The sequence below is a fragment of the Idiomarina ramblicola genome, from assembly GCF_003987255.1.
In the GTDB taxonomy this organism is placed as follows: domain Bacteria; phylum Pseudomonadota; class Gammaproteobacteria; order Enterobacterales; family Alteromonadaceae; genus Idiomarina; species Idiomarina ramblicola.
The window spans coordinates 576,716-690,978 of the sequence record NZ_PIQC01000001.1; the positions used below are offsets into that span (position 1 = coordinate 576,716).

Consider the following 114,263-nt stretch of genomic DNA (forward strand, 5'->3'; position numbering starts at 1 on the left):
TCTTTCATCATGTCCACGTACTCGACGTACTGTCGGGTAATGGCCAAAATTGGCATATCAACGATATCGAGTTTTTGCTTACGAATTAAATACAGCAACAAGTCCATCGGGCCACTGAAAGTGTCGAGTATAACTTCCAGCGCGTCCGGCGGAATATAGAGGTCTTCCGGTTTTTCTATCACCGGCTCGCCACGAACAAAACCTAAAGGCAGTGACTGTTGTTCAGCCATAATTAACTCAACTGCCTACCTAAGTCATTAGAAGTCAAAAGGTTCTACGTCTCCCGAGCCTTCACGACGGATGGTCGGTGCGCCCTCAGATAGATCGACAACCGTGGTTGGCTCTTCACCCTTGTGACCACCATCAATAATCAAATCCACCAACTTCTCCAGCTTTTCCCTAATCTCTTCCGGATCAGACTCTGCCGCTATCCCTTCTCCCAGAATGAGACTGGTCGACATTAACGGTTCATTCAGCTCTTCCAGCAAAGCCATTGCTATACGGTTGGTCGGAACCCGAATGCCAATGGTTTTCCGTTTAGGATTCAGGAGCCGCTTGGGAACTTCTTTAGTACCTTTCAGAATAAATGTATAAGGCCCCGGCGTATTATTTTTCAATAGCCGGAAAGCATCGTTATCTACTCTGGCGTAAGTGGAAAGCTCGGATAAGTCACGGCACATTAAGGTGAAGTTGTGATCCTTATCGATTTCGCGAATACGACAAATACGATCCGCTGCCGCTTTATCACCAATTTGGCAGCCAATGGCATAACCCGAGTCAGTAGGGTAAACCACCACCCCACTTTTACGAATAATTTGAACTGACTGTTGAATCAAACGTGCTTGAGGATTTTCCGGATGAATTTCAAAATATTGACTCATAATCGCCCCCTCAATCCTTCTACTGTGCCCAATGCTCCCATATTGGCACACAGTCCGCCGGCAGACAAAGGTTTTTGCCAAGTTCACGCCAATTCCCGGGATAGTGAAAATCGGAGCCCTGAGAGGCGAATAACCCGTATTCCTGGCTCATTTTAGCCAAGGCATCACGGTGACCGGGAGACTGCTGACACAAGCTCACTTCCATTGCATCAAGTCCCCAGTCTTTACCTTCTACCAACAGCTTTCGCAGCCACTTATTTGACATTTTATAGCCATGGGGGTGCGCCAGCACGGCTTTGCCTCCGGCACTATGAATCGCATTTATTGCCTCTGGAATATCGCACCACTCGGGGTTTACATAGGCGCTGTTACCTTTACCAATATAGCGATCAAAGGCCTGCTGCGGTTTGCTGACGGTACCTTTACGCACCATCGCATCGGCGATGTGTTTGCGTGTTGGCATTCCTTCCGCCAGACAATCCTCTGCGGATAAGCTCACACCACGCTGATACAGCTTTTCCAGCATGGCATCAAAACGATCGTAACGACGTTGCTGCTGCTCGCTCAACAACGCTTTTAACTGCGCTTCTTCATCATCGATATTGAGCCCGACAATGTGAATCTCAAAGCTATGCCAGCGACAACTGATTTCAACCCCATTAATCAATTCAATCGGCAGTTTTTCTCGAGCAATCAGCTCATTCGCTTCGGGCAGTCCAGCAACACAATCATGATCGGTAATTGCCAGCACATCGACTTCTTGCTCGCACGCCCGGTGCAGAAGCTCGGAGACTGACAACGAGCCGTCCGAGTGCGTACTGTGGCAGTGCAAATCATATACTGGCATTAAATCTCCGCCGCCAGTTCTGTCCCCTGACGAATAGCTCGTTTAGCATCAAGTTCTGCAGCAACATCGGCACCGCCAATTAAGTGCACAGCCTGACCGGCAGACTGCAGCGCGTCGTGCAAGGAACGTTGCGGTACTTGCCCCGCACAAATAATAACATTATCGACTTCCAGCAATTGCTTTTCACCTTCACGCTCTATTTCGATACCTTCAGGCACGATGCGATGATAGGTCACTCCATTCCACATATTCACAGATTTACTTTTTAACTCGTTGCGATGTACCCAGCCAGAGGTTTTACCTAAACCTTTACCGACTTTGCTCTCTTTACGCTGAAGCAACCACACCTGACGTGGGCTGGATTCCGGTTGTTGCGGCTTCAGTCCACCGCGGTCACTATAACTTTTATCAATACCCCAGCGCTCTGACCACTCTGACTCATCCAATGTGAGTGACTTTTCGGTGGTCAGGTATTCAGAGACATCGAAGCCAATACCACCGGCGCCAATTACCGCCACTTTTTTACCAACCGCTTTATGATCGCGCAGAACATCTAAGTAACCCAGCACATGCGGTAAATCAACACCTGGAATATCCACCTGCCGTGGACTCACTCCAGTTGCCAGAACTACATCGTCGTATTTTTCTGCCAGCAGTCCTTCGCAGGTTTGCTCTTTTCCAAGCTTCAAATTAACGCCTGTGTCTTCAAGGCGGTATTTAAAGTAGCGTAGAGTTTCATAAAACTCTTCTTTACCCGGAATCTGTTTAGCGTAATTAAACTGACCACCGATTTCTTCAAACTTATCGTACAAATCGACCTGGTGTCCGCGCTCTGCAGCATGACAGGCAAAGGCAAGCCCTGCCGGACCAGAACCAATCACCGCAATACGCTTTTTCTGCTCAGCAGGCTTCATGACCAGCTCTTGCTCAAAACACGCCCGCGGATTAACCAAACAGGAAGCTCGTTTGTTCTCAAACACATGGTCCAGACAAGCCTGATTGCAGGCGATACAGGTATTAATCCGTTCAGACTGACCTTGCTCTGCTTTCTTAACAAACTCCGGGTCAGCCAGTAACGGTCGTGCCATAGAAACCATGTCAGCCTGATTGCTTTCCAGAATATGCTCGGCAATTTCGGGCGTGTTGATACGGTTAACAGCAACCACCGGAACCGATAATTCACGACGCACACGCTCAGTTATCCAACTAAAGGCACCACGTGGCACTGAGGTCACAATGGTCGGTACCCGGGCTTCATGCCAACCAATACCCGTATTAATAATGGTCACGCCCGCTTGTTCCAATAGCTTGCCCAGTTGCAGAACTTCGTCCAGCTTATGACCATCGTCAACCAGGTCAAGCATCGACAAACGGAAAATAATAATCGATTTTTCGCCCACAGCTTCGCGTACTGCTTTGACAATTTCCAAAGGAAAACGCATCCGGTTTTCAAAGCTGCCGCCCCAATTATCATCGCGCTTATTCGTTCTTGGACACAAAAACTGGTTAATCAGATAGCCTTCAGAACCCATAATTTCAACACCATCATAACCTGCTTTTTGAGCCAGCTTAGCGCCGCGGGCATAGTGCTTAATGGTTTTTAAAATTTGGCGCTCAGACATGGCTTTCGGCTTAAACGGGTTTATCGGGGCTTTTATCGCGCTGGGAGCCAATGAAAATGGGTGATAGCTGTAGCGGCCCGCATGCAGAAGCTGCAGACATATTTTACTGCCATACTTGTGCACGGCATCGGTCACCTGACGGTGTTTTCCCACATGCCAGGGTTTCGACATTTCACTACCAAAAGGCGCCAAGCGCCCCCGAAAGTTCGGACTGATACCGCCGGTGACAATAAGGCCAACACCACCTTTAGCCCGCTCTTCATAGAAGGAGGCTAATTTACTAAAGCCATTTTTTTCTTCTTCCAGGCCAGTATGCATTGACCCCATCAACACTCGGTTTTTTAACGTTGTGAAGCCGAGATCCAGGGGTTTTAGTAAATTTGGGTATGAATTTGCCACGCCAACCTCTTATTTTAAACGGGTGTTTAACTTTTCCTAACTGTACTGCTTAAACCCATTTAACTCAAGCTCAGAACGCCATAGCTTCACGTAATAAAAAGCGCGAAAGTGCCATACTATCGACTTGTAAATCCGGGCTACCATTACGGACTTGCTCTGCTACCTGCTCAAGAATTGGCCAGAGCAGCTCCTTTACCTGAGCATTAGGATTTTGCATTGACTGCAAGTCCTGCAAAGCAAGTTCACTGACATGAACACTTAAAATCGGCTCGCCCCGATCAAACAGGTTGATAGTGACATCTTCCATCAGCCACTCATCAACTCCCCAGTTTAGCGGTACCGAATTGACCTTTTGCACCTTGACCGAATTCATTTGCTCCAAAAACTCATGCAAATTTGAACGTCCAGTATCGTAATAAGCGACCGTTAACTGAGCCCCGGACACGGCAACTTTTGAAATATCGACACGACTGCTGCCCAGTGCCTGCCAATCACCGGTTAACACCAACTGTTTGGCTAATAAAAGTTGATTCTCCGGCTCGGACAAGGCGTCCACACGAGTTGCAAAACGAACATTCTTTGCGGTCAGACCATCGGTTAACGAGTTAACCTCAAGTTCGCCTACTTCCAGGTCCGCATTTAACTGCTCCGAGGCCATTGTCTGTAAACCCTCTTTCATTGCATCGGACAAGTTCTGAGCAGTAGCAGACAGGCTGATGAACGGAAGTAACAGCCAAAAAGCCGCCCGCGTTAGGTGTGTAATTTTCATCGATGACCTCATTCAAATAGGATCCAGTCGCAGGAATAAACCCAATAATCGCATAACCTTTGACTCTTTAAAGTAATTATTTGTTAATCTGAGGCAAGATTATAAAAACGGAGAACAATCTTATGCACAAGAGTCTCGCTTTAGTTGCCTCTTTATCTTTAATGGGCTGCTCAATCGTTTCTGCCCCTGTTACTGCAGAAGAAGCCCCGAATAACCATAAACGCATGCTGCCGGTCGACACCGAAGTGGTTACTGAGCACAGCGTAGAAATTAAAGGCGAAACTGTGGATTACACTGCCACCGCCGGTACTCAGCCAGTGTGGGACGACGAAGGTAACCCTACCGCCTCCCTGTTTTACACCTATTATGAACGTCAGGACGTTGATAACCGCGAATCTCGTCCGATTGTATACTCCTTTAACGGTGGCCCGGGTTCGGCATCGGTTTGGATGCACATTGCTTACACTGGTCCAAAAGTGCTAAACCTGAGCGATGAAGGTTACCCGGTTCAGCCTTATGGCGTGCAGGACAACCCGCACTCCATTCTCGATGTTGCTGACATTGTCTTTATTAACCCGGTTAACACCGGCTATTCACGCGTACTGCCAAATGAAGAAGGTGAAATGCCTTCGCGTGCAGAACAAAAAGAGAAATTCTTCGGCGTAAACTCCGACGTTAAATATCTGGCGGAGTGGATGAATACTTTTACTTCACGCATGAACCGCTGGCAGTCGCCTAAGTACTTAATTGGCGAAAGCTATGGTACAACTCGTGTATCGGGCCTTGCACTAGAGCTTCAGAATAGCCAGTGGATGTATTTGAACGGTGTTGTTTTGGTTTCACCAACCGATATCGGCATTGACCGTGACGGACCGGTAAAACAAGCGAACCAATTACCTTACTTTGCAGCAGCCGCCTGGTATCACGACGCACTGCCAGAGGCTTTACAGAGTAAAGATTTAGACGAGTTATTGCCTGAAGTGGAGCGTTTCACTTTGGATCAATACCTACCTGCATTAGCCAAAGGCGCCATGCTTACGGAAAGCGAGCGTGAACAAATGGCGGAACAAGTGGCGAAATACTCAGGCCTTTCTAAGCAGGCTGTACTGGATAACAACCTGGCACCGAGCACCTGGTATTTCTGGAAAGAGTTACTGCGTGACCGTGACCGTACCATTGGCCGTTTAGACTCGCGTTACCTTGGCCTTGATGAAAAACGCGCTGGTGATCGTCCCGACTTTAACGCCGAGCTAACCTCATGGTTACATTCGTTCACACCCGCGATTAACTACTACCTGCGTGAAGAGCTTAACTTTGTTACCGATATTAAATACAACATGTTTGGCCCAGTTCACCCATGGGATCGCACCAACAACAACACTGGTAAGCAACTGCGTCAGGCCATGGCACAAAACCCTTACCTGAACGTGTTAGTGCAATCAGGTTACTTCGACGGCGCAACCAACTATTTCGACGCGAAGTACACAACCTGGCATTTGGATCCAAGTACTCAGATGACTGATCGCATTGACTTTAAAGGTTACCGTAGCGGTCATATGATGTATCTGCGCCGTGCTGACCTGGAGAAGGCGAATGATGATTTACGCGAGTTTATTCGTCAGTCGGATTCAAAAGGCAAACCGGCAGAATATAAATAGAAAGTATAAACTGAAAGAAAAACAACTATTGACAGACTTTCGCGCAAGCGTTAGTTTGTCAGCATTAAATTGAATTAAGAGAGCTATACAACTTATGTTTTTACGTACAACAACCCAACATTGGTGGTGGCACTTCCCAAACGAGCGGGTGGTGTAGTTGTGCGTATAACGTAAATAGCTTCACTTTGAGAAACCCGCTCCTTTGAGCGGGTTTTTTTATTGCCGTTTCACTGGAGCAGGTTTGAAAAACAACAAGATAAAACGAGGTCTGAGGTGAAAAACCTGACAACTGAACAAGACGGCAATTTGGAGACACTGAGAGTGTCACTGCCTTATCAGGCGGAGCCACTACAAGTATTTCAGAATACTTGCAGCACACAAGGTGAGCATTTACTGCTGGACTCAGCCGATATCGGCACCAAGCAGCAGGTAAAGAGCTTGCTGCTGATTGATGCAGCATTACGAATTACCTGTAACAATCAACAGGTCACTATCGATGCCCTGACTGATAACGGCTCTGCCTTGCTCAGCTGGATTGAAGAACAGCTTAAAGATAGTGCCGCCATTGAAAGAACGCCTGAACAACTGAGGTTAACTTTCAGTGCAGCAAATACACCGATTGACGAAGACTCCCGCTTACGTCAAGTCAGTAACATGGAACCGCTGCGACTACTCCAGCAAAACCTCAATAAAGCAAACGAAACAGCAAAACAGCACCCGTTTTCTGTCTTTCTCGGCGGCGCTTTCGCCTATGACTTTGTTGCCAGCTACGAGCAGCTGCCCGAAGTTGAAGAAGGCGAAAACAACTGCCCTGACTATGTCTTTTACCTGGCAGAAACCTTGCTGATTATTAATCATCAACAGCAAACCACTGAGCTGCTTGGCAGTGTTTTCAGCGGTGAAGGTCACGACCAGCGTTATCAGGCTATGAGTCAGCGTATAGGAGAGCTGGCAGCGCGCTGTCAGCTGCCGGTAATAGAACCTCAACCTCAGCCGATTGATGTAAAAGTAACAGCCACACCCTCAGCAGAAGAGTTTGCAGCCATTGTTACCCGGCTAAAAGAAAACATTGTGGCGGGCGATATTTTTCAGGTAGTGCCGTCCCGACGTTTTAAAATGCCCTGCCCTGATCCGTTAGCCGCTTACCAGCAGTTGAAGAAGAATAACCCCTCACCCTATATGTTTTTTATGAGTCATCCGGATTTTTGCCTGTTTGGAGCCTCACCTGAGTCTGCACTGAAATATCAGCAGGACACCAATCAGGTAGAGCTTTACCCTATTGCCGGTACCCGTCCGCGCGGCAAAAATGCCGATGGCAATATTAACCCAGACTTAGACAGCCGCATGGAACTGGAACTGCGGCTTGACCAAAAAGAACTCGCAGAACATTTAATGCTGGTTGATTTAGCCCGTAACGATTTAGCCCGTATTAGCGAGACCGGCACTCGTTACGTTGCCGACCTGCTTCAGGTTGACCGTTATTCTCATGTTATGCACCTGGTTTCACGCGTGGTGGCAAAACTGCGGGACGACTGCGATGCTCTTCACGCTTACCGCGCCTGCATGAATATGGGCACTTTAGTGGGAGCCCCCAAAGTTAGCGCTGCGACTCTTATCCGTCAGGTCGAACAACAACGTCGCGGCAGCTACGGCGGCGCTGTTGGGTATCTGGCCGGTAATGGCGACATGGATACCTGTATTGTTATTCGTTCCGCTTTTGTTAAGAACCATGAGGCCATAGTGCAGGCCGGTGCCGGCGTCGTACATGACTCAGACCCAGCCAGTGAAGTCGCCGAAACAGAGAATAAAGCTAAGGCCGTTATCCTGGCAATTCAGCAAGCCCATACTCAGTCCAACCAGGAGGCGCTATAATGACTCAGCCGACACGTATTGTACTCATTGATAACGTCGACTCGTTCTCGTACAACTTAGTGGATGAACTGCGTCAGTTAGGCTTTCCGTTGGTCGTTTACCGTAATCAGGTGGCTGCAATGGACGTGATTGAGCAACTGGAGAATTACAGCGGCTCTCAATTGGTTTGCCTATCGCCTGGACCTGGACACCCGGCAAACGCAGGCAACTTAATGGAAGTGATCCGATACTGCAGCGGCCGAATACCTATGCTGGGTATTTGCCTGGGCTTTCAGGCGCTGATTGAGCACGCAGGCGGACGAGTTGATACCTGCGGTGAAATTGTTCACGGCAAAACCGCTAAAGTCGAAACCGTCCCACACCCGGTATTTGTCAGTGCGACAGATAACAACCAGTGCGTTGTGGCTCGCTATCACTCATTAAGTGGTTACGACCTTCCGGACAAAACGAGGATAATCGCCAGTTTAGAAGGGCCTGACGGTAGCATTCCTATGGCTGCAGAGTTTCTCTGTGAAAAAGGAAGTGACACCAACGCCATTGGTTTTCAGTTTCATCCGGAATCGCTTTTAACGCCAAAGGGCAAGCAATTACTTAGTAACAGTATTCAGTATTTATTAACAGGAGCAAAGCCATGAAAGCCCTACAAACTCTGATGTCTGGTGAGGCTCTGACACAAGATCAAACCCGTGAGTTTTTCCAGCGCTTAATTAAAGGCGAGCTCAACGACATTCAGGTAACTGCGGCGCTCATTGCCATGAAAATGCGCGGCGAAACCCCAGCCGAGTTAGCCGGTGCCGCTGAAGCGATATTGTCCGCCGCAAAGCCATTTTTGCGCCCCGACACCACTGTCATTGACAGTTGCGGTACCGGTGGCGATGGCAGCAATACCATCAACCTTTCCACGACGGCAGCTTTGGTTGCCGCCAGTATGGGTCTGGCGGTAGCCAAACATGGTAACCGCAGTGTGTCTTCGCGCTCAGGCTCTGCCGATGTGCTCGAAGCATTAAAGCTTCGCGTGAATCTGGATCCTTCGGATGCCTCTGCCCAGTTGGCCGATAACGGCTTTTGCTTTTTATTTGCTCCGCATTATCACCCGGGCATTAAACACGCTATGCCGGTAAGACAAACGCTGAAAACACGCACCTTATTCAACCTAATTGGTCCTTTAGTGAACCCCGCGCGCCCCGATGCTCAACTGCTCGGCGTGTATAGCGAGGAATGGGTAAGACCCATGGCTGAGACCCTGCAACGACTGGGGGTTAAACGTGCTATGGTCGTGCATGGAAGTGGACTGGATGAACTGGCGCTGCACGGCCCAACACAAGTCATTGAACTGCGCGATGGCGAGCTGAGTGAGTATCAGGTGAATCCCAACGACTTCGGCGTACCAACAGCCCCTCTGAGCGAGCTAAAAGGCGGCGATGCTGACTTTAACGCCCGTATTCTGGAAGACATTCTGGCCGGCGGCGGTAGCCCCGCGCAACGCCACTCGGTTGCCATGAACGTTGCTGCGTTGCTCTATTTAAGTGGGCAATACAACGATATGAAGGCCGCAACCGCAGCAACACTGGAGCATTTAGATACCGGCCAGGCACTCTTGCACTTACGCCGCGTACAGGATACCCAGGAGACTTACCATGTCTGACAGCATCAGCTTGAAAAAGAATGTGCTTAAAACCATTGTCGAGCGCAAAGTTGAGCAAAACAAAGCTCAGGCTGAAATGATGCCGTTAGCGGAAATTCAATCTCAACTTAGCACCAGTGATCGCAGCTTATATGACGCATTGAGTGGTGAGCAGGCAGGTTTTATTCTGGAATGTAAAAAAGCCTCCCCGTCAAAAGGTCTAATTCGTGCTGACTTTGATGCGCCACTGTTGGCAAAAAGCTACCAGCCTTATGCTGCGGCCATTTCCGTATTAACCGAGCCTGAGTTTTTTCAGGGACGGCTGGATTATCTGACCGCCGTGCGCCGACAAGTGAACCAGCCCATTTTATGCAAAGACTTTTTTATCGATGAAGAGCAGGTTTACCGCGCCCGTTACTTTGGTGCAGACGCTATTCTGCTTATGCTGTCTGTACTCGATGATGCACAGTATACCATCCTGCGTGATATTGCTGAATCGCTTGCGATGGATGTACTCACTGAGGTTGCCAACGAAGACGAAATGAAACGCGCCGCAAACCTGGGCGCGAACATTATTGGTATTAACCACCGCGACTTAACGGACTTAAGCATTGAGCCGAACCGCAGCGCACAATTAGCTCCGCTGGCACCGGAGAATGCCTTACTCATTGCTGAGTCCGGATTTTCAGAACACACGGACATTCGCCGGGTTGCTCCCTTTGTTAACGGCTTCCTTATTGGCAGCGCATTGAGCGCTCAGCCAGACGTTGATTTAGCCTGTCGAAAACTGCTTTTCGGGCAAAACAAAGTCTGCGGCCTGACTCGTGCTGAAGATGCAATTAACGCCCGCTCACAAGGCGCCGCATATGGTGGATTGATATTTGTTGAGCACTCTCCCCGCTGCGTTACCCAGCAGCAGGCGAAAGAAATAACAGCCGAAGCCACTGGCCTTGAGTACGTCGGTGTTTTTGCTGATCAGCCGTTAGAGAGCCTTATCGAAACGGCCGGAAAAGTCGGTCTTTCCGCTATTCAACTGCATGGTCATGAAGATATCGACTATGTTGTTCAATTACGTCAGCAATTGCGTCAAGCCGATCTGGAAGCCGTCAGAATATGGAAAGCTTTAGCGATTGAAAGCCCGGCGCAATTGCCGGACCTTCCGGTTGATGCCTTTGTTCTGGACAACCGCGGTGGCGGCAGCGGCAAGGCTTTTAACTGGGAATTGTTGACGCCATTAAGTCATGAAGAAAGACAACGCTGCCTGCTAGCCGGAGGCATTGGCCCCGACAGTATTAGCAGTGCCATTGAATTAGGTTTTGCCGGAGTCGACATTAACTCTCAAGCAGAGTGGAAGCCCGGCGTTAAAAATAGCCGTAAAATAGCTCAAACATTCACGAAAATTCGCCACTACGGCCGATTTTCGTCAAACAAAGTATCAGAGAAGCATACCCAACAGGAGGCTGTATGAGTCAGTCATTACCCGCTTATTTTGGCGATTTCGGCGGCCAGTTTGTTCCTGAGATCTTACTACCTGCCTTAGAACAACTGGAGCAGGCTTTTATTGATGCACAGCAGGACGAGGATTTTCAGGCCGAGTTTCGCGGATTACTGAAGAACTACTTAGGCAGACCGACTCCGCTGAGTTTATGCCGTAATCTGCCGCTGGAAAGCCCTAACAAAACAAAAATTTATCTCAAACGTGAAGACTTACTTCACGGCGGCGCCCATAAAACTAATCAGGTGCTGGGTCAGGCGTTGCTGGCTAAGCGTATGGGTAAGACACGCATTATTGCTGAAACCGGTGCCGGACAGCACGGCACCGCAACCGCCCTTGCCTGTGCCCTGCTGGACTTAGAGTGCATTATCTATATGGGCAAAAAAGACGTTGAGCGCCAGCAGCCAAACGTCTTTCGCATGGAGCTAATGGGCGCGAAAGTTGTGCCCGTGGATACCGGTAGCGGCACGTTAAAAGACGCGGTCAACGAAGCACTGCGCGACTGGACTTCCAGTTACCCGAATACTCATTACTTATTAGGAACAGCCGCCGGGGCGCACCCCTTTCCGACCATAGTACGTGAATTCCACCGCATGATTGGTGAGGAATCTAAGGCCCAAATTAAAGAACAGGCTGGTCGCTTGCCGGACGAAGTGATCGCTTGCGTGGGTGGCGGTTCAAATGCTATTGGCATGTTCGCCGACTTCATCGACGACGAAGACGTCGAGCTGGTAGGTGTCGAGCCTGCCGGTAAAGGCGTCGAAACAAAACATCACGGTGCTACGCTAACCGCCGGAAAGCCCGGAATTTTACACGGTTGCCTCTCATTTTTAATGCAAAACCCAGAAGGGCAAATCGAAGAGTCCTATTCGGTATCAGCTGGCCTGGATTACCCTGGTGTAGGTCCTCAGCATGCGCATCTAAAAGCCATTGGACGCGCGCGCTATGAATCAGTAACCGATGACGAGGCGCTCGAAGCCTTTAAGTTACTCTCTCGTCATGAAGGCATTATTCCGGCTCTGGAGTCAGCACATGCTTTAGCTTATGCGCTGAAACGCGCAGCAGAACCAGGCGCTCCAGAAATTCTCTTGATCAACTTGTCGGGACGCGGCGACAAAGACATTGACCACGTACGCCGTATTTTTAGCGCTCAGAATAGTGCTACGGAGGAACAACAATGAGCCGTTATGAAGCTTGTTTTGCACAATTGGAGGCTGATAACCAGGGCGCTTTTGTGCCATTCGTCACCATAGGCGATCCAAACCCCAGCCAAAGTGTGGAAGTTATCAAGGCCCTCATCGATGGCGGTGCTGATGCACTGGAACTTGGGCTGCCATTTTCTGACCCTGTGGCTGATGGCCCCATGATTCAAAGGGCAAACCTGCGGGCCTTAGACTCAGGAACAACCTTTAACGATATTTTGCAGATTTTAAGAGAAGTTCGCGATTATTCACCGCAAATACCCATTGGGTTATTAGTCTACGCCAACTTAATCTACGCTAAAGGTGTTCGTGAGTTTTATCAGCAAATGAAAGAGGCTGGCGTCGATTCAGTACTTATTGCCGACGTTCCAACCAAGGAAGCCAAACGTTTTGCCACCATTGCCAAAGAAATTGGTATAGACGCAGTGTTTATTGCGCCACCGGATGCCAGCGACACGCTGTTAGTGAGCATTGCTGAGCAATGCTCAGGTTATGTCTATCTGCTGAGCCGCTCAGGCGTTACCGGAGCCGACACGCAAATGCAGGCGCCAGCATCTGAGCTGATTAACAAACTGAAAGAAGCCGGTGCGCCGCCAACGTTTCTTGGGTTTGGTATCTCTCAGCCTGAACATGTACAGCGAGCTTTAGCGGCGGGGGCAGACGGCGCGATTAGTGGCTCGGCTGTGGTTGCGCTTATTGAGAAAAACCTCGACAATAATGCGCAGCAAATAGCGGATTTAAAAACTTTTGTAAAAAGCATGAAAGCCGCAACCCAATTGTCTTAGAGTTGCCACCGGAGTAGTTAATGGCCCTGTTATTAGAATATTTACCCATAGTCGCCTTTTTTGTGTTTTACAAAATGGCGGATATTTACGTCGCTACCGGCGTGCTAATGGTGGGGACCGTGGTTCAGTTAATAGGTTTAAAATTACTGAAGCATCCGCTGACTACTCGCCATTGGGTATTACCGATTGTCGTCATATTCTTTGGCTCACTTACTCTAATACTTCACGACGATTGGTTTATTAAGATGAAGGTTTCTGCAATTTATGCCGCTATCGCGTTATTCCTTATAGGAAGCTTATTCTTAAAAAAAACCAACATCATTAGGTCGCTTCGTGGTAAAGACATTAACCTGCCAGATGTTGTCTGGTTAAAACTCACCTATGCGTGGATCCTATTTTGTTTGGTATTAGCGGTACTTAACCTCTATATCGCCGAATTCTGGAGTCAGGAAGCCTGGGTTAACTTTAAAGTCTTTGGCATTCTCGCTGCTACATTTCTGTTTGTTCTTGGTACAGAACTTTATATACACAAGCACACAGAGGAAGAGGAGAACGCAAACTAATGTGGTTTGTTATTTTCGCAGAAGACCATGAAAACTCATTAGAAGGTCGAAAGCAGGCACGCCCGGCTCACCTTGAGCGCTTAAAAGCCTTACAGAATGACGGTCGCTTGCTGGTCGCTGGCCCCTGCCCGGCTATTGCAGAACTTGACCCGGGTGTACTTGGTTTTACCGGTTCTGTCGTCATCGCTGAGTTTGAGACTCAGGAAGAAGCTGAACAATGGGCCAAGGACGATCCTTACTGGCAAGCGGGTGTCTATAAAAAAACAACGGTAAAGCCATTTAACACCGTTTTACCGAACTAACCAAATGAACCAGTGACTATGCAAAGCGTCGAGCTCACCACCAATAATCGCTACGTCCACTGTGTCCGTTTTGAGCCTGAATCGACCGCTAAGGCCACGATTGTTATAGCCGCCGCTCTGGGTGTGAAACAGCGTTTTTATCAGCCCATAGCCCGTTGGCTAAGCGAGCAGGGTTATCGAGTCATTACTTTTGACTATTACGGTATTGGTCAGTCAGTTGATAAGCCGCTTAAGCAAATAAAGTCCGATATTATCGACTGGGCTGAACTCGACATCACCTCAGTGCTTGACTACGCACAGTCCTGCCAAAAGGGTGAACCATTAATCTGGCTGGCTCACAGCCTGGGTGGTCAAATTGTTGCCATGGCACATAATGCCAACAAGATAGATAAAATGGTGACCATAGCCAGCGGCACCGGGTATTGGCTCAAAGCCAGTAAGCAGGTTCGCCGTACCTCTTGGCTACTTTGGTACTTTGCGGTTCCCATCAGCACGCCTATTGCCGGTTACTTTCCCGGTAAACGCTTAAACATGGTTGGTGATATGCCTGCCGCTGCCATGAAACAATGGAGTCGCTGGTGCCGCAGTAAAGACTACTTGTTCGATAACATCAGCACGGAACAAAAAGCCCGGTATAAAGCATTCTCGGCACCCATCAGCGCCTTTCATGTTACTGACGATGAGTTGTTGCAACGCGCCAATATCGAAAACCTGCTAGCGCACTACCCTAACGCAGACAAAGTATTGAAAGACTTGAGCCCGGAAATGACTGAAAGCAACGGCATAGGTCATTTCAATTTTTTTCGCAGCCAATTCAAAGAGTCGCTCTGGCGTAAAAACTTGCTAGAAGCATTACAGGTCAATTAAAGTCAGTAATACAGATACTTTACAACCCTGAAAAGGATGCCTCGCAATGCACTCTCAAATGGAACTGGCGTTATCGTTACTGGCAGCCCTTACACTCGGCCTGATGATAGGCTTTGAGCGTGGCTGGAATGGTAGAGAAAGTGATGAAGGCTCTCGAGTAGCCGGTATTCGAACGTTCAGTTTAATCGGCTTGAGCGGTGGCATCTTTGCTATTCTTGCTGAGCAGTGGGGTGTGTGGCTCATCGTTACCGGATTTATTGTCGTCGCCATACTTATCGCTGTCTCTTTCATTAACTACAGCCAGCTCTCTGAAAATGCCGGTATTACAACTGAATTTTCCATGCTGCTGACTTTTGCTCTGGCGATTTGGGCGGCTTCAGGTAATCCACTCCCGGCACTCATGTGTGGTGCGCTTGTTGTTGCCCTTTTGGGCCATAAAAAAAGCCTGCATAAATTACTTCATCATATTTCACCAAGGACTTTTTACTCTGGCATTACCTTACTGCTGATATCGGTGGTTATTTTACCTTTGCTACCAAACGAAGGTTATGGCCCCTGGCAGGCATTGAACCCCTATTGGCTCTGGTGGATGGTTGTCTTAATTTCAGGTCTGTCCTTTATTGGTTACCTTTTCACCCAGTTACTGGGAGAAAAACGAGGCACGTTAATTACCGCAATCGCCGGCGGGTTTGCCTCTTCCACTGCCGTTACCCTAACCATGGCCAGGTTCGCGAAAAAGAACCCTCGTACTGTGATTTATTCGGTTGGCATGTTAGTTACCTGCTGCATTATGTTTCCCAGAGTTCTGATTGAAGTGTTTGTTGTTAATCGCGAACTTCTATCGGCTTTATGGCTTCCGGTTTTGCTCATGCTCGCTGGTTTATCCGTCGTTATGGTGCTTATGTACTGGCAGCAGAAAAAAGCTGCCTCTGCGGAAACCGCCGACATGACGATAGACAATCCATTGCAGTTGGTTACAGCCCTGCAGTTTGGTTTGTTGCTGGCTGTGATACTGCTATTATCCGAAGCAATGAAAAACTGGTTTGGGGACGCCGGAATATACAGTCTGGCAATTATCTCCGGACTGATAGACGTCAATGCAATCACCCTTTCATTATCGCGTTCAGCTCAAGGGGAGCTTTCTCACCCAGTGGCAGCAATGGGGATCCTGTTAGCCTGTGCCAGCAACACCCTGTTTAAAGGCATTATGTTCGCCTCAGTTGCTGGCATTAAATTGCACTACCGTTACGCAATTTACATGACGTTAGCCGTAACGCCAGGGCTACTGTATGGCATTTGGCAACTTTAAGGGAGAATTCATGAGTACTGTTCCTGACTGGATTACCGAACCGGACACACCTTATTTGCTGATTGATGAGGCTAAATTACGAAATAACATTGACTACCTTAGACAACGGATCGAGTCTCTGGGGAGTCGCTTGCGGCCTCACCTAAAAACTTTGCGCACGTTAGAAGCAGCTGAGTATTTACTCGATAGTAAGAATGCTCCGGCCACAGTATCCACGTTAGCTGAGGCGGAGGCTTACGCGAAGGCTGGTTATACCGATTTACTTTATGCTGTTGGCATAGCGCCGGCAAAACTGGCGCGTGTAGCGGCGCTGCGGCAACAAGGCATCAGCCTGCATATTTTGTTAGATAATATGATGCAGGCACAGGCCGTTATCGATTTCGCTCAGCAGTCTGGACAAGACTTTTCCGTTTTTATCGAAATAGACAGCGATGATCACCGCGGTGGTATTAAACCCAGAGATCCGCAGTTGTTAGACATTGCAAAAGCACTTGGGGCTCATTTTACCGGTTTAATGACCCATGCCGGTGGCTCATACGCCTGTCATACAGAACAAGGCTTAAAAGATTTCGCAAAACGAGAATGCGATGCCGTGCGAGTTGCACGATACAAGCTGGAATCCGCCGGCCTTCCGTGCGCCATAACCAGCGTAGGTTCAACGCCGACAGCACATTTTGGCGAGGACTTTAGCGACATTAGTGAAGTCAGAGCCGGCGTTTACACCACCTTTGACTTAGTCATGAAAAACATCGGCGTGTGCGACTTTTCGGACATAGCCATGTCGGTAGTCACAACAGTCATTGGCCACAACAAAGAAAAAAATTGGTTGCTGACCGACAGCGGCTGGATGGCCCTGTCGCGTGATCGCGGTACCGCGGGCCAGAGTCAGGACTTTGGCTATGGGCAAGTCTGCAGAACAGACGGCTCTCTGCTGGAAGGTCTTTGTGTTAACAGTACATCGCAGGAACACGGTGTTATTGAATTAACCGACGATTACCAACCAGAAGACTTTCCGGTTGGCCATCAGCTACGCATTATGCCTAACCACGCCTGCGCCACTGCGGCTATGCATCCAGTTTACCATGTACTTATGAGCGATGGGTCACATAATACCTGGCAACGCATTATTGGCTGGTAGCTTCTCCCCGAAAGGTTTTTCGCCACTCACTTGGGGAAACATTAAATTGCGCTTTAAAGTGGCTTCTCAATGAAAGAGCTGAGTTGAAACCGCACTGGCTTGCAATGACATCAATTGGCAAGCCGGTCGACTCCAGAAGATCCTGGCTAAAACGCAAGCGTTCGTTCACCAACCAGTCCCCGACTGACATCCCGGTAGCTTTCTGAAACTGGCGGCTGAATGTTCGGCGAGTCATCATAACGCGTTCAGCCAGCCCGTCCAGGCTGTGGCTTTCTCCCAAATTCAGTCTTAGGTGATCCAGCAATTCGTTAATACGGCTATTGGGTGTCGATTTTGGTACCGGTCTGTCAATAAATTGAGCCTGCCCGCCGTTACGATAAGGCGGTATCACCATACGTCGCGCCACTTTATTGGCAACTTCGCTGCCGTATTGCTGACGCACCAAGTATAAACAGCAATCAAGTCCCGCACCGGTTCCGGCCGATGTGACAATATTTCCACTGTCCACATACAGCGAGTTAGAGTCCAGAGTTACATCTGGAAAACGCTTTTGAAAGTCCGGCTCAAATTCCCAGTGCGTTGAAGCTTTCTTGCCAGAAAGCAGACCCGCATAAGCCAAAACATAAGTTCCCAGACACAAGCCCACAATCTGTGCCCCCCGGTCATAGGCTTTTCTCAATTCATCCAGCAAGGGCTGATGAGGACGCTCCGCCGGGTTTCGCCAAAAGGGCACAATGACAATGTCCGCACTTCTTAACCCGGTAACATCATATTCAGGCGTTATTTGAAGCCCCGCATTCGACTTAAGCTCCCCAACTTCGCCGGCGCAGATCCTTAAATCAAAAAGAGGCTGCTCCGGCATAATGTCTTTAAAAATAATGCAGGGGACAGAAAAGTGAAATGAGCTGAACTGATTAAATGCCACTAAAGCAACAACTGGGGCAACAACTGGCTGTTTCATAACTGTCCCTCTGAAAAACGTTTAAAAACTATAACTTTCACCGTCTTCCGGTACCAACACTGAATTAGTAATACTCTTTTCTACTAAAAATTGACGTAACTCCACGCGCGATAACGCGGCGTGATTCACCGATTCCATATGGCTGGCAATTAATGTCGCTTCCGGCGCCGCTTTATGAACCTGGTAAACGTCTTCTTTATCCATAATAATGGAACCTAACTGAGGTATCTGAGCATCTCCGGCGTTCAGTATAACTACCTCTGGTTGGTATTGTTTCAAGCTATTCTCAACATAAGCATTCCAGACCGTGTCACCCGCCAAATAAAGCGTCTTTTCCCCATCATGCTTAAAGACAACACCGCAAACCTCACCCAATACATCCCTGGCCATCGACAAAGTTACATCACTGCCATGCTGTCCCGGTGTTTTGTGTAATGCCATGCCTTCAAACTCAGTATTTTCGGTGAGTATTTGAAGGTTCATGAAGCCTTGCTCTTTAAGCACATGAGCATCCGCTTCGTGCTGCACGAAAATCAGCTTGTCCTTCGGAATGCTCTGCACTGCCACTTCATCCCAGTGATCGGGGTGCGTATGTGTGACAATCACCGCATCCACATCTAAGATTTCATCCATCGACAAGGGCAGACCAACAGTAGGATTACGCAAATGGCTGTTTAGCGTGCCTTCAAAGCCAGGGTAGCGCCCTTTCTCCGCCAGCATAGGATCAATTAAAAAGGTTTTTCCGGCAAAAATAAGCTTTAGTGTCGCATTACGAATTTGTGTAAATTTCATCATAGTCTCCGTTGTTGTTTACGGAAGCTATTGTTATCAATAAACACAACAAAGAAGAGTGGCCTGATGGACATTTACCGATAGAATCGGGACAACCTCAATTGTTCTTATCATAATTACCTGTAATACTTATTACCAACAATAATAAAAAAGAAAAGGAGTTCGCTATGCTAGTAAGAATGACAATGTTCGTTTGCGCACTATTCATGGCAGCCACATTGCAGGCACAAGAGTTTTCTGAAAACAAACACTACGAAGTTTTAGATAGACCAGCTTCGACAACGCCTGAAATTATCGAGTACTTCTCTTTTTATTGCATGGCCTGTTACCGTTTCGAGCCCATCGCAAAGGAACTTGCCGCTACCTTTCCTGAAGCCTTTAAGAAGTCACACACGTCAGGGTTGAGCCCTAAACCGGGCATAGGCAGCAAAATGACTCAAGCTTATTCACTCGCCTTAATGCTGAACAAAGAGCAGGCTATTAGCGAGAGTATTTTTAAGCAGCAATTCGAGCAACGTCAGTCGATTGATAGCCTCGAAAAAATTAAAGAGATTTTTGTTCAGGCCGGCGTTTCTGAAAGCGACTTTAAACGTGGCTTCAATAACTTTTCGGTAAAGGCCCGCGCCAGCCAAATGGACAAAGACGCCCGCGATAAAGACATTTCCGGCACCCCAACATTGGTTGTGAACGGGAAGTACAAAATTCTGATGAAAGGATTCCGCGACAGTGACGATCTTATCGGTGACTTAAAGCTCGCTATCAAGCAGCTAATGAGCAAGTCTTCATAAAAATAAGCAAGGGGAAAGTTACAAGCTTTCCCCTCTCATTTAAGAACAGCCAACCCCTGAAGATAGTGCCTTAATTCTCAGCACCGAGCTGTACTCCAGAAAAGTTTTCCTGACTCAAATCACCCATATGATGGCTTAGCCGCCAGTAGTAGAAAAAACCTATCAGAACGACAGCGGCAAAGTCATAACCTGTAAACGAATAGCCAGCATCACCGATAAAAATTTCCCGAAAAATTGAAGCAATAATGCCAAGAAGTATGACAAGTGGAAGTAGTCGTATAAATAACACCCAGCTGAGTGCGACATAGCGCTCTAAAAACTGCCTGCCGTCACGTCCGCCATTTGATTTGTAGGCAGCTGTCGTTCCGAATACCACTAGAGCTAGCTCAGCCCAGAGGGACGCTTTATCCCACACCGTAGTATTATCCCCCAACACACCAATTGGCAGAGTGAATAAAACCAACATCAAGACTAAATAGTAAAAAGCTTGTGTTTGACTAAAGCGTTCCTGAAGAAAGTCCCTTTTCAGGGCATCAATGTTCCAAAAGTACATATTAGCTCCCTAAATTAAACGTATCTAAGAAGGCTAATATCAATACGTTACGAGTTCACGCCCAAAATTGTTAAATTTTGTAACATAAATATCTGAGTATCCGAATTAACGAATAACTTCAGTGTCCACCTCGATAACGCCCAAGTCGAGATCCGCTATTTCGTCAAAAGCTGAGCGAGATAAGTCAATGACTCTGCCTTCAATAAACGGCCCGCGATCATTAATTTTCACCACGACACTTTTGTTGTTCTCAATATTGGTGACACGCACTTTGGTTCCGAACGGCAGTGTCCGGTGCGCTGCGGTGCTGGAAAAGTGGTTATAACGCTCACCGCTCGCCGTGGTTCTGAACTGGTACTTCATGGCGTAATAAGAAGCCTTTCCAGACTCTTGGGTACCAACAAGGTTCTCAGGACTTTCGGCGGGAATCGAACTGCAACCCGCAAGCGCCAGCATCAAAATACAAGCGCCAAGGGTTAATTGTTTAAATGGATATAACTTTTTTATTCTCATCCCTCTATCTTACTGAGTTCAGAAAACGCTGTCTGTTAAGAAAATAAAAAGGCGTGTAAAGAATTACACGCTGACTTTGAAAGCTTCGCGCACCGTTGGGTACTCAAACTCAAAGCCATGACTGCGCAATTTGTCAGGCACCACGGCTTGCCCCTGAAGCAGCATCGACGACATTTCACCAAGACCTAATTTAAGTACAAAACCCGGTACTCTCATAAAATGAGGTTTATTCATTACCGAAGCCAAAGTACGGCTAAAAGCCTCATTGGCAACCGGTCCGGGCGCCGTCATATTAACCGGTCCAGATAAATTATCGTGCTCCAGCAGATACTGAATCGCACGGGTCATATCTTGCAGCTGTATCCACGACATCATCTGCTTTCCGTCCCCCAGAGGACCACCTAAACCAAACTTATAGGGAGTGAGCATTTGTGCCAAAGCACCTTCGCCTTTAGTCAGGACCACCCCGGTGCGTAGCAAAGCCACTCGAGTCACGTCTTTTGCAGCCAGTGCCCGACGCTCCCACTCCTGACACAATGTCACTGCAAAATCGCTATGCTCTGCGACATCATTCTCATTAACCGGCTCAGCGTCACGCGGTCCGTAATAGCCAATAGCAGAGCCACTCAGAAACACTTTAGGCGGCGTTTTGGAAGCATTGATCATAGCCGCCAGCTTCTCAGTAACCTGCCAACGGCTGTCTTTTAATGCCTGCTTACGGGAGTCACTCCAGCGCTTATCGGCGATACCTTCACCCTGCAGGTTAATTACCGCGTCAAACTTGCCAATATCGGCTACGTCATCGACAGAGGATAATAAGGTCACGTTATCCCCCAACTTCTCACGTGCAACTCCCTTGTTACGGGTGGTGACCGTGAACTGATGTGTATCTCGGTACTTGCGAATAAACGCTGAGCCAATGAGCCCGGTACCACCTGTCATTAAAATGTTCATCAGTCACCTCCGTATTCCTTGATCAGGCCAGCTTGCGTATTAGCTGAGCCGTATTTCTCTGGATAAGTCGATAGCAAGATAAGCGACCTAAAACCGCGACCACCAAAGCCCCGAATAGCGGCCCGACTATCCACAATTTCCAATGAAGAACCGGCGCCATATTGAACACTTGGTTTTGCAATATAAAGAGCGAAATTTCCATCGCTAAGGTCGCTATTAACCCGCTAATTGCACCTAACACCAGAAATTCATAAGTAATACTTCGACTCAGTAATTTCCCCGGCGCACCCAATGTTCTCAGAATAACCAGTTCTTTTTGCCGTTCTTCCATACTTGCCTGCACTTGTGCTACCAGCACTAGGGCGCCAGCAATAATCACTAGCACCAGGACAAACACGATGGCCAGACTGACCTGCCCAATCACCTCGCGAATTTGATTAATCATGGCATCCAGATCAATCAGAGAAGTTTGCGGGAAGGGCTTAAACAACTCGTAGAGTTCACTTTTACGGTTTTCGTCCAACCTAAAGCTGGTGATATAAGTTGCCGGAAAATCTTCCAGCGTCGAGGTGTTGAAAATCATGTAGAAATTCGGCTGCAAGGTATTCCAATCTGCCTTTCGCAAGCTGGTCACCGGAACGGTGAACTCTTCCCCACCTAAGTTAAAGCGTAGTTCATCACCAACCTTTATATCCAGTCGCTCAGACACATTTAATTCAACCGATACCTGAGGCTTAGCATCTTCACCCCACCATTCTCCAGCTGTCAGCTCGTTATTAGGTGGTAAAGTATCACGCCAGGTGAGTGACAGTTCTCGCCCTACCCCCTCACGTCCTTCGGCTTCATCATCGTCACGGTCTTCCTTGGTAACTTCGTCAAGCAGTTTCTCCCCGTTAATATGGGTTAATCGCCCCGGCACAATAGGGTATAAATCCGTCGACGGAATGTCTTCCCGCTCGAACATGTTCTGCAAATCGTCAACGTTGTCCTGAGCTATGTTAATAGCAAAGTAGTTAGGTGCGTCCGCCGGCAACTGACGTTTCCAGTCCTCCAGCAAGTCATTTCGCAATACGATAACTATCAGCAACAACATAATGGCGGTTGAAAAGCTCAGCATCTGTAAACTGTTTGCAGCGGCTCTTCGCTGTAAACCCGCCATAGCCAAACGCCAACTGCTGCCTGCCTGCATACCTGCTTTGCGACTGGCTGAGATAAATAAACGACCCAGCCCTAAAAGCAGAACTGCCGCAACGGCACCGCCAGCAAATAAGGCCGTCGAAAGCCACCATTGCTGGCTATAGATAACCAACAGTGCGTAGATAGTTCCGCCACTCAGTACCCACTGCAACCAACGCACTGCGTTTCCTGCGGTTAACTGGCGGTGCAATACCCGCAGCGGTGGAATCGATACCAATCGGAATAAAGGATACAAGGTAAACATAACCGCGCTGATAACACCGGTCGCTCCGGCTAAAACGTATGGCTGCCACCCGGCTTGAGGCAAAGTTGCGTCCAGTTTCTGTGCGACCCATTCAATAACCACATACTGAATGGCCCAGCCAAGCGCCATACCTACCGCCACACTAGCTGCGGTTAATAGCAGCAGGTGCAGCATAAAAATACGACGAATTTGCTGACGACTGGCTCCTAAGGTTTTGAATATAGCAACCACATCGTAGTTTCGTTGGCAATAACGCTGCGCCGCAACCGCAACCGCCGTTGCTGCGAGAACCACGCCCAACAGGCTTGCCAGCATCATAAAACGCTCAGCACGGTTTAACGAACGGGATAACGGACTGTCACCATCTTCTATGCTGCGCCAGCTGTGAGTATCGTCATTTAGGCGAGGTAACAGCCAATCTTCATAAGCGTTTATGGCACTGCTCTCACCCGCCATTAATACATTGAAGCGTACACGGCTACCGGGCTGGATCAACCCCGTCTCTTCAAGCTGAGAATGACGAATAATAACGTTGGGACTATCGGTAAAAACCGAGAAGCCAACATCGGGCTCATAAGTCACTACTTTGGTCACTTTGAAGCTGCTATCACCCACTTCAATGCTATCGCCAATATCTAACTGCAGTGCCTGAAATAACTGAGAAGCCACCCATGCCTCACCTTCTGCAGGCAAACCTTTGGCCACATAACCTTCCCCAAAAGGTTGATCGGCAATTTCTAATTCGCCACGTAACGGATAGCCATCACTCACCGCCTTGACGTCAACCAGGGTCATGTTCTCATCGGCAAAGGCCATAGAGTTAAACACAACTTTCCAGGCCGTTTTCAAGTTCATTTGTCCGGCTTGTTCGAGCCAATCGGCAGGAATATCCCGGCGGGAGCTTAACACTCTGTCGGCAGCAAGAAACTCACTGCTACGCTCAGTCAAACCAGCCTGTAGACGATCACTGAAAATAGATAACGACAATACCGCGGTTACCGACAGTATAATGGCCAGCGCCATAATGGTCAGTTCGCCGCGTCTCAGCTCCTGCTTTAACAGACGAAACGAAATCTTATGCCACATCCTGAGCTGCCTCCGATAACTGCCCGGCGTCCATCTGCAACACACGTTGACAACGCTTAGCAAGCCGTTGGTCGTGAGTTACTACTATTAACGTCGTACCGTAATCTTTGTTTAAGTCGAATAATAATTCTTCGACCTTACCACCGGTTTTCGCATCAAGGTTACCAGTAGGTTCATCAGCAAACAGAATTTTCGGTTGTCCGACAAAAGCTCTGGCAATGGCCACTCGCTGCTGCTCACCACCGGATAATTGATTCGGATAATGATGCCAGCGATCTTCCAGACCCACCTTTGCCAGCAGCTCTCTGGCTTCTTTCTCAGCGCCTTTATGTCCGGCCAGCTCTGCCGGCAGCATGACGTTTTCCAGAGCACTTAAGCTTGGTACCAGTAAGAATGACTGAAAAATGAAGCCGACTTTGTCAGCACGAACTTTTGCGCGCTGCTCTTCATCCAATTCGCTTAATTTTTCGTTCTCTATAAGAACCTCTCCGGAGGATGCGAGGTCTAAACCCGCCAGTAGTGACAATAGCGTCGACTTACCGGAGCCGGAAGCGCCAACAATGGCAACGGTGTCACCGGCATTGATACTGACGTTAATTGGCTGCAGAATCTGTAGTGGACCCTCAGAGGTGTCTACGGTTTTTTCCAGTTGTTGAGCTTGAATGAGCATAAAATGAAAAATTTCCTTTTGAAAACGTGTTTATTTTTAGCGCTGTTGTTGGTTATACGCAGCGTTTCCGCAAATGTCTCACTTGTTGTTTTAGGTGACAGCTTAAGCGCAGGTTATGGGCTTTCTCAGGAACAAACCTGGGTTGCCGAGTTAGATCGTCGCTGGGAAAGCTCTCATCCCGATATTAACATCATTAACGCCAGTATCAGTGGCGAGACCACCCGTGGTGGTTTGCGTCGCTTAGAAGGCGTTTTAGAGCGCCATAAGCCCGATGTTCTATTTATCGAACTGGGTGGTAATGATGGCCTTCGTGGGTTCGACCTAAACACAGTTCGTTCGAATTTAAAACAAATCATCGACCAGGCGCAGCAACAAGACGTTAAAGTTGGTTTAAGTCAGGTTATGGTGCCACCAAACTATGGCCAGCGTTTTGCTGAACAGTTCCGAAAAATGTTTGAGGAAGTCGCGAAAGAACAGAATGTGGCACTCATACCTTTCTTTATGGAAGAAATAGCCACAAATGCCGATTATGTGCAGGATGATGGCATTCACCCCACCGCGGAAGCCCAGCCGAAGATAGCAGACTTTTTGGAGCCTTATTTACTGGAGTTGGCGAAGTAGTAAAAGCCAGAAACAAAAAAACCGCCTGCGGGCGGTTGATTTAAGTGGCGTCCCCTAGGGGATTTGAACCCCTGTTACCGCCGTGAAAGGGCGGTGTCCTAGGCCACTAGACGAAGGGGACCCATGGAACTTAATTTAATAGATGCTGAAAAGTAATGGCGTCCCCTAGGGGATTTGAACCCCTGTTACCGCCGTGAAAGGGCGGTGTCCTGGACCACTAGACGAAGGGGACGCAGTAATTACTTTTTGCATTTTAGTATTTGAATGGCGTCCCCTAGGGGATTTGAACCCCTGTTACCGCCGTGAAAGGGCGGTGTCCTGGACCACTAGACGAAGGGGACGCAACCAAATACTTATTACTACCAGTGTGCTTTACCAAAACAACTTGGTGGAGCTAAGCGGGATCGAACCGCTGACCTCTTGCATGCCATGCAAGCGCTCTCCCAGCTGAGCTATAGCCCCGCACTAAACAGTCTCAGACTGCCCTGACAGCGGGGCGCATTCTATTGTGACCTGAGCTAATGTGTCAACTATTTTTTAAAAAAATACTGCCGTTTGAACATTTTTATGGCAGTTTGCTCAGTAATTCATCAAATCTTAGTTGCGAACACCTTTCGGCAACTTTTGGTGATAGACGTGATACACCTGCTCCATGCCTTCCCGACTTGAAACCGAGACATTCATATCATTCACCAAACCATTATCTAAACGGTAAACCCAGCCATGTATTGTCAGTGACTCACCTTTGTCCCAGGCCTCCTGAACCATATTCGTTTTGGCCAGGTTTTTAACCTGTTCAATTACATTTAGCTCACACAAGCGATCAATCTGTTCAGCCTCGCCCAGTTGCTCCAACTCTTCTGCATGCTCACGGTACACATCACGAATTGGATACAACCAATGATCAACCAGCCCGTGAGGTTTACTCTCAAGAGCCGCTTTTACGCCACCACAGCCGTAATGGCCAACCACAAGAATATGGCGAACTTTCAGCGCTTCAATCGCGAACTGAATAACCGACAGACAATTGAAGTCAGTCTGAATCACCTGATTAGCCACATTCCGGTGAACAAAAAGTTCACCTGGCGCCATACCCACTATTTCATTCGCAGGAACCCGGCTATCCGAGCAACCAATCCATAAATACTCAGGCGATTGCTGATCGACCAAACGTTTGAAAAAGTCAGGGTCTTTTTTAACTTGCGCGTCTGCCCACGTTTTATTGTTTTCAATCAAGTGCTTTATATCTGGCATGATCTATCTCATTGTGGCAGTAGCCTGACGCTGTTACGTCAGGCTACTACATTAGTCGACATCTCACCTGAGGTAAATATCAGGCTACGCATTCTCGCGATTTGCAATAAATTGCAACGCAAGGTCTATACGCGCCAGAACGGTCTGCTGTGGAATTAATTCCAGAGTCACATCTAATGATGGAGAGTTACCGCCACCAGTCGCAGCAACACGCAGTGGCATGCCCACTTTGCCCATACCAACATCCAAATCGGCAGCTGTCTGGTTAATTGCCGCCTGAATATTAGCAGCATTCCAGTCACTAATTGCTCCGAGCAGTTCTTTGGCTTTTAGCAGCGGCTCTTTGGCTACCGGGCGTAAATGCTTTTTCGCCGCTTTTTCGTCAAATTCATCAACAGACTCAAAGAAGTAACGGCTAATGGACGCCATTTCTTTCAAGGTTTTTACCCGATCAGCCTGCAGCGATACAACTTGCTCTAGCGCTGGACCATTGCTTGTGCCCACGCCAATTTGGTCAAACTGCCACTGCAATTGAGGTGCAACCTGCTCCGCAGGCAAAGTTTTCATGTAGTGCTGATTTAACCAATTAAGCTTTTCAGTATTAAACGCTGACGCTGCCTTGTTAACGTCATCCAGCTTAAAGTACTCAACCAGCTCTTCACGGCTGAATATTTCCTGGTCACCATGAGACCAGCCCAGGCGTGCTAAGTAATTCAAGACCGCTTCTGGTACATAGCCGTCATCGCGATACTGCATAACACTGACCGCACCGTGACGTTTCGACAGTTTCTTACCATCGTCACCTAAAATCATCGACACGTGAGCATACTGAGGTACCGGCGCGCCCAGAGCTTTTAGAATATTAATTTGGCGTGGGGTGTTATTAATATGGTCTTCACCACGCACTACGTGCGTAATATCCATGTCCCAGTCATCAACCACCACACAGAAGTTATAGGTCGGTGTCCCGTCTGTGCGAGCAATGATTAAGTCATCCAGTTCGGTATTAGCGAACTCAATCCGGCCACGAATGTGGTCATCAAAAATCACACTGCCGTCTTGCGGATTGCGGAAGCGGATCACGTATTTATCACCGCTGACATTTGGGTTGTCACGACAATGGCCGTCATAACGAGGCTTTTCACCGGCAGCCATTTGCTCTTCTCGCATTTTCTCTAAGCGCTCGGTTGAGCAATAGCATTTATAGGCTTTGTCTTCTTCCAGTAACTTGTCAATCAGCTCTTGGTACCGCTCAAAACGCTGAGTCTGGTAATAAGGTCCGCGATCCCAGTTAAGGCCCAGCCACTCCATACCTTCTAAAATGGCATCGATAGCAGGCTGCGTTGAACGTTCACGGTCAGTATCTTCTATACGAAGCACGAACTCGCCGCCCTGCGCTTTCGCGACTAACCATGAATACAGTGCCGTGCGGGCACCACCAACATGCAAATACCCAGTCGGGCTGGGGGCAAAACGCGTTACCACACTCATGTTTATTCCTTTCTTTGAAACCGGTCAATTTAATAAGCGTAAGTTTATCAAGACTGAGCGTCTGACGCATCTGCTATTCGAAGTGATTAAAATGTCAGCAAACGAACCAAAGTTAGCAATTTTTATTTGACAGTTTGTATCTGCGCCCTATAATGCCACCTCGCAACGACGCAGAAGTGTCACAGTGAGAATGGTTGCTTAGCTCAGTTGGGAGAGCATCGCCCTTACAAGGCGAGGGTCACTGGTTCAAGCCCAGTAGCAACCACCACTTCTCTTCTTCCCCTTAGTTGCAGACCTTCAGGATGGTTGCTTAGCTCAGTTGGGAGAGCATCGCCCTTACAAGGCGAGGGTCACTGGTTCAAGCCCAGTAGCAACCACCATTTTTTTATTTCTCAGTTCTCTATTTTTCCAGTATTAATCTTTCAGATAAATAATCCAGCAGTACCCGTACTTTAGGAATCACCTGACGATTTTCTGGATACAACGCCCATATACCATCATCCGGTTGTCGAAAATCCGCTAACACTTCTTCTAACTGTCCATTTTCCAACGACTCAGTCACGTAATAATCCGGCAGCATTGCCAACCCCAAGCCTTTTATTGCGGCATCACGAAGTGCCAGACCATTGTTGCAATGCAGGTACGACTCGGGCCGGACTGTTTCCGGCTTGCCATCAACCTGAAAACGCCACTGCTTGACCGTTCCGGTAAAACAGCGATGCTCATCCAGTTCATTCATAGTTTGCGGGCGTCCAAATTGCCGGAAATAAGCCGGTGAGCCTACAACAAAATGCCGGCGTGACCCGAGTTTCCTGGCGCGTAACCTCGGATTCCCCAGTTGCCCTAAACGTATAGCCACATCATAGCTGCCTTCAATTAAGTCGACCTGCTCGTTTGTTAGTTGTAAATCCAGGCGGCAATCTGCATAAATCTGCAGAAAATCATTCAATAGCGGCGCGATAAACCGTTCGCCATAGTAGACTGGCGCGGTAATACGAATTAAGCCCTGCGGTTGTTCTGTGCGTTGCTGAATGGCCTGATCCGCATCTCGTAGGCTTGCAACTAAGTGCTGGCAATGAGGTAAATAGAGTGTGCCTTCTTCCGTTAAGCTAACACTGCGGGTTGAGCGATACAGCAACTGCATCTGCAGCCTATGCTCGAGCGCTGCAATATTACGGCTCACTTGCGCCACCGACAGCCCCAGCTGACGGGCTGCTGCAGTAAAGCTATGCTGTTCGGCCACTGCCGCAAATTCGCTAATTCCCTGCCAAGGCTTCATACTTCACTCATTATTTCATTTATGAAAAAGTTATTTGTAAAAACAGTAGATTACCTGCTTATGAGAAAAAGTTAAACTTACGCTACGCTTTTACGTAATCAGATTGTGAATCAGACATTATAAGGAATCATCATGGAAACAATTAAGTCACGCGCTATGGTTGCCTGGGGCCCGGGCGAGCCACTAAAAGAAGAAACAATTGATGTCGCGCCACCGAAAAAAGGTGAAGTGCGGGTTCGTATTATAGCAACCGGCGTTTGCCATACCGATGCCTATACTCTTTCCGGTAAAGATCCCGAAGGCATTTTTCCTTCCGTATTAGGTCACGAAGGTGGCGGTATTGTTGAGTCGGTCGGCGAAGGCGTTACTTCAGTTGACGTCGGTGACCATGTCATTCCTTTATACACGGCGGAATGCGGTGAGTGTAAGTTCTGTACCTCTGGTAAAACCAACCTGTGTCAGGCGGTTCGTGCCACTCAGGGTAAGGGTTTAATGCCGGACGGCACCAGCCGTTTCTCAAAAGACGGCGAGACCATTTATCACTACATGGGCACATCGACCTTCTCTGAATACACCGTTCTACCAGAAATTTCACTGGCGAAAATTCCGAAAGAAGCACCGCTTGAGAAAGTGTGCCTGCTTGGTTGTGGTGTCACGACTGGCATGGGCGCCGTTAAAAACACCGCTAATGTTCAGGAAGGCGACACCGTTGCAGTATTTGGATTAGGTGGTATTGGTCTGGCGGTTATTATTGGTGCGGTGCAAGCCAAAGCCTCACGCATTATCGCTATCGACGTGAATGATGATAAGCAAGCTATCGCAAAAGAATTAGGCGCGACCGACTTTGTGAACCCAACGGAATATGACAAACCCATTCAGGAAGTCATTGTCGACATGACGGACGGCGGCGTAGACTTTTCATTCGAGTGCATTGGTAACGTTGATGTTATGCGCGCCGCGTTAGAGTGCTGCCACAAAGGCTGGGGCGAATCCGTGATTATTGGTGTTGCCGGCGCAGGTGAAGAAATCTCAACGCGCCCTTTCCAACTGGTTACTGGTCGCGTATGGCGTGGTAGTGCCTTTGGTGGCGTTAAAGGTCGTACCGAGCTGCCTGACTATGTAAAACAATACATGGATGGTAAGTTTGATTTGGACACCTTTATTACCCATACCATGCCGTTAGAAAAGATTAACGAAGCGTTCGACTTAATGCACGAAGGTAAGTCGATTCGTTCAGTCATTCATTATTAATGGAGCCTGTGATGAAACAAGTTAGCGAAACCCGCTGTTTTGGCGGCCGTCAATTGCGTTTTAAGCACGACTCTGAAGTACTGAACTGCACCATGCAGTTCAGTGTCTTTTTGCCATTACGTGCAGAGAAAGCCAAAGTTCCGGCGGTCTATTTTCTTTCGGGCTTAACTTGTACCGACGAAAACTTTTCCACCAAAGCCGGAGCACAACGTGTTGCTACCGAATTAGGAATAGCCTTAATTGTTCCGGATACCAGCCCGCGTGGTGATGACGTTGCTGATGACCTGGACGGCGCCTATGATTTAGGCTTGGGAGCCAGCTTTTACCTGAATGCGACTCAGGATCCGTGGAAAAGCCATTATCAGATGTACGACTACATCGTTAAAGAATTGCCCGAACTGATTGAAGCCGAGTTACCAATTAATGATAAACGTGCCATTGCTGGTCACTCAATGGGTGGACACGGGGCGTTGGTGATAGGCTTGCGCAACAGCGATCGCTACACCAGTATTTCAGCCTTTTCGCCTGTTACTAACCCAACACAGTGCCCCTGGGGTGAAAAAGCCTTTAGAACCTATTTAGGCGATGTTCGAGAACAATGGAAGCAGTACGACGCTGTTGAGATCATTAAATCGAAGGGGCAGACGCTTCCGGTTCGAGTTGACCAAGGCTTAGCCGACGTCTTTTTAGAAGAGCAATTGAAACCAGAAAACCTAAAAGAGGCGATTGCTGCAGTTAAGGGCGGTGGAACCGTGCATTTACACGACGGCTATGATCACAGCTATTACTTCATCTCGTCATTCATTGAAGCCCAGCTTCGCTTCCATGCGAAGTATTTAACCGCGTGATACATCAAATTACACGGTGAACTTGATGACCGCCTGGCGCAGTTGCTCTGTTTGTTGACGAACTTTAGTCACTGCGTCAGCGTTTGATTGTGCATCGTTTGCCGCTTCCACTCCGGCATCCCTTACCCGGGTAATATTTCTAGCCGTTTCATCCACAACCGCAGACTGTTCCTCGACTGCGGTCGCTATAGAAGCCGAACGATCATTAATTTTCACTAGCTCAGTGTGAATCCGGTTAAATAGCTCATCGGACTCGGTAGAGTGCTGCGCACTTTCTTCACCCAGTTCATTACACTCTTGCAGCGTATTCACAATAATCTGAGTTTGCTGGTTCAACTGACTGGTAATTGATTCTATTTCACCAATAGACTTCTGAGTGCGGGAAGCCAGCGTACGAACTTCATCCGCCACCACGGCAAACCCACGTCCCTGCTCACCGGCCCGGGCAGCTTCAATCGCTGCATTAAGCGCCAATAAATTGGTTTGTTCAGCAATACCGTTAATCACCGTCACAATTTGTGTGATAGACGCACTACGTTCTGCCAACGTGTTCGCCTCGGTTACGCTGCTGTTCAAACGTTCGGCTAAGTAACGCACTTTTTCAACACCGGCCTGCACCGAGGTACTACCATGTTTCGCCTGTTCAGACAGACTGTTCACCTGCTCGGCAGTGTCTTCCGCATCATTGGCAATAGTGTGTGCCGTACTGCCCATTTCATTAATAGCGGCAGCGACTTGATCGACCTCATGCGACTGCATATCCAAGTTTTGTGACGTATGAGTTACCGTATTAGAAACTTGCTGTGTCAGGCTATTCACTGTTTCGACAGACTGGTTAATTTGCTGAATAACACCGCGGAAGTAAGTGAGTAGCTCATTAAAGCTGTCAACCAAATCACCTAATTCATCATCGCGAAATTTCTCTGACGACAAGGTCAGGTCATTACTTCTCTGAACCTTTTGCATGTCTTCACGCAACTGGCTAAGCGGCTGATTAATGGAACGTATCACCCAAACCAGCATAGCAATAACAATGAGTGCGATCACAGCAAATACAACGACAGGTACCCATTTCATGGTTGCCTGGCGAGACGCCAGCAAACCACTGAGCTGTTTGTCTAACTGCTCAAGCGAGCCCTCCATATTGCTGGCAATTGTTCTGACCTCACCCTTTATACCAGACTCTTCATCAAGCCCTATCTCTTTTGAAAGCGTGGCGTAACGACCAAAGTCACGGCGATACGCGTCTACTTTTTCCGCCAAATTGGGTGTTGCAGATAATTCTCTTTTTAATTCATCCAGCAAACCTTCCACCCGGCCAAGGTATTTATCGTCAAAACGCAGCATAAAATCTTTTTCACTGCGGCGAACCTGAAGCAAAGTCACCAGCAGCTCCGTGCGTCCGGCGGTATCAATCGCTTCCTCTAACTCATGAGTTGCCGAACGCAATGCGCCATAAGCTCCACTATTTTCATCTAACCCGCGCTGTTGAAACGCTTGTACTAAGCGCTCAAAGTTTTGACTGTAACGTTTTACCTGGCTTTCTAGTTGGGCAATAAGCTGTGACGATGATTTGTCATCAACCAGCGTATTAAGCTGCTCAAGTCGATTGTTGGTCACACTGGCTTGTTGTTCTAATTTTTCAGCGTAACTTTCGTCCATTCGCAATAGAAAGTCTTTCTCCGCACGACGCAATTGCAGCAGACCGTTGTGTACCGATTCACGAAGCTCACTGGCACGATGTAAATCACTTACTTGTGACTGGAAAAACATCATTAAGGCAAGCAACAAAATGAAGGCGGCTGTGGCGATCAAACCAACAGAGAGAAGCTTATTACGAATTGACATAGCAAACACCCAACAATAAAAGTGGCGGAATAATAGACAGCACCTCCATATTCCGCAATGATCTATCTTGGTAATAGTATGAATTTTTTATGACAGTGGTATGACAAAAATAAGGAAATACCAATTACGGGGTAAATACTTTTTTCACCTGATGCAATCGCATCAGGTGACACTTCAGGTTACTTCTTTTTTATGGGCAACGACACCAGTGCCTGAGTTCTGGGCAGCGGCTGCTGTTGCTTACCAAGTGCGATGTAAACAAAGCAACATAAACCAATGCCAATAACTAACGCCCCAACCCACTGAATTTTTATAAACTGAACGCTGAATAGCACGGTTAGTGACATCATCAAAAAGGCATGTAAGGCCATATACTTTTGCTTGCCAAAACGTGCCACCGTCAAATTCAAATTATCAGAGTAAAGCCGGATTAAAGAGTCCAGCGAATTGATCACAAAGACAATCCCGACGCCTACCATTGCCAGATTAATAAATCCGGAAGTATCCAGTCCTTTCAAATGAAATAAATATAAGACACTAAACCAGAGACCAATGGACAGTGATGGCCAAATCAACATCGCTAAGAACAGCCAGATAGTGCGCATGTTACCAACAAAACGCGCAGTGAACTGACCAATCATAATGCTCCAGGCAAACCACCAAAACAAATAAAACGCGTGGTAATCATTAATTGGCAAAACAAAACGATGCAGGTGTTCAAAGTAATCGGTCAGTAACGGCAAGGTATTAAAATAGTCCGGCGCAGAGACATTGTCAGACAGTAAGGCGATACTGCCAAGCCCGATAATTAACGCAAAGAACAAACCACCAGAGGATAAGCTCAGAATTTTTACAAACTTAAGCTCAGTGCTTGAGTACACAGCAAATAAAATCGTACCACCGACAATCAGTGCGTAATACCAGGGAAAGCCTTCGCTGGCCGCAATACCGGGTAAATACCAGCTCAAGTTGGCAAACAGCAAATGCGCAGTAAAAGCGCAGGTACCAATAATGACAATGTTATTAATCCACTTAACCCAGCTAATTTCAAAGAACTTTACCTTGGGTTCAATCGCACAGAAGTAAAAGCAAGTGACAAAGTAAATTGCCCAGACTAGAAAGCCCCAGAAGCCAAATTCAATCGCCAAAGGATTAGCAAAAGCGTACTCACTGTTTTCTTTTATATCGGCGTAAACCGGAAACTCTGTCAGCGGGAACATTATGAGCCCGACATCCAGCCCAGAAGTGAACAAAATAGCAATGAAGGTCAAAGTAGACACCGGATAGCGGCCATTAAGTTTCAGCCGCCCCCAGCGCACCACAATAAACACCACCATCGCCATAAAGAACAGCATGCCAATACTGACCAGCGTTAACATGATGCGCTCCGCTTGGCCTCACCGCTGCGCTGGCGTTCCTGCCATTGATTATCTTTATAGACATCAACATCAGAGACGGGCATTTGCTGCTGCTTGATGATATCCGCGGCTCGCTCTGCGACCATAATAGTTGGCGCGTTCAAATTGCCGTTGGGAATGGTCGGAAACACTGACGAGTCGATAACCCGAAGACCTTGCAAGCCACGCACGCGCATTTGTGGATCAATGACGGCCATATCGTCATCAACAGACCCCATGCGACATGTACCACAAGGGTGATAAGCACTTTCGACTGCATCGCGCACAAAAGCATCTATCTGCTCATCGGTAACAATATCTTTACCGGGCTGAATTTCTTCACCGCGATACTCATCCATTGCTGGCTGTGCAATGATTTCTCTGGATAGCCGTACACAAGCCCGAAATGCCTCGATGTCATCCTGATGCTGCAGATAATTGAACTGAATTTTAGGCGGTGTAAAAGGATCTGAACTTTTCACTTTGACCCAGCCACGACTTTTCGGCTTGTTGTGGCCAATATGCAGTTGAAAACCATGCCCTTCAAAAGCAGATTTACCATCGTAGCGAATGGCCGCCGGCAGAAAGTGGTATTGAAGATCCGGCCACTCAATACCTTCTTTCGAGCGAATGAAGCCACAGGACTCAAAATGGTTGGTTGCGCCTAAGCCAGTTTTGAATAGAATCCAGCGCACGCCAATAGCCAGCTTGCTCAAAGGCCCAAGCTTACTATTTAGTGTCAGCGGCTTTTTGCACTGATACTGAAAATAAAACTCCAGGTGGTCCTGCAAGTTTTCACCAACACCAGGCAATTCATGCCGAGTTTCAATGCCAGCAGCAGATAAGGTATCACTTTGACCAATACCCGATAATTGAAGAATATGAGGAGAACCAATAGAACCAGCACTTAATAGCACTTCGTTATTTACGAAAAAGCGTACTGTGCTGCTTTTTTCATAAAGCTCAACACCAATAGCCCGCTTGTCTTCCAGCAGTACTTTACTGACCTGAACACCGGTTTTTATTGTCAGGTTAGATCTGGCCATAGCAGGCCTTACATAGGCATTAGCAGCGGACCATCGCACACCGTTTTTCACGGTCATATGCATGGCGCCAAAACCTTCTTGCTGAAAACCGTTGTAGTCACCGGTTTCCATATAGCCGCCATCGACACCAGCATTAATAAAAGCTTGGTATAAAGGGTTCTGCATATTGTTGCCGTTATTAACCGCTAAAGGGCCCTCTTTAGAGCGATATTCATCGGCACCAAAGGCCCAGTCTTCTGCTTTTTTAAAGTACGGCAGGCAATGTTGATAATCCCACCCTTGCGCGCCTCTTTCCAGCCACTCATCAAAGTCACGGGCATGACCGCGCACATAAACCATACCGTTAATCGACGAAGACCCACCAAGAACCTTGCCCCTGGGACAATGCATTTCACGGTTGTTCAGATAAGGCTCTGGTTCTGAATGAAATTGCCAGGCGTACTTTTTGGTGTTCATTGGTATCGATAAGGCAGTCGGCATCTGGATAAAAATACTTTTATCTGAGCCTCCGGTTTCTAACAACAGTACCGAAACATCCGGATCTTCTGTTAACCGGTTGGCCAGCACACAACCGGCCGAACCCGCACCCACAATGATATAATCAAATTTCTCATTCACTGTCATTAGAATGGACCTTCCAGCTTATCCATTCCGACATAAATTGATTTTGTCTGAGTATAAGACTCAAGTGCTTCCACACCGTTTTCACGACCAATACCCGATTGCTTGTAACCACCTACCGGCATCTCTACTGGCGAATTTGCATAAGCATTAATCCAGCAGATTCCGGCTTCCAGCTGAGCGATAACACGATGAGCTCTGCGGATATCCCGGCAGAAAATGCCTGCAGCCAGTCCGTAATCCGTATTGTTGGCGCGTTGAATAACCTCTTCTTCTGTTTCAAAGGTGAGAACTGACATCACCGGACCAAAAATCTCTTCGCGCGTAATGCGCATATCGTCCGTGCAGTTCGTAAAGATTGTCGGCCCGACAAAATAGCCCTCTTCACAGCCTTTCGGGCTATGCCGCTCACCGCCAAAAGCCAGAGTAGCGCCCTGCTCTTTTCCTGATTCAATATAGGACATCACCTTATGCAGATGATCTTCAGAAATCAGCGCCCCCAGATTAGTTTCAGGGTCCATCGGATCACCAACCACAATATTATTCTTGGTGCGATCTAATAGACGGTCCATAAAGGTGTCATAACAATCTTTATGCACAAACACGCGTGTACCATTGGTACAAACTTCGCCCTGGGTATAAAAATTACCCATCATGGCACCAGTTACAGCTTCATCAATATCTGCATCATCAAAAACAATTATCGGCGATTTGCCCCCCAGTTCCATGGTGACATTTTTCAACGTGCCTGCTGCCGCTGCCATCACTTTTTTACCGGTCCCCACTTCACCAGTCAGGGATACTTTAGCAATAGCCGGATGCTGAACCAGATAGTTCCCGACCACGCCGTCACCCTGTACAACGTTGAAAACGCCTTCCGGCACACCGGCTTCGATGAATATCTCTGCCAACATCGCCGCGCCACGAGGCGTCTCTTCTGATGGTTTGAAAATCATACTATTACCGGCAGCAAGGGCTGCCGCGGCTTTCCAGCAGGCAATTTGCAGTGGATAGTTCCAGGCACCAATGCCGAAACAGACACCCAGAGGTTCATGCCGGGTGTAAAAGAAATCATTACCGACACTTTGTTGCTCACCCATCATCGAGGGGCACAAGTTACCAAAATACTCGATCGCGTCAGACCCAGTCTGAACATCAACTTCAACCGCTTCTTGCCAGGGTTTACCAGTGTCCAGAACTTCAAGCTTTGCCAGCTCGTCGTTGCGCTCTCTTAAAATAGTCGCCGCACGTTGTAATACTCGGGCTCGCTCAATCGCAGGGGTTCTTGACCAAACCTCAAACCCTCTTTGGGCACTGGCCACCGCTTCTTCCAGCAACGGCTCGCTTGCCGACTCAACGGTGTAAATAACGTTTCCGGTACCCGGATTGATAACATCAAAGCACTCATGATCACTGTCATCAACATAATGACCATGAATGAAATTTTTAAGTAATGTAGAGGACAACGATAACTCCCTTGCAGTTTGGTAATGGTTTAACTGACACCGTGCTGTTCCAGCACACCATTAATGTATTTCTTGCAATAGCCTTTCGCCTGACTAAACTTTTCCTGATTCGCTCGACTCAATGCGCAACGCAACCAAAAGCCATCAATTAGCGCTGCGGTAACTTCTGCCGCTTCGCACGCACTCTCTGCGTTTAGTAATTGCTTAAAGCTGTAACGTAAATTGCTGACTAAGCGGCGTTTATTCAGTTCCTGTAAGCGGTACAGATCGGGGTCGTGCATAGACTGTCCCCAAAAACTTAGCCAAGTCTTTGTACTCGAATCGGCCTGTTGAACATCTGAAAAGTTCAAATCAACAATTTTCATGAGCCGGTCGTAGGGGTTGTCAGGCGAATGCTCCATTTTGAGCTGAGAAAGCAAATACCGTACAGAGGCCTCAATTAACGCCTGCTTACCGCCAAAATAGTGGCTGATAATACCGGACGACATTCCCGCCCTGCGGGAAATTAAGTTAATGGTCGCTCCTCGTAAGCCAACATCAGCAACCACATTAATGGTGGCATCGATTAATTGCTGACGTCGCATTGATTCCATTCCTACTTTTGGCATAGCTTTCTCACATGATTTTTTTATTCGTAGGGTTCCAGCGTTGACAGTCTGAAACGGTGTTCATTAACAACATCACCGCCTTCATCATAAAGTCCCAGAGTCACAACCGGATCGTCTTTTTCCCAGTCAACGTCAAGTGCGCCGTAATTCACCTTATTGATAAACTGACCAATGCGGTGTTTATTGGGGCTAACATCTTTCCACTCTTGCGTCAGACCTGAAGATGTCACTTCCCACAAAGGGTAATCCAGATCGTCATCGTAATAGCTGATTTCTCCCCAGTGGGTGTCGCCGCTTATCAAGATAACACCATTAACCTTATGTTTTTTAATAAGATTAAATAAACGTTGACGATCAGACGGGAAATTGGCCCATGATTCCCAGCCGGTAAAGTCTGCCAAAAGCTGTAAGCTTGAGCCAATAACTTTTATACGAGCCGGTTTTTGCAGTTCTTTTTCAATCCACTGCCACTGCTTTTCACCAATCATACTGGCGTCAGGGTCGCTGTGAACTTTATAGGGGCCCATATTCTTCGGCTCACGATCACTGGCGTACTCTTCACGTGTTACGTGGGCAATGTCATCACGATTCCAGCGCAAATCGGGTAAAATGACGTGGATACTTTCTTCGCCTTCACCGTAGGTATAGGAAGTATAGATACCATCCTCACGAGTGCGGCGTGGAGAGTTTTCAGGTTCTCCCCAGAAATCCAGCATGATATCGCGCGACGCTTCTTTCTTAGGGTAATCTTTACCGGCATCGTTGGCACCGTAGTCGTGATCATCCCAGATAGCGATGAGTTCCGCTTGCTCTTTTAACTCTTTAAAGCCCGTCTTTGAACCCAGCTTTTCATACTTATTTTGCAACACTGACATGTCTTCTGTGTCGCCATAGACATTGTCCCCCAGAAATACAAAAACTTCAGGGTCGTCTTCTAAAATACTGTTGAAAATAGGAATATCTTTGTCTTGATGCGAACACGAGCCAAAGAGAATCCGGCTGGGCGCATCGGCAAAAACAGAGCCACTCAGTAGTAACGTGGATAGTGCTAATAGCTTATACATGAGTTTCTATTACCTTATATGTTGCTAACAATAAAACAGCCCCATGCGACGACATCGCATGGGGTTGCTCAGGCTCTTTAAAATACAAACTTAGCATTAAGTGCCGCTGTACGTGGCGCACCAATCCAGCCCGCATTCGGAGCGATAGTACCAAGATAATCTTCGTCAAAGACATTGTTCACAGTAAAGCTCAGCTCCATACTGTCAATTGCACCACCAATGTCATAAACGGTCTTACCAATGTATAAGTCACTGACAACATAAGAATCACTTTCCTGCGTGTTAGCCTGGTCTAAGTAGCGTTCCCCAACATACTTGGTGCTGAAGCCTGCGTAGAAATCGCCCTTAGTGTAGTCAAAGCTAATCACGGCCATGTCCTGAGCACTGCCCAGTACCGTATTACCGCGGAACTCTTCATCAGTATAAGTTGAGTCATTTTTTGTGTAAGACACATAAACGCCCAGATTATCACTGAGGTTGTAATCCAGTGATGCCTCAATACCATTTGACTCAACACCACCAGTATTCACATAACCACCAGCAGCCGCTTCTAAGAAGTCGATGCCGTCAACATCTTCATTACTGACAAAGGTAATGCGGTTTTCAAAGGTTATGTCATAGTAAGTTAAGCTGGCATTAAAGCCCGGAGTTGAATAACGTAAACCTAAGTCAATGTTATCCGCCGTTTCCGGTTCAACTTGGCTTACATCCGTATCATCACGCTCCAGTACCGCGTCTTTAACTGCTGCAAAGTTTTCTGCGTAACCACCAAAAACTTCCAGTCCGCTGAGCGGTAAAGGCGCAACAAAACCCGCTGATAATAAGGCATCAGAATCAGACGAGACACTCAAGTTGTTGTCAGGGTTAAACTGGTCTTCTTTTGAAACCTCAACATCAAACTTTTTAGCACCCAGACGGAATTTAGCAAAGCCCGCATCAATCTCGTCTTCAATGTAATACATCAAGGTTTCAACTGGGAATTCCCGGCTGTACTGAACCCAGTACGGGTTGCTTTCAGGACGCGGGCTCGCTGCTGCGTCTATGGTTTTATGCCAGTCGCGGTACTCATCACGTTGGTAATCTTCGTACCACAATCCACCGCGTAAAGTGTTTGCCATACCGGCAACCGTCGTATCCCAGACAAAGTCAGCATTTACGCCATAGCGTTGCTTCTCGTAGTGAGTATGACGATGCGAACTGACCGGCATAGCGCCTTGATCGTAGCAGCCCGGGTCAATCTCGGCACCGCCGCCGCCATACGGGTATCCAATTGAACTTTCACAACCAGCGTTAGGAGACAGAGATTGACCATCGCGGTTAACGAAATAGATTAAACCAGACTGTGAGCCACCATAGGCAGTAGTTGACGGATCAAGTTCAGAGTGAGGGTTACCTGCGCCGTCATCTGTTACATCGGCCACGTAGTAAGGAATCCACTTACCAACACCTTCGTTTTCGTGGTAGTAAACGTTAGTACTGACATCCACCTCACCCAGCATGAAATCTGCTTTTAGGTAGCCAAACATGTTCTCACGCTCGGTAACCCAGCCTTCACGCCAAGCCTGATCCTGATAAGGAATACCCGTCCAGTCTTCGGTTAAACCATCCCATTCAGAGTTTTGTTCATACTGTGCCAAGCCGTAAACACGCTGGTAAGTGTATTCCTGAGCATCGTCGTAACTCACGTAGCCGGTTAAATCAACATCGCCAACGCGGCTAATAATTTTACCTTCGGCGTGATCACGGGTATTCGTTACCGAGCCATCCATGTAGTCATCATTTTGCTGACTGGACAGTGAAAACCACGCAAAGGTGTCTTCCGCAATTTCACCTGTGTCGTAACGCGCATAAAGTTTCTGTGCATTGTGTTCGCCAATAGTGGTACTAACAGTAAACTGCTCTTCGTACGCAGGGCGAATAGTTGTAAAGTTCAGCGTTCCACCCAAGGCTTCATTTGAACGCGAACTAATATCTGACGTACCCTGAGAAACTTCAGTACCACGTAAGTTTTCAGTATCAATATAACGGCTGGCCTTAGTACCACCGCCGTAGTTTGAGTTACCGTTAGAAATACCATCAACGGTCATACCAATTTGCTGAGACTCAAGATCTAACTGAAAACCACGAATTGAAATGCTGGTGGACCACTCGTCAGAGCCGAAGGGGTCACCTTCGTTTACCAATACGCCCGGCAGGTTATCAACCATAGCCAAAGCACTGGTCATAGGGGTTTGCTGCTTTTTCATCTCAGCCGAGGAGGCGTTGTTAGCGTAAGAAACACTGCGGCCAGTAACAACAATGGCTTCCATTTGTTCTTGTTCTTCTTTCGCTTGCTGATCTTGGCTGTCTTGTGCCATTACTGGCAGGGAGGTAGCAGATAATGCTGATAGTACAGAGAGTGCAATTAAACTTTGCTTCATGGGCACATAAGTTTTCATAAAAGTTCCTGTTTCTTGTGTTGTAGAGAAGTTCCTTAATGTATGAGGCTAATGTGACAACGGCGTTAAGGTTAATTGATCATTCAATTAAAATCAAATTTAGTTAATTGAGCGTTCAATTAAAAATAAAATTGATTATAAACTAGACGCTTTTCATCTAATATCAGCGTTAACTTAAGCCAGGAACTGAGGTAGGCTGTGTTTAGCAGCCTATTGCGGAGAGCTTTAAATGAAAACGGTCGGCATCATTGGTGGTATGAGCTGGGAGTCAACCAGTACTTATTATAAACGTTTGAACCAGCTAATAAATAAGCGCCTCGGGGGATTACACAGCGCTGACATTCTTCTCGCCAGTGTGGACTTTGCTCCTATTGAAGAAATGCAAAGCCAGGGGGACTGGGATGCCGCGGCACAGGCTCTTCTTGGCAAAGCCAAACAACTTGAAAAAGCCGGTGCCGACAGTATTGTTATTGCCACGAATACCATGCACAAAGTGGCTCCGCAGATTGAAGATGCCGTTAAACTTCCTTTACTGCACATTGTCGACGCCGTTGCGGAGCATCTTAAACAAAACAGCGTCAACCAGGTCGGGCTGCTGGGTACTCGCTTCACCATGCAGCAACCTTTTTATAAAGAGCGTCTTGAACAGCAAAACATTAAGGTACTGATACCCGGGGAAAGTGACGGTAATACAGTCGACAGCATTATTTTTAAAGAGCTGTGCCATGGCCAATTTACCGATAATGCGCGCAAACAATACCTAAGAATTATTGAGGATCTGGCAGTGCAAGGCGCACAAGGCGTTATTTTAGGCTGCACTGAAATTGGTCTGCTGGTTCAGCAGGAACATTCTGCTCTACCACTGTTCGATACCACCGAACTTCATTGCCGCGCCATTGCAGACTGGATGTTAGAATAAAAGCAGGAAAACAATGACCGATATAACCACCGACTTTTCTCGTTTCTATGACAGAGCCTGCCAGCGTAAAGGTGGCGAAAGTGCGATGCTTGCACGCCTGCCTAAAGTATCGTCCGTAAGTCAATTAGAACAACTTGAAGACCAGGACGTACTTGCTACTATTACTCGCTGTATTTTTCGGGCGGGCTTTGTCTGGCGAATTATTGAGGCGAAATGGCCAGGTTTTGAGGAAGCTTTTAAAGGCTTTGTCCCGCTTTACTGGCAACAGGTACCCCCAGAGGTATTAGAAGAACTGTCAAAAGATGAACGTATTGTTCGCAACCAGCAAAAAATAAATACAGTTCCAGCTAACGCCCGTATGATTGTTGAAGTATCCGAAGAGTACGGCAGCTTTGGTCAGTTTTTAGCGCAGTGGCCATCGAGCCGGCAAGCCGAGTTGCTGCACTACCTGAAAAAGAACGGTTCACGTTTGGGTGGCGTTACTCCACAATACGTTCTGCGCGAGCTTGGCTGGGACAGTTTTATTATGTCCAATGACGTTGTCACCGCACTAACCAATTACAAATTAATAGATGCTTCCCCCACCAGCCAAAAAGGTCTGAAACAGGCACAAAGCGCCTTCAACCATTGGCACGAACAAACTCAACTGCCCTACAGCCACTTATCGCGGATTTTGTCCTATAGCGTTGGAGATTAGGTATCGGGCAATCTCCATACAAGTTAAATATAAGCAAATTGAAGTACTTAGCTATTAAAGGTATATTGCCTGCTTTTCTCAAACAAGGAGAGATTTATGAGAAAAGCTGTTATTGCATTGTTAATGCTGAGCTTACCGGGTGCTGTTTTAGCCGAATCCCCTAACTGGAATAAAGTTGATGCCTCTTATGTTGATACTGATGTTGGTGTTGACGGAGTTGGCGATCTTTCTTTTGATGGATTCAGAGTCGGCGGCTCAGCCGCTATCAGCCCGGACCTGCTCGTCTTAGATAACCTTTTTGTATTTGCAGATTTCGACTCTGTCTCGAATGACGACTCTAATTTCGATTTAGACATCGACTTTCTGTCAGCAGGTATAGGCTCGTACAAACACTTAACGAAAACAACGGATTTGTACGCGACAGTATCTTTTGAACGTGTTGAGAGCGAGACTTCAGCTTTTGGACTTTCGGAGTCCGGTTCCGACAAGACATGGGGTGTAGGCATTGGACTTCGCTCTATGCTGACGCCAAATGTTGAAATCGATACGAAACTTGATTACGTAGCGTTTGATGAAGAACTTATTCGCTTTAACCTTTCAGCTTTCTATCATGTAACAAAAAACCTCTCTTTCGGACTTGGTTATGAAACCCATAGAGAAACTCAGGACTTTGATATTGATAGTCTAAGCGCAACCGTTCGTTATTCATTTTAATTCGCTAAAGCTAGCCCCGTCCCTGCTGCCTAAACTGCAGCAGGCCCAAGTAAGCCCTGGAAAAATCCTCGTCTATCGCCTATAAATAAGTGGCACAGAGTTGTGCAACTACCTTTTACTACAAGTCACTTTTTTCAAAGAACCTTGAGGATTTCGATGAACTCGACCAAAAACACTCTGATACTCGGCATTTCACTGATCATCAGCTTCGCCATCATCGCCGTCATAGGTTCCAACGCGGTGCTTGAACATAAGTCGATGGAGCGCACGGTTACTGTAAAAGGACTGTCAGAGCATGAATACCTTGCTGACACCGTTATCTGGCCCATTCAATTTACGACTGCCAGTAATGATTTAACGGCTCTATATAAAACCATTGACGAATCGAACCAAAAGGTCATTGAGTTTCTGCAAAGCAAAGGCATTACTCAGGACGAAATCTCCTCGTCAGCACCTTCTATTACAGATAAATCCGCACAGAGCTATGGTTCTTCTCAACCTGCAGAGTTTCGGTACACAGCCACGAAGACCATTACGGTTTACTCCGAAAACGTTGATCACGTTCGCGGAGTCATGAGTCTTCTCGGCGAGCTTGGTAAAGAAGGTATTGTCTTTACTACCGACAGCTACCAGGCTCAACCGGACTATTTATTTACACGCCTGAACGAAGTCAAACCTGAAATGATAGAAGAAGCCACTAAGAAAGCGCGGGAAGTGGCCGAGAAATTTGCTTTAGACTCTAACTCTCAGTTGGGCAAAATAAAGCAGGCTCGACAAGGACAGTTTAGTATCAGTGCACGCGACCGCCACAACCCTCATCTTAAAAAAATACGGGTAGTGTCGACCATCGAATATTACTTGTCCGATTGATCTATTCGTTCCACAATGCAGCTAAATCTATGCCAAAAGGCTTTTTAGGTAATGAAAAGAACTCTCCAGTATTTATTTAAAGGGTTAGCCATTTTACTGCCCATTGTTGTGACCTTTGCTTTGCTGCAATGGCTTTTAGTTACTATTGAGACCTGGCTAAAGCCAATATGGATAACCTTAGTAGGCGAAGCTTCTTACTTTCCCGGGCTCGCTTTTATCAGCTTTCTCGCTATCGCCTTACTTATTGGCTTTAGCTCTCGTTGGAACTTTATTGACTCACTCTGGCAGCTTCCCGGAAAGTTGATGACCCGTTTACCTTTGCTACGCAGCCTGTACGGCACCATAAACGATGTCTTTGAAATGATGTCCGGCAAAAACTTTGCAGAGGAATCCGTTGTATTGGTGACATTACCCGGTAGTAACCTACGCCTTATTGGTATTATCACCAAAAAAAGTGGCATAAAGGGTGACCGCCTATCCGAGCTTATGGAAGAGGATCAAGTCGCTGTATTTTTACCAATGAGCTATAACGTCGGTGGTTATATGGTTATTGTCCCGGGCGATTGTGTGGAATCTCTGACAATGAAACCAGCAGATGCTTTACAGCTAACCATTAGTGGCGGCCTTGGCAAAAACCATTCCGGTAAAACAGATTAACAATTGCAGTTGAAATTAGCGCGCGTGCTGGTAAAGTTCGCGCTATGCAAATGACAGAACCCTGCCCTTGCGGCTTAGATAAAACCTATCAGGACTGCTGCTACGCTTACCATAGCGGAGAGGCAACAGCCCAATCTCCTGAAGCGCTGATGCGCTCGCGCTACAGTGCTTTTGTCGGTCGCCTGGCTGGCTATTTAGAAGCCACCTGGCATAGTAGCTCGCGCCCGCCACTACTCGATTTAAGCGACTCACCAAACTGGCTTAAACTGCAGGTTATTTCATCCAGTGTCGACCAGAATAAAGGAAAAGTTCATTTCCGGGCCTTTTACAAAGACGGCGATGACGTGGCCTTTATGGAAGAACAGTCCGACTTCGTGCAAGAAGACGGCAAGTGGTATTACCTATCTGGTGAAACGAATTAAGTCACTTTTTTCGTGCTACCTAAAAAGATTAACCCATGTTTTCTGACATGCTTTTCATAGGTATTTACTGTTAAAGGCTTTGAAAAATAAAAGCCCTGAAACTCTGAAAAACCGATGTTCTTTAAGCTATGTAATTGCGCTTCTTCTTCCACACCTTCAACAACACACTTTATGTTCAGTTCAGAACAAATATTGTAAATACCTTTAACCAGGCTGTGCTGTCGCCCAGAGCTTTTTATCTTGCGGATAAGAGCCCTGTCCAACTTTAATTTATCAATGGGATAATAGGCCAGGCGTGTCACACTGGAATATCCGACACCAAAGTCATCAACCGACACCTTGAATCCCCACGACTGAAGCTCTTCCATTAACTCCAGAGAGTTTACCCGGTTTGATTCCAGACAAGTTTCCGTCAGCTCCAGCTCTATCTGTGAGGGCTTGACAGAAAAATCAGCCAAGTATTTTACCAGTTTAGAAATGAAGTCAGGTTGTGAAAAATCTAGCAACGAAATATTGATAGCAATAGGAAGCAGTGGAAAGTCATCTCTACTCCACCGTGATATCTGTGAGCAGACTTTCTGAATAATTAAGTCAGTCAAACGACTGATCATTCGATACTCTTCCGCAATTGGGATAAAGGTTGCCGGCGAGATTATACCCAACACAGGGCTATCCCAGCGAGCCAAGGCTTCAAGCCCGACACAAGTCCCGTCAGCATTAACCTTGGGTTGAAAGCAAATATCTAACTCATCGTTTTGTATGGCCTCATCCAGCAGTACGGATATCTCATGCCGCTCCATAAACTCTTCAGAGTTTTCGGTATTATAAAGGTGAAAAAACTGGTTCATCGAAACAAACTTCTTGGCTTCTAAAGCCCGCGAAACGACGGAGCCAGCAGATTCACCATGGTGTGGAAACCGGGCTACACCGAACTGAAAGGATTGCTGGCATTTAATGCCCTGAAGCGTGTAATCCCTGTCCAGCGACTTTTTGATATCAAATAACACCTCTTTTAGCTCGTTTCCTACTGTTTTAGGTAAAATGAAAACCAGTTTATTCAACGCAATGGTGGCCGTTAAACGAGGGTGATGTTTATGTTTTTTCAGGCGGTTATAAGCTGCCACTAATAGCTTTCTAATGACACCTTCTCCGTATTTGAGCCTGACATAATCCTCATTTTCACTTTGAGCAACAACTACGAAGAACTCGCGATCAGATTTAGAAATCAATTTATTACACTGGAGTTCAAACCAATCGTTATTTGGTAAATTTGTCTGAGTATCCAAATAACGTAAGCGGCGGTTTTCCTGCTCTAGTAGCGTTAGGTTAGTTTCCAGGATTTTTTCTTGCGTGCAGTCAACGAACTCGTAAACATGTGCACTGGCTTCTGGAACCTCTAACCTGACGACCTGTTGGTAGGTAGCCCCATGCCTGATAACTTGCGCGGCAACAGGTAACTCGGCATGACTAAGATCAGGAAACCAACTTAAGATCCACTGATTTTCACTTTTCACTGATTCATCCAAACCAAAAGTGCTTGCTGCCAGTTCATTAAAATCGGTAATAATTCCCTGCTCATTCACAATAACTTTGGGTCTTCTCGATTCAGCAAAAAAGACTTTGTATAGCGAATTTTTTCCTCTCAAATAATCATTAGACTTCTTCATTTCCTGATTGAGTCTTTTAGCGGCAACGATGGTGCGCCCAACCGCAAGCGGAATACAGATATTAAAAAACACAAACATCGTGCCCGTTATGTACCAGACAACGTTAGGAAACTGCACTTTAGGTTCGGCAAAAAACGATAGGTCGACATGATTAGAGATGACATAAAACGGTATAATATTTAGCACGCCATACAAAAGCGCCGCCCTGCCACCTATCAGCATTAACGCCGTTAACGGACAGGCATACATTAACATGGAGCCTATCTGAGCAAGGTTCGGGTCCGCCAGAAACAAGTTGCAGGCAACGCTTGCCATAATAATTGTAAACTGCAGAAAGTGAGCACAAAATCGATAGTAATTTCGGCTTAACCACAATAAACCGAGCATACTTCCCAGGAAAATGGATGTGATTCCAATAATGTGAAAAAGATCAGATTTTACTGCATCATAGAAGCTATTTAAAAATACAGCTAAACAAAGAAGCATCCCCGAGGACAGAATGATTCTAAGTGCACTAACTCGCCAATTAGGAACACCACTTTCGGACGTTCCCTCGTCATTCAGTAAAAAGAAGTTATTTAAGAAATTCATACTGGCTCGAGTCGTTTCTCAGACCCTCATTAAAGAACGTTAGCCCTTAAAAATCAACAACCTTATTGCTTCGTACTACGTATATTCGCTAAATGTTGACGATAGAAACGCCAACGCCTGGAATTGAGCAAATACCAACCACAAATAAGCCAGCCAAATATGATTCCAGCCCGGCCGAAAGAAAACGCACCATGCTGTTCAAGAAAAAGCCATAGAATTAATGTCGCATCGACAATAAGGGACAACAATAATAGAGGTTGAGCAAAACGCATTAACGCATTGGCCCAATTGCGTTCATCCTCACCGGCAAACGTTGTCGCCAGCAAAACCAATAGAGCAGGTAAACCAATTAGTAGCATCAGCCCAAACTGTTCAGAGCTTGTATAGAAAAGCTTTAGCAGACGGGTACGGTCTTCGGCAAAGGTAAGTGAGATGATAGCCGCCACGTAGCCACGCATCTGAAATAGCAAAACAAGCAAGAGCGAGAGCGGGAAACTCGCTCTGCCCTCTTTATCCAAGTATCGTGCTTTCTCGACCAATCGCTGCCCGGCGCTTGTCGCCGCGCTGCCAGATTTTTTCATGAAAATAATAACCCACTGTGTTCACTAACGGTTCAATCAAAGCAATTGCACCACCGAGTACGATATCGCCTGTCATTAACCACACTACGCCAAACGCGATGGTAAAGTGCATAATGCCAAATGATACTGTTTTTGCTGCGTCTTTCATAACAATCTCCCACTTCGACTTTTAGCTATTGTTGCCGATTAAGATTGTTTTAACCAATTGAAAAAAGCGATAACCCTATTCGTTACAGGGCGCTTACCTAAACCGCCCGTTTAAGTTGCTCTCGCAATTCGGCCACTTCATCTCGTAATTTGCCCGCTTGCTCAAACTCGAGATTCTGTGCCGCTTTGTACATTTCTTTTTCTTTCGCTTCAATTTCTTTCATCACTGCTTTAGCGTCTTTAACAACCACAGTACGAGCATCGTAACCAGAGGCCACTTCAGCCAGAGCTTTCTCCGCTTTACTCTGACGAGCTTTGGCAGAACCCTGGCCGAGATCCATAACATCGGTGATGTCTTTATTAAGGCCCTGCGGGGTAATTCCGTGCTCTTTGTTATACGCAATCTGTTTTTCACGACGACGGTCGGTTTCGTCCATAGCCCGTTGCATAGAGCCGGTAATTCGGTCCGCGTATAAAATCGCGCGGCCGTTAACGTTACGCGCCGCACGCCCAATGGTCTGGATTAGAGAACGATCGGAGCGCAGGAAACCTTCTTTGTCTGCATCCAAAATAGCAACCAGCGAGACTTCCGGCATATCCAGACCTTCACGCAGTAAGTTAATACCCACCAAGACATCGAATTTACCTAAGCGCAAGTCACGGATAATTTCCATGCGCTCAACCGTATCTATGTCTGAGTGCAGGTAACGGACTTTTATCCCGTGCTCATCCAGGTAGTCCGCTAAATCTTCTGCCATTTTTTTAGTCAGCGTAGTAGCCAGTACCCGTTCGCCCTGTTCTGTGCGCAAACGTATTTCAGACATCAAATCATCCACCTGCGTAGCGACCGGACGCACTTCTATCGTAGGATCAACCAATCCTGTAGGCCGGACAACCTGCTCAACCACTTCATTACTACTGCGTTCCAGTTCGTATTTACCCGGTGTCGCTGACACATACAGGGTCTGCGGTGCTATCGCCTCAAATTCATCAAACTTAAGTGGTCTGTTGTCCAGTGCTGACGGCAAACGAAAACCGTATTCAACCAAGTTTTCTTTACGCGATCGGTCACCTTTGTACATCGCACCAATTTGAGACACCGTCACGTGAGACTCATCAATGATAAGTAATGCATTATCTGGCAGATAATCCATTAGCGTTGGCGGTGGCTCGCCGGGTGCACGACGCGACAGATAGCGTGAGTAGTTTTCAATGCCCGAGCAATAACCAAGCTCCAGCATCATCTCAATATCAAACTGAGTCCGCTGATTTATTCGTTGCTCTTCTATAAGCTTATTTTGCTTAAGCAGAATTTCACGGCGATCTTTCAGTTCATCTTTTATCTTTTCAATGGCTTTAACCAACACTTCGCGCGGCGTCACATAGTGCGTTTTGGGGTAGATGGTCGCGCGAGCAACATCTTTTTCCGTGACTTGCCCGGTTAGTGGTTCAAAAAAGCTGATACGGTCAATTTCGCTGTCGAACAACTCAACCCGTACCGCCATCTCTTCAGACTCCGCCGGAAAGATATCAATCACGTCGCCACGCACCCGATAGGTACCCCGTTCAAAAGCGGCATCGTTACGTTTGTACTGAAGCTGAGCCAGACGCCGTAAAACATCTCGCTGGTCGATAATGTCGCCTCGGCGCAAGTGCAGCATCATTTTCATATAAGACTCAGGGTCGCCCAAGCCATAAATAGCAGAAACCGACGCAACCAGAACCACATCTCTGCGTTCCATTAGCGCTTTTGTGGCAGACAAACGCATTTGCTCAATATGAGAATTAATTGAAGCATCTTTCTCAATGAAGGTATCAGTGGTAGGAACGTAAGCTTCTGGCTGATAATAATCGTAGTAAGAAACGAAATATTCCACCGCATTATTGGGGAAATACTCTTTCATCTCTCCATAAAGCTGCGCCGCCAGGGTTTTATTGTGCGCCAATATCAACGTAGGTCGCTGCGAACGTTCAATGACGTTTGCCATGGTAAAGGTTTTACCTGAACCAGTGACCCCCAAAAGCACCTGATGCGCCAAACCGGTATCCAGATTATCGAGCAGCGATCCGATGGCTTTGGGCTGGTCACCCGCCGGCTTGTATTTAGAAACCAGTTCAAATTTCTTAGCCACGTTCTCTCCTCAACTCGCGTGAAAACCACCAATACGAAATAATAGCGGTAAACAGATTAGCGACCACACCACCAATAAATAACCCAGTCAACTCGGCCAATAAACTTCCCAAATAGGAAAGCGGCACGAACAGCACAAATAAACGGATAATGCTCAGCCACAAAGCATTCATTGGCCGGTGCACAGCGTTAAAGCTGGAGTTTGTCAGTATAATAATACCCTGCAACCCGTAACCCAACGGCATAATATAAATAAAGAGTTTAACGATGTCGGCAACCGCCTGTTCTTCGGCAAATACCTGAGCTATCCAATGCGCGGTTACCAGCATCAGCAGATAAATGACCGCCTGAATCGCCAGCACGGCTTTTAACGCTGTCCGGTAAGCCTCTTTTACTCTGTCAATACGATCGGCACCGTAGTTCTGACTAATTAAGGGCGGCAATGACATCGACAGCGCCAGTATGATGACGCTGGCCAGGGATTCCAGCCGCGACCCCACACCAAAGGCGGCAACAGCAGGTGCGCCATAAGATGCGACAATAGCAGTCATTACCGACATAGCTAACGGCGTCAGCATATTCGCACTGGCAGCGGGCATACCAATTTTCAAAATGCCGCGGGCTGATTTTATCCAGGCTTTAACAAATAGTTTTTCATTGGGTGGTTTGGAAGAAACCAGTTTATTTCGACGCAACAACCAGAACACTAAAAAGACGCCACTAAACCAGGAAATCACACTGGCTAAAGCGGCCCCCTGAATGCCCATGCCCGGAATCGGTCCTAAACCAAAAATGAAAATCGGATCAAAAATGGCGTTAGCTAAGCCGCCTGAGGCCATAATAAGTGAAGGGGTACGAGTATCCCCCGATGCTCGTAATACGGCATTTCCCACCATCGGGGTCACTAACATGACACAGCCAAAATACCACAGCGTCATGTAGTCCCGTATCAGCGGCATCAGCCGCTCCTGAGCCTGCAATAAACTGAAAATCGGATCCATCAGCAGGTAGCCGATTAATGCCAAAACGGCAACCAATAAAGCCGATACAGTAAGCGCTGAAAAACCATCAAAATGCGCTTCTTCCGGTCGATCAGAACCGTATTTACGCGCTATGACGGCGGACGTTCCAATGCCTAAACCTATGGCCAGGCTGACAACAGTAAAAGTAACGGGGAAAGTGAAACTGACCGCTGCTAAAGGGTCGGTTCCAAGCATACTGATAAAGAAGGTATCGACAACATTAAAACTGATAAGGGTAGCCACACCGAAAATAACCGGCCAGGTCATTTCCCATAGTTTTTGTCCTACCGGCGCGCTGATAAGACTTCTTGATGCGTCGGCAGCTGCCATTCAATCCCTCCTCAGTTCGATAGCCGAATAGTGTACATGAGACTGCGCTTGGTGGCTACGGAGAATGGACTTTAGCCACCGCGATCCGTATAGTAATGGGCATTCCATCCCTTGCGAAAAACAGGATCTGAACGTGGATTATCAACTCTCTGATCGCATCAATGCGATTCAACCATCACCGACACTGGCGGTTACTCAAAAAGCCAATGAATTACGCCAGCAAGGCAAAGATGTTATTGGTCTGGGGGTCGGCGAACCAGATTTTGATACGCCAGATTTTATCAAAGAAGCCGCTATTCAGGCGATTCGCGATGGTAAAACAAAGTACACTGCAGTTGATGGCATCGACGAGTTAAAAGATGCTGTGATTAAAAAGCTGGAGCGCGATAATAATCTGAGCTACGAACGCAAAGAAATTATTGTTTCTGCCGGCGGAAAACACAGCATTTTTAATCTTCTCAGTGCCTGGTTGAACCCCGGCGACGAAGTTATTATTCCGGCACCGTATTGGGTTTCTTACCCAGATATGACCAAATTGGTTGGCGCAGAGCCCGTTATTGTCAAAGCCGGTATTGACCAGCGCTTTAAGATCACACCAAGGCAGCTGCGCGAAGTGTTAACCGATAAAACTCGATTAATGTTCATTAATAGTCCGTCTAACCCGGCAGGAACCGCATACACAGCAGACGAACTAAAAGCTCTGGCTGAAGTACTGCGTGATTATCCCAATGTGCTTATCGCCACCGACGATATGTATGAACACATCCTCTGGAGTGATTCGGCTTTTGCTAACTTCCCTATGGTGGCTCCGGATCTTAAAGATCGCACCGTTATTCTTACCGGCGTATCCAAAGCTTACGCTATGACCGGATGGCGCATCGGTTATGCCGCGGGTCCCCAACCTATCATCGCGGCTATGAAAAAGATGCAGTCGCAAAGTACCTCGAACCCAACCAGCATCAGTCAGTACGCCGCTGCAGCAGCGCTAAACGGAGACCAAAGCTGCATTAATACTATGGTAACTGCATTTAAAGAACGCCACGATTACTTAGTCGATGCACTTAATAACATTAACGGTGTTGATTGTGTGCCCGGCGACGGTACCTTTTATGCATTTGCTCACGTTGAAGGACTTATGGCAAAGGCAAAGGTCAGCAGCGACGTTGAGCTGTGCGAGAAATTATTAACCGAGGCAAATGTCGCCCTTGTTCCCGGTTCAGCTTTCGGTACAGACGGCTATTGCCGTTTATCCTTCGCAACCAGCATGGATATATTAAAAGAGGCCGTTAGAAGAATTAAAGACTTCTCAGAAAGTCTGTAAAACAAAGGTTTTGGCGCCATTTTGCTTAATGAGCGCCAAAACCCTATTAATTGAACAGTTATTCCAGCTTAAATCCCAACATTATCACCCAATTCTATTTTGATGCTTTTATTACAAATTACTAAAAATCTCTGCTTCATTGTTCCAACCAGATCCTGATCAACCTTGCTGATGTCAAGCTCAATTAAACAAGTTTACAAGAGATTTTTTGGCGCGTTTTTTAGTCAAATTCACTAAGAAATACACAAGTTGCTGATTCTTCAGCCATTGGTCGGTGAATCGATCATCAATATGAACAGTTATTCAGCAAAATAATTTAAGCTATTGTATTAAAAGAGAATTATATTTCCTCGTTACTTTTTAACCAGCCCTGAAATTGCCCTCAAACCCGCATCACTCTTACAACTTAACAGAGTTAAACACAAGGTTATCCACAGATTCCGTGGATAAGATCATGTAGCCGTTATCTACTGTGACATTCAGATATCTGTGGATAATCAGATCAGTCAAAAACCTAGTACTTATGTTATAACCTGATATTTGACAGTTACTTGACATTATCAACGATAAGGATTAGCTCAAGTTTTTGGGGTAATGCTATTAAAAAACTAATTTGCCGACTTTTTCGGCAACCGGGGTTTTTTCCGCTAAAAACCTTTACAGAATAGTTGACACCCCTGCTTAGGAGCTTTAATATTCGCAGCCGTTGAATGTTGTTCCCCAGTAGCTCAGTTGGTTAGAGCGGTGGACTGTTAATCCATGTGTCGTTGGTTCGAATCCAACCTGGGGAGCCAGACAACATCCAACCTAATTCAATTCCCCAGTAGCTCAGTTGGTTAGAGCGGTGGACTGTTAATCCATGTGTCGTTGGTTCGAATCCAACCTGGGGAGCCAAATTCAGAAAAACCGCCTATACGGCGGTTTTTTCGTTTCTGGACCACAGCTCAGCGCTTAGTTCCGCTATCGGTTGCCGAGCTCCGGTCGCTATCCATTGCGCCAATACCTCTGCTACATTCGGCCAATATAAACGCTGTGACTGTCGTTGCGTTAACCAATTATCCACTGATCCCGTATCAATTCGTTTTAATACCTGCGCCAACCCCTGCTCATCCAGTATCCGGGCATTCCATTTTTGTTCAAATTGCCCGCTTAATGGTTTTACCGCTAATGCCTTTCCCTGACTCAATGCCTCACAGCTGGTTTCGAAACCCGCATTGGATAATACAGCAGATGCCTTATTAAAGTGGCTGGCAAACTCTGAACGAGAAGGTGGATAGCATTCAATATGTCCCAGAGACTGTCGCTTTACTGCCGGATGAAAAAAAGAAAACTCATAGTTATCCAGCGGCTGAAGTTGCTCAATCACATAACGATGATCTTCAAACGGTAAGTACACAACCACTCGTTGCATTAAACCGCCACAGCTATTCTCTTCGTGCCTGACCACAGGAGGAATAGCATTGCCGACAGCAAGCCAATGCATCCCGACTGGATCGGAACACGGAGCAAAAGATGATATGAGTTGCTTCTGCCACCAGGACAAACGCTTAAACAACTGGGGTTCCTGATAAGCGTACTGTCGCCCCAGACCAATACACCGTACACCCGCTTTCTTCGCCGCCCAGGCCGTAACCGGTTCATAATCGGTAATAACCAAATCATAATCGTTAACGGGTAATCTTTTTACGTCCTGCCAGAATTGACTCCAGTCATTAGCGAAAAGGGTTTTTCGTCGTTGCAACCGGCCATTTTCAGTAACAAAGGACAAGCCTTCTCGCCACTGGTAATCACCAAAAACGTCCATATCAAAAAGTCCGCTAACATCACGGCCCGATATCAAATAATCAATATCGATCTCATGTCCCGCCAAGTGTTTTGCCATTGTGTGACAACGACTTAAGTGGCCATTACCGGTGCCTTGAATTCCGTAAAGAATCTTCATATTACAACCTCAGAAACGATGACAGCCAGCGCCGCGCCGGCAACAATATCGCTGGGGTAATGAACACCCACGACAACGCGCGAAGCGCCTATAGCGGCAGCCCAGCCAAAACAGGCCAGTCCCAGACTTGGGTAATATTGATAGGTGATAACTGAAAACAAAACCGCAGCCGCGGTGTGACCAGAAGGAAAGCTAAATTGATCACTGGCGACAATCAGTGCCGCTAATGACAAATTTCTCTCACATGGCCGCTGTCGTCGAAAGCTGTTTTTCAGTATCCAGTAAACCGGAAGTTCAAGTGCGAAAGCATATAAAAGGTGAGCAAAGTAGTCATCGCCGGCGTCGTCTAAAAACCAAGCCATAATAGCAATGGCGAGATAACCATAACCATCACCGCTGCGTGAGGTTAATAACGCGACCTGTCCGGGGAAATCTTTAGCCCGTAAGCCGGAGCACAAACAATAACAATAGCGATCAAAACGTTGTAAATAACTGAGCAATACCATGTGGTTTTTAACCCAAGTTGGCTTCAGTTGCGGCCACTTTGCCAAGCTTTTATGACACTAAATAATCAGTTTCGTGAATAAAATATGACAATGTCTGAATTTTCTCCGAAACCCATGCAAGCTGTCTGTTGTTTATGGCGACTAAAACACCGATAATGTGCGGTCTTAAATAAACACAGTACCCGGAAAGGTAAATGACCGATTACTTACTGCTACTGATAGGCACCGTGCTGGTTAACAACTTTGTGTTGGTAAAGTTCCTGGGCTTGTGCCCGTTTATGGGCGTTTCCAGCAAGTTAGACACCGCTATTGGTATGTCCGCTGCCACCACCTTTGTGCTGACACTGGCCTCTGTCTGTAGCTATCTGGTCAATCAATACTTATTAGAACCGCTGGACTTAATGTCACTGCAAACGCTCAGCTTTATTCTGGTGATTGCCGTGGTAGTGCAGTTCACCGAAATGGTAGTGCACAAAACCAGCCCCACGCTGTACCGTTTACTGGGCATTTTCCTGCCGCTTATTACCACCAACTGCGCGGTTTTAGGCGTCGCTCTGCTGAACGTCAACGAGCAACACAACTTTGTGCAGTCCATTGTTTATGGACTAGGCGCTGCTATTGGCTTTTCGTTGGTACTGATTTTATTCTCAGCTCTGCGCGAGCGCTTAGCTGCCACCGATGTACCGGTGGCGTTTAAAGGTTCAGCTATTGCGATGATCACCGCAGGGCTTATGTCTCTTGCCTTTATGGGCTTTAGCGGATTGGTGAGCGGTTAATGAGTTTATTCGGAGCAGTTATCGCGCTGGGCGTATTGGCGCTGATATTCGGAGTGATTCTGGGCTTTGCCGCGGTGAAATTCCGCGTCGAAAGCGATCCTATTGTTGATCAAATTGATGAAATTCTCCCGCAGACACAGTGTGGTCAATGCGGATATCCCGGTTGCCGTCCCTACGCACAAGCCATAGCCGACGGCGACGACATTAATAAGTGCCCGCCCGGCGGCGAAGCGACCATAAAGCAGTTGGCCGATTTAATGGGCGTAGAAGCGAAGCCGCTGGATGATGCCCACGGCGAAGAAGACGTTAAAAAAGTCGCGGTTATTCGTGAAGATGAATGTATTGGTTGTACCAAATGTATCCAGGCGTGCCCGGTCGACGCCATTTTAGGTGCCGCCAAGCAGATGCACACCGTTATTGAACACGAATGTACTGGGTGTGACCTTTGCGTTGAACCCTGCCCGGTAGATTGTATTGACATGGTTAAGATAAAAGCAAAACCGGAAACCTGGCAGTGGGATTTGGACACAGTGAAAGAAAACATAAAAGCCAATAGTATTCCGGTGAAGGTGGTCGAATGAGCGGCTCACAAACAATGAATCGTGACGTTAACACCGCTGTCATTGGCCACTTCCCGGGCGGTGTCCATCCACCAGAGCGCAAACAGCCGGCCAGCAGCAAGCCGATTCGAAAGCTTGCACTACCGCAAGAGCTGATTTTGCCTGTGCGTCAGCACATAGGCCCCTCCGGTAAGGTGTTGGTTGCCATAGGCGAGCGTGTTGATAAAGGCCAACGTCTGACTGAAGCCGGGTTAAGTCAGGGGCTACCTTTACATGCCCCAACTTCGGGCATCATTGCCGCTATTGAAGAACACCCTACTGCCCATGCTTCGGGTCTGCCAGAGCAAGCTATTGTTATCCAGCCTGACGGCGAAGACCGCTGGGGAAACAAACACGCACTGCCCGACTACCATGATGTTGAAATTTCACGTTTACTGGAACTGATTCAGGAAGCCGGTATTGCCGGTTTAGGTGGCGCAGGCTTCCCGACGGCACAAAAGCTGGCACAACAAAAACCGCTGAAGCATCTTATTATTAACGGCGTTGAGTGCGAACCCTATATTGCTGCCGATGATCGGTTAATGCAGGAGCACGCAGACGACATTATTGCCGGCACTCGCATTTTGCAATACATCACCCGTTGCGACTCTGTGCTACTGGCTATTGAAGACAATAAACCTGAAGCCATTAAAGCTATCGCAGAAGCCATTGGCGATGATCCGCAAATACACCTTAAAGTGGTACCAACCAAGTACCCTTCCGGTGGTGAAAAGCAGCTCATCGAGCTGCTTACCGGCGACCAGGTACCCAGTGGTAAGTTACCTATGGATATCGGCTTGTTGATGCAAAACGTCGGAACCGCCTATGCGGTCAAACGTGCGATTATTCATGGCGAACCCTTATTGGAACGCGTGGTTACGGTAACCGGGGAATCTCTTAAGCAACGTGGAAACGTATGGGCTCTATTAGGCACCCCCATTCAACATTTGTTGGACGAGTCGGGCTTTACGCCAGAAAAGAAACAACGCATTATTATGGGTGGCCCAATGATGGGCTTTACCCTGCCCAGTAGCGAAGTGCCGGTCATTAAAACCACGAATTGCATTATGGCACCGACCGAGCAGGAATTGCCCTCTCCAGGCCCGGAATTGGCCTGTATTCGCTGCGGTGCCTGTGCCGATGTTTGTCCGGCCACATTACAGCCACAGCAATTACAGTGGCTGGCTAAAGCAAAAGATTACGACGAGCTGGAAAAACACAACTTATTTGACTGCATTGAGTGTGGCGCCTGCGCCTATGTCTGCCCCAGCGAAATACCGCTGGTGCACTACTATCGTAAAGCGAAAGCAGAAGTGCGTAACATTGCCCGGGAAAAAGCCAAGGCAGAACAGGCTCGCAAACGATTTGAAGCCCGGCAGGAACGCCTTGAACGGGAGAAGCAAGAACGACTTGAGCGTCACCGCAAAGCGGCTGAAGAACGAAAAAAAATGCAGCAGGAAAAAGCCGACAAGCCAGAAAGTAAAACCAAAGAAGGTGACGACAAACCCGCCGGTAAGTCAGCCGCCGTTGCAGCGGCCATTGCCCGCGCAAAAGCGAAAAAAGCCGCTCAAGCCGCTAAAGACAGCCCGGAAGAAGACAACTCAGCCAAAGGAAATGAGTCATGAGTTTCAGAATTGCACCATCACCACATGGGCACAACCAGCGTACCACCAGTGAAATGATGCGATGGGTTTGCTATGCCCTGGTTCCGGGCGTCTTACTGCAAAGTTTTTTCTTTGGTCCCGGCATTTGGTTTCAGATTATTCTTGCGCTCGGCACAGCCGTTCTGGCTGAAATGGCCTGTACTGTTGCCCGTGACCGCCCGGCGTTTTCAGCCCTGCGTGACAACACGGCGATAGTTACCGCCATTTTACTGGCCATCAGCATTCCTTCGCTCGCGCCCTGGTGGGTCATTGTTATTGGTACCTTGTTTGCCATTGTGGTGGTTAAGCATGTTTACGGCGGTATGGGGCAGAACTTATTCAATCCGGCCATGGCAGGTTATGTCCTGTTACTTATCTCCTTCCCCGTGCAAATGACCAATTGGTTACCGGTTTCGACCATTAGCGAGCACTCGCTCACCTTATGGCAGACGCTGCACACCATAGTATTTGAATACACGCCAGCGGGTTACAGCGTAGAGCAGTTACGCGCCGGTATTGATGGTGTGACCATGGCGACACCGCTGGACACCATAAAAACAGAACTGACCCGGGGTTATACCCTAACGGAAATTTATCAGGGGCCAGAATTCAGCTATTTTGCCGGAGCCGGCTGGCAGTGGATCAATCTGGGCTTTTTAGTTGGCGGTTTACTGTTGATTCAGCAGCGTATTATCAGTTGGCACATCCCGCTTGGTTTTTTGGGGGGCCTTTGCATCCCCGCTTTTATCGCGCATATTTTTGCGCCCGATTTGATGCCCGGACCTATCGTTCATGCCTTAAGCGGAGCAACCATGTTAGGTGCCTTCTTTATTGCAACCGACCCGGTATCAGCCGCGACCTCTAACCGTGGGCGAGTTATTTTTGGCTTGCTGATTGGCTTTTTAATCTTTGTCATTCGCAGTTGGGGTGGTTACCCCGACGCGGTCGCTTTTGCGGTGTTGCTCGCCAATATGTGTGTCCCTCTCATAGACCGTTATACGCGGCCTGTTGTTTACGGCCACGGAGACTGATATGACCTTTAACAGTATGCAAAAAAATGGGTTATTGTTAGCGGCTTTTGCTGTTATTGCTACGTCTTTGGTTATCGGTGTACAACTGCTTACAGAAGATAAAATTGAGAAACAACAGCAACAACAGGTATTGCGAACCTTAAACCAATTAATCCCGCCAGCCCTGCATGATAACGATTTATATCAGTCATGCCGCTTGCTGGAAGATCCTGCGCTGGGCACCCGTAAGGCACAGCCCTTATACCGAGCCTGGGTAGACGGAACCCCCACTGCGCTGGCGGCAGAAATTGTGGCCCCCGATGGCTATTCTGGCGCCATTCATTTACTACTGGCGATTAAACCCAACGGCGAAGTTCTTGGCGTAAGAACTCTACGTCATAAAGAAACCCCCGGGTTAGGTGACAAAATAGACGTGGAAAAAAGTAACTGGATAAAAAGCTTTGCGGAAAAGCGAATTCGCGGTGAGGACGATACTCGCTGGGCAGTTCAGCGTGACGGTGGCATGTTTGATCAGTTTACTGGAGCAACCATCACCCCTCGTGCGGTCATTTCAGCGGTAAAACGAGCCACATTGAAGCTTCAGCAACAAGCCGATGTGTTATTTAACGCCGACTTGCCTCACTGTCAGGAGGGCCAACAATGAACGAATATCAACACTTAACGAAACAAGGTTTGTGGGACAACAACCCGGCATTAGTGCAGTTATTAGGCTTATGTCCTTTACTGGCGGTTACCGCTTCAGTCACCAATGCCCTGGGGCTGGGCTTAGCGACCTTATTCGTTCTGGTTGGCTCAAATATTACGGTGTCCTTAGTACGTCAATTTGTGCCTTCAGAAATTCGTATACCCGTGTTTGTCATGGTTATCGCCACCTTTGTGACCATTATTCAATTGCTGATGAATGCGTACGTGTTCCAGCTTTATCAGTCGCTGGGCATTTTCATTCCGTTAATTGTTACCAACTGCGCCATTATTGGCCGCGCCGAAGCTTACGCCTCTAAAAATCCGTGGCAACGCGCCGCCTTCGACGGGCTGGCAATGGGGGTTGGTTTCGCTTTAGTGCTGGTGGTATTGGGTGCAATGCGTGAAATTATCGGCAACGGTACCCTGTTTGACGGCGCAGAGTTGCTGCTGGGTGAATGGGCTGCCCAGTTACGGATTGAGCTATTTACCGTCAATTACCCTCTCCTGCTGGCCATACTGCCACCTGGAGCCTTTATCGGTATGGGCTTTATCATTGCCCTTAAAAACAAAATTGACGCCGTACGAAGCGCTCGCGCGGAGAAGAAAACCGTTACCCGCGCCCGTGTCACCGCCTAACAAAAATGACAGACTATGAATAAAAACAAGCGTTACGAAATTTTAAGCAGATTACGGGACAACAACCCGAACCCCACAACGGAACTTGAATATGGTTCGCCATTCCAGCTACTGATTGCTGTGCTGTTATCCGCTCAGGCAACCGACGTGGGTGTTAATAAAGCCACACGCAAACTGTTCCCGGCAGCGCCCACAGCAGAAGACATGTTGGCTCTTGGCGTTGACGGTATAAAAGACTACATAAAAACCATCGGTTTGTTTAACTCCAAAGCCGAGAACGCCTACAAAACCTGCAAAACTCTGGTGGAAGAATACAGTGGCGAAGTACCGGAAGACAGAGCCGCACTGGAAGCACTGCCCGGGGTTGGCCGCAAAACCGCAAACGTCGTATTAAATACCGCTTTCGGTTGGCCCACTATTGCGGTCGACACACACATTTTCCGGGTATCTAACCGCACCAAACTGGCCCCGGGCAAGAACGTTAAAGAAGTGGAAGAAAAGCTGATAAAAGTGGTGCCGGCTGAGTTTAAAGTCGATGTGCACCACTGGTTAATTTTGCACGGACGTTATACCTGCATAGCCCGTAAGCCACGGTGTGGCTCATGCGTCATTGAAGATTTGTGTGAATTTAAGGATAAGACCAGCGATTGAGCCTGTTACAGCTCAATCATGGATGGCTTACTGAGCTGCACAACAACGCGGCGGTTGATCTGGCGATTTAACTCGTTGTCATTCGACTTAATCGCTCGGTCTTCACCGTGAGCAACGGTTCTGATGCGCTCCGCGTTTATGCCACGTTCAACGAAAAACTGCTGAATTTCTTTTGCCCGCTCTTCGGTTAGCTCTTTGTTCGGGCCTCGTGCGCCAAGCGAATCGGTATAAGCATCCACTAACACCAACTCTAAATCGTTATCCACCTGAAGGTAGTCACTAATTTGTTTTAACTTACGCTGTGACGCAACTGTCAGCTTTTCGCTTTCAGCTTCGTGGTTCAGCACGGTGTAGGCTATGTCGTCAAAACTGAACGGCAATAGCGCATTAACACAACTCATAAAGTCATCGTAAGCACGGCGGAAATTTACCGAAGAAAGAGAGACAGCAACTTCATCACGATTGTTATACCAGTCATTGTAAAAGAACGTCGGGTAACGCCCTTTTTCCAGCTCGCTCAATAATGTCCAAGCCAGTTGCTTCTGCAGCTCGCCATCAAACTGCTTATAGAGTTTCATGTTACCAATACGGTAACTGGACTCGCCTGGCTGCCAGCGTGGCGGCACCGATTCTATGGCAGACACACCGTAGCTGTCCGGTAACTTACGCATTTCCATTTTCATACGTAAATTGAGCTCTTTACTTGCTTCGCTTTGAAAACGTACCTTACCGTAACGAGGAATTTCATGCTCCATTTCACAGGCTAAACGGTTTTCTTCGCTTACCTGCCACGCGGAGTTATCCAGGTTTGCACTGTAGTGCCTGACTGAGTTTGCCTGCGCCTGCCCAATTGATAGCAGCACAGAAGCTGAAACAGCAGTCAACATCGGCCAATTTTTCATAAGCGCCCCTGATTTATTTCTGATACGTCTGTTATCGGCACGCATTGCTGTTGCTTTAGTATTTCTGCAAGCAGAGCGTGATGATCTTTGGCATAATAGCGTTACCTTTAAAACACGACGGAAATTCTATGTCAGACAGCTCTAACTCGCTTATGAAACAACGTTTTCGCGGATACATGCCGGTCGTCGTCGATGTCGAAACAGCGGGCTTTAACGCAAAAACCGATGCGTTATTGGAAATAGCTGCGGTCTTGCTGGATTTCGATGACGATGGTCTGTTAAAACCTGTAGATTCTGTGCATTACCATGTACAACCATTCGAAGGTGCCAACATTGAACAGGCGGCTATCGACTTCAATGGCATTGATCCGCACAACCCGCTACGCGGTGCCGTAGAAGAAGGCGAAGCGCTGCGTGAGCTTTTCAAGCCCATTCGTAAAGCTCAGAAGGCGGCGGGTTGTCAGCGTTCGGTTCTGGTTGGACACAACTCAAACTTTGATCACGGTTTTGTTATGGCCGCCGCCGAACGAGCAAACCTAAAGCGCAATCCATTTCACCCTTTTGTCAGTTTTGATACCACCTCGCTGGCGTCAATGACCTTAGGACAAACCGTATTGATTAAAGCGTGCCAGGCCGCCGGTATTGAGTTTGACAGCAAACAAGCACACTCAGCCTTATACGACACCGAACGCACCGCAGAGCTCTACTGCTGGATGATTAACCGCTGGAAAGAACTCGGTGGCTGGCCGCCGGAATCTCGTCAGGATAAAAGTTAACCCGAACACAAAATTCAGACATAAAAAAAGCCGCTCAAACGAGCGGCTTTTTCGATTCAGTGAACGCTTACAGTTTGTCAGCGTTTTTAGACAGGTAAGAAGCAACACCTTCTGCGTTTTCTTTCATGCCTTCTTTACCTTCTTCCCAGCCTGCAGGGCAAACTTCGCCGTGCTTCTGGTGGAAGTTCAGTGCGTCAACCATACGCAGCATCTCGTCGATGTTACGGCCTAATGGCAAGTCGTTAACGACCTGGTGACGAACCATACCGTCTTCATCAATTAAGAATGAACCACGGAATGCAACACCCGCTTCTGGGTGTTCAACGTCGTACGCTTTACAAATGCTGTGACGAACGTCAGCAACCAATGGGTATTTCACCTGACCGATACCACCAGCGTCAGTTGACGTGTTACGCCATGCGCTGTGAGTAAACTGAGAGTCAATTGAAACACCAATAACTTCTACGCCACGCTTTTTGAACTCGTCTAAGCGTTTATCAAATGCGATTAGCTCTGAAGGACATACGAAAGTGAAGTCCAACGGGTAGAAGAAAACAACAGCTTTTTTGCCTTTGATAGCGTCTGACAGTTTAAAATCTTCAACAATTTCACCTGAACCCAGTACTGCTGCTGCAGTAAAATCAGGTGCTTTACGACCTACTAATACAGACATCGATTCTCTCCATTTAATGTTGAGTGTTAAAGCTTCACCTGTAGTGATGGGGATGCCTAAATAAAAAAACAAGGGAATCCACTAATTTCACTACAGATTGTCTACTGTTTGCTTAAACTTTATTCCGCTGAAGGCGAATTATTCAGCTGACGGCTCTGGGTGCCGTTCTGCAACGCCAGAAACCAGCTCTTGCAGCTCACCGTTCTGGAACATTTCCATAATAATATCACAACCGCCGACTAATTCACCTTCAACCCACAGCTGCGGGAAGGTTGGCCAGTTTGCGTATTTAGGCAGTTCTGCACGAATATCCGGGTTCTGCAGGATATCGACGTAAGCAAACGCCTGACCACAGCCCATTAAAGCCTGTGATGCCTGTGAAGAGAAACCACAACTAGGCAACTTCGGAGAGCCTTTCATGTATAACAGGATTGGGTTTTCTTCGATTTGCTGCTTAATTCTGTCAACCGTTTCCATAACACCTCTGCTTAATATAATGGTTGATTAAAACACTCAGGTATTTTAGCACAGCCTATAAAGTTTTGTCCTAAATTGAAAGATTTCCTTGAAAAGCGAACCAGTCAGCCCTATATATCGTAAGGTATAACAAGAAAGAACTTGCACGCTTTGACGTGCGAGTCACATATTTGTACTCAAAAGAACGGAGAGAAAAATTATGGCATTTGAACTACCGGCTCTTCCATACGAGAAAAACGCTCTGGCACCACATATTTCAGAAGAGACTCTGGAATACCACTACGGTAAGCATCACGCCACTTATGTGAGCAAGCTGAACGACGCCGTTAAAGGTACCGACCTTGAGAGCAAGTCTCTGGAAGACATCATCAAGTCTGAAAAAGGCGGCCTGTTCAACAACGCCGCACAGGTATGGAACCACACCTTCTACTGGAACTGCTTAAGCCCGAATGGCGGTGGCGAACCAACTGGCGCAATAGCAGAAGCTATCAACGCAAAATTTGGCTCTTTCGACAAGTTTAAAGAAGAGTTCAACGCAAGCGCTGCTGGTAACTTTGGTTCTGGCTGGACTTGGTTAGTGAAAAAATCTGACGGTTCAGTCGATTTACTGAACACTGACGATGCAGATACTCCTGTCGCGCACGACGGCGTAGAAGCTCTGTTGACCGTTGATGTTTGGGAACACGCTTACTACATCGACTACCGTAACTCTCGTCCTAACTACTTAGAAGCTTTCTGGAAGCTGGTAAACTGGGACTTCGTAAACAAGAACTTTGCCTAAGGCAAACTTGTGAGCGAAATAGGAAGGCGCCGGAAGGCGCCTTTTTTATGCGAATACGAGTTTAATAACAGCCCCAATAAAAAGGACGGTTATCACTATTCCCGCAGCTAATATAACCTTTTCACGCGTCGTTTGTCTGGGCCTGCTTTTAACAACAAAGACCGCTCGGTAGAGTGTACTTGGTACGACAAGAATCAGACTTAAAATCATTGGAAAAAGTGCAAGCATAAACCCAAAGGCAGGACTTCCATTCTGATCATTAACCGCAACAAAAACCACCCACGTTATCGCGGCTAAAAAGAATATTGACCCAATAGAAATCGAAAGTAGTGCCATAATTTATTTTCCATTAACGCACACTAACGTGCCAAAACGATGAAGCCACGCAGAGGCTCCGTTGTTACTCGAAAATCTTATCCAACTGCTCGCGATAGCGATCAAAAGCTTCAAACTGTGGCATGTGGCCAATGCCCTCTAGCTCATACAAATAACCATCAGGAATCTGTTCAAGCACAATTTCACCCAGTTGGTCGTAGCGGCCCAGTTGATAATCCATGCCTTCTTTTTTCCAGCCGCGGCCAGGCCCGGTGGTGTCGCGGGTTCCCAGAATTAAATGGGTTGGCACCGTCAATTGATCAAACTCGTTCGACACATTGCCGGTAAAAATCATGTCGTAGGTCAGCGCGTTATTCCACGCAACCAAATCCCAGTCATCTCCGTTTATCCAACCTGCATGAATTTCAGTCAGGGCTTCGTAATCTTCAGACCATTTGCCGTCATAATAGTTTTTCTTCTGATAAGCTCGAACTTTATCAATGGTTTTGCCCTGCTCGTTCTCGTAAAAGAAAGCAGGGTCTTTGTATTCCACATAGCGCAGATAGTCTTCCAGGCCAACCGGGTTAACTAACACCAGTTTCTCAACACTGCTGGAATGGTTCAGCGCATAGCGAGTAGCCAGCATTCCACCCATGGAATGACCCATAACAATCACTTGTTCAATACCCTCAGACTTTAATAACGCCTTAGTGTTATTAGCCAGGGCTTCGAACGAAAATTGATAATGTTCCGGTTTAGAAGATTTACCAAAACCGATCTGGTCCGGCATGACTACTCCGTAGCCTTTCTCATGAAGATAATTGGCTGTTTCTTTCCAATAGTCCGCAGCGAAGTTCTTGCCATGTAACAGTAACACGGTTGGCTGTCCGTCTTGGGCAGGCAAATGCATGTAGGCCATTTCCAGTTTCTGTCGCTGGCTGTCAAATTCAAAGGTCTGAACCTCAAAGGGGTAAGCGTAATCACTCAACCGTGCATCGTACTTGGGGGCGTGATCATCAGCTAAAGCAGAGGCCGTCAGCCCGAAAAGAAAAACCGTAAGCAACGTATAAATCCGATTACACATGGAAGACTCCTTGAAAGCTAGTTCGACATCATTATTACAGTTGCACGCCAATTAACCAAGGTATTGCGGCCCCAACAGAGTAATAGGTTCTTTGCAGGCTCTACGCGTTCGAAGGAATAGTCGGAACGGCAATTTCGTACATTACACAAGAAGCTCGTGCCTTCATAAGAGCATTTCTTCTCTCTTCAAACGTCTTTGCTCCGTCACTTGCAGCTTCAATCTGATCAGTCACACCGCGGATAATCTCGTTTCTGGTTTGCGCGATTGCAGAACCGCTTAATCCGGACTCCTTCAAAGCCTGACCGGCAAAGTTTGTAGCGCCAGCCCAACCGCCTAAACCAGCAACCCAGGCCGCATTTGCGCTAGGACTCGCCGCCGCTAATGCAGGCACCGCTACTGAACCCGCTAATAACCCACTCATTGAAAGCCAGTACGCCATTCTTGCCTGATTCGCAGATTTTTGTTCATAGCCTGATAAACGGGGAAGACAAAAATTCAGAACTTCGGCGAGCTTTGCCTCGATCAATTCTTGATTCTCTTGATCGAGTTGTTTCGTCGACTTACCACTGTCAGTAATCTTCTTCACAGAAAATGTCTTCGCTGTGCTTGCATCGACACTAAGATCAGTTGGTGCACTCGTACATCCAGCAACAACTGTTGATAAAACAGCCAATACGATCAGTTTCATATTGCCCCCTATATTGTTGCTCTTTGAGCTCCAATATTGCCATATTGAAATTAGTTATAGACCTATTGTTCAATTAACACAATAAACACTACAGCTATCACTTTAACCTTTAGCGTGAAGAGTGACGCTGAATACTGAGACGTCTACACTGTGCATAGTGTTAATTAAAATAGAGGCCAATTTATGCACAGCGGTACATTACATCGGTTCGGTAGCTATCTGAAAAACCAATGGGCCTCGCCACGTAGAATTCGTTTTTGGCTGCTTGTACTGGTTGTTCTGTACACCTTATTCGGCTTTTTTGCTTTGCCGTGGATTATTCAGTACGTCGCGGTGGATACCGCAAAGGAAGATTTTGACCGTGAACTTCGCATAGAGTCAGTACAAACCAACCCCTACACCCTGACACTGCAAATCAACGGCCTTGAACTGGACGACGTCGATGAGCGACAGTTGCTTGGCTGGGAGCGTTTGTTCGTCGATCTCACCTGGGCGAGTATCACCAACACAGCCTGGAGCTTCGAAACCATCCAGCTCGACAAACCGACTATTCAGGAAGAACGCTTTGTCTCGGGCGAAACCCGCTTCTCGCGGTTAGCCGCCGAGAATGCAGGCACAGAATCGAAAGAAAGTGAGTCAACTCAACTGCCAGCCATACAGATTCACACACTGATTATCGAAGGCGGTGTTTTACACTTCACCGACAACTTAAAAAACGAGAACAAACCGAAACACGTGTCGCTGGCATTGCAGGCTGTCGGACTGTCTGTAAAAGACTTCACGCTGCAAAAAGATGCGAGTTTTCCGGTACGCCTGGACGCCCGGTTCAAAAAAGGCGGCCAACTCAACTTCGACGGTCAACTTCAGGTGCTGCCAACCTTTGCTCTGGAAGGCAGCACCAGCATTAAAGAGCTGGCACTGATGCAGGCCGAACCCTACCTGCAGCAATTCATAGGCGTACGGCTTGATAGCGGAACCCTGACTCTGAATGGGCAAATACAAGCAGATGCACAGCAACCCTTTTCCTTGCAGGGGTCTGCCGGTATTAACTCGCTCAGCGTAAGAGAGGGTACCAAGGATGAGCCTCTCATCGGCTGGCAGAGTCTTGAAACTCAACAACTCGACCTCAGCCTCAAAGATAAACGCATTGAGGCCACTCCCATTATCATTGAAGATCTGTCTGGCCGGGTCGTTATTAACGACGACAAAACCACTAACTTTGGGCAACTCGTCACTCAGTCTCCAAAAGCGACTGACGCCACTGAAAGCAAGGACGCCGACCCATTCAGTATCACCATTGAAGCTATTGAGCTGGCCGACAGCAATCTCCACTTTACCGATAATTCGTTGCCGCTGCCCTTCTCAACCCGCATCCATGCATTAAACGGAGAGGTATCAACCTTAAGCTCCCAATCGGCTGAACCAGCCAGGGTTAAACTGGAAGGTAAGGTGGCAGAGTATGGCTCGGCGCGTGTCGACGGTTCCGTACACGCCTGGCACCCTACCCGCCAGACCAATATAAACCTGAGTTTCCGCAACCTACAGATTCCGGAATACTCGCCTTACACCGTGAACTTCGCCGGTCGTAAAATTGCGGGCGGAACTATGGATCTTGACCTCGACTACAGCGTTGATGAGAGCCAACTCGATGGCAAAAACAACTTACTGCTTCATGACTTGAAACTCGGCGAAAAAATGGCTTCCAGCGACGCCATGGATCTGCCACTAGACCTTGCCATAGCCCTGCTACAGGACAGCGATGGCGTGATTGATCTGACGCTGCCAGTGAGCGGAGATGTAGGCAACCCTCAATTCGATTTCGGCAAAGTGACTCAACAGGCCGTGAGTAACGCCATTACCTCTGTGGTTACCGCGCCTTTCAGCTTTTTAGCAAACCTTGTCGGCGCAGGCTCGGAAGAGCTTGGTCGAGTGGAGTTCCTGCCAGGCCGCTCTGACCTGAGTCCGCCGCAGCGACAACGAATATCCAGGCTCCGTGAGGCTCTGAAGCAGCGATCTCAACTGGTTCTGGAGTTAGCAGGCCCGTTCAACAAAGGCTTTGACAGCCCACCTCTGAAACAGAACAAAGCTAAAGAAGCCCTCCAGCAAAAGCTTGCTGAACAAGCCCGGGGAATAGCGAACTCAAGCCTGACCAGTGAGGCAAACCAGGACATTGTAGAGGCAATGTTTACTACTCATTACCCGGAGACAGAACTGGAAACGGTAAAAGCGCGTTTCAGGGAGCAACAGAGTGAGGCGACCCATGAAACAGACTTCGATGCTCTGGCCTATCGAAACCATTTAGCTGAAAAAGTTATTGAGGCGCAAACAATTACAGACTCTGAGCTCAAAGCTATAGCCAATGCTCGCGCCGAAGCGGTACGTGACGCCTTAGTTAATGCAGACGCAGATGCAGCTATAGCAGCTGATCGAGTCCGCATTCTGGAGCCTAAAGAGGTTGATTCACCGGACGCTGAACGCGTTGCTATGGAAGTGGGTGTCAGCGCTGAGTAATTAACAAGGAGTCTGCCGAGCTTCATATCGGGGTGCATGGGTGGTGCGCCGTTGGTACCATCACGCAATATATCGAGCTTGGGCGCAAACTCATATATCACAACATTACTGGCCTTGCCCTAACGGGAATAAGGCCCAGTTTTGCCTATCCGACGACAGAATCAATGGGCCGCGCCATAACAGGCCAGCCTGCGACAGTCATACTTCGTTCCCGCCCTATCAAAACGCTGCAACTAGCTCTCAGCGCAGTTTAATACGTCTATTATATTCTTGGGTTTAGATAAAGCGCTTCACTCATTCCTATGATGGTATTTGCCCTGCTACTTTCTTTCTGGTGTATAGCTACATGGAACTTAAGCGGTATCTTCATTTCTTTCAAATCTTTTCTTCTGTAACCGGCGCGGCTTGAGAAAGGCGTGTCCCACAGCACTGATACAAAACCATTTTCAGAGTCAATTATGCATGAGTTCCGCCCCTTGGTAATTGAAACCATTCGAGTGCCTGAAACCGCAAACAAGACTGAACAGGTATATAGATTAGGAGCGTCTTTGTAGTCTTTAATGGTGTAATCAAATTCAACCTCAAGCTTATGTATCTTACTTCCTGCTTTACCAATTTCCTCAACTTTGAGATTGCTGATTTCTGCCTCACTTTTCTCAATATCTGAATAATTCGTCAATGTGCATCCAGCCAGTAAAAAGGCACACACCACTCCTAGAATTTTTTTCATATTTTCTTCTCCCTGAATGCGGAATAGGCAAATTACTATTTACTTAAGTACTTGAGATTAAATGGGGAAACAACAAAATACAACAAAAAACTATACAATATGGCAGATGAGAGGTAACCGCCGGTAAGAACGCTGAGGTTAGCCCTCAGCGTTACTATCAGACTCTTCTGACTTGGCAGCCAGTTCCAACATTTTTTCACGAAAGTTATCCAGCCCTTTCATGACCAGTTCATAGGTTTTGTCGACATCGCTTTCAACATCACCTTCATACACCTGGAAGCTGGTAAGAATATCTTTTGCGCCTTTAAAGCCCGTTTCGATACCACCGCTGATCATTTCCATGAATTTATTCAGCGTTTCTTCTTCGGACTCGCCCGCATTCATCTCTTTATAACGGCTATAAAAGTTGGTCGCAAAAGAAACAATGCGATCCGCCGTCGCCTTGGGAGAAGTATCGGTGTCGGACTCATAGGTTTTCTTCACCGCATTTTTGCCCATTACCGGCTCGAGCTCCGCGTTAATACCTTCCAGTGCGGTTTTGTACAGCAAGCTGAATGCGTCGTTGTTACCACTCAGCGATACTCTCTCGTGAGCACGCAAAATAGCGGCGTTTTGTGCTTGTTTGGAATTTGGTGAAGCTTCTTTCGTCTCACGGTTGTCATCCGCTTTTACGCTATTGGCGTTTTGCTTACCAACGCCCGATACAGAAGTGCCATTGCCTGAGATAATTGACATGATGTTGTTCCTGAAAAGTCGGCTACCACTTGATTTTAGTATAGCCCGTAGCTGGTTATCGGCAGGCAGTGGTTAAAATTTAGGCTTTTATTAAAATGGCGGTACTGACTTATCGACTTCCTGCCACCTGTAATATGGATTGGTTGCAATGCTAAGCATGTCGCTATCTTCCGCGGTGTCACCATACGCATAGGCAGCTAAACTATCGCGAGGCCTAGCAGCAGTTTTCGAAAAGGTTACTACGTCCTATTAGTCTGGTGGAGCTGGTTTACAAGCAGGATCGCCATATGCATAACGATAACTTTCCTCAAAACAATTGATAAGACCATCAACAACATCAATGTTTGGAGGCCATCTCATTTTAAACGGCTTACCGGAATTATTAGGGATTTCAAATACACCGTCTTGTACATCAAACTCTGACGGAGCTTTTACGGTCGATAATGCTTGACGTGCCAACACCAGCTCATGTCTATTTCTTTTCAAAAAAGCAATTGACGCCTCAACATACTCATTCCACCCGGCTATATTTTGCTTTTGGGGTTTCTTCGCTTTTTCAAATAATTTAATGGCTGAGATGTAGTCATTTCCCATAGCTCGCACTTGTCCTTCATGCCAAAAAATTATCGCCTTCTTTAATCCGTGGCGTTTGCGATAATCTCTAATCAGATTAGCGGCAGCTATTTTGCAGCCAGTTTTACCGGCTATACCTCGCCAACCACTGCCAGAGAGGTCTTGATCGAAAGCGTTTTCGTCAAGATTGAGCAACCTTTCCCTTTCCGATTGGCTAAGACATTGTTCTTGCGACTCTGCTTGGCTCCCTACATCACCATCCGCCGCAAAGGCCCAGGCTGATAGAATGAATATAAATGTTGCTACAATAATACTTCTCATGTTTTCTCCGAGCATACAAAGCTGTTTAGCAAAGCCTGGGAAGTCCACTCACATGTCTTAGTGTCGCTATACATGCTGATCTATAAGAATAGGGTTTCCATCTGGATCAATAACCGAGAAGCTCGACGGACCTTCTGCTCCAGTAATAGAATCTTCAGCTATCTCTATACCTTTAGACTTAAATCTCTCAAGCAACTGACGTACATCATCAAAAGAATCTACACTTTCAGCATCTTGATTCCATCCAGGATTAAAGGTCAGTATATTCTTTTCAAACATACCCTGGAATAGGCCAATATTTGTGTCCCCATGCTTCATTATCAAATAACCATGAGACTCTTCACCGGCAAACACTTCGAATCCAATTTTTTCGTAGAACGCTTTCGATTTTTCCAAGTCTTTCACAGCCAAACTAATTGAAAAGCAGCCTAGTTTCATAATCGCCTCCACAGTTACATTTTGAACTCTACTAACATTTTCTTTCAAGCAACACTCAATATCAATCGACACAATTGATGTATCTAATTGACATTAAATTGGTTAAAAAAGAAACACAACAATAAAGTAGTTCAAACGAGTAAATCTGCTTGAAGCAATAGGTAGAAGCTGGAAATTATCCTGTAAACCAAGGACAACAAAAATGCCTGGCAATTCATTAAGAATCACCAGGCATTATCAATAAAATGAATTGCATTCTACCGGAGGGGGCGCAAAACCAGCCTCATCAATCCACCAAATCATCCGGCATATCACCACGCAGGCCATGCCAAATTTCAGCGGACTCGTAACCGTAGCGTCGAACCAGGTTTACGGACTCGTTATAGTCGCCTTCGCGTGCCACAGCAATTAAGTCAGCGTAATAATCTCGCGCCAGCTGGCGGGCTTCTGATGATGAAAAGTAATATTGTCCAATACGTGCGTACAGGCCTTTAAAGCCGTTTAGTACCAGCACATAAATGGGGTTGCCGGAGGCCATAGCTAAGTCGTGGTTTAACTGGTAATCGAACTCGGCAAAAGTTTTTTCGTTGTCTTCCAGCTCGCTAGTGGGCTCTAACAACTCGATGACCCGCTGCGGGTTATGACGAATAGCGGCGCGAATATAAATGGCGCTAATATTGGTTCGTGCAGACAGCAGTTGATCCACTAACTCGGGCATGCCGTCTTCGTCCAGGCGCGCCAGGGTTTCTAAAATATTCAGGCCGGAAGTTTCCCAAAAGTTGTTCACTTTGGTGGGTTTACCGTGCTGGATGGTCAGCCAACCGTCGCGGGCCAGGCGCTGCAGTACTTCACGCAGGGTGGTTCGTGTCACACCAATAAGTTCAGACAGTTCACGCTCTGCGGGTAGGATAGTGCCCGGTGCAAAATGCCCGTTCCAGATAGATTTTACGATGTACTCCTCGGCAAAACCCGCCGGGCTTTTAGCTTTTATTATCATATTCCCGCCTGTGTACTAACTAATAGAGCGATTCTAGCAGCCTTCTGTGAGGTCGGACAAGATAACTTCTGGCTTTATATCGACAACACTCAGTGATTTGGGTATGGTTTCTACGTTTTTACAGTTTCTTAAGGAAAATCACCATGCTATCTGTAGGTCAGTGGCCTAACAAACCTTTTGCCTGGTTATTGCTGTTTTTAGGATGTTCGGGACTGTTAGCGGCAGCGTTATATTTCCAGATGGTTCTTAACTTAGAACCCTGCGTAAAATGCGTGTACCAGCGTATGGCAGTTTTAGGTATTGGCCTGGCCGCTATTGTGGGCCTATTCGGCTCCGGCTTCTGGTTAACTCGCTGGGCAGCTTTAATTGGCTGGCTTTACAGCAGTTACGAAGGTTTGTTAATTGCTTACGATCACTGGGACTTACAAACCTCGAAAAACGCGTTTTTTGCCGTCTGTGAAAGTGCACCGAACTTCCCTAATTGGGCGCCGCTGCACGAATGGATGCCTGGGCTATTTGCGGCTCCCGGTTTATGCGGTGATATTGACTGGCAATGGCTGGGCTTGGGTATGCCTGGCTGGATGACGGTAATTTTCGCGGGCTTGCTGCTCATCGGTATTATTGTAACGGTTTGCCACGTTATTGCATCGTTTACGAAAAAAGACGGGCTGGTGCTTTACCGTAAATAATGAAAGGCTCTTTTTTAAGATAAGGGCCAGGTGACTATTCTGTCCTCCAGATCACCCTTAAACTTCGTTTCACTGACACAATGGCCGGCGACATGATAGCCGGCTTTTTTCATGGGCTCTTTACTGCCCTCATGCCTTAGCGGGTGCCATTCCGGCAAAGGCTGCCCTTCTGCTCGCAGCCGGTAAGCACAGCTGGCAGGCATAAAATAAACATCGTCGAGGTTATCGGGGGTTAAAGTAACACAGGCGGGTACGCGTTCGCTGCGGTGAGCGTAGTCAGTGCAACATGCGGTGTCAGTATCAAGTAACCGACAGGCAACGTCAGTAGAATACAGATTATCTTCTTCGTCTTGCAGCTGATTTAAGCAGCACTGCCCACAGCCATCGCACAAGGCTTCCCATTGTGCGTGACTCAGCGTATGCAGTGGCTGCTCATACCATTTCATCAATGCCGACAAGTCATTACCTTGGAAAGCGAATGCGGTCGGACAAATAGCCCACTGCCGCCACAAAGTAATGTGAACGGTTCCAGCGCATTAACGCATCGTAGTTAGCATAAGCCAGATAAACACGGCCTTCGTTATCATCAGGAATCACTATTGATGCAACAATGTCGTCACGCGTTGGTAATTCAGAGCCGTCGAAACGAGTAATCCCTAAATCGGCCCACTCGGCCAGTTTTTTCTTGGTATCCAGACCGGCCAGAGACTCATCGAAGCCTTCCGGCAGTTGCACCTGACGTCCCCAGGTTACGTCGTCTTTCCAGCCAACCGAGCTTAAGTAATTAGCGGCAGAGGCAAAAACGTCAGGATAGCTGCCCCAAATGTCTTTTTTGCCGTCGTTGTCGTAATCCACGGCGTAACTCATAAAGGAGCTGGGCATAAACTGAGTTTGTCCCATAGCGCCAGCCCAGGAGCCTTTCATTTGCTCGGGCGCAATGTGCCCTTCCTCAATAATGGTCAAGGCTTCCCAAAGCTGCTTTTTGAAAAACGCTTCGCGACGGCCATCGAATGCCAGCGTGGTTAAAGCCGAAACCACATCAAAACCGCCAGTGAACGAACCAAAGTTGGTTTCAATACCCCATAGCGCGACGATAAAGCGCGGCTGCACGCCGTACTCTTTGCCAACCTTTTCAAGCAGCTCTTTGTGCTCGTTGTATTTTTCCAGTGCCTTGTCGGCTTTCCATTCAGGAACGGCGCGGGGCAAATAAGTATCCAGCGTGAGCTTAAACTCCGGCTGATTCTTATCAAGCTCTACCGCTCGTTCGTAGTACTTCACTTTGGCAAAAGCTTTATCTAAGGTGTCTTGCTTATAACCGCTTTCAATGGCCTCTGCTTTCAGAGCTTCAACGTAGGTGGCAAACTGTTGATTAACTTCCTCAGTTTTTTTATCCGCTTTTTCATCACCTTCTTGATAGGCAAAAGCCGGCACACTAAGCGCAAATGAAGAAGCCAAACAAAAAGCCAGTGCTGTCACTTTTATTGTATTCATCAACATTGAAGTTCCTCTCGTTTCGGTGGCAACTGCAAATAGAAACCATCGTTATGCAAATGTTCCTGTAACTTTTCGACCGTTAAGCGGGCCAACTGTTCACGCCCAGCAAGGTTAATTGTTAAAACCTTCTCGGCACGACCAAACTGTTCACACAAAACGTCAGGTACTTCTGTGAATTCATTACCGTGAGGCAAATAAAGGTAGGTATCGGCTTTCTTTAAGCTGCGATAAACATCACACAGCATGGCAGTTCTCCTGAATAAGGGCTGGGCGCACTATTGGTTAACAACCTCTATGTTAACCAATTATAGCCTGTAATTCTGCCCCAATTGCTTGCTTACGCCAACCCACCATTAAGTCTGGTTGCGGCAAACGCTGTTGTTGCTGCGTTGAATACTGCCAATGAAAGTTAATAAGGTCGTTAATTTGCTTACGAGAAGCGACCAAAGATGCCGGTACCTGCAATCTTTCGGCAAGTTCAGACACCACTTTTTTAATCGCTTTAAAAGTCGGTTTATAGCCTTCCATATCGTCTAAGCGCTCAAGGGTTTCCGGTAGTTCAGACTCAGGCACTTGTTTGGCTTGCTGAATACAGCGAATAATATCCCGCCCAGAATACTTGCGTGACATGGGCGCTAAGTCAGAAATTCGGCTTAGCTCATCGTCGCTTTGGGGCATTCTGCGGGCCAGTTCAAGTAGCACGCCGTCTTTGGCTATAAAACCCAGAGGGATGTCCCGCTCGCGCGCTTTATGCAAACGCCATGGCGTCAGAATTTTAAGTGCGCCCAGCTGGCGTGCATTTAACTGCCAGGCATTACCCACGCCTAAATACAGCAAATCATCTGGCCAACTTTGTGTGCGTTTACGTACCTGAATTTGCGACTCTTCGTACACAATCTCCAGACAACCTTTTTCTTCACACAAAGCTTTAAGATACGGATACATCACGGCTAAGTAACTGGCGTCAGCGGCAGCATAATCTAACTGCTCTTCACTTAACGGACGTTTGAGCCAGTTGGTGCGAGACAAGCTCTTATCCAGCTCAACCCCATCAAATAACGCATCGACCAAACGGGCGTATCCCATAGAGCCACCAAGCCCACAAAAGCCTGCGGCTATCTGGCTGTCAAAAATACGCTTGGGTTGTCGACCTTCGCTTTGCTGGAAGAACAGCTCAATATCCTCACCACCGGCATGCAGAACGGTTTCAACTGAGTCATCTGCAATCAATTGCCATAACGGCTCTAAATCAATATCAGCGAGAGGATCAACAACGGCGGTTGTGCCGTTGGCATAAATTTGCAAAAGCCCTAACTGAGCGTAGTAAGTTCGTTCACGTACAAACTCTGAGTCAATAGCAAACCAACCAGATTCCCTAGCTTGCTGACAAAGATCGTCTAGTTCCTGCGTTGTGATAACGAGCCGGTACTGGCGTACCGACTCGGGTAGGTTCAGAGGTAGAGTCAAGCGTCTTCCTCGTCGCGTAGCTCGCGGCGAAGTATCTTGCCTACATTAGACTTCGGCAATTCATCACGGAATTCGACCAGTTTAGGTACTTTGTACCCGGTCATATTTTCGCGTGAAAAATCAATAACTTCCCGTTCTGTCAGTGACTTATCTTTCGCCACAATAAAGACTTTGACTACTTCACCAGAAGACTCATGCGGTACACCAATTGCGGCTGACTCAAGAATCTTCGGATGATCAGCTAAAACGTCTTCGATTTCATTTGGATAAACATTGAAGCCCGACACCAAAATCATGTCTTTTTTGCGATCCACAATTTTGAAGTAACCACGTTCATCAGCCGTTGCCATATCACCGGTTGCAAACCAGCCATCTTTAATCGACTCAGCAGTCGCATCAGGACGGTTAAGATATCCCACCATAACCTGCGGGCCTTTGACTTCCAGCTCGCCGGGTTCACCTAAAGCCACTTCTTCGCGTGTTTCAGGATCAACAATACGCACGTCAGTGCTCGGAACCGGTAAACCAATGCTGCCCGTGTAACATTCGATATCGTACGGATTAACGGTAACCACCGGCGCACACTCGGTTAGGCCATAGCCTTCCAGCAAACGAGACTTGGTGACGCGTTCCCATTCTTCGGCAACCGCTCTTTGAACCGCCATACCGCCGCCCAGAGCTATCTTCAAATTGGAGAAGTTAACGTCTTTAAAGCCTTTGGTGTTCAGCAGACCGTTAAACAGTGTATTAACACCTGAAATCATTGAGAACGGATACTTATTCAGCTCTTTCACAAAATTCGGCATATCACGCGGGTTTGTGATGAGCACGTTTTTACCGCCGTGCTTAATAAAAGTCAGGCAGTTCGCCGTTAATGCAAAGATGTGATACAGCGGCAACGCGGTAATGATGGTTTCTTCACCGTCGCTCATAATCGGGGTAATACAGGCGGACACCTGTTCCAGATTAGCCACCATATTGCGGTGAGACAACATAGCACCTTTCGCGACACCGGTTGTTCCGCCGGTGTACTGAAGGAACGCGATGTCATCGCCCGTAACGTCCGGGCGCTGGTACTCAGCCATTGCTCCTTTCGCCATAGCCTGATTTAAGCTAACGGTGTCTTTTACATTATGAGAGGGCACCATGCGCTTTATGTACTTAACCACAAAATTAACTAACCAGCGTTTATGCATTGGTAACTGATCGCCAATTTGGGTGGTAATGACGAAATCAAGCGGCGCTTCGTCTTTTATCTTGTCGTAGGTGTGCGCAAAATTCTCTAAAATAACCAGAGCTTTTGCTTGAGAGTCAGTGAGCTGATGTTTTAATTCACGAGGCGTATAAAGCGGGTTGACATTAACGACGGTCATTCCAGCTCGTAAAATACCGAATAAAGCCACCGGATATTGCAGCAAGTTAGGCATCATAACAGCGACTGCATCGCCTTTTTTTAGCCCCTTACTTTGCAGATACGCCGCAAATTGACGAGACTTCGCACCCAGCTCTTTGAAACTCAACTCCGAGTCCATATTAACGAATGCCGTTTTCTCACGGTACTTTTCAATGGACTGTTCAAGTATATCAACCAACGACGCGAAATGATCCGGATCAATCGTTTCCGGTACTCCGGCTGGGTAATTTTTTAGCCAAATTTTTTCCATAAAAGGCTCCGCCTCTCACTATTTATCATTATTTTCAGTGGCGCAATCATCGCATATCCGACCAGTTAATCCTAGTCGTTAGCAACGGCTAAACCTGTGATTCAAGCAGTTCAACTAATTTTTCAGGTTGTTCCATATGTACGTGATGTCCGCCCTTTAGCGTCACACAACGAAAGTCAGATACTTTATCCTGCCATTTTTCTAACGCATTCTCTAACTTGTCATAGCCTTCGCTGCCACGCACTACGATAACCGGCATAGTCAGTTCGCTTACGATGTCGTCCACTGCCGAACTGGGTAAGCGATAAGCCGATGTTGTTTTTACTCTGGCATCTGCACGCCAGTGCCAACGGCCATCTTCACCCTGTTTACTACCTCGCTCAACAATCAATCTAACCAGCGCTTCGGAAAAATCCGCCTGAGCGGCACGAACCCCGACTGCAGAATCAAAATCGACATAACTGCGCCAGCGCGGTGTCTGCAACTTTTGTCGGCTTAAGAAACCTTGCTTTAGCTGCTCGCGCGCGTTTGTTCCATCAGAAACCAGCAAGCCAAAAGCTTCAACTAAGATTAAGCGATGGATACGCTCCGGGCATAAAGCTGCGACTAAATTGCTCACAAAGCCCCCCATGGAATGACCCAGTAAAGTCAGATTTTGCCAACCCTGTTGCTGGATCAAATGCCATAAATCATAAGCATAGTCGATAAAATGATAGTAGCTGCCAACAGGCCGATGGTCGCTGTGGCCATGACCAGGCCAGTCAAGAGCCAGTAAGCCGCCTTTATCTGAGGGCCAGTGGGTCGCTAAAGGTAAAAAACTGTGACTGTTATCCAGCCAACCATGAGTCGCTACAACCTGTATATCATCAGGATTTCCCCAGCACAGACCCCGAACTGTGCCCCAGTCAAGTTGATAACTGACCGGGGTCGCTCGTTCTAAAACAGCTAGATAATCCATTAACTCTGTGGATTAATTACGGTTTTTAGCTGGTGTACCCGAGTTGTCCTGTACGCGAACACGTACTGGAACCGGGTAGCGGTATGGATAATGGGGAGAATAGAAATTGTGACGGAACCAAAGTGGTGAATAGTCAACTTCTACATGACTTTTCTGCTTCTCAACCTTCCACAGATGATACCCCGTTGCTTCAATAACCGGGTAGGTATATACATATTCGTCAATTTTTCCCTGCTGGGTTTGACCAATCGTACCGACAAAACTGATTGCCCGACCTTGCTGGTAGACATCGGGGTCAACAAAGTCATTAACTATAGCTAAGAAACGTCCATCGCTGTTATCGCTAACTTCAGGACGCCCCCAACGTTGTAATGGGAAGCTGACAACTTCCAGCACGGTGTGATCTTCAGCATTGCGAACATCGGCAATGACCCCACCCCAACGAGCGGGCTCACCTGCAACCTCATTCTTCTGATGCTTGGCGGCTTTATAACTCACCAAAGCCTCTTCATTGTCAGAAGCAAGCTCATCGGGAACGGAAGAGCAACCAACCAGCACTAGTGCCGTTAACGTTGAAAATACTGCTGCATAAATCGTTTTCATAACAGACCTCACTCAGGCGTAAACATCAACACCAAACATTGACGTGATTTGTTCTTTTTTTTCACTTAACGCAATATTCTGATAGGCGTTAAGTGCTTTTTGAGAACGTTGTGGTGGTTCATCGTAAAAGGTATTCAATGACTCCCACCGTTCTGCGCGCCGCTGACTTTGTCGAGCATCAGGCACCACCTGCCGTGAGTCAGCAACTTCTGTCCGGTTTTGTCCCTGACGTTGCTGATCTTCTGGCGCAGGCCGTTGTGGACCCTGCTGCTGATTGTTTAGCGGCTGAACCGCTTGCGGATTAATTCGCACGTCAACGATGACTCATCTGTTAGTAAGACTGATTTTATTATGGCGAGTTCACTGCCATTCAGCAAGTTACCGACCCGGCAATTTTTTCCAGGTCACTTCATTACGCACATACAAAGGCTCTAAACTCTCTGCGTCAACCGCAGTGATATCGCTTTTAGCGGCTATTGTCAGCATGTCCTCTGCCAACGGCAGACGGCAATCACTATTGTGCTTCAACTGATTTCCAGGATCCAGCCGATCGGAATAATTATCCCAGCCGGTGCCTGCTGTATAAAATCCCTGAATGTCATGCTCGGCAAATAAGGTTGCAGAGGGCTCAGCAACTGCAGGCTGGGTTATTGGTTCAGCAACTCCATCAATGTTGCGATACAAAGCATAATAAACTTCACCCATTCGCGCATCGATACAGGCAACGACGGCTTCCGCCTGGTGTTTTCGAATAGCCTGTTGCGCGAGCGCCTGCAAACTACTGACCGGAAACACCGGTAGCTCAGAACTAAACGCCAGCCCCTGCGCCATCGATACGCCAATGCGTACGCCGGTAAAACTACCAGGACCAACACCAACAACCAGCCCGTCAAGCTGGCTTAAGTCTGCTTTTGCTTGCTGCAGGACGTGCTCAACAAAAGGCAGCAAGCGTTGCGAATGCTCTCTTGGGCTTTCTATTGCGTCACTGAAAAACTCTGCATGCCACTGTAAAGCCACCGAGCAATTCTCAGTCGACGTATCAATTGCTAATAAATTAGTCATTGTTGGTTTCATCTTTCTCTGCAACCTGCGCCAAAAAACTCAGCGCGTCATTTAAATCGCGGGTTCGTGACATGGCCGGTAAACTGGCCAGAAACTGCTTTCCGTATTGGCGCGTGACCAGGCGGCTGTCACAGACAATGAGCACACCGGAGTCATCTTTATCGCGAATTAAGCGCCCTGCGCCCTGTTTTAACGCAATTATTGCCTGCGGTAATTGTATCGTGCTGAAGGCATCGACACCACGTAAACGAGCATCTTCAACACGCGCATTCAACAACGGGTCATCCGGCGAGGCAAACGGCAATTTGTCAATAATGACGCAACGTAACGCCTCACCCCGCACATCAACGCCTTCCCAGAACGACGACGTCCCCAGCAGAACGGCGTTCCCCTTTTTGGTAAAGCTTTCCAGCAGTTCGGTTTTGCCGGACTCGCCCTGAACCAGAATGTCCCGATCCAGTCGCTTACGCAGTATGGCCGCCATTTGCTGCAACATTCGGTGGCTGGTAAAAAGTAAGAAGGTTCCGCCCCGGTTCACCTTGACGCACTGCTCCGCAATTTCGGTCAGCATCTGGTGCCGGTTAGGGTCATTCGCTTCGGGCAGGTAACGTGGTAAACACAGCTTAGCCTGCTTGGCAAAATCAAACGGACTTTCCAGCAATAAGGTGTCCGCTTCTTCTATCCCTAGACGTTTGGTGAAATAATCAAACTTCTCGTTCACCGCCAGAGTAGCAGACGTAAACACCCAGCTCATTTTATTGCGTTTTATGTAGCCACCAAAGGTTTTGGCAACGCTTAATGGCGTTTGATGCAAACTGACATGCCTCGGTGTGGTTTCAAACCAGAAACTGTAACCGGTACGTTCCACGTCCATCAACTGGCGCCAGATGTACAAATGCTGTTCTGCGCGCTCATATAAGTTATCGAAATCTTTATTGCGCCCAATAGCGGTCTTCATCACCTCGGTTAATAAGGTCAGGCGTTCCTGCACACGCTCAGCCACTTCGGCAATCTCTGGCTTTCGACGCCAGTCTCTCCAGTTGCCCCGCATAGGATCGCGCGGGAATAACAATCGCCAGTCCTTCAGAGTCTGTAATAACGTACGAGCCATAGCGCTAGCCTGAGACAAATCTTTGAGCTCTGTCATACACAGACGCTGCAGCTCTTCACACACTTCCGTCAGTTGCCGACTGGAGACCGTTTCACCAAAATACTGACTGGCAATGTCCGGAATCTGATGCGCTTCATCGAACACCACGGTATCCACACTGGGGATCAACTCACCAAAGCCGGTGTCCTTTAAGGCCATATCGGCAAAGAACAGATGATGGTTCACCACCACAATGTCGGCTTCCATGGCTTCTTTGCGCGCTTTGACTAAATGACAGTCCTCATACACCGGGCAGTCGCGACCCAGGCAGTTGTCCTGCGTACTGGTCACCTGCGGTAACACCGAAGCGTCTTCTGCTAAGGCGTTGAGCTCGCCCATATCACCACTACGGGTAGAGGTAGCCCAGCGCTTTACCGTAATTAACTGGCTCTGAATGTCTTTACTGAATTGTCCGGCTTGCTGAGTTGCCTGCTCCATACGGTGCAAACACAAATAATTTGAGCGACCTTTTAATAGAGCGACGACTTTTTCCGGTGCCAGCACTTTTCTTAATGTGGGTAAGTCGCGGTGGAACAGTTGTTCCTGAAGGTTTTTAGTACCCGTTGAAATAATGGCTTTGCCCTTACCCAGAAGAACTGGCGCAAGATACGCAAAGGTTTTGCCGGTGCCGGTTTCAGCCTCAACCACTAGCTGACCTTTTTTCTTAACAGTGGCGGCTATGGCTTCAGCCATTTGCTGCTGGGCGGCCCGAGGCTGAAAGTTTGTAATTGCCTGCGCCAGTTCGCCTGTTGGCTTAAATACTGATAGAACTGTTGCCATAACCCTAACCGCTAAAAAAATAGACGCGTATTATGACATAGATGTTTGCTCAGGCGTAGGTGTCTATATGTCCTGAAGATGAGGTTTCATCGTCATCTGCAAGTTCTTCAACTTCCGTTTGAGCAGATGGCTGGCCTTGCTGCTGGTGTTGCTCATTTTCTTGTCTTTGCTTGTCGCTGTTAACAGTCGAACCTTCTTCTTCATTGACGGCGCGAAGCTCTTTTATCTTTTCAACCTGGTTAATTTTCATTTGCTCACGGGCGTGATCCACAGGCACTCGTGTGTCTTTGGGGATCAGCGGAACCATTGCATCAAAGTTAGCCATTGCTTTTGTCTTACACCTCTTTAGAAGGTTTGTTATTTATTTGACTATACAACCACTGGTCAAATAGTAACCTGATATCGACTGAATAACCAATAAGTTTACTCTTGCATTACATTTCTCAAGTGTTATAGTGCTATACAACTTAACGAAGTACATTTATTTCTTTGGAGCGTTAATCATGCAATTTGTTCACAGCCACCACCATCATCATTGGAACTGTATGGCCTAGCCGTGAACTTAATGTTTGGGCTAGCCGTATAAACGCTAGCCTTTCGATTGACTATACAACCCCCGAAAGGCATTCACTTTCGGGGGTTTTTCATTTTAGGAGCTGTTATGACTGACCGTTTAACCATTGCGATACAGAAATCAGGACGACTGAGTAAAGAATCAATGGCATTGCTGAATGCCTGCGGCGTGAAATTCAGTGTTAATGAAGCGCGTTTAATTGCGCACAGCACCAGTCACCCTATCGACTTACTGCGCGTTCGCGATGATGACATTCCCGGTTTGGTTATGGACGGTGTGGTAGATTTAGGCCTGGTGGGTGAAAACGTGCTGGAAGAAGTGCGTTTAGAACGCATTGCAACCGACTCGGTAGCGGCCTATCAGCCATTACGAGGGCTTGAGTTCGGCCAGTGTCGTTTGTCGCTGGCGGTGCCACGAGAAAGCCAGTATCAGTCACTGCAAGATTTAGACGGCTTAAGAGTCGCGACCACCTACCCTCAGTTGCTGAAGCGTTACCTGAAAGACAACGGCGTAAATGCGCGTACCGTTATGCTGACCGGTTCTGTTGAAGTAGCTCCCCGTGCGGGCCTTGCCGAAGCAATATGTGACTTAGTTTCCACCGGTGCTACGCTGGAGGCTAACGGATTGGTCGAAAAAGACGTGATATTCCGTTCTCAGGCTCAGTTAATACAACGTGCTGACAGCCTGTCAGAAGAAAAGCAGGCCATGATAGACCAGTTGCTGCCACGCATAGACGGCGTGCAAATGGCACGGGAAAGCAAATACATTATGCTGCACGCTCCAAAAGACAAACTGGAGCAAGTGGTGGAGCTATTACCCGGCGCAGAAACACCAACCATTCTGCCGCTCAGCCACACTGATGAACAAGTTGCCGTGCACATGGTCAGCACCGAAAAGCTGTTTTGGGAGACCATGGAAGACCTTAAGTCGATGGGCTGCAGCTCAATACTCGTATTACCTATCGAAAAAATGATGGGGTGATCATGAGTGAATTACGGATACCCATTGAACAATGGCAAAACCTGACGGCGGCGGAGCAAGCTCAGCGCTTAGCACGCCCAGGCCAGGCTCAGGCTGAGTCTTTGCGTGAAAAAGTCGCGGTTATTTTAAGCGACGTGCGTGATAGCGGTGAGCGAGCAGTGCTCAATTATACACGCCAGTTCGATAATCCGAACGCGACGTCATTGCGGTTAGACGATAAGCAAATCCAATCCGCTATTGCCAGCTTAGATGACCATGTGAAACGCGCCATAGACACCGCGTACCAAACGATCTATCGCTTTCACGAAGCGCAACGCCCAGAAGATTTAAGCATTGAAACAGCGCCTGGCGTGCAATGTGAACTGCGTTACGCACCTTTAGACGCCGTCGGTTTATACATTCCCGGGGGCAGCGCAACCTTGCCCTCCACTGCTTTAATGCTGGGTGTACCCGCGCAAATTGCCGGGTGTCAGCGTGTGGTTATGGTCAGCCCGCCAAACCAACAGGGCGAATTACCGGCGGCTTTACTCTACGCGGCTAAGCGTTGCGGCGTAACCGATATTCTCCTGTGTGGCGGCGCTCAGGCGATTGGTGCGCTGGCGTACGGTATAGAGTCATCGCCTGCTGTAGGTAAAGTGTTTGGCCCGGGTAACAGCTTTGTGACCGAAGCCAAACAACAAGTCAGCCAAAATGACAGTGGCTGTGCCATGGATTTACCAGCCGGACCTTCAGAGCTGTTAGTCATTGCTGATGACAGCGCAAACCCCGCTTATGTGGCGGCAGATTTATTGTCACAAGCCGAGCACGGACCCGACTCTCAAGTTATTTTGCTTACACCGTCAATGACAGTAGCCGAAAATGTACGGCAGGAGCTGATTGCACAATGCACTCAGCTAAGTCGCGCCGATATTGCTGAGCAGGCATTGTTGTCAAGCCGTCTGCTGGTGGTAGCCGATATGAATGAAGCCATAACCATTAGCGAAACTTATGCACCCGAGCACCTTTCTATTCAGACGGACAACGCGCGTGAGCTTCTGCCACAGTTAACCCAAGCAGGCTCAGTCTTTGTCGGACATTATACGCCGGAGTCCGGCGGAGACTACGCCACCGGCACCAACCACGTGCTGCCAACTTATGGCTATGCCCGCAATTACAGCAGCCTTGGGCTGGTCGATTTTTACCGTCGTTATACGGTACAGGAAGCCAGCCAAGACGGACTACGCCAGTTAGCAGAAGCCATTACGACTTTGGCTGACGTTGAAGGTTTAGACGCGCACAAACGCGCCGTTACTATTCGTACAGAAACTCAGCGTACGGAGAGTCGTTTATGAGCATTGTTAATCAGTTACAGCGCCAACACCTAAAGCAGCTAACGCCATACGCCTCTGCACGACGTAGCATGAGTGGCGGCAATATCTGGCTGAACGCGAACGAATCGCCGTACAGTAACTCGTACTCGGTTGACGACAGTAAACTTAACCGTTACCCGGAGTTTCAGTCTAAGCCGCTAAATCAGGCCTACGCTGAATACGCCGGAATTGATGCCTCACAGTTGTTAAGCAGCCGTGGTTCAGATGAGGGTATTGAATTACTGATACGAGCTTTTTGTGAACCGGGCCAGGACAAGGTACTGATTTGCCCACCCACTTACGGCATGTATGCTATTTCGGCTAAAACCTTTGCTGTTGGTGTTACTGAGGTTCCTTTGTTGAACAACTGGCAGCTCGATACCGAAGCGGTCATCGAGGCATCCGCTGAGTGCAAGGTCATTTTCCTGTGTTCACCTTCAAACCCGCTGGGTAATGCACTGAATACCGATGATATTGAACAAGTACTGCAACACTCACCACGTTCTATTGTGGTGGTTGATGAAGCCTATATTGAGTTCAGCTCCGGTGACAGCGTTGTTAATTGGCTGGAACGGTACCCCAACCTAGTGGTGTTACGTACTTTATCGAAAGCCTTTGCTCTGGCCGGCATTCGCTGTGGTTTTTTGCTGGCTAACGACGAGATTATTGAGTTACTACAAAAAGTGTTGGCACCTTATCCTTTACCTGATCCGACAGTGCAAATTGCGGTTCATGCTTTGCAGACAAGTTCGCTTGAACGACTTCAGCAACAGGTAGCCAGCTTACTGTCCGAGCGAACCCGAGTGCAAAAGAATCTAGAGCAAACACCACTGACCCTAGTATCGGAAAGTGACACAAACTTTTTACTGTATGAGTGTGAAGATGCCGCTGATTTAGTGAAAGCACTTGCCGATAACGGCTTGTTAGTACGTAACCAGTCGGCACAACGTGGCCTGGACAACGTTGTTCGCATAACCATTGGTAACGCAGCCGAAAATGACGAACTGATTCAACAGTTAAAGGATTATTTTTCATGAGCCAGAAGCCTATTCTATTTATCGACCGTGACGGAACATTGGTCGAAGAGCCAACCACGGACAAGCAACTGGACAGCGTTGAGAAGCTGGTGTTTGAACCGAACGTGGTACCGGCTTTGCTAAAACTGCAACAGGCCGGTTACCAGTTGGTCATCGTGTCCAACCAGGATGGCCTCGGCACAGACAGTTTCCCGCAGGCCGATTTTGATGCGCCCCACAATTTAATGATGTCGGTGTTTGAGTCGCAGGGTATTCGTTTTGACGATGTTTTGATCTGCCCTCACTTTGACAGTGACAACTGCAGTTGCCGTAAACCTGCGCTTGGGCTGGTAAAGTCGTACCTGAAAGAGGGTCGCGTCGATTTCACGAATTCCTACGTTATAGGCGACCGTGAAACCGACCTGCAACTGGCCGAGAATATGGGTATTGAAGGCCTGCGTTACAGCCGCACCGAACTCAACTGGGATGCCATTGTTCACCAATTACTGGACAACCCACGTACCGCTTCGGTTACCCGTACGACCCGGGAAACGGACATCAACATTAAGGTGGATTTAGACAGCCAGGCACCGCGCGAATTTGATACCGGCATTGGCTTTTTTGACCACATGCTTGAGCAAATAGCTACGCACGCAGGTTTCTCGCTTTCGGTTAAGGTTAAAGGTGACTTACACATTGACGATCACCACACCATTGAAGACACTGCTCTGGCGTTGGGTCAGGCATTACGCTCAGCGCTTGGCGATAAGCGCGGTATTGGCCGCTTTGGTTTTGCTCTGCCTATGGATGAATGCCGGGCGGAATGTCTGATCGATTTATCCGGACGCCCTTACTTAAAGTGGGAAGCGGATTTCACCCGCGACAAAGTCGGCGAGTTATCCACCGAGATGGTTGAGCACTTTTTCCGCTCATTAACCGACGCTATGGCAATGAGCCTTCACTTGTCGACCACCGAGGGTAATACCCACCACCAGGTCGAGAGCCTGTTTAAGGTGTTTGGCCGGGCACTGCGTCAGGCCATGACCAAAACCGGAGACCAACAGCTGCCGTCAAGTAAGGGGATGCTGGCATGAGTGTGGTGATTGTCGATACCGAGTGTGCCAATCTGACGTCGGTTCGTTTTGCGGTGGAACGTCTGGGGTATTCGGTGCTTATTACCGATGATGTTGAAAAGATAAGGTCAGCTGACCGCGTTATTTTACCCGGCGTGGGTACTGCGGCGGCGGCAATGCGTAACTTACAACGTAAGCAATTAGTTGAGCCACTGCGTGAATTAACCCAGCCGGTGCTGGGTATTTGCCTGGGCATGCAGTTATTGACCTCACACTCAGAAGAAGGTGACGTTGACTGTCTTAATCTCATCCCGGCTCAAACCAAGCGCCTACCGCAATGTGGTTTACCTTTGCCGCACATGGGCTGGAATACGCTGCAGCCCACCGCTGACAACCCGCTAGTCGACGATCAAGACAGTTATTGCTACTTCGTACACAGTTTTGCGGTAGCAGTGGATGAGTACACTATTGCCAGCAGTGAATATGGTGAACGCTTTGCCTCAATGATACGCCACAACAATTATTTTGGTGCGCAGTTTCATCCCGAGCGCTCTGGCAAAACCGGCGAAGCCCTGTTAAAACGTTTTCTGGAGTTAGAGTTATGCTGATACCTGCCCTGGATTTAATCGACGGTAAAGTTGTGCGCCTGTATCAGGGCGACTTTGCCCAAAAAACTGAATTTGACTTAACCCCACTGGGTCAGGCCCAACTTTATGCTGAAGCCGGTGCCGAATGGCTGCACCTGGTTGATTTGGACGGCGCTAAAGACCCTGAGAAACGTCAGCAGCAACTGCTGGCTAAACTGGCATCTGCATCGGGAATGAAGTGCCAGGCCGGCGGCGGAATACGCACTACAGCGGATCTTGAAACCTTATTTGAAGCCGGTATTGAGCGCGCGGTCATTGGCTCAACCGCCGTTAACCAGCCAGAGAAAGTGACACGTTGGTTTGAAATGTACGGTGCGGAGAAAATTGTGCTGGCACTCGATGTCAATATTAACCAAGACGGGAACGCCATGGTCGCTACCCACGGCTGGCAACAAGCCAGCACACATACGTTAGACGACATTCTGAATCGCTACCTTGATTTAGGCTGTCGCCATGTACTGTGCACCGACATCAGCAAAGACGGCACCATGAAAGGCACCAATGTTGAGCTGTATCAGCGCTACAAACAGCTGTACCCGCAAGTGGTCTGGCAGGCATCCGGTGGTGTCAGTTGTTTAGACGACCTGACCGATTTAAAAGCTGTTAACTGTGACTCGGTCATTCTGGGTAAGTCCTTACTTACCGGCGCTTTCACTATGCAGGAGGCATTAGAATGCTGGCAAAACGCGTAATACCTTGCCTAGACGTTCGTGACGGTCAAGTGGTTAAAGGGGTTAAGTTTCGTAACCATGAAATTATTGGTGACATTCTGCCGTTAGCCAAACGCTATGCAGAGAGCGGTGCCGACGAGTTGGTGTTTTATGACATTACCGCATCGGCAGATGGCCGTACGGTGGATAAGTCCTGGGTTGAACGAGTTGCCCGGGAAATCAATATTCCGTTTACCGTTGCCGGCGGTATCCGCTCCATTGAGCATGCTCAGACCATGCTGTCTATGGGAGCCGATAAAATTTCGATTAACTCGCCTGCCCTGCTTAATCCAGATTTAATTAATACTCTGGTTGAGGAGTTTGGTCAGCAGTGCATCGTTATTGGCATCGACAGCTTTTATAACGATCAGTCTGGCGAATACGAAGTCCACCAGTTTACCGGCGATGAAAGCAAATCACGTAAATCGGCATGGCAGACAAAAGACTGGCTGCAGGAAGTCATTTCCCGTGGCGCCGGTGAAATAGTACTGAACTGTATGAATCAGGACGGTGTGCGCAAGGGTTATGATATCGAGCAGTTATCGGCGTTGCGGGGCTTTTGCTCGGTGCCTTTAATTGCCTCTGGCGGTGCGGGCGATATTCAGCACTTTGTTGATACCTTTAAAATAGCGCAGGTTGACGGTGCTCTGGCTGCTTCTGTGTTTCACAAGAACCTGTTTAGTATCAGTGATGTCAAAACCGCAATGGCGGCCAATAAGATTGCCGTTCGCCCGATTGAAGCACTTCAGGAGACGACATGAAAATTGATTTCAATAATATAGACCAGCTTGCCTGGGAGAAAATGTCGGGCCTACTGCCCTGCACGGTACAACACGCTTTAACCGGTGAAGTACTGATGCAGGCCTATATGAACGCTGACGCTGTGAAAGAGAGTTTATCAACCGGCAAAACGACGTTTTACAGCCGCAGTAAAGAGCGTTTATGGACTAAAGGCGAAAGCTCGAAAAACTACCTTCAGCTTGAAGGTATTTTTTCGGACTGCGATAACGACGCATTATTAGTTCATGCTTTGCCCGACGGACCCACCTGCCACTTAGGCACCCGCAGTTGCTTTGCGGACGCTCCCAAGCCTTTACTGCAAGAGCTGGATGCGCTCATTGCCAGTCGTAAAGGTGCGGATGCCAGTAAAAGCTATACCGCCAGCCTGTTCGCTAAAGGCTTAAAGCGGGCTGCGCAAAAGGTGGGAGAAGAAGGCGTTGAAGTTGCATTAGCAGCAGCCACCGAAGACAAAGACGAACTAGTGAACGAAAGTGCCGACTTACTCTATCACTTGCTGGTTGTGCTGCAAGCCAGCGAACTTAGCCTGGAAGACGTACTAGAGGTACTAGCTAAGCGTCGCGGTTAAGCGGCGCTATTGAGTTGTTCGCGGAAGTGCTTACGTTCGTATTTGCGGGATACGCGGCGTAAGCGCAGTGACAACAGGACCGCCGCGACACTTAAACCACTGATAAAGCCAATCCAGAAGCCCGCAGCGCCCATGGCCGGCACCACCCAATCGGTTCGTCCCAGAATAAAGCCCACCGTTAAACCAAATGGCCAGTAAGAAATAAAAGCCAATATCATCGGGTACTTGGTGTCTTTGTAGCCACGCAGGGTACCAATCGAAATTGCCTGGAAAGTGTCTGAAATGGTAAAGATAGCGGCCAGCCCCATTAGAGTCGCTGCCAAATTGATAATGCCCGTGTCCGGGGTATAGAGACTGGCTAACCAGCCGCCGCCCAGGTACATAATCAAGCCGTTAACGGCCGCAAAAACGCCACCGAATAACATGGCGATTTTAAAGCTTAACATGGCATTCTTCGGGTCACCTGCTCCCAACGCAAAACCTACCCGTAAAGTCACCGCCATAGAGATACTCAGTGGCACCATATACACCAGTGAACTAATGTTCAGTGCAATTTGGTGGGCAGAAACCACCGTTGGCCCCAGCGGGGCGATCAACAAAGCCACCGCCGCAAACAAACTGACTTCGAAAAAGAGCGACATAGAGATAGGAAAGCCAATACGAATAACGTAAGTAACATCATCCCAGTTGGGGCGATACCAACGCCGTAGCAACCTTAGTCGTTTGTAGCGCTTGGCAGTAAAGGTATAAATCGCCATAGAGAAAGCCATGCCCCACAGCACAATTGCTGTAGCAAGACCGCAGCCTGCACCACCAAGCTCTGGCATACCAAACTCACCATAAACAAAAATGTAGTTTGCCGGTATGTTGATGAGTAAGCCGATAAAACCAATGATCAGCGATGGCATGGTGTTCGACATACCCTCGCAGAAGTTTCTCAATACCGCGTAAATAACAAAGCCGGGGATCCCCCAGGCTATATAGAAGAGGTAATCCAGCGTAATGGCCCGAAAATCGTCTTCAACTTCCATAATGTCTAACAACCAGGGGGCTGATGACATTCCCACAAGGGTTATGACGCCAACAATAGCGCAAGCGTATAAGCCCTGTTGCAGTATGTTGGCAACGCGCCGGTGTGAATTGGACCCATCGAGATGAGAAATGATGGGAGCCAACGCTAAAGCCAGGCCAAACACCAATAAAGTTGCGGGTACAAAAATACTACTGCCGACAGATACCGCAGCCAGATCTACTGCCCCTTTACGCCCGGCCATAACGGTATCAACCACACTCATTAACATTTGAGTTAATTGAGCAACCAGAATAGGACCGGTCAGCTTAGCCAGTTTGCGACATTCGCCTTTATTATTACTCCACCAGTTCACTCGTTTTCATTCTCTGGGTTAGGGTTAATTTCTTAAAAACCGTAAAATACGCTCATTTACGTCAGCCGGGTGGGTTAATGGCCCCATGTGGCCTGCGGCAACGGATTCTCTTTCAACATCAGGTAAAACCGTGGATAACGCTTCCGCAACCGCGTTGGCGCTGCGCCGAGTGTGCTTACCTTGTAATAACAGTACTTTTTGTTCAACACCACTATAATCAGCTAATCGCCGCGGTTCATTAAGCAAGGCATCAAAATCCAAAGCAACCTTGTCGGCCTGACTCACCATAAGCTGCTGAATACGTTCCGGCAAAGCATCGAAATAACCGGCATCGTTCCAGTAGTCAACAAAGGTGCGAGTGCATTCTATAGCATCTCTACCATGCATCGCCTGACTAATGTCCTGAATTTCCAGCATACCAGGAGAGTCATCCGGCAATACATGAAAAGCAACTGGCTCATAAAGAACGACAGCCGCTATTTTAAATGGTTTTTCTAAAGCCAGCTTTAACGCAACCGCGCCACCATAGGAATGGCCAACTAATTGAACCGGCTGCGACAAACTCAGGTTTTTAACCGCGGAGATAATACGAGGTAACTCCTGCTCCAGTCGAAAGTTTGCAGTAAACTCAACGTTAGGCGCCTGCCCGTAGCCGAGTAGATCAACTGCGATAACGAAGTGACTGGCAACCAGATCCTTGACTAACGCACGCCACTGAGAACTGGCACTTTGAGAGCTGTGCAACAAAACCACAGGTGGGTTTTGTTGCTCGCCAAATAAATGGATTCCTGATTCTAATTCAGACATAGCTTCACTTTAAGATAAACTGACACCGACAAACTGACCGATACCATAACCGGCAGCTAATAGTAAGACGGCAAAGGTTGTTAATACACCAATGGTTCTTGGCAGACTAACACCCACACTGCGGGTCAATCCGACGGCATGACACAGGCGGGCAATAACCAGAGCAATGCCTAAACCGTGTAATAAGCCTAGAGGTGCGTTCTGAACTTCCATCATAGCAAAGAGAATAAGAGCCAACGGCACATACTCAATAAAGTTGCCATGAATGCGTACGGCGGCTTCCAGATCCGGTGCTTCACCGGTACCAATACCGACTCTGTGCTTCCAGCGTAAGCGTATAATACGCGCCGCCAGGGCAAGGTAAATTAACGTCAATACGCCAGCATAAAAACCAGTAATTGTAAGTTGAGTTGTCACTTGCTGCCCCTTATTTTTTATTTGTTAGTCGGCTTCATCAAAAAAGGCTCACCATGTGAGCCTTTTGCTAAACCGGTTATTTTCTAAGCAAGTCGCCAAGCTGCTCACTGACTTTGTCGACAGGCTGCGTACCATCAATTTTGTGGTACTCGGTTTTACCTTCTTCAGACAGCTTCTGATAATACTCTACTAAAGGTTCTGTCTGCTCATGGTAAACCGACAGTCGTTTACGAACGGTCTGTTCCTGGTCGTCCGGACGAATGACAAGCTCTTCGCCGGTTTCATCATCTTTGCCATCCACTTTCGGTGGGTTGTGCTCAACATGATAAACGCGGCCTGAGCCTGGGTGAACACGACGACCACTCATACGCTCAACGATGATCTCATCCGGAACATCAAATTCCAGCACATAATCAATTTCAATACCGTTGTCGCGCATTGCATCAGCTTGTGGAATCGTTCTTGGAAAGCCGTCAAGCAAAAAGCCGTTTTGGCAGTCTGGCTCAGCAATTCGCTCTTTAACCAACTCGATAATGATATCGTCAGACACCAATTGCCCGGCGTCCATAACTTGCTTGGCTTTTTTACCCAGATCCGACCCTGACTTGATTGCTGAGCGCAACATATCACCAGTGGAAATTTGAGGGATTCCGAAAGTATTCATCAGGAACTGTGCCTGAGTTCCTTTTCCAGCTCCCGGGGCGCCTAACAAAATAATGCGCATAGAAAACCTCTTTGTATGATTCAAAAGTCTGCCCCGAACTTTACCCTGACAGGCGGGGTATTACAAGCTCAGAAAGCCGCTGCAGGCAACGAGTTACCGACAGCGGCAGACCTGAAATTAAGCGTTAAGCATTAATTTGTTAAGACGAGTGACAAAGGAGGCAGGGTCTTTTAAGTTCCCTCGCTCCGCCAGAGTCGCCTGATCTAATAACACCTCAGCCCATTCTTTAAAGGTATCATCTTCTTTGGTCAGCATGCGCTGAACCAACGGGTGCTCTGGGTTTATTTCAAAGATATATTTGGTTTCAGGAACCGGCTGACCAGCGGCTTCCATTAACTTAGCCATTTGCGTACTCATATCGTTATCGTCTGTAATGATACAAGCCGGAGAATTGGTTAAGCGATTTGTCACACGAACTTTCTTCACCTTCTCACCCAGCGCTTTTTCAAATCGCTCCAGGTTATCTTTAAAGGCTTCTTCCGCTTTTTCCTGTTCCTCTTTATCTTCCTCGTCGTCCAGTTCGCCAAGGTCAAGATCGCCCCGAGTCACGGACTGTAGTTGCTTCTCTTTAAACTCGGTCAGATGGCTCATCAACCATTCATCAATGCGCTCTGAAAGCAGCAGTACTTCAATGCCTTTCTTATTAAAGATTTCCAGCGCAGGGTTATTTCTGGCGGCTTCGTAGCTGTCAGCAACAATGTAGAAGACTTTATCCTGACCTTCTTTCATGCGCTCAATGTAGTCATCCAGGCTCACCGACTGAACCGCGCCGTCGTTATGCGTTGAGGCAAAACGTAACAGCTCAGCGATGCGTTCACGGTTCGTGTGATCTTCCGCCGGACCTTCTTTCAGCACATTACCAAAGGTATCCCAGAACTGTTGATACTGTTCTTTATCGTCTTTTGCCAGCTTCTTCAGCATTTGCAGTACTTTTTTGGTACTGCCGTTACGCATCGCACGGGTAATTTTATTATCTTGCAAAATTTCACGCGAAACGTTCAGCGGCAAGTCGTTTGAATCGACCAGTCCGCGTACAAAGCGAAGATAAGTCGGCATTAACTGTTCAGCGTCGTCCATAATGAATACTCGCTTCACATAAAGCTTAACGCCGTGCTGTTGCTCGCGGTTCCATAAATCCCACGGAGCCCGCTTTGGAATGTACAGCAAGTTGGTGTACTCGGTGGTGCCTTCAACTTTGTTGTGGCTCCACAGCAGTGGTTCATCAAAGTCGTGCGCTACCGTTTTGTAGAACTCTTTGTATTCTTCATCAGTAATGTCTGACTTCTCACGAGTCCAGAGAGCCTGACCTGAGTTTACGGTTTCCCATTCGCCGGGCTGCCCTTCCACTTTATTGCCTTCGTCGTCTTCTGACTCAGGTACCGGTTCTTTCCACATTTGAACCGGGATACTCAGGTGCTCTGAATATTTGTTGATAATGCCACGCAGACGGTTTTCATCTAAGAACTCATCGGCATCGTCTTTCAGGTGCAGAATAATATCCGTACCACGGCGGGCTTTATCAATTTCAGCGATTTCGAACTCGCCTTCGCCTTGTGAGCGCCACTCTACTCCGCTCGCATTCTTTTCTAATGCCGGACGGGTTCTAACTGTGACTTCATCAGCCACGATGAAAGCAGAATAAAAACCGACACCAAACTGGCCAATTAACTTACTGTCTTTGGCGTCATCGCCGGACAATTGACCGAAGAACTCGGCTGTGCCTGACTTAGCGATAGTACCCAGGTTGTTCATGACATCGTCACGGGTCATACCAACGCCGTTGTCGCTGATAGTAATGGTGCGGCTGTCTTTATCAACAGACACACGAACATGAAGATCACTATCGTCACCGTACAGGGAGTTGTCGCTTAAGGCTTTAAAGCGCAATTTATCCGCTGCGTCTGACGCATTTGAGACCAGTTCGCGTAAGAAGATTTCTTTATTGGAATACAGAGAATGAATCATCAGGTGAAGCAATTGTTTTACTTCTGTCTGAAATCCATGTTTTTCCATTTGACCGGCTTCCGCCATAGTATATTTCTCCTGCTGTTATTACCTATGCCAATAACAATGGGGGCGCAGGAGACATTTTCAAGTCATCGGGAAAATTGTTTTCGTCCGCTGAAGGCATGACCTAATGTGGTTTGATCGACATAACCCAGCTCACCGCCTACTGGCACTCCGTGAGCGATACGCGTGGTATTAATATTCTGTTGTGCCGCAATATCCGCAATATAGTGTGCGGTCGCATCACCCTCAACGGTCGGGTTCGTTGCCAGAACAATCTCTTCAACCGGTTCACTTTGCAGTTGCCGCTCAAGCTCATCCAGACCAATATCCGCCGGGCCGATGCCGTCCAGCGGCGACAAATGCCCCATCAATACGAAGTAGCGTCCCTGAAACTGAGAAGTTTGTTCAATGGCTAAGACATCGGCGGGTGTTTCCACAACGCACAATACGCCGTTCTCACGCCGCATCGGGTTATTGCAAATTCGACACAGTGGCTCTTCAGTTAAGGTCCGGCAACACTCGCAGTGACCCACTTTTTCAACAGCGGACTGCAAAGACTCAGCGAGCCTTGAGGCTCCGCCGCGATCACGCTCAAGCAAATAAAACGCCATACGCTGTGCTGACTTTTGGCCAACACCCGGTAGACGTTTTAAATTATCAACAAGCTGATCAATTGCCGGACTGATACTCATGATGACCTGACGACTTAAAAAGGCATCTTAAAGCCAGGAGGCAAGCCCATGCCGCCAGTGATCTCTGACATACGCTCTTTACTGGTTTCTTCAACCCGGCGTACGGCATCATTCGTCGCGGCTGCAATCAAATCTTCCAGCATTTCCTGGTCGTCTTCCATTAGGCTTGGGTCGATACTAACGCGCTTTACGTTGTGGTTTCCCAACATGGTGATCTTCACCAAGCCAGCACCGGCTTCACCGGTGACTTCCATGTTCGCGACTTCTTCCTGGGCTTGCTGCATGCGCTCTTGCATTTGTTGCGCCTGCTTCATCATGTTACCCATTCCACCTTTAAACATAGTTTTATTCCTCGTTTAAGCTTCTAAAAATTAACGCGCCTGAATTGATGACTCATCAATTTGCGCTTGAAATCGTTTCTGCAACTCCCGCACACCGGTATCCGCCTGCAATATTTCACAAGCACGTTGATGTCGGTATTCATTAATATGTTGCTGCACCATAAGAGGGGTTGGTTGAGTCGGCACGCCGACGTTAAACTCGACCCTGGCGGTCGCCCCTAATAATCCGGCCAAAGACTCTCTGACGGCCTGACTGGTCGATTCGTTCAATAAACTTTTTTGTTCCTCTGCAACCAGAATGAGCCAGTCATCCTCTCCGGCTTTCTGCAACTCGGAGTTCAACAATACCTGACGAGCCAGTCCGGAAATGTCCATACCCGCTATCATCGCGCTCCATTTATCAATTTCAGCAGCTTCCCGGATATCATCATTCAATTCAGGAAACGGATAATCAATTGCGCCGGACCTGGTTTCAGTTACTTGTTCTTCAAATTGGGGGCTTTGCTGGAGACCTGAGTCTGTATTGTCTTCTTCACTCGACTCAGTACCCAATTCAGCTTTCTTCGGCGCAATGAACTCACTAACCGCTGGCGTATCTACCGACTGACTATTTTTGTCGGGATTTTTTTTTTCAGCCAGTTGCTCCCGCACACGCAGCAGATCGGACACACCGGTATCCTGTTGAGGAGGCTCAGTTGTCTGCTCTTCAGTATGATAAGAGGGAGGTTCATCATCGTAGGTATTCTGTTCTTCTTCCGGCTCGGGATAACTAAACTCCGGCTCCGGTTCTTGCACGGTTTCCTCTAATTCAGAACCCGTAAGTTCTGAATCTGGAACTTCGGCCGACCGGGACGAGCTTAATGCCTCAATATCATTATGATCGGCGCTTTCCTCGGGGCGGAAACACAGCAAACGTAACAACGTCATTTCCAGTCCACTGCGGGCATCAATGGCAAAAGCTTGTTCCCGACGCCCTTCCAATACAATACGGTAAAAAACCTGGATCAATTCAGCCGGCATACGCCGTAAGAGTGGCTTAAGAACGTCGCCATTTTCGAAGGCATTCGCCGCGCCAGGTACCTGCTGAACTAATGCTAACTGATGCAATAAGCTTTGCAGCTCAACCAATACTGAGCTGAGATCCGGTACCATAGAGACCATGCCATCAATACGCTGCATGACCGCTTCTGCATCACCATCAAGTACACAATCAAGCAGTGCAGCAATGTCTGCCACAGGAACATTTCCCAGCATCCGCCTAACACTATCAATACTAACCGAACCACCACCTTGTGCTATTGCCTGATCGGTCAGGCTCAACGCATCGCGCATGCTGCCACGGGCGGAACGAGCTAATAAAGGCAGCGCCTCTGAATCCGCCTGAACTTGCTCCTGAGCAAGAACATAGCTGAGCTGTTGCGTTATATCATCGTTCGATAAGGCTTTTAGATTAAACTGCAGGCAGCGTGACAAAATAGTCACCGGCAACTTTTGAGGATCGGTTGTCGCTAAAAGAAACTTAACGTGTTCGGGTGGCTCTTCCAATGTTTTCAGCAACGCATTAAAGCTGTGCCGGGATAACATATGCACTTCATCAATTAGATAAACTTTATAGCGGCCGCGAGTCGGACGATACTGAACATTATCGAGTAATTCTCTTGTATCTTCGACTTTTGTTCTCGATGCGGCATCGATCTCCAACAAGTCGACAAATCGTCCCTGCTCAATCTCAAGGCAGGCACTGCATTGCCCGCAAGGGGTTGCCGTAATGCCTTGTTCGCAGTTAAGTGCCTTGGCTAATATCCGTGCAATGGTGGTTTTTCCCACCCCTCGTGTACCAGTGAACAAATAGGCATGGTGCAACCGCTGCTTATCAAGCGCATGCTCAAGTGGTTTCAGAACATGTTGTTGACCAACGACTTCGGCAAACTGCGAAGGTCGCCATTTTCTTGCCAGTACCTGATAACTCATAGGGCGGATTCTTAACTCTGTCTCTTTAGAACTGACATAAGGTATAGCATGCAACGCCAGCCTGCTGCAATTTATCTTCACCACCTAACTCAGGTAATGACACGACAAATGCTGCTTCGATAACGTCAGCACCAAGGGATGTGATCAACTGATTGGCTGCAATAACTGTCCCGCCGGTTGCCAACAAGTCGTCAACAATCAATACGCGGTCGTTCATCGTCAATGCATTTTCGTGCATTTCCAATTGGTCAGAACCGTACTCAAGCTGATAACTTTGGCTTACGACTTTGCCTGGCAATTTCCCTGGCTTTCGAAGAAGTGTTACTCCGCAACCCATGGCATAGGCTAACGCGGAACCAAAAATAAAACCGCGGGCTTCAATGGCTGCAATTTGAGTAATTCCCAACTGGCTGTAACGCTGCTTTAAGAGCTTAATGGCGGACCGAAACGCATCCGGGTCTTGCAACAAAGGGGTAATATCCCGAAAGATAATTCCCGGCTTGGGATAGTCCCTAATGGCACCAATTGAGTCCCTAATATCCGTTACAGTTGACTCCATCTTCTCACTCTCGTCATTAGGCAACAAGGCGCACCGCCCACGCTTTTAACGTATCAACCAGAAAATCTTGCTGGAGAGGTTTTGCAAGACATTGCGTTGCCCCTGCTTTTAATGCTTTAGGCTCTATTTCAACCAGATCCTGAGTTGACATGAACAGTAATGGGCTATGCCGATAGGCATCAAGCTCACGCAGGTTTTTCAACAATGACAAGCCGTCCATCACCGGCATTTTATGATCGAGCAGGACGATATCAAAATACGATTGTTTCGCCTTACTCAAGCCATCGAGACCATCGCATGCAAAGGTTACATCGAAACCAAGCGGCTCTATCGCATTACTTATCGATTGGCGAGTTTTGTCTTTATCCTCTACAACGAGCAAAGAGACTGACATAAATGTCGTTTACCTGATAGTTAATGAGGATTTAATTAGGCAGAAAAAAGCTGAGCTAAGCGTAAAACTAATGGCAAACAGCCAGCAATTAAAAATAAGACGACCGCGATGAGCAAAAATCTTTTGCCCGCAGGTTCTTTAAAGGTTTCTGATGACATAACTTTTACCCCTCGATGAAATCGAAACCGATCATACTCGATCCTTTACAACGATAAAAGTTGAATTCAATTCTTTACTGTTAATATTAACTGCTGCTTTGCAAATTGGTTTATTGTCTGCATTGCACCTTGCTGCAGCTGCTCCGCTGGCCACTGTGGAAGCAGTTCTGGTAAACGTTCGAGAAAGGCTTTGAATTGAATACCCTGTTGACTCTGTAGCTCGGTTACAAGCAGATAGGTCATCGCATTGATGCGAATAAAACGAACCTTCCCACCACTATCACGAAAAACAACCAAAAAGCGCGGTTCTGACAAGGGTTCACAAGGTTGGAATTGCTCGCTTATCTCATCAACAGGGTACTGATATGACGCTACTAATGCCGTTGGATTAAGTCCAATAGTGTGCTCTTGGCTGAGCTCTTCTGTAAGGCAAACATAACTCTCAGGCCAGAGTTTTTGCTCTACTGACAGCTCTGCCCATTCGTAATGAGCCAGTTCAGCAGCAAAAACTTGCAGCTCTTCATTTGACTGCAAGTAGTCAACAAAATTCTTTGCTATTCCGGTAAAGTAAGGAGAGTCAGAGGAAAAGTTCCGAAAAAATCGCTCTTTAGTTTCAGACCATTGGTTGGCATCTGACAGCTTACTCAGTACAGGGAAAGCGCTATCAATAAAACGAAAAATGTTATTACGTAAAAGTCGTTGGTAAACAGCTAGCCTGCGAGGCTCAATGTCTTTCAGCCAAGTTTCATCGGCAATTTTTTGTGGATCTTTTAACTGCTCGACAAAGCGGGCTTGAATTTTTTTGAACGTCATTTTACGCGTGTCGCTCTTGTATCACTTTAATTTGACCCAACTCTTGGTTCAATTCGTCCAATGAAGGGAAATTAAAGTCTCTTTCCAGTAGTGTCGGATAAACACCGTGTTGTCCATACGCATAATCCAGAAGTTCAAACACTTGCTCTTTAACCTCAGCACCATGGGTATCGACATAAAGATCATCATATTCTTCGTGATGCCCTGCTATGTGCCCGTAAATAATTCGCTCTGAAGGCAGTCCAGCAATAAATTCATAAGGATCATAACGATGATTAACGCTGTTCACAAAAACGTTGTTAACATCCAGAAGAAGCTTACAGTTGCTTGATTCAAGCACTTGCTTGATAAACTCAAGCTCGGTTAGCTCTGGAGCAGGACTGGCATAATAAGATACGTTTTCGAGTATCAACGGTTGTCCGAGAAGAGTTTGGACATCCCTTATCCTCGAGCTGACATGGGAAACGGCGTCTACCGTAAAAGGTATTGGCAGCAAGTCGTACAGCTGACCATTGTGAGAGCAGTAACTTAAGTGCTCACTATAAATTTCAACGTCAAATGCTTTCAAAAACTGCTTCACGTCTTTTATAAACGCGCTATCAAGAGGATCCTGACTACCAATAGAAAGTGATAGCCCGTGGCTCGTTAATTGATAGTTCTCGGCAACTCTAGCCAGTTTATCTAAACGCTGACCTTTAAAAGGTATCCAGTTTTCCGGGGCAAGCTCAAGAAAGTCCGCGTTAATATCTCCCGCTAATGCGGCATCCAGTAACTCATTTCTTAATCCTAAACCAATTGAATTAGGTTTCATTTTGCCCCCAAGAAAACAAAAACCCGACACTGTGGTCGGGTTTTACTGTGCAGTCATAACAAAAAGCGATTAATCTAAATCAATGCCTTTTCGTTCTGCTGTCGACTTTATGTAACCCTTCCAGCTACGAGCACTACGACGTTGACCGTCAAAGGTAGCGGCTTCATCAACATAACGCATTGCCTGGCGATAGTCACCACCATAGAAATACGCTTCTGCTAAGGACATATAAACGCGACCTTCTTCACTACGCTCTAAATAGTCCAGAGCTTTTTTCAAAGGATCCGTTGCCGCAATATACTGTTCATTCAACAGCATCAAGTTGCCTTGTTTGCGGTAATATTCACCTTTGTTGTCATCATCGCTAGCGGCTTCTGCTGCACGCTGATACCAGGAAACTGCTTTATCAAGCGATTTTGCCCGATGAAAACTATTAGCCATACTGGCATAGTTTTTAGCAGTCCCTTCAATATCTCCAGCTTCTACATGCTTTTCCATAGTGGTAGCGGCTTTATATGGAACACCTTCGTTATCATACAATTGAACCAGCATTTTATACTGACTCTCAGTATCAAGGTATCCGGCCATATAGGCTATTTCCATGGTTTGAAGAGATTTTGCTAAATTTTCTTCCAACATGTAAAACTGAGCTAGCTGAGCCCACCAGGTTGTTACTGCTGGTAGTTTGTTCAAACCTTCTTCAAGAACGTCTATCGCCTGAGGATACATCTTACGTTCATAGTAAGATGCCATCATCAGCGTGTAGACATTTTTTTCAGGCTTCTCAGCTGCTTGCAAAGATGCTTCAGCGAAAGGAATAATTTCCTCGAAGTTCTTCATCTGATAGTGCGCATTAGCCATATACAAGAAAACTTGAGGATCACGCTCACCTGTGAATTGAACCCACTTTTTAAGGTATTCAAGGCTCTGCTCATAATTCTCTTCCTGCAAGCTAATTTGCCCGACAAGTTTCAGCGCCGCGGCTTGATCACTCCAACCGAGCACATCTTGATCAACAGAATCTTTCAAGACTCGCAGAGCATCTGACAGACGTTCATCTGCTGCATAAAGGTTACCAAGGAAACGGCCTAGATAAGCAGAATCATACCCGTCGCTCGGGTCTTGATCTTCAAGAACTAGTATCGCTTCCTTGATTTTTTCTTCTTCATACAGGTCGAACGCATCCATAATGGCGCGACCGATGCTTTGCGATGCTGCTTTATTGTCTCGAGCGTCTTTCTGCGCCTCAACAGTGTCTTCGTCCGGAATGTTAAAGCCAAGGTCCTGGGCCGAAGCCTGGGACGTTGTCATCGACATAACCGAAACGAAAGCCAGGGCACTAACAAATGTTTTTAATGTATATTTCATTTCTTAGTTCCCATCCATTGTGAAGTCGAGCTGAACGGTCATGCCTTCCTGACGAATAGGCTTACCGTCAACAATCTTAGGCTTATACTTCCAACGCAATAACGCGCGGCGTGCCTCTCGATCGAAAACTCGACGAGGTTCAGAATCAATGACTTCAACGTCAGTTACACCACCTTGTTCATCGATAGTGAAGCGCAGTTGTACCCAACCTTCTGTGCCATTTCGGGCAGCAGATGGCGGATAACGCGGTTCAATACGAACGATTGGTGTTGCGTCACCGTCAGAACTTAAACCTCCACCAGGACCTGAAAGTCCGGTATCAGCTCCACCAACATCAACATCAAAACCCATGTTCATGTTCATGCCACTGTCTGATGTATCTGGTTCAGACTGTGGTGTTTCTGGTGGTTGCTCCGGTGGCGGCGGTGGCGGCGGCGGAGTACGCCGACGCTCCTGAACGTCAGACTCAGGTGGCGACGTTACGATGTCAATAACCGGAGATGGAGGCGGCGCTTCGTTGCGCTGCGCTCCTCCGCCGATTAAGTAAGCCATGAAAGCAAACAGAGCAAACGTAACGGCGGCACCTAGTAGTAAAGATACTAAAAAGCGCACCATATTAGTTATTCTCCGCAGCTATGGATATCTGATCGATACCCGCTTCCTTAACCTGATCCATAACTTCAACAACGACACCATGCTCAGCTTTCGTGTCTGCCTGGATAACAACAACATCAGTTGGCTGTTCGGCAAGCATACGTTCGATGTTCGCGCCTACGCGTTCAACATCCACTTGACGTTTATCCATCCAAACCTCACCGGTATCGCGAATAGCGATAAAGATGTTAGCTGAAGGCTCCTTGGTCGTATTATTAGCTTCAGGCTTATTGACCTGAATACCAGCTTCTTTGACGAATGAGGTCGTTACGATAAAGAAGATCAACATAATGAACACGATGTCAAGCATCGGCGTCATGTCAATCGACGCATCTTCCTCTTCTCGATTACGATTACGTGCCATAATTTTACTCTCTTAGTGATGTGGCAAACTGTCAATAAGGCCTTCTTTCGCTCTGCGCACTTTACTTTCAAGACGTGTCGCGAAAAACATACCGGATAATGCTGCAACCATTCCCGCCATCGTCGGGATTGTTGCCATCGAAATACCCGATGCCATCAGACGAGGGTTACCCGTCCCTTGCACTGCCATGATTTCAAACACTGTAATCATACCTGTCACGGTACCCAGCAGCCCGACCAGCGGACATAAGGCAACACAAGTTTTTATCAACAGAATACGTGCATTCAGTTTATCGTTCGCTTCGGAAATCCATGCTTCACGGATTCTATGGGCGTACCATGAGGTGGTGTCCTTACGGGCATCCCATTTCGCAATAATCTCGTTGCGAAATTTAGGGAAAGCACCTGTAAGATACCAATAACGCTCAATCATCAGTACCCACATTAGAAAGAGCACCCCCATGACGATGTACAAGACATCGCCACCGGTAGCCAGAAAATCCCTGATAGATTCCCAAAGTTCCATCAGGTAAAGCATGGGTTACTCCTTCTCCGAATGCGAGGCTACGATACCCGCTGCTTGCTCGTCCAGAATATGAACAATAGACTTGCCGCGAGAAGCCACAATACTGTGAGCCAAAATCAATGGAATAGCTGCAATCAGACCCATAGCCGTTGTTACCAACGCCATAGAGATGTCGCCTGCCATGATCTTAGGATCACCAGTACCAAACAGTGTAATTGACTGGAAGGTACCAATCATACCGACAACTGTACCTAATAGACCAAGCAATGGTGCGATAGCCGCTAAAATCTTGATGACATTAATGCCACTTTCGATTCTAGGCGTTTCGCGCAGAATTGCCTCATCTAATTTTAATTCCAGGTTTTCTGGATCGGCATTCTTATTCTCATGGTAAACTTGCAAGATACGGCCTAATGCGTTGTTATCTTTAGGCTTATCAGCATTTTTCAACTGAGAGCGGATTTTTCCTGCTGCCGTTGTCAATGTAACCAATTTGAATACAGAAATTAGCAGACCAAGAATTAATACTGCGGTAATAACATAACCGACAGTATCACCTTGGTGATAATGCTCTTCTAGTGTCTTTTTGCCAGTTAACAAGCTAAGAATCTGACCTTTTGAAGGATCAAGGAATACACCTTCATAACCTTCGTCGGTATTAGCAAATTCTTCAGCTTGTGAAGTTGCGCTACCCTGAGGTTGACGACCTAACGGCTGAACTTGCTCCGTTGTGTCGTTGTATACCAGGTATTGTTCGCCAGAAATAAGGTTAAACGTACCGACACGAACCACTTCACGGGTTTCACTACCACCGTCAAGCAACGTTACTTCGGTATCAAACTTAACCACTTTACCTGATTCAACCATTTCAGTCAGAAGTGCTTTCCAAAGCTCTTCAAGCTCTTCCAAAGTAGGAAGTTCTTTAGCTTCAGATAAGCTTTCCAGCACATCTTCACGACCCGGGTATTGCGCACTAACGATTGACGTTGCGACGCGACCAATAGTTTCTGTCGCAGCACCACGTACAACACCGAACATTTCACCTAAGGTGCCCTTGGCATTCTCAAGTTCTTGTTCTTTGTTCGCGAGGTCAACTTCGTTTTCAGAAAATTCTTCCTGTAAACGTTTGCCACGAGCCTTTTCTTCTTCTAACTGCTGCTCAGCGCGATTAAGCAAAGCCTGCTTATCGGCACGGGCAGCCGTAAACTCACGCTCACGTTCAGCGTTCAGTTCACGAGAAGAAACACGATTTTTCTCAACAAGCTGCAGCAGCTCGTCAAGGTTCTTAGCTTCAGATTGATCCTGAGCTTGAGCAGCGAGAGTCGTACCGGCAGAAAGGGTGACTGCTGCTGCAATCATTAACGATTTAACTAATTTATTCATTCTGCACTCTCCGCTGCGAATACTGGAAGTTTCACCAGATCGTAAGCAAGTTGCTTACGTGACATACGAATCGCTTGGGTCAGAGGACGGATAAACTCGTCTTCCAAAGCAGTCCACTCATCGGTTTCGTTGTTGTAGATCCAAGCATTTTTCAAGTCCAGAGACTGAGCTAAGAAAGCAACACGACCCATGTGGAAATAATCGACAGCAACTTCCTTACCATCAACTTCCAGGTTGCCCTGATAAGAAATCAAACCTGAACCGTAGTCCATTTCAGTTTGATAAGCTTCAATGATTTGACGAAATTGCTCTGATGTAGAAACACTTGAGCTGTCCATGATGTCACGCAGACGCTCAACACGATCCATACGCTTTTCGCGGTGAATTGGAATATCCAATTTCACAAACTGCTCAAGCGAGTCGATCATTTCATACATCAAAGGAACAACGCCCTGTTTGGTGCGTTCAATTCCGTTGATTTGATTCTGCAGAGACTCAAGCGTCGCGTTCTGGTCATTAACCAAACGCTGAACGTGGTCGTTATAGACTTTCAAGTTCTCGTACTCAGCAACCACTGAGCGATACTCGATAAGAAGGTCTTGGCTCTGCTCGAACAAAGAGTTGATTTTTTCTTGCGACTGTTCGTCGGCGTTCAAAATCTTTTGCTCTTCGTTTTGTAGCTTAGCTACATCTACTTGCTGTGCAGCGGCAACGCCGGTGCCAGCAAACGCCATCACACCCATCAGGGTTGCAGCGAGTTTGGTTCTTTTGATTACTTTGGTCATAGTTCCCAACCAATTTGACTTAACTTCCGCTTCAACGCCTAAGGCGCGAAACACCAGTTGTTTGAATGACGAAAAGATCTAGTTCTACCCTTTATTATTATTGCCAAAATACAGCAATATCAACGAATACTCCCACGATGACTATACGCTGTCAACCAAGTAAACTGAGTCAACCGCGCTATAGCTTTCGCTTTATATCCAGTGTAGAACACGGATCTGGAGTCGCGTAATTTCCAGATATTTTCTTGGACAACATCCTGTCGTCAACTCATTTCACACCCTAAGTATAGATACATATTTACCTAACTTTGGATATTACTCCTACCAGAATAGTATCACTTTTTGATCGACGAACAACACTGACTTTTGAATTTCAACGTTTTTTAAACAACTAATTGATGAACCTATATTCAATAGCAGACCCAATTTCGTGACCTAAGTTCCAAAATCCTTTAGAATAAAGGCATGAGAGACACATTAAATATAACCTCAATACAACATATTGAACAGCTGCTCAGTACTTTACAGGAGCAAGCTGAGCAAATTGATGAGAAAAATCGACAAAAGCAACGCGAGATGAGTGAAAATTGGTTCAGTGAATCGCTGTTCAGCCAACGCTCCAATCTGGCAGTCGACTACGTAATGGAAACCAAAACCCTTTTTCTGCAGCTTCAACAGAGCATAAATCAAAACGCTCAGCGTTACCTTGCTGAAAAACTCAGTCTTCAGCTTGAAGCATTAAATACAGCTTTCCGAACAAACAAGCCGCCAAAGCAAAAGCAGGATTACCGCATTACTGCACAAAATAAAATTCAGCAAATGCATCAGCAGTTGGTTACCTACAGAGATTACGAGAGACGACTCACTGAAAACCTTAATACAGCCGTAGCTGGCAATAATTCAACGCTGATTCAAAGCGCTCAGCAACGTCTGAATCGCTGCCAGATGGCTATTGATACTCTGGAGAAGAAGATAAGTCGTTATGAAGAAGGTTGACGTCCCTTTTGTTTATTCATCTATATATAGTGAATTAGACTTACCCCCCAGACATCGTTACCCAATAGAGAAATACCGTTTATTGAAAAACTGGGCAGTAAAGCACGGTGCGGAAGAACACCAGTGGCATAAACCGAGCGCTATTAGTTGGCAACAAGTCGGCCACACCCATTGTGCAAATTATATAAACCAACTTCGTACAAACAGCATGGATAAAGCACGCTGGCGTCGCATTGGTTTCCCCTGGTCGGAGCGCTTATTGCGACGCACGTTAACCTCAGCCGGAGGCACTCTGTTAACGACTGAACTTGCCTTAATTCATGGTATCGCTATTCACTTCTCCGGGGGATACCATCATGCCCATAAAGATTGGGGGAGCGGTTTTTGCTTAATTAATGATTTGGCAATTGCCTGCAATGAACTACTGCTTAAATACCCCCACCTAAAAATCGCGATATTGGATACTGACGTCCACCAGGGCGATGGAACAGCCACTTTATTTGCTAATGACGACAGAGTTTTTACCTGTTCAATTCATGGCGAACGCAACTTTCCCTTCTCTAAAGCTCAATCTGACTTAGACAAACCCTTAGCCAAACAGACATCCGATACACAGTACCTGGATACTTTGCAGGAGACCCTGCAATTTATTAAGCGAGACGTTAAGCCCGACCTTATTTTATACGACGCCGGTGTCGACATTTATCAACGCGATGAACTCGGTCATCTGCGTATTAGTCTGGCGGGGATTTTTCAACGTGACCTTTCTGTACTAGGCTTTGCAAAACGCGAAGATATTCCTCTGGCTGCCGTTATAGGAGGCGGTTATCAACGTAACTTAGAGCGTTTAGTCCGGGCTCATGCTCAACTACTCAGAGCGAGTTATCATGTCTATACTGAAAGTCAGCTAACAGAAGGAAAAACACATGAAGTTTGATGATGATATTCACAACTATTATGAACGCTTAGTCGCAGACCGGATAGAAGAGCTGGAACTTGAAAAGCAGCACAGTCAGGAGTTTCTGTCTGATCTTTGTTGTTTGGTACTTAATCAGTTACCGCCCCGCTACATTCGACACGAAGTGGATATGGCATTCTTCTTACCACCTTCGAAGCGACTGGACATGGAAATGCAAGTACATAAAGCTATAACAGAAGCGCTGGAATTTCTTAAAGATAGGAAGCGCCCTGACGGCGATTAAGAGAAATTGGGTGGCGACTCTACCAGCCACACCTCGGCACACACATCCCTGACTACGGCTGCTCCCTTCCGGGCCTGACCGGGTTCACCAGTTAGCGTTGCGAGGGGACCCGCAGAGTCACCATAAACGCTTTACTCAAAGCGGGCTGCATTATGAACCAGTTACCCGGCTGAAACAACCCGCAGTTTGCCTTTTGGTCACTTTTTCTGCAGCTTAGAGGCAATTGCCTGACGAGCGGCATCCGAGCTTAATGCTTTGGCAAAAAATGTCGCTTCGCGACTAATTCGGTCAGCCACTGACTCAACAGGCTGCTTTAATAAATGTTTAGAAATACGCAGCGAATCTCTTGATTGCTTACGCAGCTTATCCAGCGTTTCATCGACGACAACGGGCAAACGTTCAACCGAAACAACATGATTAACAAAACCGGCCTGCTGAGCTGATTGAGCATCAAAGCTTTCGCCCAGCAGTAATAACTCTGCGGCTTTTTGATAACCACAAATTTGAGGCAAGAGTAAACTTGATGCCGCCTCGGGTAACAATCCCAGCTGCACAAAAGGTAACGCGAATACCGCATCATCGCTGCTATACACAATGTCACAATGCAATAACAGGGTGGTACCTATGCCTATCGCGAGTCCATTGACCGCAGCGACTATAGGAACCTCTACGCGCGCGAGCGTGTGCAGAAACTGAAACGGTGGTGCTGACTCATCTAAATTCTCGACCGCCAGAAAGTCATTTAAATCGTTACCAGCAGAAAAGCTGTCACCACTAGACTCAAAAAGTACAGCATGAATTGAACTGTCGTTGTCTGCAGCTTTCAACGCTTCATTGCATGTCGTATACATGTCCTGAGTGAAGGCATTCTTCTTTGCCGGACGGTTCAGGCGTATACGAACAACACCATTATCTTGCGAAACTTGTACGAGTTCTTCTGTGCTCAAAATCTGTCTCCCGTCACTTATTACTGACCACGATTTTTCCACGCTTTTTGAGTCGCTTCGTGCAGAGGTACTATGAGTTCCAACGCACTCTTGTCACCAGCAGGCAGCTCCATTTGATTTGGGCGTTTCGGAGTCACTCTCTGTCCCCACTTTATTAACCCAGCGCCGCAAGTGAGTCCACCGCCAAATACCGCAGACATAATGCTATCACCCGGTTTGATAATGCCATTGTCAGCCGCTTCGGCAAATGCAATAGGCAAAGTGGCTGACGAGGTGTTTCCGTAATTTTGAATATTAATCACAGTTTTTTCACTCGGTACTTTACACATTTTACCAAGGAAGTCGATTAATCGCTTATTGGCCTGATGTGGAATCAGTGCATCAATATCATCTGTGGTCATACCGGTTTGCTGGAATACGTTATCTACTGCAGCACTCATACCTTTTACGGCGCGCTTGAATATTTCCTGACCAACAAAATCAAATTGCATAATGCCGTCAAAATTGAACCGATCAAAACTTGAACCAAATTCAAGACTCAACACATCGCGTGCGTCAGCATCACAACTGATATGACTGGCCAGCAATCCGACTTCTTCATCCGAAGCCTCCAACACCATAGCTCCGGCACCGTCACCAAATAACACAGCGCTTTCACGTTTCGTCCAATCCAGAATACGAGTCAAACGCTCTGCGCCTATCAGCAACACTTTTTTGTGCGCGCCGGTTTTTATTCCCTGAGTAGCCACATGCATGCCATACAGAAAGCTGCTGCAAGCTGCATTTAAGTCAAACGCGGCGGCATTCTTAGAGCCAATATTTTGTTGTACCTTAGAAGCAACATTTGGAATCAACTCGTCTGCAGTACAGGTACCGACAATAATTAAGTCTAATTCATTTGGGTCTAAGTCAGCTGCCGCCAGTGCATTGCGCGCAGCAACTGTTGCCAGCTCGGATGTACCGACATGGCTCACTCGACGTTCGGAAATTCCTGTTCGTGAAACAATCCACTCATCGGACGTTTCCAAAAAGGTTGCAAGGTCATCATTGGTCATTACAGCCGGCGGCAGACATTTTCCCCAACCGGTAATTTCAGCAAATTTAGTCACGGCAAAACCTTTTACTTCTGTCGGCTAGTATCGTCATAATGATAGGGTGTTTTATGACGATACCGTTTCATCGTATCATAGCACGAATCGACGTCAGGTGAATGACCGCCAGGAAAAAGGATAAATCATATGTTTCGAACAATATTTGCCGCGGGTTTAGTACTTTTTGTCAGTGCATGCCAGAGTCAGCCTGATCCATTGATTATTAGTGCTGACACCGTTGTAGACAAGCTCAATACTCAGGTGAATCAATTAGAAGTCAAAGACAAACGCTCCTACTCTTATCTGTATCGCCATAAAAAAGAAGAAGACAAAGCTGAGTTTACCCCCGCTCAAAGACCTTTAACGACCATTGTTGAAGAAGCGTTACAACCAATAACAGGATCGTATAGTAACAATGGACTTACCTGGTACGTCAGTATTGAAAAAGCATTAATTGATGCAACCCTTCATACTATGAAGTACGAACTGGAGCACAGTATTACCATTCGCGTTGAAGCCACTCGCGATAATCGCCGCTACAGTAACTTCTACTCCGGAACCTATAGTTCAACCGGCGGTCTGAAACCAGCTCAGGCAACCATCGAACGCCAGTTCAAACAGCTGCTGAACTCGGTGCTCACCGATATCGCAAACGATCCTAAGCTACGGGTACCGGAACAGGAGGACTTTTAACGATGAAATGGCTTAACTATTTTGTTGGCATAGCGACCGCACTCTTTATTGGTATGAGTCACGCTGAAATTCAACCAGACAACCCTTTCCCAAGAGTCAAGATGGTGACTTCAATGGGCGATATTGTTGTTGAGTTAAACCGGAATGCAGCCCCTTTAACCGTTAAAAACTTTTTCCGTTATGTAAAAAAAGCACAATACAACGGCACCATATTTCATCGCTTAGTACCTGACTTTGTCATTCAGGGTGGCGGCTACGACGAAGACTTTCAGGATAAACCGTCTTTTGAAAAAATCGTGAATGAGTCGGGTAACGGCCTGAAAAACGAATATGGTACCATCTCTATGGCTCGCGAGCGCAAGCCACATTCAGGCACTCGACAGTTCTTTTTTAACTTAAATGACAATAAATCGCTCGACCCGGACGAGGGTGACTGGGGTTACGCAGTTTTTGGCCGCATTGTCGAAGGACTGGATGTACTGGAAGCTATGGCTGAACTTGAATCGCAGGCTTACAGTGATGATATTGGCTGGGCTGATGTGCCTGTCGACCCACCCATTTTGAAACGCATTGAGGTTGTACCGCAAAACTAATGGCTGCGACAAAACCGACTTTCTGGCAAGACCTACAAGTTTACCGTCAACCGCGTGTGTGGGTCATTTTTGTGCTGGGTCTCGCCAGCGGCTTTCCATGGGTGATGATCAGCTCTGCACTATCAGCCTGGTTACA

Annotated in this window: 120 protein-coding genes, 8 tRNA genes, 1 other RNA gene and 1 other annotated feature (2 of these 130 running past the window's edge); of the genes, 52 read left to right on the forward strand and 77 right to left on the reverse strand. The window is 47.4% G+C overall.

What is annotated here, in order from left to right:
• The 5 genes from CWI78_RS02800 to CWI78_RS02820 all read right to left on the reverse strand — a co-directional run.
• Window positions 1-230, reverse strand: partial view of a segregation and condensation protein A gene (locus tag CWI78_RS02800; protein ID WP_126780040.1) — the beginning only. It extends 586 nt beyond the left edge of the window; 230 of the gene's 816 nt are visible here — the first part of the coding sequence; its start codon is at window positions 228-230; its stop codon lies beyond the left edge, outside the window.
• A 27-nt stretch (window positions 231-257) separates the two neighbouring features.
• Complete coding sequence (locus CWI78_RS02805; protein WP_126780042.1) at window positions 258-881, reverse strand: L-threonylcarbamoyladenylate synthase; 624 nt, start codon at window positions 879-881, stop codon at window positions 258-260.
• 19 nt (window positions 882-900) lie between these two features.
• The gene (locus CWI78_RS02810) at window positions 901-1,728 is read right to left on the reverse strand and encodes a PHP domain-containing protein (protein WP_126780044.1); all 828 of its coding nucleotides are present in this window, start codon (window positions 1,726-1,728) and stop codon (window positions 901-903) included.
• A complete protein-coding gene (locus tag CWI78_RS02815; RefSeq protein ID WP_126780046.1) occupies window positions 1,728-3,749 on the reverse strand; it encodes an NADPH-dependent 2,4-dienoyl-CoA reductase in 2,022 nt (673 codons plus the stop codon). Before CWI78_RS02815 ends, CWI78_RS02810 begins: the two co-directional genes overlap by 1 nt.
• 70 nt (window positions 3,750-3,819) lie before the next feature.
• Window positions 3,820-4,518, reverse strand: coding sequence for a hypothetical protein (locus tag CWI78_RS02820; RefSeq protein ID WP_244213055.1), 699 nt, complete (start codon window positions 4,516-4,518; stop codon window positions 3,820-3,822).
• A 122-nt stretch (window positions 4,519-4,640) separates the two neighbouring features.
• On the opposite strand from CWI78_RS02820, the gene CWI78_RS02825 reads away from it, so the two are divergent.
• The 12 genes from CWI78_RS02825 (at window position 4,641) to CWI78_RS02880 (ending at window position 17,333) form a co-directional block, all read left to right on the forward strand.
• On the forward strand, window positions 4,641-6,176 hold the full coding sequence (locus CWI78_RS02825; protein WP_126780048.1) for a S10 family peptidase: 1,536 nt from the start codon (window positions 4,641-4,643) through the stop codon (window positions 6,174-6,176).
• A gap of 115 nt (window positions 6,177-6,291) precedes the next feature.
• Window positions 6,292-6,396, forward strand: a sequence feature (Trp leader region).
• 53 nt (window positions 6,397-6,449) lie between these two features.
• Window positions 6,450-8,048: an anthranilate synthase component 1 gene (locus CWI78_RS02830; RefSeq protein ID WP_126780050.1), complete on the forward strand. Its 1,599-nt coding sequence runs from the start codon at window positions 6,450-6,452 to the stop codon at window positions 8,046-8,048.
• On the forward strand, window positions 8,048-8,683 hold the full coding sequence (locus tag CWI78_RS02835) for an anthranilate synthase component II (RefSeq protein ID WP_126780052.1): 636 nt from the start codon (window positions 8,048-8,050) through the stop codon (window positions 8,681-8,683). The genes CWI78_RS02830 and CWI78_RS02835 overlap by 1 nt, the downstream gene beginning before the upstream one ends.
• Window positions 8,680-9,693, forward strand: coding sequence for an anthranilate phosphoribosyltransferase (gene trpD / locus CWI78_RS02840; RefSeq protein WP_126780054.1), 1,014 nt, complete (start codon window positions 8,680-8,682; stop codon window positions 9,691-9,693). Before CWI78_RS02835 ends, trpD begins: the two co-directional genes overlap by 4 nt.
• Window positions 9,686-11,140: a bifunctional indole-3-glycerol-phosphate synthase TrpC/phosphoribosylanthranilate isomerase TrpF gene (trpCF, locus tag CWI78_RS02845; protein WP_126780056.1), complete on the forward strand. Its 1,455-nt coding sequence runs from the start codon at window positions 9,686-9,688 to the stop codon at window positions 11,138-11,140. Before trpD ends, trpCF begins: the two co-directional genes overlap by 8 nt.
• Window positions 11,137-12,348 (forward strand): tryptophan synthase subunit beta, encoded by a 1,212-nt coding sequence (gene trpB / locus CWI78_RS02850; RefSeq protein WP_126780058.1) that lies wholly within the window; start codon window positions 11,137-11,139, stop codon window positions 12,346-12,348. Before trpCF ends, trpB begins: the two co-directional genes overlap by 4 nt.
• Window positions 12,345-13,154: a tryptophan synthase subunit alpha gene (gene trpA, locus CWI78_RS02855; RefSeq protein WP_126780060.1), complete on the forward strand. Its 810-nt coding sequence runs from the start codon at window positions 12,345-12,347 to the stop codon at window positions 13,152-13,154. Before trpB ends, trpA begins: the two co-directional genes overlap by 4 nt.
• A 20-nt stretch (window positions 13,155-13,174) precedes the next feature.
• Complete coding sequence (ispZ, locus tag CWI78_RS02860) at window positions 13,175-13,717, forward strand: septation protein IspZ (RefSeq protein ID WP_126780062.1); 543 nt, start codon at window positions 13,175-13,177, stop codon at window positions 13,715-13,717.
• Window positions 13,717-14,019 (forward strand): YciI family protein, encoded by a 303-nt coding sequence (locus tag CWI78_RS02865; protein ID WP_126780064.1) that lies wholly within the window; start codon window positions 13,717-13,719, stop codon window positions 14,017-14,019. Before ispZ ends, CWI78_RS02865 begins: the two co-directional genes overlap by 1 nt.
• Before the next feature lie 18 nt (window positions 14,020-14,037).
• Window positions 14,038-14,886 (forward strand): alpha/beta hydrolase family protein, encoded by an 849-nt coding sequence (locus CWI78_RS02870; RefSeq protein WP_126780065.1) that lies wholly within the window; start codon window positions 14,038-14,040, stop codon window positions 14,884-14,886.
• Window positions 14,887-14,932: 46 nt separating this feature from the next.
• A complete protein-coding gene (locus CWI78_RS02875) occupies window positions 14,933-16,195 on the forward strand; it encodes an MgtC/SapB family protein (protein WP_126780067.1) in 1,263 nt (420 codons plus the stop codon).
• Window positions 16,196-16,205: 10 nt separating this feature from the next.
• Window positions 16,206-17,333 carry a DSD1 family PLP-dependent enzyme gene (locus CWI78_RS02880; RefSeq protein ID WP_126780069.1) on the forward strand — a complete coding sequence of 376 codons (1,128 nt, stop codon included), beginning with the start codon at window positions 16,206-16,208 and terminating at the stop codon, window positions 17,331-17,333.
• Here CWI78_RS02880 and CWI78_RS02885 read toward each other — a convergent pair.
• Together CWI78_RS02885 and CWI78_RS02890 are read right to left on the reverse strand one after the other, a co-directional pair.
• On the reverse strand, window positions 17,320-18,294 hold the full coding sequence (locus tag CWI78_RS02885) for a GlxA family transcriptional regulator (RefSeq protein WP_126780071.1): 975 nt from the start codon (window positions 18,292-18,294) through the stop codon (window positions 17,320-17,322). The two genes, CWI78_RS02880 and CWI78_RS02885, sit on opposite strands and share 14 nt — an antisense overlap.
• Window positions 18,295-18,315: 21 nt before the next feature.
• On the reverse strand, window positions 18,316-19,086 hold the full coding sequence (locus CWI78_RS02890) for an MBL fold metallo-hydrolase (protein ID WP_126780072.1): 771 nt from the start codon (window positions 19,084-19,086) through the stop codon (window positions 18,316-18,318).
• A gap of 167 nt (window positions 19,087-19,253) precedes the next feature.
• On the opposite strand from CWI78_RS02890, the gene CWI78_RS02895 reads away from it, so the two are divergent.
• Window positions 19,254-19,874 (forward strand): thiol:disulfide interchange protein DsbA/DsbL, encoded by a 621-nt coding sequence (locus CWI78_RS02895; RefSeq protein WP_126780074.1) that lies wholly within the window; start codon window positions 19,254-19,256, stop codon window positions 19,872-19,874.
• 70 nt (window positions 19,875-19,944) lie between these two features.
• Here the strand turns inward: CWI78_RS02895 and CWI78_RS02900 are convergent, their stop codons facing one another.
• The 5 genes from CWI78_RS02900 to CWI78_RS02920 all read right to left on the reverse strand — a co-directional run bounded on the left by CWI78_RS02900 (window position 19,945) and on the right by CWI78_RS02920 (window position 25,091).
• Window positions 19,945-20,427 (reverse strand): hypothetical protein, encoded by a 483-nt coding sequence (locus CWI78_RS02900; RefSeq protein WP_126780076.1) that lies wholly within the window; start codon window positions 20,425-20,427, stop codon window positions 19,945-19,947.
• Between the two features lie 105 nt (window positions 20,428-20,532).
• Window positions 20,533-20,940, reverse strand: a complete 408-nt coding sequence (locus CWI78_RS02905) for a septal ring lytic transglycosylase RlpA family protein (protein ID WP_126780078.1) — start codon at window positions 20,938-20,940, stop codon at window positions 20,533-20,535.
• Window positions 20,941-21,003: 63 nt separating this feature from the next.
• Window positions 21,004-21,894, reverse strand: a complete 891-nt coding sequence (locus CWI78_RS02910; protein WP_126780080.1) for a TIGR01777 family oxidoreductase — start codon at window positions 21,892-21,894, stop codon at window positions 21,004-21,006.
• Between the two features lie 22 nt (window positions 21,895-21,916).
• Entirely contained in the window at window positions 21,917-24,421 is a 2,505-nt protein-coding gene (locus CWI78_RS02915; protein ID WP_126780082.1) for an ABC transporter permease, read from the reverse strand.
• On the reverse strand, window positions 24,411-25,091 hold the full coding sequence (locus CWI78_RS02920) for an ABC transporter ATP-binding protein (RefSeq protein ID WP_054488463.1): 681 nt from the start codon (window positions 25,089-25,091) through the stop codon (window positions 24,411-24,413). Before CWI78_RS02920 ends, CWI78_RS02915 begins: the two co-directional genes overlap by 11 nt.
• 3 nt (window positions 25,092-25,094) lie before the next feature.
• On the opposite strand from CWI78_RS02920, the gene CWI78_RS02925 reads away from it, so the two are divergent.
• Window positions 25,095-25,712 (forward strand): arylesterase, encoded by a 618-nt coding sequence (locus CWI78_RS02925; protein ID WP_126780084.1) that lies wholly within the window; start codon window positions 25,095-25,097, stop codon window positions 25,710-25,712.
• A 45-nt stretch (window positions 25,713-25,757) separates the two neighbouring features.
• On the opposite strand, the gene CWI78_RS02930 is transcribed toward CWI78_RS02925, so the two are convergent.
• The 6 genes from CWI78_RS02930 to gltX form a co-directional block, all read right to left on the reverse strand.
• A tRNA-Glu gene (locus tag CWI78_RS02930) sits at window positions 25,758-25,833 on the reverse strand.
• 35 nt (window positions 25,834-25,868) lie between these two features.
• Window positions 25,869-25,944: transfer RNA gene (locus tag CWI78_RS02935), tRNA-Glu, on the reverse strand.
• 33 nt (window positions 25,945-25,977) lie between these two features.
• Window positions 25,978-26,053: transfer RNA gene (locus tag CWI78_RS02940), tRNA-Glu, on the reverse strand.
• A gap of 45 nt (window positions 26,054-26,098) precedes the next feature.
• Window positions 26,099-26,174: transfer RNA gene (locus CWI78_RS02945), tRNA-Ala, on the reverse strand.
• Window positions 26,175-26,309: 135 nt separating this feature from the next.
• On the reverse strand, window positions 26,310-26,966 hold the full coding sequence (gene can / locus CWI78_RS02950; RefSeq protein ID WP_126780086.1) for a carbonate dehydratase: 657 nt from the start codon (window positions 26,964-26,966) through the stop codon (window positions 26,310-26,312).
• Window positions 26,967-27,050: 84 nt separating this feature from the next.
• A complete protein-coding gene (gene gltX, locus CWI78_RS02955) occupies window positions 27,051-28,457 on the reverse strand; it encodes a glutamate--tRNA ligase (RefSeq protein WP_126780088.1) in 1,407 nt (468 codons plus the stop codon).
• A gap of 192 nt (window positions 28,458-28,649) precedes the next feature.
• Here gltX and CWI78_RS02960 point away from each other — a divergent pair.
• Window positions 28,650-28,725 (forward strand) — tRNA-Val (locus CWI78_RS02960).
• A gap of 36 nt (window positions 28,726-28,761) precedes the next feature.
• Window positions 28,762-28,837, forward strand: a tRNA-Val gene (locus CWI78_RS02965).
• 20 nt (window positions 28,838-28,857) lie between these two features.
• Here the strand turns inward: CWI78_RS02965 and CWI78_RS02970 are convergent.
• A complete protein-coding gene (locus CWI78_RS02970; RefSeq protein ID WP_126780090.1) occupies window positions 28,858-29,736 on the reverse strand; it encodes a LysR family transcriptional regulator in 879 nt (292 codons plus the stop codon).
• 132 nt (window positions 29,737-29,868) lie between these two features.
• On the opposite strand from CWI78_RS02970, the gene CWI78_RS02975 reads away from it, so the two are divergent.
• Together CWI78_RS02975 and fghA are read left to right on the forward strand one after the other, a co-directional pair.
• A complete protein-coding gene (locus tag CWI78_RS02975; RefSeq protein ID WP_126780092.1) occupies window positions 29,869-30,987 on the forward strand; it encodes an S-(hydroxymethyl)glutathione dehydrogenase/class III alcohol dehydrogenase in 1,119 nt (372 codons plus the stop codon).
• 11 nt (window positions 30,988-30,998) lie between these two features.
• Entirely contained in the window at window positions 30,999-31,835 is an 837-nt protein-coding gene (gene fghA, locus CWI78_RS02980; RefSeq protein WP_126780094.1) for an S-formylglutathione hydrolase, read from the forward strand.
• A gap of 9 nt (window positions 31,836-31,844) precedes the next feature.
• On the opposite strand, the gene CWI78_RS02985 is transcribed toward fghA, so the two are convergent.
• From CWI78_RS02985 to CWI78_RS03015, 7 genes are all read right to left on the reverse strand, one after another.
• Entirely contained in the window at window positions 31,845-33,683 is a 1,839-nt protein-coding gene (locus CWI78_RS02985; RefSeq protein ID WP_126780096.1) for a methyl-accepting chemotaxis protein, read from the reverse strand.
• Window positions 33,684-33,862: 179 nt separating this feature from the next.
• Entirely contained in the window at window positions 33,863-35,062 is a 1,200-nt protein-coding gene (locus CWI78_RS02990) for a BCCT family transporter (RefSeq protein ID WP_126780098.1), read from the reverse strand.
• Window positions 35,056-36,750 (reverse strand): choline dehydrogenase, encoded by a 1,695-nt coding sequence (gene betA / locus CWI78_RS02995; RefSeq protein ID WP_126780100.1) that lies wholly within the window; start codon window positions 36,748-36,750, stop codon window positions 35,056-35,058. The genes CWI78_RS02990 and betA overlap by 7 nt, the downstream gene beginning before the upstream one ends.
• The gene (betB, locus tag CWI78_RS03000; RefSeq protein ID WP_126780102.1) at window positions 36,750-38,213 is read right to left on the reverse strand and encodes a betaine-aldehyde dehydrogenase; all 1,464 of its coding nucleotides are present in this window, start codon (window positions 38,211-38,213) and stop codon (window positions 36,750-36,752) included. Before betB ends, betA begins: the two co-directional genes overlap by 1 nt.
• A gap of 29 nt (window positions 38,214-38,242) precedes the next feature.
• On the reverse strand, window positions 38,243-38,821 hold the full coding sequence (gene betI, locus CWI78_RS03005) for a transcriptional regulator BetI (protein WP_126780104.1): 579 nt from the start codon (window positions 38,819-38,821) through the stop codon (window positions 38,243-38,245).
• A 20-nt stretch (window positions 38,822-38,841) separates the two neighbouring features.
• Entirely contained in the window at window positions 38,842-39,885 is a 1,044-nt protein-coding gene (locus CWI78_RS03010; protein ID WP_126780106.1) for an alkaline phosphatase D family protein, read from the reverse strand.
• 77 nt (window positions 39,886-39,962) lie between these two features.
• The gene (locus CWI78_RS03015; RefSeq protein WP_126780108.1) at window positions 39,963-42,323 is read right to left on the reverse strand and encodes a TonB-dependent receptor domain-containing protein; all 2,361 of its coding nucleotides are present in this window, start codon (window positions 42,321-42,323) and stop codon (window positions 39,963-39,965) included.
• 229 nt (window positions 42,324-42,552) lie between these two features.
• Here CWI78_RS03015 and CWI78_RS03020 point away from each other — a divergent pair, with 229 nt between their 5' ends.
• The 6 genes from CWI78_RS03020 (at window position 42,553) to CWI78_RS03045 (ending at window position 46,602) form a co-directional block, all read left to right on the forward strand.
• A complete protein-coding gene (locus CWI78_RS03020) occupies window positions 42,553-43,242 on the forward strand; it encodes an aspartate/glutamate racemase family protein (RefSeq protein ID WP_126780110.1) in 690 nt (229 codons plus the stop codon).
• 13 nt (window positions 43,243-43,255) lie between these two features.
• Window positions 43,256-43,939, forward strand: a complete 684-nt coding sequence (locus CWI78_RS03025) for a DNA-3-methyladenine glycosylase I (protein ID WP_126780112.1) — start codon at window positions 43,256-43,258, stop codon at window positions 43,937-43,939.
• A gap of 96 nt (window positions 43,940-44,035) precedes the next feature.
• Window positions 44,036-44,653 (forward strand): outer membrane beta-barrel protein, encoded by a 618-nt coding sequence (locus CWI78_RS03030; RefSeq protein WP_126780114.1) that lies wholly within the window; start codon window positions 44,036-44,038, stop codon window positions 44,651-44,653.
• A 156-nt stretch (window positions 44,654-44,809) separates the two neighbouring features.
• Complete coding sequence (locus CWI78_RS03035; RefSeq protein WP_126780116.1) at window positions 44,810-45,523, forward strand: SIMPL domain-containing protein; 714 nt, start codon at window positions 44,810-44,812, stop codon at window positions 45,521-45,523.
• A 51-nt stretch (window positions 45,524-45,574) separates the two neighbouring features.
• Window positions 45,575-46,180 (forward strand): DUF502 domain-containing protein, encoded by a 606-nt coding sequence (locus tag CWI78_RS03040; protein WP_126780117.1) that lies wholly within the window; start codon window positions 45,575-45,577, stop codon window positions 46,178-46,180.
• A 44-nt stretch (window positions 46,181-46,224) separates the two neighbouring features.
• Window positions 46,225-46,602 carry a YchJ family protein gene (locus CWI78_RS03045; protein ID WP_126780119.1) on the forward strand — a complete coding sequence of 126 codons (378 nt, stop codon included), beginning with the start codon at window positions 46,225-46,227 and terminating at the stop codon, window positions 46,600-46,602.
• Here the strand turns inward: CWI78_RS03045 and CWI78_RS12935 are convergent.
• The 5 genes from CWI78_RS12935 to CWI78_RS03070 form a co-directional block, all read right to left on the reverse strand.
• Window positions 46,599-48,860: a putative bifunctional diguanylate cyclase/phosphodiesterase gene (locus tag CWI78_RS12935; protein WP_244213056.1), complete on the reverse strand. Its 2,262-nt coding sequence runs from the start codon at window positions 48,858-48,860 to the stop codon at window positions 46,599-46,601. The two genes, CWI78_RS03045 and CWI78_RS12935, sit on opposite strands and share 4 nt — an antisense overlap.
• A 62-nt stretch (window positions 48,861-48,922) precedes the next feature.
• Window positions 48,923-49,441: a DUF2919 family protein gene (locus tag CWI78_RS03055; protein ID WP_126780121.1), complete on the reverse strand. Its 519-nt coding sequence runs from the start codon at window positions 49,439-49,441 to the stop codon at window positions 48,923-48,925.
• Window positions 49,371-49,589: a DUF2061 domain-containing protein gene (locus CWI78_RS03060; RefSeq protein WP_126780123.1), complete on the reverse strand. Its 219-nt coding sequence runs from the start codon at window positions 49,587-49,589 to the stop codon at window positions 49,371-49,373. The genes CWI78_RS03055 and CWI78_RS03060 overlap by 71 nt, the downstream gene beginning before the upstream one ends.
• Before the next feature lie 97 nt (window positions 49,590-49,686).
• On the reverse strand, window positions 49,687-51,720 hold the full coding sequence (gene uvrB / locus CWI78_RS03065) for an excinuclease ABC subunit UvrB (RefSeq protein WP_126780124.1): 2,034 nt from the start codon (window positions 51,718-51,720) through the stop codon (window positions 49,687-49,689).
• Entirely contained in the window at window positions 51,713-53,071 is a 1,359-nt protein-coding gene (locus tag CWI78_RS03070; protein WP_126780126.1) for an MATE family efflux transporter, read from the reverse strand. The genes uvrB and CWI78_RS03070 overlap by 8 nt, the downstream gene beginning before the upstream one ends.
• Before the next feature lie 133 nt (window positions 53,072-53,204).
• On the opposite strand from CWI78_RS03070, the gene CWI78_RS03075 reads away from it, so the two are divergent.
• The 3 genes from CWI78_RS03075 (at window position 53,205) to CWI78_RS03085 (ending at window position 55,286) form a co-directional block, all read left to right on the forward strand.
• Complete coding sequence (locus tag CWI78_RS03075; RefSeq protein ID WP_126780128.1) at window positions 53,205-54,392, forward strand: pyridoxal phosphate-dependent aminotransferase; 1,188 nt, start codon at window positions 53,205-53,207, stop codon at window positions 54,390-54,392.
• Between the two features lie 717 nt (window positions 54,393-55,109).
• Window positions 55,110-55,186 (forward strand) — tRNA-Asn (locus CWI78_RS03080).
• A gap of 23 nt (window positions 55,187-55,209) precedes the next feature.
• Window positions 55,210-55,286 (forward strand) — tRNA-Asn (locus tag CWI78_RS03085).
• A 16-nt stretch (window positions 55,287-55,302) separates the two neighbouring features.
• Here CWI78_RS03085 and CWI78_RS03090 read toward each other — a convergent pair.
• Window positions 55,303-56,334, reverse strand: coding sequence for a glycosyltransferase family protein (locus CWI78_RS03090; RefSeq protein WP_126780130.1), 1,032 nt, complete (start codon window positions 56,332-56,334; stop codon window positions 55,303-55,305).
• Window positions 56,331-56,885 (reverse strand): phosphatase PAP2 family protein, encoded by a 555-nt coding sequence (locus CWI78_RS03095; RefSeq protein WP_244213057.1) that lies wholly within the window; start codon window positions 56,883-56,885, stop codon window positions 56,331-56,333. The genes CWI78_RS03090 and CWI78_RS03095 overlap by 4 nt, the downstream gene beginning before the upstream one ends.
• A gap of 149 nt (window positions 56,886-57,034) precedes the next feature.
• Here CWI78_RS03095 and rsxA point away from each other — a divergent pair, with 149 nt between their 5' ends.
• Genes rsxA through nth form a run of 7 tightly spaced genes read left to right on the forward strand, consistent with a single transcriptional unit; the run spans window position 57,035 to window position 62,860 of the window.
• Window positions 57,035-57,616, forward strand: a complete 582-nt coding sequence (rsxA, locus tag CWI78_RS03100; protein ID WP_126780132.1) for an electron transport complex subunit RsxA — start codon at window positions 57,035-57,037, stop codon at window positions 57,614-57,616.
• Window positions 57,616-58,197, forward strand: coding sequence for an electron transport complex subunit RsxB (gene rsxB, locus CWI78_RS03105; RefSeq protein WP_126780134.1), 582 nt, complete (start codon window positions 57,616-57,618; stop codon window positions 58,195-58,197). Before rsxA ends, rsxB begins: the two co-directional genes overlap by 1 nt.
• On the forward strand, window positions 58,194-59,840 hold the full coding sequence (gene rsxC, locus CWI78_RS03110) for an electron transport complex subunit RsxC (protein WP_126780136.1): 1,647 nt from the start codon (window positions 58,194-58,196) through the stop codon (window positions 59,838-59,840). Before rsxB ends, rsxC begins: the two co-directional genes overlap by 4 nt.
• A complete protein-coding gene (gene rsxD / locus CWI78_RS03115) occupies window positions 59,837-60,889 on the forward strand; it encodes an electron transport complex subunit RsxD (RefSeq protein WP_126780138.1) in 1,053 nt (350 codons plus the stop codon). Before rsxC ends, rsxD begins: the two co-directional genes overlap by 4 nt.
• Before the next feature lies 1 nt (window position 60,890).
• Window positions 60,891-61,532, forward strand: coding sequence for an electron transport complex subunit RsxG (gene rsxG / locus CWI78_RS03120; protein WP_126780140.1), 642 nt, complete (start codon window positions 60,891-60,893; stop codon window positions 61,530-61,532).
• A complete protein-coding gene (locus tag CWI78_RS03125; RefSeq protein ID WP_126780142.1) occupies window positions 61,529-62,209 on the forward strand; it encodes an electron transport complex subunit E in 681 nt (226 codons plus the stop codon). The genes rsxG and CWI78_RS03125 overlap by 4 nt, the downstream gene beginning before the upstream one ends.
• A 15-nt stretch (window positions 62,210-62,224) precedes the next feature.
• On the forward strand, window positions 62,225-62,860 hold the full coding sequence (gene nth, locus CWI78_RS03130; protein WP_126780144.1) for an endonuclease III: 636 nt from the start codon (window positions 62,225-62,227) through the stop codon (window positions 62,858-62,860).
• Between the two features lie 5 nt (window positions 62,861-62,865).
• Here the strand turns inward: nth and CWI78_RS03135 are convergent, their stop codons facing one another.
• A complete protein-coding gene (locus CWI78_RS03135) occupies window positions 62,866-63,762 on the reverse strand; it encodes an OmpA family protein (protein ID WP_126780146.1) in 897 nt (298 codons plus the stop codon).
• 128 nt (window positions 63,763-63,890) lie between these two features.
• On the opposite strand from CWI78_RS03135, the gene rnt reads away from it, so the two are divergent.
• Complete coding sequence (rnt, locus tag CWI78_RS03140; RefSeq protein WP_126780148.1) at window positions 63,891-64,538, forward strand: ribonuclease T; 648 nt, start codon at window positions 63,891-63,893, stop codon at window positions 64,536-64,538.
• Between the two features lie 67 nt (window positions 64,539-64,605).
• Here the strand turns inward: rnt and CWI78_RS03145 are convergent, their stop codons facing one another.
• Together CWI78_RS03145 and grxD are read right to left on the reverse strand one after the other, a co-directional pair.
• Complete coding sequence (locus CWI78_RS03145) at window positions 64,606-65,211, reverse strand: peroxiredoxin (protein WP_054491001.1); 606 nt, start codon at window positions 65,209-65,211, stop codon at window positions 64,606-64,608.
• Window positions 65,212-65,349: 138 nt separating this feature from the next.
• Window positions 65,350-65,688: a Grx4 family monothiol glutaredoxin gene (gene grxD / locus CWI78_RS03150; protein ID WP_126780150.1), complete on the reverse strand. Its 339-nt coding sequence runs from the start codon at window positions 65,686-65,688 to the stop codon at window positions 65,350-65,352.
• A 199-nt stretch (window positions 65,689-65,887) separates the two neighbouring features.
• Between grxD and CWI78_RS03155 the strand changes: the two genes are divergently transcribed.
• Entirely contained in the window at window positions 65,888-66,469 is a 582-nt protein-coding gene (locus CWI78_RS03155) for a superoxide dismutase (RefSeq protein WP_126780152.1), read from the forward strand.
• Between the two features lie 45 nt (window positions 66,470-66,514).
• Here CWI78_RS03155 and CWI78_RS03160 read toward each other — a convergent pair whose 3' ends face one another.
• The 3 genes from CWI78_RS03160 to CWI78_RS03170 all read right to left on the reverse strand — a co-directional run bounded on the left by CWI78_RS03160 (window position 66,515) and on the right by CWI78_RS03170 (window position 68,556).
• A complete protein-coding gene (locus tag CWI78_RS03160; RefSeq protein ID WP_126780154.1) occupies window positions 66,515-66,805 on the reverse strand; it encodes a hypothetical protein in 291 nt (96 codons plus the stop codon).
• A 64-nt stretch (window positions 66,806-66,869) separates the two neighbouring features.
• Window positions 66,870-67,868 carry an alpha/beta fold hydrolase gene (locus CWI78_RS03165; RefSeq protein ID WP_126780156.1) on the reverse strand — a complete coding sequence of 333 codons (999 nt, stop codon included), beginning with the start codon at window positions 67,866-67,868 and terminating at the stop codon, window positions 66,870-66,872.
• Between the two features lie 100 nt (window positions 67,869-67,968).
• A complete protein-coding gene (locus tag CWI78_RS03170) occupies window positions 67,969-68,556 on the reverse strand; it encodes a hypothetical protein (RefSeq protein WP_126780158.1) in 588 nt (195 codons plus the stop codon).
• Between the two features lie 183 nt (window positions 68,557-68,739).
• Here CWI78_RS03170 and CWI78_RS03175 point away from each other — a divergent pair, with 183 nt between their 5' ends.
• Entirely contained in the window at window positions 68,740-71,067 is a 2,328-nt protein-coding gene (locus tag CWI78_RS03175) for a DUF748 domain-containing protein (RefSeq protein WP_126780160.1), read from the forward strand.
• 262 nt (window positions 71,068-71,329) lie between these two features.
• On the opposite strand, the gene CWI78_RS03185 is transcribed toward CWI78_RS03175, so the two are convergent.
• The 5 genes from CWI78_RS03185 to fadR all read right to left on the reverse strand — a co-directional run bounded on the left by CWI78_RS03185 (window position 71,330) and on the right by fadR (window position 74,861).
• Window positions 71,330-71,797, reverse strand: coding sequence for a hypothetical protein (locus CWI78_RS03185; RefSeq protein ID WP_126780162.1), 468 nt, complete (start codon window positions 71,795-71,797; stop codon window positions 71,330-71,332).
• Window positions 71,798-71,935: 138 nt separating this feature from the next.
• Window positions 71,936-72,532 (reverse strand): DUF5610 domain-containing protein, encoded by a 597-nt coding sequence (locus CWI78_RS03190; RefSeq protein ID WP_126780164.1) that lies wholly within the window; start codon window positions 72,530-72,532, stop codon window positions 71,936-71,938.
• A gap of 249 nt (window positions 72,533-72,781) precedes the next feature.
• Window positions 72,782-73,426: a hypothetical protein gene (locus CWI78_RS03195; RefSeq protein WP_126780166.1), complete on the reverse strand. Its 645-nt coding sequence runs from the start codon at window positions 73,424-73,426 to the stop codon at window positions 72,782-72,784.
• 66 nt (window positions 73,427-73,492) lie between these two features.
• Window positions 73,493-73,864 carry a VOC family protein gene (locus tag CWI78_RS03200; protein WP_126780329.1) on the reverse strand — a complete coding sequence of 124 codons (372 nt, stop codon included), beginning with the start codon at window positions 73,862-73,864 and terminating at the stop codon, window positions 73,493-73,495.
• A 286-nt stretch (window positions 73,865-74,150) separates the two neighbouring features.
• A complete protein-coding gene (gene fadR / locus CWI78_RS03205) occupies window positions 74,151-74,861 on the reverse strand; it encodes a fatty acid metabolism transcriptional regulator FadR (RefSeq protein WP_126780168.1) in 711 nt (236 codons plus the stop codon).
• A gap of 143 nt (window positions 74,862-75,004) precedes the next feature.
• Here fadR and dsbB point away from each other — a divergent pair, with 143 nt between their 5' ends.
• Entirely contained in the window at window positions 75,005-75,550 is a 546-nt protein-coding gene (gene dsbB, locus CWI78_RS03210) for a disulfide bond formation protein DsbB (protein ID WP_126780170.1), read from the forward strand.
• A gap of 14 nt (window positions 75,551-75,564) precedes the next feature.
• On the opposite strand, the gene CWI78_RS03215 is transcribed toward dsbB, so the two are convergent.
• From CWI78_RS03215 to CWI78_RS03265, 11 genes are all read right to left on the reverse strand, one after another.
• Window positions 75,565-76,008 (reverse strand): YcgN family cysteine cluster protein, encoded by a 444-nt coding sequence (locus CWI78_RS03215; RefSeq protein WP_420809834.1) that lies wholly within the window; start codon window positions 76,006-76,008, stop codon window positions 75,565-75,567.
• Between the two features lie 4 nt (window positions 76,009-76,012).
• Window positions 76,013-77,047, reverse strand: a complete 1,035-nt coding sequence (locus CWI78_RS03220; RefSeq protein ID WP_126780172.1) for a lytic murein transglycosylase — start codon at window positions 77,045-77,047, stop codon at window positions 76,013-76,015.
• Window positions 77,041-77,289: a YcgL domain-containing protein gene (locus CWI78_RS03225; protein ID WP_126780174.1), complete on the reverse strand. Its 249-nt coding sequence runs from the start codon at window positions 77,287-77,289 to the stop codon at window positions 77,041-77,043. Before CWI78_RS03225 ends, CWI78_RS03220 begins: the two co-directional genes overlap by 7 nt.
• 52 nt (window positions 77,290-77,341) lie before the next feature.
• Complete coding sequence (gene rnd / locus CWI78_RS03230; RefSeq protein ID WP_126780176.1) at window positions 77,342-78,511, reverse strand: ribonuclease D; 1,170 nt, start codon at window positions 78,509-78,511, stop codon at window positions 77,342-77,344.
• Window positions 78,508-80,175, reverse strand: a complete 1,668-nt coding sequence (fadD, locus tag CWI78_RS03235; RefSeq protein ID WP_126780178.1) for a long-chain-fatty-acid--CoA ligase FadD — start codon at window positions 80,173-80,175, stop codon at window positions 78,508-78,510. The genes rnd and fadD overlap by 4 nt, the downstream gene beginning before the upstream one ends.
• 88 nt (window positions 80,176-80,263) lie before the next feature.
• On the reverse strand, window positions 80,264-81,133 hold the full coding sequence (locus CWI78_RS03240) for an alpha/beta fold hydrolase (protein ID WP_126780180.1): 870 nt from the start codon (window positions 81,131-81,133) through the stop codon (window positions 80,264-80,266).
• A gap of 12 nt (window positions 81,134-81,145) precedes the next feature.
• A complete protein-coding gene (locus CWI78_RS03245; protein WP_126780182.1) occupies window positions 81,146-81,736 on the reverse strand; it encodes a Slp family lipoprotein in 591 nt (196 codons plus the stop codon).
• 12 nt (window positions 81,737-81,748) lie between these two features.
• Complete coding sequence (locus tag CWI78_RS03250; RefSeq protein WP_126780184.1) at window positions 81,749-82,048, reverse strand: hypothetical protein; 300 nt, start codon at window positions 82,046-82,048, stop codon at window positions 81,749-81,751.
• A gap of 66 nt (window positions 82,049-82,114) precedes the next feature.
• Complete coding sequence (gene tsaB / locus CWI78_RS03255; RefSeq protein ID WP_126780186.1) at window positions 82,115-82,798, reverse strand: tRNA (adenosine(37)-N6)-threonylcarbamoyltransferase complex dimerization subunit type 1 TsaB; 684 nt, start codon at window positions 82,796-82,798, stop codon at window positions 82,115-82,117.
• Window positions 82,791-84,728: a DNA repair helicase YoaA gene (locus CWI78_RS03260; protein WP_126780188.1), complete on the reverse strand. Its 1,938-nt coding sequence runs from the start codon at window positions 84,726-84,728 to the stop codon at window positions 82,791-82,793. The genes tsaB and CWI78_RS03260 overlap by 8 nt, the downstream gene beginning before the upstream one ends.
• A 49-nt stretch (window positions 84,729-84,777) precedes the next feature.
• Window positions 84,778-85,053: a hypothetical protein gene (locus CWI78_RS03265; protein ID WP_126780190.1), complete on the reverse strand. Its 276-nt coding sequence runs from the start codon at window positions 85,051-85,053 to the stop codon at window positions 84,778-84,780.
• Between the two features lie 336 nt (window positions 85,054-85,389).
• Here CWI78_RS03265 and hisG point away from each other — a divergent pair, with 336 nt between their 5' ends.
• From hisG to hisIE, 8 genes are read left to right on the forward strand one after another with little or no spacing between them, the layout of a single operon-like run.
• The gene (gene hisG / locus CWI78_RS03270) at window positions 85,390-86,283 is read left to right on the forward strand and encodes an ATP phosphoribosyltransferase (protein WP_126780192.1); all 894 of its coding nucleotides are present in this window, start codon (window positions 85,390-85,392) and stop codon (window positions 86,281-86,283) included.
• Window positions 86,284-86,285: 2 nt separating this feature from the next.
• Window positions 86,286-87,614 (forward strand): histidinol dehydrogenase, encoded by a 1,329-nt coding sequence (hisD, locus tag CWI78_RS03275; RefSeq protein WP_126780194.1) that lies wholly within the window; start codon window positions 86,286-86,288, stop codon window positions 87,612-87,614.
• Window positions 87,611-88,669, forward strand: coding sequence for a histidinol-phosphate transaminase (hisC, locus tag CWI78_RS03280; protein ID WP_126780195.1), 1,059 nt, complete (start codon window positions 87,611-87,613; stop codon window positions 88,667-88,669). The genes hisD and hisC overlap by 4 nt, the downstream gene beginning before the upstream one ends.
• Window positions 88,666-89,742, forward strand: a complete 1,077-nt coding sequence (hisB, locus tag CWI78_RS03285; protein WP_126780197.1) for a bifunctional histidinol-phosphatase/imidazoleglycerol-phosphate dehydratase HisB — start codon at window positions 88,666-88,668, stop codon at window positions 89,740-89,742. The genes hisC and hisB overlap by 4 nt, the downstream gene beginning before the upstream one ends.
• Window positions 89,739-90,329, forward strand: coding sequence for an imidazole glycerol phosphate synthase subunit HisH (hisH, locus tag CWI78_RS03290; RefSeq protein ID WP_126780199.1), 591 nt, complete (start codon window positions 89,739-89,741; stop codon window positions 90,327-90,329). The genes hisB and hisH overlap by 4 nt, the downstream gene beginning before the upstream one ends.
• Window positions 90,323-91,060 carry a 1-(5-phosphoribosyl)-5-[(5-phosphoribosylamino)methylideneamino]imidazole-4-carboxamide isomerase gene (gene hisA, locus CWI78_RS03295; RefSeq protein WP_126780201.1) on the forward strand — a complete coding sequence of 246 codons (738 nt, stop codon included), beginning with the start codon at window positions 90,323-90,325 and terminating at the stop codon, window positions 91,058-91,060. Before hisH ends, hisA begins: the two co-directional genes overlap by 7 nt.
• Window positions 91,042-91,839, forward strand: a complete 798-nt coding sequence (hisF, locus tag CWI78_RS03300; protein WP_126780203.1) for an imidazole glycerol phosphate synthase subunit HisF — start codon at window positions 91,042-91,044, stop codon at window positions 91,837-91,839. The genes hisA and hisF overlap by 19 nt, the downstream gene beginning before the upstream one ends.
• Window positions 91,836-92,444 carry a bifunctional phosphoribosyl-AMP cyclohydrolase/phosphoribosyl-ATP diphosphatase HisIE gene (gene hisIE / locus CWI78_RS03305; RefSeq protein ID WP_126780205.1) on the forward strand — a complete coding sequence of 203 codons (609 nt, stop codon included), beginning with the start codon at window positions 91,836-91,838 and terminating at the stop codon, window positions 92,442-92,444. Before hisF ends, hisIE begins: the two co-directional genes overlap by 4 nt.
• Here the strand turns inward: hisIE and CWI78_RS03310 are convergent.
• From CWI78_RS03310 to CWI78_RS03395, 19 genes are all read right to left on the reverse strand, one after another.
• Complete coding sequence (locus CWI78_RS03310) at window positions 92,441-93,829, reverse strand: MATE family efflux transporter (protein ID WP_126780207.1); 1,389 nt, start codon at window positions 93,827-93,829, stop codon at window positions 92,441-92,443. The genes hisIE and CWI78_RS03310 overlap by 4 nt on opposite strands.
• A 24-nt stretch (window positions 93,830-93,853) precedes the next feature.
• Window positions 93,854-94,636, reverse strand: a complete 783-nt coding sequence (locus tag CWI78_RS03315; protein WP_126780209.1) for an alpha/beta fold hydrolase — start codon at window positions 94,634-94,636, stop codon at window positions 93,854-93,856.
• A 9-nt stretch (window positions 94,637-94,645) separates the two neighbouring features.
• Window positions 94,646-95,053, reverse strand: a complete 408-nt coding sequence (locus tag CWI78_RS03320) for an MAPEG family protein (RefSeq protein WP_126780211.1) — start codon at window positions 95,051-95,053, stop codon at window positions 94,646-94,648.
• Between the two features lie 76 nt (window positions 95,054-95,129).
• A complete protein-coding gene (adk, locus tag CWI78_RS03325; RefSeq protein WP_126780213.1) occupies window positions 95,130-95,777 on the reverse strand; it encodes an adenylate kinase in 648 nt (215 codons plus the stop codon).
• A 117-nt stretch (window positions 95,778-95,894) separates the two neighbouring features.
• Entirely contained in the window at window positions 95,895-97,808 is a 1,914-nt protein-coding gene (gene htpG / locus CWI78_RS03330; protein WP_126780215.1) for a molecular chaperone HtpG, read from the reverse strand.
• A gap of 65 nt (window positions 97,809-97,873) precedes the next feature.
• Entirely contained in the window at window positions 97,874-98,479 is a 606-nt protein-coding gene (gene recR / locus CWI78_RS03335; protein WP_126780217.1) for a recombination mediator RecR, read from the reverse strand.
• A gap of 14 nt (window positions 98,480-98,493) precedes the next feature.
• A complete protein-coding gene (locus CWI78_RS03340) occupies window positions 98,494-98,820 on the reverse strand; it encodes a YbaB/EbfC family nucleoid-associated protein (RefSeq protein ID WP_011235080.1) in 327 nt (108 codons plus the stop codon).
• A gap of 30 nt (window positions 98,821-98,850) precedes the next feature.
• Window positions 98,851-100,791 carry a DNA polymerase III subunit gamma/tau gene (gene dnaX / locus CWI78_RS03345; protein ID WP_126780219.1) on the reverse strand — a complete coding sequence of 647 codons (1,941 nt, stop codon included), beginning with the start codon at window positions 100,789-100,791 and terminating at the stop codon, window positions 98,851-98,853.
• A 25-nt stretch (window positions 100,792-100,816) separates the two neighbouring features.
• On the reverse strand, window positions 100,817-101,350 hold the full coding sequence (locus CWI78_RS03350; protein WP_126780221.1) for an adenine phosphoribosyltransferase: 534 nt from the start codon (window positions 101,348-101,350) through the stop codon (window positions 100,817-100,819).
• 16 nt (window positions 101,351-101,366) lie between these two features.
• Window positions 101,367-101,744 (reverse strand): response regulator, encoded by a 378-nt coding sequence (locus tag CWI78_RS03355; protein ID WP_126780223.1) that lies wholly within the window; start codon window positions 101,742-101,744, stop codon window positions 101,367-101,369.
• A gap of 35 nt (window positions 101,745-101,779) precedes the next feature.
• Window positions 101,780-101,902 carry a hypothetical protein gene (locus CWI78_RS12990; protein ID WP_276567874.1) on the reverse strand — a complete coding sequence of 41 codons (123 nt, stop codon included), beginning with the start codon at window positions 101,900-101,902 and terminating at the stop codon, window positions 101,780-101,782.
• Between the two features lie 66 nt (window positions 101,903-101,968).
• Window positions 101,969-102,715, reverse strand: coding sequence for an HvfC family RiPP maturation protein (locus CWI78_RS03360; protein WP_126780225.1), 747 nt, complete (start codon window positions 102,713-102,715; stop codon window positions 101,969-101,971).
• A gap of 1 nt (window position 102,716) precedes the next feature.
• Window positions 102,717-103,526 (reverse strand): HvfB family MNIO-type RiPP peptide maturase, encoded by an 810-nt coding sequence (locus CWI78_RS03365; protein ID WP_126780227.1) that lies wholly within the window; start codon window positions 103,524-103,526, stop codon window positions 102,717-102,719.
• Between the two features lie 69 nt (window positions 103,527-103,595).
• Window positions 103,596-104,894, reverse strand: a complete 1,299-nt coding sequence (locus tag CWI78_RS03370; RefSeq protein WP_126780229.1) for a tetratricopeptide repeat protein — start codon at window positions 104,892-104,894, stop codon at window positions 103,596-103,598.
• 3 nt (window positions 104,895-104,897) lie between these two features.
• Window positions 104,898-105,509, reverse strand: coding sequence for an energy transducer TonB (locus tag CWI78_RS03375; protein WP_126780240.1), 612 nt, complete (start codon window positions 105,507-105,509; stop codon window positions 104,898-104,900).
• Window position 105,510: 1 nt separating this feature from the next.
• The gene (locus CWI78_RS03380; RefSeq protein WP_126780241.1) at window positions 105,511-105,912 is read right to left on the reverse strand and encodes an ExbD/TolR family protein; all 402 of its coding nucleotides are present in this window, start codon (window positions 105,910-105,912) and stop codon (window positions 105,511-105,513) included.
• Window positions 105,913-105,924: 12 nt separating this feature from the next.
• Window positions 105,925-106,449: a MotA/TolQ/ExbB proton channel family protein gene (locus tag CWI78_RS03385; protein ID WP_126780243.1), complete on the reverse strand. Its 525-nt coding sequence runs from the start codon at window positions 106,447-106,449 to the stop codon at window positions 105,925-105,927.
• A 3-nt stretch (window positions 106,450-106,452) separates the two neighbouring features.
• Entirely contained in the window at window positions 106,453-107,820 is a 1,368-nt protein-coding gene (locus tag CWI78_RS03390; RefSeq protein ID WP_126780245.1) for a MotA/TolQ/ExbB proton channel family protein, read from the reverse strand.
• Entirely contained in the window at window positions 107,817-108,605 is a 789-nt protein-coding gene (locus CWI78_RS03395) for a DUF3450 domain-containing protein (RefSeq protein WP_208642025.1), read from the reverse strand. Before CWI78_RS03395 ends, CWI78_RS03390 begins: the two co-directional genes overlap by 4 nt.
• Window positions 108,606-109,070: 465 nt before the next feature.
• On the opposite strand from CWI78_RS03395, the gene CWI78_RS03400 reads away from it, so the two are divergent.
• Genes CWI78_RS03400 through CWI78_RS03410 form a run of 3 tightly spaced genes read left to right on the forward strand, consistent with a single transcriptional unit; the run spans window position 109,071 to window position 110,803 of the window.
• Window positions 109,071-109,601, forward strand: coding sequence for a primosomal replication protein (locus CWI78_RS03400; RefSeq protein WP_126780249.1), 531 nt, complete (start codon window positions 109,071-109,073; stop codon window positions 109,599-109,601).
• Window positions 109,588-110,538 carry a histone deacetylase family protein gene (locus tag CWI78_RS03405; protein ID WP_126780251.1) on the forward strand — a complete coding sequence of 317 codons (951 nt, stop codon included), beginning with the start codon at window positions 109,588-109,590 and terminating at the stop codon, window positions 110,536-110,538. The genes CWI78_RS03400 and CWI78_RS03405 overlap by 14 nt, the downstream gene beginning before the upstream one ends.
• Window positions 110,528-110,803: a late competence development ComFB family protein gene (locus tag CWI78_RS03410; protein ID WP_126780253.1), complete on the forward strand. Its 276-nt coding sequence runs from the start codon at window positions 110,528-110,530 to the stop codon at window positions 110,801-110,803. The genes CWI78_RS03405 and CWI78_RS03410 overlap by 11 nt, the downstream gene beginning before the upstream one ends.
• A gap of 17 nt (window positions 110,804-110,820) precedes the next feature.
• Here CWI78_RS03410 and ffs read toward each other — a convergent pair.
• The 3 genes from ffs to CWI78_RS03425 form a co-directional block, all read right to left on the reverse strand.
• An RNA gene (gene ffs / locus CWI78_RS03415) (signal recognition particle sRNA small type) lies at window positions 110,821-110,917 on the reverse strand.
• 83 nt (window positions 110,918-111,000) lie between these two features.
• Window positions 111,001-111,750, reverse strand: coding sequence for an enoyl-CoA hydratase (locus CWI78_RS03420; RefSeq protein WP_126780255.1), 750 nt, complete (start codon window positions 111,748-111,750; stop codon window positions 111,001-111,003).
• Window positions 111,751-111,770: 20 nt separating this feature from the next.
• Window positions 111,771-112,859, reverse strand: a complete 1,089-nt coding sequence (locus CWI78_RS03425; RefSeq protein ID WP_126780257.1) for a ketoacyl-ACP synthase III — start codon at window positions 112,857-112,859, stop codon at window positions 111,771-111,773.
• A gap of 129 nt (window positions 112,860-112,988) precedes the next feature.
• Between CWI78_RS03425 and CWI78_RS03430 the strand changes: the two genes are divergently transcribed.
• The 3 genes in view from CWI78_RS03430 to CWI78_RS03440 are tightly spaced (at most 2 nt apart) and all read left to right on the forward strand, a layout consistent with a single transcriptional unit that may run on beyond the window.
• Window positions 112,989-113,534, forward strand: coding sequence for a YajG family lipoprotein (locus CWI78_RS03430; protein WP_126780259.1), 546 nt, complete (start codon window positions 112,989-112,991; stop codon window positions 113,532-113,534).
• A gap of 2 nt (window positions 113,535-113,536) precedes the next feature.
• Complete coding sequence (locus CWI78_RS03435; RefSeq protein WP_126780260.1) at window positions 113,537-114,127, forward strand: peptidylprolyl isomerase; 591 nt, start codon at window positions 113,537-113,539, stop codon at window positions 114,125-114,127.
• A protein-coding gene (locus tag CWI78_RS03440) for an AmpG family muropeptide MFS transporter (protein ID WP_126780262.1) crosses the window boundary here: on the forward strand, window positions 114,127-114,263 show its beginning. It continues 1,207 nt past the right edge of the window; only the first 137 of its 1,344 coding nucleotides appear in the window; its start codon is at window positions 114,127-114,129; its stop codon lies off the right edge, out of view. Before CWI78_RS03435 ends, CWI78_RS03440 begins: the two co-directional genes overlap by 1 nt.

Coding starts and splice junctions, on each gene's coding strand:
- CWI78_RS03400 (WP_126780249.1), top strand. CDS start 109,071: ATGAGAGACACATTAAATATAACCTCAATACAACATATTGAACAGCTG.
- CWI78_RS03350 (WP_126780221.1), bottom strand. CDS start 101,350: ATGGAGTCAACTGTAACGGATATTAGGGACTCAATTGGTGCCATTAGG.
- rsxG (WP_126780140.1), top strand. CDS start 60,891: ATGACCTTTAACAGTATGCAAAAAAATGGGTTATTGTTAGCGGCTTTT.
- nth (WP_126780144.1), top strand. CDS start 62,225: ATGAATAAAAACAAGCGTTACGAAATTTTAAGCAGATTACGGGACAAC.
- betA (WP_126780100.1), bottom strand. CDS start 36,750: ATGACAGTGAATGAGAAATTTGATTATATCATTGTGGGTGCGGGTTCG.
- CWI78_RS03225 (WP_126780174.1), bottom strand. CDS start 77,289: ATGCTGTGTGATGTTTATCGCAGCTTAAAGAAAGCCGATACCTACCTT.
- hisH (WP_126780199.1), top strand. CDS start 89,739: ATGAGTGTGGTGATTGTCGATACCGAGTGTGCCAATCTGACGTCGGTT.
- hisD (WP_126780194.1), top strand. CDS start 86,286: ATGAGTGAATTACGGATACCCATTGAACAATGGCAAAACCTGACGGCG.
- htpG (WP_126780215.1), bottom strand. CDS start 97,808: ATGGCGGAAGCCGGTCAAATGGAAAAACATGGATTTCAGACAGAAGTA.
- CWI78_RS03155 (WP_126780152.1), top strand. CDS start 65,888: ATGGCATTTGAACTACCGGCTCTTCCATACGAGAAAAACGCTCTGGCA.
- CWI78_RS03160 (WP_126780154.1), bottom strand. CDS start 66,805: ATGGCACTACTTTCGATTTCTATTGGGTCAATATTCTTTTTAGCCGCG.
- hisG (WP_126780192.1), top strand. CDS start 85,390: ATGACTGACCGTTTAACCATTGCGATACAGAAATCAGGACGACTGAGT.
- hisF (WP_126780203.1), top strand. CDS start 91,042: ATGCTGGCAAAACGCGTAATACCTTGCCTAGACGTTCGTGACGGTCAA.
- CWI78_RS03370 (WP_126780229.1), bottom strand. CDS start 104,894: ATGAAATATACATTAAAAACATTTGTTAGTGCCCTGGCTTTCGTTTCG.
- CWI78_RS02990 (WP_126780098.1), bottom strand. CDS start 35,062: ATGTTAACGCTGGTCAGTATTGGCATGCTGTTCTTTATGGCGATGGTG.
- CWI78_RS03195 (WP_126780166.1), bottom strand. CDS start 73,426: ATGAGAAGTATTATTGTAGCAACATTTATATTCATTCTATCAGCCTGG.
- CWI78_RS02925 (WP_126780084.1), top strand. CDS start 25,095: ATGAAAAATTTCCTTTTGAAAACGTGTTTATTTTTAGCGCTGTTGTTG.
- ispZ (WP_126780062.1), top strand. CDS start 13,175: ATGGCCCTGTTATTAGAATATTTACCCATAGTCGCCTTTTTTGTGTTT.
- CWI78_RS02985 (WP_126780096.1), bottom strand. CDS start 33,683: ATGTCAATTCGTAATAAGCTTCTCTCTGTTGGTTTGATCGCCACAGCC.
- CWI78_RS03315 (WP_126780209.1), bottom strand. CDS start 94,636: ATGTCTGAATTAGAATCAGGAATCCATTTATTTGGCGAGCAACAAAAC.
- rsxA (WP_126780132.1), top strand. CDS start 57,035: ATGACCGATTACTTACTGCTACTGATAGGCACCGTGCTGGTTAACAAC.
- CWI78_RS03355 (WP_126780223.1), bottom strand. CDS start 101,744: ATGTCAGTCTCTTTGCTCGTTGTAGAGGATAAAGACAAAACTCGCCAA.
- CWI78_RS02875 (WP_126780067.1), top strand. CDS start 14,933: ATGCACTCTCAAATGGAACTGGCGTTATCGTTACTGGCAGCCCTTACA.
- CWI78_RS03145 (WP_054491001.1), bottom strand. CDS start 65,211: ATGTCTGTATTAGTAGGTCGTAAAGCACCTGATTTTACTGCAGCAGCA.
- CWI78_RS03260 (WP_126780188.1), bottom strand. CDS start 84,728: ATGGCAACAGTTCTATCAGTATTTAAGCCAACAGGCGAACTGGCGCAG.
- CWI78_RS03340 (WP_011235080.1), bottom strand. CDS start 98,820: ATGTTTAAAGGTGGAATGGGTAACATGATGAAGCAGGCGCAACAAATG.
- CWI78_RS03190 (WP_126780164.1), bottom strand. CDS start 72,532: ATGTCAATTATCTCAGGCAATGGCACTTCTGTATCGGGCGTTGGTAAG.
- CWI78_RS03045 (WP_126780119.1), top strand. CDS start 46,225: ATGCAAATGACAGAACCCTGCCCTTGCGGCTTAGATAAAACCTATCAG.
- can (WP_126780086.1), bottom strand. CDS start 26,966: ATGCCAGATATAAAGCACTTGATTGAAAACAATAAAACGTGGGCAGAC.
- CWI78_RS03165 (WP_126780156.1), bottom strand. CDS start 67,868: ATGTGTAATCGGATTTATACGTTGCTTACGGTTTTTCTTTTCGGGCTG.
- CWI78_RS03365 (WP_126780227.1), bottom strand. CDS start 103,526: ATGAAACCTAATTCAATTGGTTTAGGATTAAGAAATGAGTTACTGGAT.
- fghA (WP_126780094.1), top strand. CDS start 30,999: ATGAAACAAGTTAGCGAAACCCGCTGTTTTGGCGGCCGTCAATTGCGT.
- CWI78_RS03395 (WP_208642025.1), bottom strand. CDS start 108,605: ATGACCAAAGTAATCAAAAGAACCAAACTCGCTGCAACCCTGATGGGT.
- rsxC (WP_126780136.1), top strand. CDS start 58,194: ATGAGCGGCTCACAAACAATGAATCGTGACGTTAACACCGCTGTCATT.
- CWI78_RS03055 (WP_126780121.1), bottom strand. CDS start 49,441: ATGAAAAAATCTGGCAGCGCGGCGACAAGCGCCGGGCAGCGATTGGTC.
- fadR (WP_126780168.1), bottom strand. CDS start 74,861: ATGATAATAAAAGCTAAAAGCCCGGCGGGTTTTGCCGAGGAGTACATC.
- betI (WP_126780104.1), bottom strand. CDS start 38,821: ATGCCAAAAGTAGGAATGGAATCAATGCGACGTCAGCAATTAATCGAT.
- hisA (WP_126780201.1), top strand. CDS start 90,323: ATGCTGATACCTGCCCTGGATTTAATCGACGGTAAAGTTGTGCGCCTG.
- CWI78_RS03375 (WP_126780240.1), bottom strand. CDS start 105,509: ATGGTGCGCTTTTTAGTATCTTTACTACTAGGTGCCGCCGTTACGTTT.
- CWI78_RS02820 (WP_244213055.1), bottom strand. CDS start 4,518: ATGAAAATTACACACCTAACGCGGGCGGCTTTTTGGCTGTTACTTCCG.
- CWI78_RS02880 (WP_126780069.1), top strand. CDS start 16,206: ATGAGTACTGTTCCTGACTGGATTACCGAACCGGACACACCTTATTTG.
- CWI78_RS03245 (WP_126780182.1), bottom strand. CDS start 81,736: ATGAAAACGATTTATGCAGCAGTATTTTCAACGTTAACGGCACTAGTG.
- hisC (WP_126780195.1), top strand. CDS start 87,611: ATGAGCATTGTTAATCAGTTACAGCGCCAACACCTAAAGCAGCTAACG.
- trpD (WP_126780054.1), top strand. CDS start 8,680: ATGAAAGCCCTACAAACTCTGATGTCTGGTGAGGCTCTGACACAAGAT.
- CWI78_RS02885 (WP_126780071.1), bottom strand. CDS start 18,294: ATGAAACAGCCAGTTGTTGCCCCAGTTGTTGCTTTAGTGGCATTTAAT.
- CWI78_RS03220 (WP_126780172.1), bottom strand. CDS start 77,047: ATGTTGATGAATACAATAAAAGTGACAGCACTGGCTTTTTGTTTGGCT.
- hisB (WP_126780197.1), top strand. CDS start 88,666: ATGAGCCAGAAGCCTATTCTATTTATCGACCGTGACGGAACATTGGTC.
- CWI78_RS02900 (WP_126780076.1), bottom strand. CDS start 20,427: ATGTACTTTTGGAACATTGATGCCCTGAAAAGGGACTTTCTTCAGGAA.
- CWI78_RS03200 (WP_126780329.1), bottom strand. CDS start 73,864: ATGAAACTAGGCTGCTTTTCAATTAGTTTGGCTGTGAAAGACTTGGAA.
- rnt (WP_126780148.1), top strand. CDS start 63,891: ATGTCAGACAGCTCTAACTCGCTTATGAAACAACGTTTTCGCGGATAC.
- CWI78_RS02890 (WP_126780072.1), bottom strand. CDS start 19,086: ATGAAATTTACACAAATTCGTAATGCGACACTAAAGCTTATTTTTGCC.
- CWI78_RS02910 (WP_126780080.1), bottom strand. CDS start 21,894: ATGAACATTTTAATGACAGGTGGTACCGGGCTCATTGGCTCAGCGTTT.
- CWI78_RS03410 (WP_126780253.1), top strand. CDS start 110,528: ATGAAGTTTGATGATGATATTCACAACTATTATGAACGCTTAGTCGCA.
- CWI78_RS03265 (WP_126780190.1), bottom strand. CDS start 85,053: ATGGCTAACTTTGATGCAATGGTTCCGCTGATCCCCAAAGACACACGA.
- CWI78_RS03060 (WP_126780123.1), bottom strand. CDS start 49,589: ATGAAAGACGCAGCAAAAACAGTATCATTTGGCATTATGCACTTTACC.
- CWI78_RS02835 (WP_126780052.1), top strand. CDS start 8,048: ATGACTCAGCCGACACGTATTGTACTCATTGATAACGTCGACTCGTTC.
- CWI78_RS03090 (WP_126780130.1), bottom strand. CDS start 56,334: ATGAAGATTCTTTACGGAATTCAAGGCACCGGTAATGGCCACTTAAGT.
- CWI78_RS02905 (WP_126780078.1), bottom strand. CDS start 20,940: ATGAGAATAAAAAAGTTATATCCATTTAAACAATTAACCCTTGGCGCT.
- CWI78_RS03240 (WP_126780180.1), bottom strand. CDS start 81,133: ATGGATTATCTAGCTGTTTTAGAACGAGCGACCCCGGTCAGTTATCAA.
- CWI78_RS03385 (WP_126780243.1), bottom strand. CDS start 106,449: ATGCTTTACCTGATGGAACTTTGGGAATCTATCAGGGATTTTCTGGCT.
- CWI78_RS03070 (WP_126780126.1), bottom strand. CDS start 53,071: ATGGCAGCTGCCGACGCATCAAGAAGTCTTATCAGCGCGCCGGTAGGA.
- CWI78_RS02895 (WP_126780074.1), top strand. CDS start 19,254: ATGCTAGTAAGAATGACAATGTTCGTTTGCGCACTATTCATGGCAGCC.
- dsbB (WP_126780170.1), top strand. CDS start 75,005: ATGCTATCTGTAGGTCAGTGGCCTAACAAACCTTTTGCCTGGTTATTG.
- CWI78_RS02825 (WP_126780048.1), top strand. CDS start 4,641: ATGCACAAGAGTCTCGCTTTAGTTGCCTCTTTATCTTTAATGGGCTGC.
- tsaB (WP_126780186.1), bottom strand. CDS start 82,798: ATGACTAATTTATTAGCAATTGATACGTCGACTGAGAATTGCTCGGTG.
- CWI78_RS12935 (WP_244213056.1), bottom strand. CDS start 48,860: ATGAATTTCTTAAATAACTTCTTTTTACTGAATGACGAGGGAACGTCC.
- CWI78_RS03015 (WP_126780108.1), bottom strand. CDS start 42,323: ATGAAAACTTATGTGCCCATGAAGCAAAGTTTAATTGCACTCTCTGTA.
- CWI78_RS03135 (WP_126780146.1), bottom strand. CDS start 63,762: ATGAAAAATTGGCCGATGTTGACTGCTGTTTCAGCTTCTGTGCTGCTA.
- dnaX (WP_126780219.1), bottom strand. CDS start 100,791: ATGAGTTATCAGGTACTGGCAAGAAAATGGCGACCTTCGCAGTTTGCC.
- CWI78_RS02805 (WP_126780042.1), bottom strand. CDS start 881: ATGAGTCAATATTTTGAAATTCATCCGGAAAATCCTCAAGCACGTTTG.
- CWI78_RS02865 (WP_126780064.1), top strand. CDS start 13,717: ATGTGGTTTGTTATTTTCGCAGAAGACCATGAAAACTCATTAGAAGGT.
- CWI78_RS03435 (WP_126780260.1), top strand. CDS start 113,537: ATGAAATGGCTTAACTATTTTGTTGGCATAGCGACCGCACTCTTTATT.
- CWI78_RS02920 (WP_054488463.1), bottom strand. CDS start 25,091: ATGCTCATTCAAGCTCAACAACTGGAAAAAACCGTAGACACCTCTGAG.
- CWI78_RS03010 (WP_126780106.1), bottom strand. CDS start 39,885: ATGTATAAGCTATTAGCACTATCCACGTTACTACTGAGTGGCTCTGTT.
- CWI78_RS02975 (WP_126780092.1), top strand. CDS start 29,869: ATGGAAACAATTAAGTCACGCGCTATGGTTGCCTGGGGCCCGGGCGAG.
- rsxD (WP_126780138.1), top strand. CDS start 59,837: ATGAGTTTCAGAATTGCACCATCACCACATGGGCACAACCAGCGTACC.
- CWI78_RS03175 (WP_126780160.1), top strand. CDS start 68,740: ATGCACAGCGGTACATTACATCGGTTCGGTAGCTATCTGAAAAACCAA.
- recR (WP_126780217.1), bottom strand. CDS start 98,479: ATGAGTATCAGTCCGGCAATTGATCAGCTTGTTGATAATTTAAAACGT.
- CWI78_RS03170 (WP_126780158.1), bottom strand. CDS start 68,556: ATGAAACTGATCGTATTGGCTGTTTTATCAACAGTTGTTGCTGGATGT.
- CWI78_RS03430 (WP_126780259.1), top strand. CDS start 112,989: ATGTTTCGAACAATATTTGCCGCGGGTTTAGTACTTTTTGTCAGTGCA.
- fadD (WP_126780178.1), bottom strand. CDS start 80,175: ATGGAAAAAATTTGGCTAAAAAATTACCCAGCCGGAGTACCGGAAACG.
- CWI78_RS03040 (WP_126780117.1), top strand. CDS start 45,575: ATGAAAAGAACTCTCCAGTATTTATTTAAAGGGTTAGCCATTTTACTG.
- hisIE (WP_126780205.1), top strand. CDS start 91,836: ATGAAAATTGATTTCAATAATATAGACCAGCTTGCCTGGGAGAAAATG.
- CWI78_RS02915 (WP_126780082.1), bottom strand. CDS start 24,421: ATGTGGCATAAGATTTCGTTTCGTCTGTTAAAGCAGGAGCTGAGACGC.
- CWI78_RS03030 (WP_126780114.1), top strand. CDS start 44,036: ATGAGAAAAGCTGTTATTGCATTGTTAATGCTGAGCTTACCGGGTGCT.
- CWI78_RS03380 (WP_126780241.1), bottom strand. CDS start 105,912: ATGGCACGTAATCGTAATCGAGAAGAGGAAGATGCGTCGATTGACATG.
- trpA (WP_126780060.1), top strand. CDS start 12,345: ATGAGCCGTTATGAAGCTTGTTTTGCACAATTGGAGGCTGATAACCAG.
- rsxB (WP_126780134.1), top strand. CDS start 57,616: ATGAGTTTATTCGGAGCAGTTATCGCGCTGGGCGTATTGGCGCTGATA.
- CWI78_RS12990 (WP_276567874.1), bottom strand. CDS start 101,902: ATGTCATCAGAAACCTTTAAAGAACCTGCGGGCAAAAGATTTTTGCTC.
- gltX (WP_126780088.1), bottom strand. CDS start 28,457: ATGAGTGTGGTAACGCGTTTTGCCCCCAGCCCGACTGGGTATTTGCAT.
- trpCF (WP_126780056.1), top strand. CDS start 9,686: ATGTCTGACAGCATCAGCTTGAAAAAGAATGTGCTTAAAACCATTGTC.
- CWI78_RS03390 (WP_126780245.1), bottom strand. CDS start 107,820: ATGAATAAATTAGTTAAATCGTTAATGATTGCAGCAGCAGTCACCCTT.
- CWI78_RS03020 (WP_126780110.1), top strand. CDS start 42,553: ATGAAAACGGTCGGCATCATTGGTGGTATGAGCTGGGAGTCAACCAGT.
- CWI78_RS02810 (WP_126780044.1), bottom strand. CDS start 1,728: ATGCCAGTATATGATTTGCACTGCCACAGTACGCACTCGGACGGCTCG.
- CWI78_RS02870 (WP_126780065.1), top strand. CDS start 14,038: ATGCAAAGCGTCGAGCTCACCACCAATAATCGCTACGTCCACTGTGTC.
- CWI78_RS03025 (WP_126780112.1), top strand. CDS start 43,256: ATGACCGATATAACCACCGACTTTTCTCGTTTCTATGACAGAGCCTGC.
- CWI78_RS03405 (WP_126780251.1), top strand. CDS start 109,588: ATGAAGAAGGTTGACGTCCCTTTTGTTTATTCATCTATATATAGTGAA.
- CWI78_RS03185 (WP_126780162.1), bottom strand. CDS start 71,797: ATGAAAAAAATTCTAGGAGTGGTGTGTGCCTTTTTACTGGCTGGATGC.
- trpB (WP_126780058.1), top strand. CDS start 11,137: ATGAGTCAGTCATTACCCGCTTATTTTGGCGATTTCGGCGGCCAGTTT.
- CWI78_RS03360 (WP_126780225.1), bottom strand. CDS start 102,715: ATGACGTTCAAAAAAATTCAAGCCCGCTTTGTCGAGCAGTTAAAAGAT.
- CWI78_RS03035 (WP_126780116.1), top strand. CDS start 44,810: ATGAACTCGACCAAAAACACTCTGATACTCGGCATTTCACTGATCATC.
- CWI78_RS03125 (WP_126780142.1), top strand. CDS start 61,529: ATGAACGAATATCAACACTTAACGAAACAAGGTTTGTGGGACAACAAC.
- grxD (WP_126780150.1), bottom strand. CDS start 65,688: ATGGAAACGGTTGACAGAATTAAGCAGCAAATCGAAGAAAACCCAATC.
- CWI78_RS02970 (WP_126780090.1), bottom strand. CDS start 29,736: ATGAAGCCTTGGCAGGGAATTAGCGAATTTGCGGCAGTGGCCGAACAG.
- adk (WP_126780213.1), bottom strand. CDS start 95,777: ATGCGCATTATTTTGTTAGGCGCCCCGGGAGCTGGAAAAGGAACTCAG.